Annotated in this window: 100 protein-coding genes, 5 pseudogenes and 1 other annotated feature (2 of these 106 running past the window's edge); of the genes and pseudogenes, 79 read left to right on the forward strand and 26 right to left on the reverse strand. The window is 50.3% G+C overall.

The genetic code is table 11. The features are described from left to right. Nucleotides 1–435, reverse strand: the 5' portion of a protein-coding gene (locus MKY48_RS10670) for an SOS response-associated peptidase (protein ID WP_339292890.1). It extends 273 nt beyond the left edge of the window; 435 of the gene's 708 nt are visible here — the first part of the coding sequence; it begins with the start codon at nucleotides 433–435; its stop codon lies off the left edge, out of view. A 181-nt stretch (nucleotides 436–616) separates the two neighbouring features. Here MKY48_RS10670 and MKY48_RS10675 point away from each other — a divergent pair, with 181 nt between their 5' ends. Continuing rightward, the gene (locus MKY48_RS10675; protein ID WP_076320743.1) at nucleotides 617–1918 is read left to right on the forward strand and encodes an NCS2 family permease; all 1302 of its coding nucleotides are present in this window, start codon (nucleotides 617–619) and stop codon (nucleotides 1916–1918) included. A 201-nt stretch (nucleotides 1919–2119) separates the two neighbouring features. Here MKY48_RS10675 and MKY48_RS10680 read toward each other — a convergent pair whose 3' ends face one another. Beyond that, complete coding sequence (locus tag MKY48_RS10680) at nucleotides 2120–2740, reverse strand: putative glycolipid-binding domain-containing protein (protein ID WP_339292891.1); 621 nt, start codon at nucleotides 2738–2740, stop codon at nucleotides 2120–2122. A 330-nt stretch (nucleotides 2741–3070) separates the two neighbouring features. On the opposite strand from MKY48_RS10680, the gene MKY48_RS10685 reads away from it, so the two are divergent. The 13 genes and pseudogenes from MKY48_RS10685 (at nucleotide 3071) to MKY48_RS10745 (ending at nucleotide 13423) form a co-directional block, all read left to right on the forward strand. Next, on the forward strand, nucleotides 3071–4570 hold the full coding sequence (locus tag MKY48_RS10685; RefSeq protein ID WP_339292892.1) for a sensor domain-containing diguanylate cyclase: 1500 nt from the start codon (nucleotides 3071–3073) through the stop codon (nucleotides 4568–4570). 207 nt (nucleotides 4571–4777) lie between these two features. Further along, nucleotides 4778–5092, forward strand: a complete 315-nt coding sequence (locus MKY48_RS10690; protein ID WP_339292893.1) for a metalloregulator ArsR/SmtB family transcription factor — start codon at nucleotides 4778–4780, stop codon at nucleotides 5090–5092. 63 nt (nucleotides 5093–5155) lie between these two features. Continuing rightward, nucleotides 5156–5356: pseudogene (locus MKY48_RS10695) on the forward strand (NAD(P)-binding protein); the annotation flags it as partial. A 303-nt stretch (nucleotides 5357–5659) separates the two neighbouring features. Beyond that, on the forward strand, nucleotides 5660–6586 hold the full coding sequence (locus MKY48_RS10700; RefSeq protein ID WP_339272020.1) for a COX15/CtaA family protein: 927 nt from the start codon (nucleotides 5660–5662) through the stop codon (nucleotides 6584–6586). Between the two features lie 152 nt (nucleotides 6587–6738). After that, nucleotides 6739–7659 (forward strand): ubiquinol oxidase subunit II, encoded by a 921-nt coding sequence (gene cyoA, locus MKY48_RS10705; protein ID WP_339272021.1) that lies wholly within the window; start codon nucleotides 6739–6741, stop codon nucleotides 7657–7659. A 14-nt stretch (nucleotides 7660–7673) separates the two neighbouring features. Next, entirely contained in the window at nucleotides 7674–9647 is a 1974-nt protein-coding gene (locus MKY48_RS10710; protein WP_339292894.1) for a cbb3-type cytochrome c oxidase subunit I, read from the forward strand. Nucleotides 9648–9718: 71 nt separating this feature from the next. After that, nucleotides 9719–10273 carry a cytochrome o ubiquinol oxidase subunit III gene (cyoC, locus tag MKY48_RS10715; RefSeq protein WP_256720416.1) on the forward strand — a complete coding sequence of 185 codons (555 nt, stop codon included), beginning with the start codon at nucleotides 9719–9721 and terminating at the stop codon, nucleotides 10271–10273. Between the two features lies 1 nt (nucleotide 10274). After that, on the forward strand, nucleotides 10275–10598 hold the full coding sequence (gene cyoD, locus MKY48_RS10720; RefSeq protein WP_076320754.1) for a cytochrome o ubiquinol oxidase subunit IV: 324 nt from the start codon (nucleotides 10275–10277) through the stop codon (nucleotides 10596–10598). Next, nucleotides 10595–11467, forward strand: a complete 873-nt coding sequence (gene cyoE, locus MKY48_RS10725; protein ID WP_339292895.1) for a heme o synthase — start codon at nucleotides 10595–10597, stop codon at nucleotides 11465–11467. The genes cyoD and cyoE overlap by 4 nt, the downstream gene beginning before the upstream one ends. Nucleotides 11468–11498: 31 nt before the next feature. After that, entirely contained in the window at nucleotides 11499–11900 is a 402-nt protein-coding gene (locus MKY48_RS10730) for a FixH family protein (protein WP_339292896.1), read from the forward strand. Nucleotides 11901–11937: 37 nt separating this feature from the next. Next, nucleotides 11938–12303: a cytochrome c gene (locus tag MKY48_RS10735; RefSeq protein WP_076320757.1), complete on the forward strand. Its 366-nt coding sequence runs from the start codon at nucleotides 11938–11940 to the stop codon at nucleotides 12301–12303. After that, nucleotides 12300–12875, forward strand: coding sequence for an SCO family protein (locus MKY48_RS10740; protein WP_339272025.1), 576 nt, complete (start codon nucleotides 12300–12302; stop codon nucleotides 12873–12875). Before MKY48_RS10735 ends, MKY48_RS10740 begins: the two co-directional genes overlap by 4 nt. A 26-nt stretch (nucleotides 12876–12901) precedes the next feature. After that, nucleotides 12902–13423 carry a redoxin domain-containing protein gene (locus MKY48_RS10745; RefSeq protein WP_339272026.1) on the forward strand — a complete coding sequence of 174 codons (522 nt, stop codon included), beginning with the start codon at nucleotides 12902–12904 and terminating at the stop codon, nucleotides 13421–13423. 101 nt (nucleotides 13424–13524) lie between these two features. Here MKY48_RS10745 and MKY48_RS10750 read toward each other — a convergent pair whose 3' ends face one another. Then, nucleotides 13525–14961, reverse strand: a complete 1437-nt coding sequence (locus MKY48_RS10750; protein ID WP_083659541.1) for a PLP-dependent aminotransferase family protein — start codon at nucleotides 14959–14961, stop codon at nucleotides 13525–13527. A 306-nt stretch (nucleotides 14962–15267) separates the two neighbouring features. On the opposite strand from MKY48_RS10750, the gene rpmG reads away from it, so the two are divergent. From rpmG to MKY48_RS10835, 17 genes are all read left to right on the forward strand, one after another. Continuing rightward, on the forward strand, nucleotides 15268–15417 hold the full coding sequence (gene rpmG, locus MKY48_RS10755) for a 50S ribosomal protein L33 (RefSeq protein ID WP_076320761.1): 150 nt from the start codon (nucleotides 15268–15270) through the stop codon (nucleotides 15415–15417). Nucleotides 15418–15529: 112 nt separating this feature from the next. Beyond that, complete coding sequence (locus MKY48_RS10760; protein WP_215163992.1) at nucleotides 15530–16003, forward strand: hypothetical protein; 474 nt, start codon at nucleotides 15530–15532, stop codon at nucleotides 16001–16003. 105 nt (nucleotides 16004–16108) lie between these two features. Next, complete coding sequence (locus tag MKY48_RS10765; protein WP_339272027.1) at nucleotides 16109–16717, forward strand: DUF1349 domain-containing protein; 609 nt, start codon at nucleotides 16109–16111, stop codon at nucleotides 16715–16717. Nucleotides 16718–16927: 210 nt separating this feature from the next. Then, the gene (locus MKY48_RS10770) at nucleotides 16928–17830 is read left to right on the forward strand and encodes an alpha/beta hydrolase (RefSeq protein WP_339272028.1); all 903 of its coding nucleotides are present in this window, start codon (nucleotides 16928–16930) and stop codon (nucleotides 17828–17830) included. A gap of 190 nt (nucleotides 17831–18020) precedes the next feature. Next, entirely contained in the window at nucleotides 18021–18209 is a 189-nt protein-coding gene (locus MKY48_RS10775) for a hypothetical protein (RefSeq protein ID WP_076321309.1), read from the forward strand. 39 nt (nucleotides 18210–18248) lie between these two features. Next, nucleotides 18249–18407, forward strand: coding sequence for a hypothetical protein (locus MKY48_RS10780; protein ID WP_339272029.1), 159 nt, complete (start codon nucleotides 18249–18251; stop codon nucleotides 18405–18407). Nucleotides 18408–18431: 24 nt separating this feature from the next. After that, nucleotides 18432–19406: a Gfo/Idh/MocA family oxidoreductase gene (locus tag MKY48_RS10785; RefSeq protein WP_339272030.1), complete on the forward strand. Its 975-nt coding sequence runs from the start codon at nucleotides 18432–18434 to the stop codon at nucleotides 19404–19406. A 285-nt stretch (nucleotides 19407–19691) separates the two neighbouring features. Then, a complete protein-coding gene (locus MKY48_RS10790; protein WP_339272031.1) occupies nucleotides 19692–23366 on the forward strand; it encodes a nitrate reductase subunit alpha in 3675 nt (1224 codons plus the stop codon). Continuing rightward, nucleotides 23356–24891, forward strand: coding sequence for a nitrate reductase subunit beta (gene narH, locus MKY48_RS10795; RefSeq protein WP_339272032.1), 1536 nt, complete (start codon nucleotides 23356–23358; stop codon nucleotides 24889–24891). Before MKY48_RS10790 ends, narH begins: the two co-directional genes overlap by 11 nt. Further along, nucleotides 24884–25462: a nitrate reductase molybdenum cofactor assembly chaperone gene (gene narJ, locus MKY48_RS10800; protein ID WP_076320771.1), complete on the forward strand. Its 579-nt coding sequence runs from the start codon at nucleotides 24884–24886 to the stop codon at nucleotides 25460–25462. Before narH ends, narJ begins: the two co-directional genes overlap by 8 nt. Continuing rightward, complete coding sequence (gene narI / locus MKY48_RS10805) at nucleotides 25449–26141, forward strand: respiratory nitrate reductase subunit gamma (protein ID WP_076320772.1); 693 nt, start codon at nucleotides 25449–25451, stop codon at nucleotides 26139–26141. The genes narJ and narI overlap by 14 nt, the downstream gene beginning before the upstream one ends. 51 nt (nucleotides 26142–26192) lie before the next feature. After that, nucleotides 26193–26657 carry a GAF domain-containing protein gene (locus tag MKY48_RS10810; RefSeq protein WP_339272033.1) on the forward strand — a complete coding sequence of 155 codons (465 nt, stop codon included), beginning with the start codon at nucleotides 26193–26195 and terminating at the stop codon, nucleotides 26655–26657. Next, a complete protein-coding gene (locus MKY48_RS10815; RefSeq protein WP_339272034.1) occupies nucleotides 26654–27736 on the forward strand; it encodes an ATP-binding protein in 1083 nt (360 codons plus the stop codon). Before MKY48_RS10810 ends, MKY48_RS10815 begins: the two co-directional genes overlap by 4 nt. Then, the gene (locus MKY48_RS10820) at nucleotides 27733–28380 is read left to right on the forward strand and encodes a response regulator transcription factor (RefSeq protein ID WP_339272035.1); all 648 of its coding nucleotides are present in this window, start codon (nucleotides 27733–27735) and stop codon (nucleotides 28378–28380) included. Before MKY48_RS10815 ends, MKY48_RS10820 begins: the two co-directional genes overlap by 4 nt. Nucleotides 28381–28546: 166 nt before the next feature. Then, a complete protein-coding gene (locus tag MKY48_RS10825) occupies nucleotides 28547–30061 on the forward strand; it encodes an MFS transporter (RefSeq protein ID WP_339272036.1) in 1515 nt (504 codons plus the stop codon). A 51-nt stretch (nucleotides 30062–30112) separates the two neighbouring features. After that, nucleotides 30113–30838, forward strand: a complete 726-nt coding sequence (locus MKY48_RS10830) for a YwiC-like family protein (protein WP_339272037.1) — start codon at nucleotides 30113–30115, stop codon at nucleotides 30836–30838. Nucleotides 30839–30918: 80 nt separating this feature from the next. Beyond that, entirely contained in the window at nucleotides 30919–31155 is a 237-nt protein-coding gene (locus tag MKY48_RS10835; RefSeq protein ID WP_076320777.1) for a hypothetical protein, read from the forward strand. A gap of 107 nt (nucleotides 31156–31262) precedes the next feature. On the opposite strand, the gene MKY48_RS10840 is transcribed toward MKY48_RS10835, so the two are convergent. From MKY48_RS10840 to MKY48_RS10855, 4 genes are all read right to left on the reverse strand, one after another. Further along, complete coding sequence (locus MKY48_RS10840) at nucleotides 31263–33752, reverse strand: glycoside hydrolase (protein WP_339272038.1); 2490 nt, start codon at nucleotides 33750–33752, stop codon at nucleotides 31263–31265. Between the two features lie 22 nt (nucleotides 33753–33774). Next, nucleotides 33775–34779 carry an ROK family protein gene (locus tag MKY48_RS10845; RefSeq protein ID WP_339272039.1) on the reverse strand — a complete coding sequence of 335 codons (1005 nt, stop codon included), beginning with the start codon at nucleotides 34777–34779 and terminating at the stop codon, nucleotides 33775–33777. Then, a complete protein-coding gene (locus tag MKY48_RS10850) occupies nucleotides 34776–36653 on the reverse strand; it encodes a class I mannose-6-phosphate isomerase (RefSeq protein WP_339272040.1) in 1878 nt (625 codons plus the stop codon). Before MKY48_RS10850 ends, MKY48_RS10845 begins: the two co-directional genes overlap by 4 nt. Before the next feature lie 123 nt (nucleotides 36654–36776). Continuing rightward, nucleotides 36777–37709: an AraC family transcriptional regulator gene (locus MKY48_RS10855; RefSeq protein WP_339272041.1), complete on the reverse strand. Its 933-nt coding sequence runs from the start codon at nucleotides 37707–37709 to the stop codon at nucleotides 36777–36779. Between the two features lie 207 nt (nucleotides 37710–37916). On the opposite strand from MKY48_RS10855, the gene MKY48_RS10860 reads away from it, so the two are divergent. After that, nucleotides 37917–38507 (forward strand): YdhK family protein, encoded by a 591-nt coding sequence (locus tag MKY48_RS10860; protein WP_339272042.1) that lies wholly within the window; start codon nucleotides 37917–37919, stop codon nucleotides 38505–38507. A gap of 77 nt (nucleotides 38508–38584) precedes the next feature. Here the strand turns inward: MKY48_RS10860 and MKY48_RS10865 are convergent, their stop codons facing one another. Then, a complete protein-coding gene (locus MKY48_RS10865) occupies nucleotides 38585–39493 on the reverse strand; it encodes a TIGR01777 family oxidoreductase (RefSeq protein ID WP_339272043.1) in 909 nt (302 codons plus the stop codon). Nucleotides 39494–39628: 135 nt separating this feature from the next. Here MKY48_RS10865 and MKY48_RS10870 point away from each other — a divergent pair, with 135 nt between their 5' ends. Further along, entirely contained in the window at nucleotides 39629–40594 is a 966-nt protein-coding gene (locus tag MKY48_RS10870; protein ID WP_339292897.1) for a bile acid:sodium symporter, read from the forward strand. Nucleotides 40595–40764: 170 nt separating this feature from the next. Here the strand turns inward: MKY48_RS10870 and MKY48_RS10875 are convergent, their stop codons facing one another. The 5 genes from MKY48_RS10875 to MKY48_RS10895 form a co-directional block, all read right to left on the reverse strand. Beyond that, entirely contained in the window at nucleotides 40765–41955 is a 1191-nt protein-coding gene (locus tag MKY48_RS10875; protein ID WP_076320785.1) for an ornithine--oxo-acid transaminase, read from the reverse strand. A gap of 95 nt (nucleotides 41956–42050) precedes the next feature. After that, nucleotides 42051–42959 carry an arginase gene (rocF, locus tag MKY48_RS10880; RefSeq protein WP_076320786.1) on the reverse strand — a complete coding sequence of 303 codons (909 nt, stop codon included), beginning with the start codon at nucleotides 42957–42959 and terminating at the stop codon, nucleotides 42051–42053. A gap of 239 nt (nucleotides 42960–43198) precedes the next feature. Continuing rightward, nucleotides 43199–44560 (reverse strand): ABC transporter substrate-binding protein, encoded by a 1362-nt coding sequence (locus MKY48_RS10885; protein WP_339272045.1) that lies wholly within the window; start codon nucleotides 44558–44560, stop codon nucleotides 43199–43201. Between the two features lie 125 nt (nucleotides 44561–44685). Continuing rightward, complete coding sequence (locus tag MKY48_RS10890; RefSeq protein WP_339272046.1) at nucleotides 44686–45510, reverse strand: carbohydrate ABC transporter permease; 825 nt, start codon at nucleotides 45508–45510, stop codon at nucleotides 44686–44688. Beyond that, nucleotides 45507–46487 (reverse strand): sugar ABC transporter permease, encoded by a 981-nt coding sequence (locus tag MKY48_RS10895; RefSeq protein WP_339272047.1) that lies wholly within the window; start codon nucleotides 46485–46487, stop codon nucleotides 45507–45509. Before MKY48_RS10895 ends, MKY48_RS10890 begins: the two co-directional genes overlap by 4 nt. Nucleotides 46488–46722: 235 nt before the next feature. On the opposite strand from MKY48_RS10895, the gene MKY48_RS10900 reads away from it, so the two are divergent. From MKY48_RS10900 to MKY48_RS10930, 7 genes are all read left to right on the forward strand, one after another. Next, a complete protein-coding gene (locus MKY48_RS10900) occupies nucleotides 46723–47706 on the forward strand; it encodes a LacI family DNA-binding transcriptional regulator (protein ID WP_339272048.1) in 984 nt (327 codons plus the stop codon). Then, nucleotides 47706–48584 carry a ribokinase gene (rbsK, locus tag MKY48_RS10905; RefSeq protein ID WP_339292898.1) on the forward strand — a complete coding sequence of 293 codons (879 nt, stop codon included), beginning with the start codon at nucleotides 47706–47708 and terminating at the stop codon, nucleotides 48582–48584. Before MKY48_RS10900 ends, rbsK begins: the two co-directional genes overlap by 1 nt. A gap of 2 nt (nucleotides 48585–48586) precedes the next feature. Continuing rightward, entirely contained in the window at nucleotides 48587–48985 is a 399-nt protein-coding gene (gene rbsD, locus MKY48_RS10910) for a D-ribose pyranase (protein ID WP_339292899.1), read from the forward strand. 15 nt (nucleotides 48986–49000) lie between these two features. Further along, on the forward strand, nucleotides 49001–50482 hold the full coding sequence (locus MKY48_RS10915) for a sugar ABC transporter ATP-binding protein (protein WP_339272051.1): 1482 nt from the start codon (nucleotides 49001–49003) through the stop codon (nucleotides 50480–50482). Between the two features lies 1 nt (nucleotide 50483). After that, nucleotides 50484–51452, forward strand: coding sequence for a ribose ABC transporter permease RbsC (gene rbsC / locus MKY48_RS10920; protein ID WP_076320794.1), 969 nt, complete (start codon nucleotides 50484–50486; stop codon nucleotides 51450–51452). Between the two features lie 15 nt (nucleotides 51453–51467). Next, nucleotides 51468–52385: a ribose ABC transporter substrate-binding protein RbsB gene (gene rbsB, locus MKY48_RS10925; protein WP_076320795.1), complete on the forward strand. Its 918-nt coding sequence runs from the start codon at nucleotides 51468–51470 to the stop codon at nucleotides 52383–52385. 222 nt (nucleotides 52386–52607) lie between these two features. Further along, nucleotides 52608–53684 carry a Gfo/Idh/MocA family oxidoreductase gene (locus MKY48_RS10930; protein ID WP_339292900.1) on the forward strand — a complete coding sequence of 359 codons (1077 nt, stop codon included), beginning with the start codon at nucleotides 52608–52610 and terminating at the stop codon, nucleotides 53682–53684. A 140-nt stretch (nucleotides 53685–53824) separates the two neighbouring features. Here the strand turns inward: MKY48_RS10930 and MKY48_RS10935 are convergent, their stop codons facing one another. Both MKY48_RS10935 and MKY48_RS10940 read right to left on the reverse strand, forming a co-directional pair. Further along, the gene (locus tag MKY48_RS10935; RefSeq protein ID WP_339292901.1) at nucleotides 53825–55447 is read right to left on the reverse strand and encodes a response regulator; all 1623 of its coding nucleotides are present in this window, start codon (nucleotides 55445–55447) and stop codon (nucleotides 53825–53827) included. Beyond that, nucleotides 55444–57180, reverse strand: a complete 1737-nt coding sequence (locus MKY48_RS10940; protein ID WP_339292902.1) for a histidine kinase — start codon at nucleotides 57178–57180, stop codon at nucleotides 55444–55446. Before MKY48_RS10940 ends, MKY48_RS10935 begins: the two co-directional genes overlap by 4 nt. Before the next feature lie 314 nt (nucleotides 57181–57494). Here MKY48_RS10940 and MKY48_RS10945 point away from each other — a divergent pair, with 314 nt between their 5' ends. The 4 genes from MKY48_RS10945 to MKY48_RS10960 all read left to right on the forward strand — a co-directional run bounded on the left by MKY48_RS10945 (nucleotide 57495) and on the right by MKY48_RS10960 (nucleotide 62463). After that, nucleotides 57495–58424 (forward strand): ABC transporter permease subunit, encoded by a 930-nt coding sequence (locus tag MKY48_RS10945; protein ID WP_339293495.1) that lies wholly within the window; start codon nucleotides 57495–57497, stop codon nucleotides 58422–58424. A 20-nt stretch (nucleotides 58425–58444) separates the two neighbouring features. Next, a complete protein-coding gene (locus MKY48_RS10950) occupies nucleotides 58445–59365 on the forward strand; it encodes a carbohydrate ABC transporter permease (protein WP_339292903.1) in 921 nt (306 codons plus the stop codon). 44 nt (nucleotides 59366–59409) lie between these two features. Continuing rightward, nucleotides 59410–61029: an extracellular solute-binding protein gene (locus MKY48_RS10955; protein ID WP_339292904.1), complete on the forward strand. Its 1620-nt coding sequence runs from the start codon at nucleotides 59410–59412 to the stop codon at nucleotides 61027–61029. Nucleotides 61030–61380: 351 nt separating this feature from the next. Next, a complete protein-coding gene (locus MKY48_RS10960; protein WP_339292905.1) occupies nucleotides 61381–62463 on the forward strand; it encodes a Gfo/Idh/MocA family oxidoreductase in 1083 nt (360 codons plus the stop codon). Here MKY48_RS10960 and MKY48_RS10965 read toward each other — a convergent pair. Next, nucleotides 62458–63432 carry a hypothetical protein gene (locus MKY48_RS10965; RefSeq protein ID WP_339272058.1) on the reverse strand — a complete coding sequence of 325 codons (975 nt, stop codon included), beginning with the start codon at nucleotides 63430–63432 and terminating at the stop codon, nucleotides 62458–62460. The two genes, MKY48_RS10960 and MKY48_RS10965, sit on opposite strands and share 6 nt — an antisense overlap. Before the next feature lie 419 nt (nucleotides 63433–63851). Here MKY48_RS10965 and MKY48_RS10970 point away from each other — a divergent pair, with 419 nt between their 5' ends. Next, on the forward strand, nucleotides 63852–65114 hold the full coding sequence (locus MKY48_RS10970) for an IS110 family transposase (RefSeq protein ID WP_098748207.1): 1263 nt from the start codon (nucleotides 63852–63854) through the stop codon (nucleotides 65112–65114). A gap of 602 nt (nucleotides 65115–65716) precedes the next feature. Here the strand turns inward: MKY48_RS10970 and MKY48_RS10975 are convergent. Together MKY48_RS10975 and MKY48_RS10980 are read right to left on the reverse strand one after the other, a co-directional pair. Continuing rightward, on the reverse strand, nucleotides 65717–66283 hold the full coding sequence (locus MKY48_RS10975; protein ID WP_339272059.1) for a redoxin domain-containing protein: 567 nt from the start codon (nucleotides 66281–66283) through the stop codon (nucleotides 65717–65719). Nucleotides 66284–66369: 86 nt separating this feature from the next. Beyond that, the gene (locus tag MKY48_RS10980; protein WP_339292906.1) at nucleotides 66370–66894 is read right to left on the reverse strand and encodes a Crp/Fnr family transcriptional regulator; all 525 of its coding nucleotides are present in this window, start codon (nucleotides 66892–66894) and stop codon (nucleotides 66370–66372) included. Nucleotides 66895–67100: 206 nt separating this feature from the next. Here MKY48_RS10980 and MKY48_RS10985 point away from each other — a divergent pair. From MKY48_RS10985 to lysS, 13 genes and pseudogenes are all read left to right on the forward strand, one after another. Further along, nucleotides 67101–68251 (forward strand): annotated as a pseudogene (locus MKY48_RS10985) (IS3 family transposase). Between the two features lie 258 nt (nucleotides 68252–68509). Continuing rightward, nucleotides 68510–70141, forward strand: coding sequence for a cobyric acid synthase (locus tag MKY48_RS10990; RefSeq protein ID WP_339292907.1), 1632 nt, complete (start codon nucleotides 68510–68512; stop codon nucleotides 70139–70141). Nucleotides 70142–70335: 194 nt separating this feature from the next. Continuing rightward, complete coding sequence (locus MKY48_RS10995) at nucleotides 70336–71208, forward strand: hypothetical protein (protein WP_339292908.1); 873 nt, start codon at nucleotides 70336–70338, stop codon at nucleotides 71206–71208. A 23-nt stretch (nucleotides 71209–71231) separates the two neighbouring features. Continuing rightward, a complete protein-coding gene (locus tag MKY48_RS11000) occupies nucleotides 71232–71471 on the forward strand; it encodes a glutaredoxin family protein (protein WP_339292909.1) in 240 nt (79 codons plus the stop codon). A gap of 375 nt (nucleotides 71472–71846) precedes the next feature. Beyond that, on the forward strand, nucleotides 71847–72062 hold the full coding sequence (locus MKY48_RS11005) for a hypothetical protein (RefSeq protein ID WP_339292910.1): 216 nt from the start codon (nucleotides 71847–71849) through the stop codon (nucleotides 72060–72062). Between the two features lie 24 nt (nucleotides 72063–72086). Then, nucleotides 72087–72767 carry a hypothetical protein gene (locus MKY48_RS11010; RefSeq protein WP_339272064.1) on the forward strand — a complete coding sequence of 227 codons (681 nt, stop codon included), beginning with the start codon at nucleotides 72087–72089 and terminating at the stop codon, nucleotides 72765–72767. Next, nucleotides 72764–73963, forward strand: a complete 1200-nt coding sequence (locus tag MKY48_RS11015; RefSeq protein ID WP_339292911.1) for a glutathionylspermidine synthase family protein — start codon at nucleotides 72764–72766, stop codon at nucleotides 73961–73963. The genes MKY48_RS11010 and MKY48_RS11015 overlap by 4 nt, the downstream gene beginning before the upstream one ends. Then, the gene (locus MKY48_RS11020; RefSeq protein WP_339292912.1) at nucleotides 73964–74635 is read left to right on the forward strand and encodes a signal peptide protein; all 672 of its coding nucleotides are present in this window, start codon (nucleotides 73964–73966) and stop codon (nucleotides 74633–74635) included. Beyond that, nucleotides 74632–75024 (forward strand): DUF350 domain-containing protein, encoded by a 393-nt coding sequence (locus tag MKY48_RS11025; RefSeq protein ID WP_215156138.1) that lies wholly within the window; start codon nucleotides 74632–74634, stop codon nucleotides 75022–75024. The genes MKY48_RS11020 and MKY48_RS11025 overlap by 4 nt, the downstream gene beginning before the upstream one ends. Before the next feature lie 34 nt (nucleotides 75025–75058). Further along, nucleotides 75059–76081: an ion channel gene (locus tag MKY48_RS11030; RefSeq protein ID WP_339292913.1), complete on the forward strand. Its 1023-nt coding sequence runs from the start codon at nucleotides 75059–75061 to the stop codon at nucleotides 76079–76081. Between the two features lie 322 nt (nucleotides 76082–76403). Next, nucleotides 76404–76586, forward strand: a pseudogene (locus tag MKY48_RS11035) (ROK family protein); the annotation flags it as partial. A 173-nt stretch (nucleotides 76587–76759) separates the two neighbouring features. Next, complete coding sequence (locus MKY48_RS11040) at nucleotides 76760–78064, forward strand: Gfo/Idh/MocA family oxidoreductase (RefSeq protein ID WP_339293496.1); 1305 nt, start codon at nucleotides 76760–76762, stop codon at nucleotides 78062–78064. Nucleotides 78065–78189: 125 nt separating this feature from the next. After that, nucleotides 78190–78458, forward strand: a binding site (T-box leader). 63 nt (nucleotides 78459–78521) lie between these two features. Continuing rightward, on the forward strand, nucleotides 78522–80081 hold the full coding sequence (gene lysS / locus MKY48_RS11045; protein ID WP_339292914.1) for a lysine--tRNA ligase: 1560 nt from the start codon (nucleotides 78522–78524) through the stop codon (nucleotides 80079–80081). A gap of 81 nt (nucleotides 80082–80162) precedes the next feature. Here lysS and MKY48_RS11050 read toward each other — a convergent pair whose 3' ends face one another. Beyond that, nucleotides 80163–81119, reverse strand: a complete 957-nt coding sequence (locus tag MKY48_RS11050; RefSeq protein ID WP_339292915.1) for a GntR family transcriptional regulator — start codon at nucleotides 81117–81119, stop codon at nucleotides 80163–80165. A gap of 148 nt (nucleotides 81120–81267) precedes the next feature. On the opposite strand from MKY48_RS11050, the gene MKY48_RS11055 reads away from it, so the two are divergent. The 12 genes from MKY48_RS11055 (at nucleotide 81268) to MKY48_RS11110 (ending at nucleotide 98799) form a co-directional block, all read left to right on the forward strand. Beyond that, nucleotides 81268–81789, forward strand: a complete 522-nt coding sequence (locus MKY48_RS11055; protein ID WP_215156132.1) for an HPP family protein — start codon at nucleotides 81268–81270, stop codon at nucleotides 81787–81789. A 768-nt stretch (nucleotides 81790–82557) separates the two neighbouring features. Next, nucleotides 82558–84816 carry a hypothetical protein gene (locus tag MKY48_RS11060; protein ID WP_339292916.1) on the forward strand — a complete coding sequence of 753 codons (2259 nt, stop codon included), beginning with the start codon at nucleotides 82558–82560 and terminating at the stop codon, nucleotides 84814–84816. A gap of 18 nt (nucleotides 84817–84834) precedes the next feature. Beyond that, nucleotides 84835–86028 (forward strand): HEAT repeat domain-containing protein, encoded by a 1194-nt coding sequence (locus MKY48_RS11065; RefSeq protein WP_339292917.1) that lies wholly within the window; start codon nucleotides 84835–84837, stop codon nucleotides 86026–86028. A 43-nt stretch (nucleotides 86029–86071) separates the two neighbouring features. Next, nucleotides 86072–87439, forward strand: a complete 1368-nt coding sequence (locus MKY48_RS11070; protein ID WP_244878917.1) for a glycosyltransferase — start codon at nucleotides 86072–86074, stop codon at nucleotides 87437–87439. Nucleotides 87440–87500: 61 nt separating this feature from the next. Continuing rightward, complete coding sequence (locus MKY48_RS11075; RefSeq protein ID WP_339292918.1) at nucleotides 87501–88307, forward strand: response regulator transcription factor; 807 nt, start codon at nucleotides 87501–87503, stop codon at nucleotides 88305–88307. 176 nt (nucleotides 88308–88483) lie between these two features. Further along, a complete protein-coding gene (locus tag MKY48_RS11080; protein WP_339292919.1) occupies nucleotides 88484–89845 on the forward strand; it encodes a nucleotide sugar dehydrogenase in 1362 nt (453 codons plus the stop codon). Between the two features lie 17 nt (nucleotides 89846–89862). Further along, nucleotides 89863–90771 carry a hypothetical protein gene (locus MKY48_RS11085; protein WP_339292920.1) on the forward strand — a complete coding sequence of 303 codons (909 nt, stop codon included), beginning with the start codon at nucleotides 89863–89865 and terminating at the stop codon, nucleotides 90769–90771. A 427-nt stretch (nucleotides 90772–91198) separates the two neighbouring features. Then, nucleotides 91199–92686 (forward strand): polysaccharide deacetylase family protein, encoded by a 1488-nt coding sequence (locus MKY48_RS11090; protein ID WP_339292921.1) that lies wholly within the window; start codon nucleotides 91199–91201, stop codon nucleotides 92684–92686. A gap of 1 nt (nucleotide 92687) precedes the next feature. After that, the gene (locus tag MKY48_RS11095) at nucleotides 92688–94001 is read left to right on the forward strand and encodes a nucleotide sugar dehydrogenase (protein WP_339292922.1); all 1314 of its coding nucleotides are present in this window, start codon (nucleotides 92688–92690) and stop codon (nucleotides 93999–94001) included. A gap of 19 nt (nucleotides 94002–94020) precedes the next feature. Further along, the gene (locus MKY48_RS11100; RefSeq protein ID WP_339292923.1) at nucleotides 94021–95892 is read left to right on the forward strand and encodes a glycosyltransferase; all 1872 of its coding nucleotides are present in this window, start codon (nucleotides 94021–94023) and stop codon (nucleotides 95890–95892) included. 32 nt (nucleotides 95893–95924) lie between these two features. Then, nucleotides 95925–97682 carry a polysaccharide deacetylase family protein gene (locus tag MKY48_RS11105; RefSeq protein ID WP_339292924.1) on the forward strand — a complete coding sequence of 586 codons (1758 nt, stop codon included), beginning with the start codon at nucleotides 95925–95927 and terminating at the stop codon, nucleotides 97680–97682. A gap of 28 nt (nucleotides 97683–97710) precedes the next feature. Continuing rightward, nucleotides 97711–98799, forward strand: a complete 1089-nt coding sequence (locus MKY48_RS11110; RefSeq protein WP_339292925.1) for a glycosyl hydrolase family 18 protein — start codon at nucleotides 97711–97713, stop codon at nucleotides 98797–98799. A 135-nt stretch (nucleotides 98800–98934) separates the two neighbouring features. Here MKY48_RS11110 and MKY48_RS11115 read toward each other — a convergent pair whose 3' ends face one another. After that, complete coding sequence (locus MKY48_RS11115) at nucleotides 98935–101082, reverse strand: YhgE/Pip domain-containing protein (RefSeq protein WP_339292926.1); 2148 nt, start codon at nucleotides 101080–101082, stop codon at nucleotides 98935–98937. A gap of 29 nt (nucleotides 101083–101111) precedes the next feature. After that, entirely contained in the window at nucleotides 101112–101498 is a 387-nt protein-coding gene (locus tag MKY48_RS11120) for a hypothetical protein (RefSeq protein ID WP_339272079.1), read from the reverse strand. 181 nt (nucleotides 101499–101679) lie between these two features. Here MKY48_RS11120 and MKY48_RS11125 point away from each other — a divergent pair, with 181 nt between their 5' ends. Continuing rightward, nucleotides 101680–102189 (forward strand): Crp/Fnr family transcriptional regulator, encoded by a 510-nt coding sequence (locus tag MKY48_RS11125; protein WP_076320827.1) that lies wholly within the window; start codon nucleotides 101680–101682, stop codon nucleotides 102187–102189. Nucleotides 102190–102560: 371 nt separating this feature from the next. Further along, nucleotides 102561–104128 (forward strand): annotated as a pseudogene (locus MKY48_RS11130) (IS1182 family transposase). A 112-nt stretch (nucleotides 104129–104240) separates the two neighbouring features. On the opposite strand, the gene hmpA reads toward MKY48_RS11130, so the two are convergent. Then, nucleotides 104241–105446, reverse strand: a complete 1206-nt coding sequence (hmpA, locus tag MKY48_RS11135) for an NO-inducible flavohemoprotein (RefSeq protein ID WP_339292927.1) — start codon at nucleotides 105444–105446, stop codon at nucleotides 104241–104243. Between the two features lie 489 nt (nucleotides 105447–105935). Between hmpA and MKY48_RS11140 the strand changes: the two genes are divergently transcribed. After that, the gene (locus MKY48_RS11140) at nucleotides 105936–106628 is read left to right on the forward strand and encodes a YitT family protein (RefSeq protein ID WP_076320829.1); all 693 of its coding nucleotides are present in this window, start codon (nucleotides 105936–105938) and stop codon (nucleotides 106626–106628) included. 71 nt (nucleotides 106629–106699) lie between these two features. Here MKY48_RS11140 and MKY48_RS11145 read toward each other — a convergent pair whose 3' ends face one another. From MKY48_RS11145 to MKY48_RS11155, 3 genes and pseudogenes are all read right to left on the reverse strand, one after another. Continuing rightward, nucleotides 106700–106882 carry a hypothetical protein gene (locus MKY48_RS11145; RefSeq protein WP_076320830.1) on the reverse strand — a complete coding sequence of 61 codons (183 nt, stop codon included), beginning with the start codon at nucleotides 106880–106882 and terminating at the stop codon, nucleotides 106700–106702. Nucleotides 106883–107018: 136 nt separating this feature from the next. Then, a pseudogene (gene msrA, locus MKY48_RS11150) lies at nucleotides 107019–107983 on the reverse strand (peptide-methionine (S)-S-oxide reductase MsrA). A gap of 91 nt (nucleotides 107984–108074) precedes the next feature. Next, a complete protein-coding gene (locus tag MKY48_RS11155; RefSeq protein ID WP_339292928.1) occupies nucleotides 108075–108686 on the reverse strand; it encodes a VTT domain-containing protein in 612 nt (203 codons plus the stop codon). A gap of 517 nt (nucleotides 108687–109203) precedes the next feature. On the opposite strand from MKY48_RS11155, the gene MKY48_RS11160 reads away from it, so the two are divergent. Then, a complete protein-coding gene (locus MKY48_RS11160) occupies nucleotides 109204–109905 on the forward strand; it encodes a TerC family protein (RefSeq protein WP_339292929.1) in 702 nt (233 codons plus the stop codon). 92 nt (nucleotides 109906–109997) lie between these two features. Continuing rightward, nucleotides 109998–110312, forward strand: coding sequence for a hypothetical protein (locus MKY48_RS11165; protein ID WP_076320834.1), 315 nt, complete (start codon nucleotides 109998–110000; stop codon nucleotides 110310–110312). Between the two features lie 101 nt (nucleotides 110313–110413). Here MKY48_RS11165 and MKY48_RS11170 read toward each other — a convergent pair whose 3' ends face one another. Next, entirely contained in the window at nucleotides 110414–111232 is an 819-nt protein-coding gene (locus MKY48_RS11170; protein WP_076320835.1) for an AraC family transcriptional regulator, read from the reverse strand. Nucleotides 111233–111372: 140 nt separating this feature from the next. On the opposite strand from MKY48_RS11170, the gene MKY48_RS11175 reads away from it, so the two are divergent. The 4 genes from MKY48_RS11175 to MKY48_RS11190 form a co-directional block, all read left to right on the forward strand. After that, nucleotides 111373–112473, forward strand: coding sequence for a Gfo/Idh/MocA family oxidoreductase (locus tag MKY48_RS11175; protein WP_339292930.1), 1101 nt, complete (start codon nucleotides 111373–111375; stop codon nucleotides 112471–112473). Nucleotides 112474–112645: 172 nt separating this feature from the next. Beyond that, the gene (locus tag MKY48_RS11180) at nucleotides 112646–113731 is read left to right on the forward strand and encodes a Gfo/Idh/MocA family oxidoreductase (protein WP_339292931.1); all 1086 of its coding nucleotides are present in this window, start codon (nucleotides 112646–112648) and stop codon (nucleotides 113729–113731) included. A 57-nt stretch (nucleotides 113732–113788) separates the two neighbouring features. After that, nucleotides 113789–114757, forward strand: a complete 969-nt coding sequence (locus tag MKY48_RS11185; RefSeq protein WP_076320838.1) for a sugar phosphate isomerase/epimerase — start codon at nucleotides 113789–113791, stop codon at nucleotides 114755–114757. Between the two features lie 43 nt (nucleotides 114758–114800). After that, nucleotides 114801–115343, forward strand: the 5' portion of a protein-coding gene (locus MKY48_RS11190; RefSeq protein WP_339272084.1) for a ThuA domain-containing protein. 180 nt of this gene lie beyond the right edge of the window; only the first 543 of its 723 coding nucleotides appear in the window; its start codon is at nucleotides 114801–114803; its stop codon lies off the right edge, out of view.

Genomic DNA, 115343 nt, shown 5'->3' on the forward strand with positions numbered 1-115343 from the left:
GCTAAGCTTATCTCCGCTTGGGGTAATCCAGGTATCATACAGACCTGCCATGCTGAATATTTCGCCGTTCTTCAAGCTGATGCGAAAGGGCTGCTTGCCATTGCCGTTTTTTTGCCATTCATAAAAACCGTCTGCAGGAATTAGGCATCTTTTCCGATAAAAGGGCATCCTATAGGCAGGCTTGTCTTCCAGCGTTTCACTACGCGCATTGATCATTTTGGCTCCGGCCGAGGCATCCTTAGCCCAGGATGGGACAAGCCCCCATTGCAGCTGACCGATCCGATTGGTGCTGCCGTCGTTGATAATAGCCGTGACCATCTGCGTAGGCGCGATGTTGTACCGGGGAATATGAAAGGGAGAGACCGATTCGGGATCGATGAGATACCTGGTCATCAGTTCTTCCCAAGTGACCGTGAGTGTAAAGCGTCCGCACATCGTTTCAAGCCTCCTGTCATTTGCTGTCGCTAAGATTTGAATATAGCGTCTAATTAAGACTTTTATCGAGTTCAGAAATAAATTGCTAGTACATTTGTGTTTGAGTATATCAAATATAACGTAACTAACCAAAAGGGCCTAGCGCATAGCCAGGCCAAGCATCATGAATGGAGGATTTTTTGTGTTTGATTTAAAAGCTAACGGGACCTCGGTTAAGACAGAAGTTGTTGCCGGGGCCACGACGTTTTTCACGATGGCGTATGTGACTGTTGTGAATCCGCTGATTCTATCGCAAGCGGGTGTGCCTTTTGAGCAGAGCTTCACGGCTACTATTATTGCCGCTGTGATTGGTACACTGCTGATGGGGCTCGTAGCCCGTTATCCGATCGCTGTAGCACCGGGGATGGGCTTGAATGCCTACTTCACCTATTCCGTCGTTCAGGGACATGCCGGACTTGGGTATATTGAAGCTTTCTCAGCCGTTTTTATAGCCGGTATTCTGTTTCTGGTATTATCGATGACTTCCCTGCGGCGCAGGCTGATTGAGATGATCCCGGCCAATTTGAAACATGCGATCACGGTCGGAATCGGCTTGTTTATTGCTTTTATCGGATTGCGGATGAGCGGCATCATTACAGCGCATCCGGACAATCTGGTAGCGCTCGGTGATCTGCACCAGCCATCGGTTGTGCTCGCCTTGGTAGGACTTGCGGTTACGCTTGTGCTGCTGTCGCGCGATGTGAAGGGTGCCTTGTTTATCGGAATGATTATTACCGGGATTATCGCTTATTTTGCCGATATGCTGTCTTTTACGAACGGGATTATGTCGCTTCCCACGCTGCCGGAAGGCATTCTGGTATGGAACCCGATTACCGCTGCCTCGGATGTGATCAGTCATGGACTCTATGCCGTTGTGTTTTCGTTCCTCCTGGTGACACTGTTTGATACCACAGGTACGGTAGTTGGTGTGGCAGAACAGGCGGGGCTTATGAAGGATAACAAGCTGCCTCGTGCGGATCGCGCCATGTTCTCCGATTCGGTGGCAACTGTGGCCGGATCTATGGTCGGTACAAGCCCGACCACCGCTTATGTTGAATCTGCAGCCGGTGTTGGCGCAGGCGGTCGGACAGGATTAACGGCGGTCGTCGTTGCTGCATTGTTTGTGGTTGCTGCCTTCTTCAGCCCGCTGATCGGCGCGGTTTCCGGATTATCCGCCATCACCGCACCTTCGCTCATCGTAGTGGGTTGCCTGATGCTAAGCAACGTTCAGCACATCCGGTGGAATGATTTTGATGAAGCGTTCCCCGCGTTTCTCGTGATCTTGACCATGCCGCTTACGTCCAGCATCGCGACTGGGATCGCGCTCGGTTTTATCTCATATCCGCTGATGAAAATCGTGAAGGGCAAGTGGAAGGCGGTTCACCCGCTGATGTATATTTTTGCTGTGCTGTTCGTACTGCAGCTTGTCTTTGTCCCGCATTGATTCAGGAGCATTAGAAGCATGACAATCCCCTGCCAAGGTCTAAGCAGACCTGGCAGGGGATTTTTGGCGTGCCGATAAACCCTCGTATGAGCTTGAACATTGTTTGTGACGGATCGAGAAAATGCTGCAACGGCTCCTGGTTGTTAATTCTCGTCCGGTTAAAGGGCCATGCCTTCTTATGGCCGTGCAGATGCACAGAGCTTAGCGAGTTCGGCTCCATACGTCCGCGTACCTCGTGACGAGGCCATGCTCGTCAACCTCCAGATCCGCTTGATAGGCCCCATGGTTACTCTCATAACGGTAGGTGTACTCGCCCGTACGCGTGTATTGTTGGGGAAGCGGGGCGATGGTTAGACTCGGGAACTGAATCCAGACTGCCGTCATGGACGCACTCTCCCCAGGCTCCAGCTTCAAGCGCCGGATCGGCAGCGTGTTGGTGGATGGGGTAATTCCGAGATCAATGTCGTTCATTCCGGCAAATGCCGTGAGCTCGGTATCGCCGCTCCACCAGCAGCCGTCGTCATCCCGCTCCAGGTGAAGGGACCGTTCCTCCGTGCCGCTTGTGAGCTTAATCTTTACCCTCCGGGTCTGCCAGCTGCTGGTGGTTTCAACCTCATAGGAGCAGTGGAGCTGCCGGCCTTCCAGGCTGGCTACGACCGTTCCGGTGAGCGTAAATCCTTCATGATGCTGATAGAGCCGTCCATGCTCGAGGGAAGGAAGATCGTGCCTGTTCCATAGCAGCGATTGCAGAAGCTGACCAGGGCTTGTGGTCTTTTGTCCCAGGGGCTGCATGTCTGCTTCAGCATGGATATGGTCGTTCAAAGTGAGATCACGTCCTTTGTCAAACAAGAGTATGAATAGGTGGTACACCTCTATATTATATAACGAACATATGTTTGTTATAAAGCGATAAATACCGTGTGTGATAACCGAAGATAAATCGGGGACTTCCACACAAGATGCTTATTCCATATATGGACGCAAAATCGTTTGTGAAGTAATATGTAAAGATCATATACTAATCCGGCAGTATTTTTCATCAAGAGTAGGGGTGCAGCGGTCATAAACATACCTAAACAACGCATCAAAATAAGTCTAGCCATGCTCATGCCTGCGCTGGTTTCCTTATCCATTCTCATGACGATGTCTATTATGATCTACATTCAGTATAAAAATGAGAAACGATCCCTATACAACAATACCATGTCGCTTAATTTATCCTCCGCACAAAAAATGGCGGTTACCATTGAAGCGCTTTTCTCAGGGATGCGCCAAAGTCTTCGCGCCTCTGCCAACAACCCGGCAATTGAGGCTAGTGCGACATCCGATGAGAGGGAGTTGCAGGTCATTTTTGATCTTATGCTTCAGAGCAGCCCTTACTTCAACTCCGTATTTTGGGCCGATCAAACGGGTACCATTCGCGTGGTTTCTCCTGTGGGAAACAATTTGAATCAGGCCCGATTAAAAACAGTGGGGACCACGGAGGCGCTAAAGGAGAGAAAGTCCTACATATCGGCACCGTATAGAAGCCCTACCGGCCGCTGGATTGTTCTTGCGAGTGAACCAATTTTTGACAGATCCGGCAAGTATCACGGGATGATTGCCGGCACGATCTACCTGGAAGAAAACAATATATTGCATCAGATTTTCGGAAGCGGCGCGGGGAATATCGAAGACTCATACTCGTATATCGTTGATTCCGGCGGGAAGCTGCTCTATCATCTGGATAAAAGCCGGGTAGGGGAGGACGTAAGCTCTAATGTCGTGGTGCAGCGGCTTATGAGCGGCGAGAGCGGTATGAAACGTGTCATGAATACGCAAGGTGAAGATTACTTAACAGGGTACGCCAGTGTCTCGATGAATGGCTGGGGGATTGTCATGCAGACATCGGTTAGTTCCATTCTGGCCGATGTCAATCGCAACTTGCAGGACCAGCTGAGAAATATGCTTTTTCCGATCGTGATCATGCTCGTCATTGCCGCATATATGGCTGCAAGAATTGCCGCTCCATTTACCCAGCTGTATAAATTAACAAAAGCGGTAGCAGCTGGCCAAACGGTGTCTCCCGAGGAATTCCAGCCGCATTGGAATCGGGAAGCTGATCAATTGAACCAGATTATGGGGGCAGCTGCCGAAACGCTTGCCAAACAGGCCTATTCGTTACAGCAGGAAGCCAGCACGGATCCATTGACAGGGCTGACCAATCGCAGAGAACTGGAACGCTGCCTTGACTCGTGGGATATGCTTGGGGATCCGTATGCTGTTTTAATGCTGGACATCGACCATTTTAAGAACGTTAACGATACATATGGCCACCAAACCGGCGACCAAGTCCTGAAACTGGTAGCAGTGGTCATGAGCGATTGTGTTCCTGAGGGTGCAGTCTGCTCCCGTTTTGGCGGGGAGGAGTTTGTCATTCTTCTTCGCAAGCATCGTATGGATGAAGCCTACCAAATGGCTGAGCGGATACGCAACGCGATTCTGATGTCCAAAACCCCGTATTCCCTAACACTTACCGTATCGATCGGCGTATCCTTATATCCTGAACATGGCAAAAGCCGCGAAGGTGTATTCCTGGCAGCGGATATGGCGTTATACCAGGCGAAGGCCGAAGGCCGTAACCGGACGATTGCGGCAGAGATATCGGCGTAATAGTATAAGGCATTGGTATGGCAAAGTTCCCTGTTGGATGAAGCTGCCGATGAGATGACTCCTGAATTCATCCAGGGGTATCATGTGAATAAGGGTTGAGGGAAGACCAGCCGACCAATGGGCCGCATCATTGATGCTTGACGTGTCAATGATGGCTTGCTACAATCAACACATCAAAATAATTTGATGGAAAGTTGTGGTGACAACATGAGGGTCTCTATTATACAAGATGACGTATTAAGCCTGTATGAACAGAAATTTAAAGCGTTATCCGATAAGAATCGCTTAAGAATCATCTATGAATTGAACCATCGAGGGAAAGTGTGTGTATGTGACCTCACCGCCTTGCTGGATCTTCCTCAATCGAAACTGTCTTATCATCTAAAAATGTTGCTGGATGCAAATATTATATTGATGGAACGAATCGGAAAATGGAACTATTATGAGCTTAACGATGAAGAGGTTAAGGGACTGTTATCCGAGAAGCTGTGCTGCGTTTTTTATCCGAATTCAAAAACATAATTTTTTAACTAATGCATCAAGAAAAGTTGATGATTATAAATGTTTCTATTAGAGGGCTTATGTATGAAAAACATTGAATTTAAAGTGGCTTCAACTTCCTGCTGTACACCCCAAGTGCCGACAATTGCTGAGGATAAAGTGAAGGAAGAGTATGATCGGTATAACGGCACCCATCCAGTCACGATTATCGGTGGTGGACCCATTGGCTTGGCAGCAGCAGCTCATTTGGCCGAAAGAGGGCAACAATTCATTCTATTTGAAGCGCGTTCGTGATCAAATCGGCGAGCGCATTCAACGATTCGCTGAAACCGGCGAATAATACGATAACATTATGCCGGGGTCCGAACCATAAAAGAATCTTTAAGAAGATATCGAAAACCTGCATCCCAATATACCAAGAACGCCCTTAACCGGGGCGTTCTTTTTTTGTCAACAACGTGAAGCGGATGGTCGGAAACTGAGCTCTAATGGAGGGTCACGGATCATGTGTAATTCTTTATCCTGTGCAATGGGATAGGTCTTGAACCTTGAACCTGTTCCAACATTAAATTCAGACACAAGAGGTGGATGATATTGTTCGTAGTATCCTTAAAGCACCGTTTGCTGGTATGGTCCTCATTTATCGGTATGTTCTTAGTATTGCTGGCTGGGGCGCTTGTAACTAAGACCGGTTCCGGCCTTGGGTGTGGCGATGATTGGCCGCTTTGCAACGGGAAATTCATCCCGGCTTATACACTGGAATCCATGATTGAATATTCGCACCGGATGATAACCGGCGTGGTCGGAATTCTGGTGCTTGCCACTTATATCGTGATCCGGAAACATTACCGGGGCCATAGGGAGGCGAGTTATTATGCTGGCGGTACCTTATTGTTCACCGTGATTCAAGCTCTAATGGGGGCCGCGGCTGTCATGTGGCCGCAGCAGCCGGCGGTCATGGCGCTTCATTTTGGAATCTCCTTGTTTGCGGTGGCCAGCAGTATGCTGCTCGTGGTATGGATGCGTGGACTCCATGGAGCACAGGATTATCGTACTAACGTTACGGTTCCGCGATCTATCCGCTTCTTGGGCTGGGGAATCTGGCTGTATAGCTGCGGAGTGGTATACCTCGGTGCCTATATCCGGCATACGGAGTCGGAGGCTGGCTGTATGGGCTGGCCGCTATGCAATGGCCAGGTCATACCGTATCTGGGCGGGGCTTCTGGCATTGTCTTTCTTCATCGGGTCGCCGCTGCGGTTTTACTCATATTGCTGATTCTTCTGCTCTTAGCTGTAAAAAATTATGAGACAAGGGTGCGTTCAACAGGTCTGACAACGCTGGTAATCGGTCTTAATCTCGTAGTGCTAGCACAAATTTTAAGCGGGGCGTGGCTGACGCTTGCCATGAACAATCATCATATTTTTATTTTTGCAAGTCTTGTTCACAATGTGTTAGCGACCTTGCTCTTCAGCATGCTCGCGGTTTTTGGGATTCGTACATGGAAGAGAAGATGAGACCTAAAGACGAAAATTCTGAATTTGTATGTGAAATTTGTTACAGAATCTTGAACTTGGCCTGCATATTTAGTGAACGAACGGCTGGTGACACCAACTGCCTTGTCAACTAAAGTAAGTCAGGACAAGTGAGCAGATTGGAGCTGAATGTAATGAAACGACCCAAAACACTTCGAATCATGGGGTTAGCGGTTCTGCTGACCATCATGCTGCTGGCCATGACCGGATGCAGCGAGAACATCATTATTTTGAATCCGAAAGGACCCATTGCCGAGCAGCAGCGTGATTTAATGATCATCTCGACCTTGCTGTGCAGCATTGTCATCGTTCCGGTGTTGATACTGACAGCTATCATCGTGTGGCGGTATCGGGACAAAAAAGGAAGAAAAGCAGCGTATACCCCGGAGTGGGAGCATAGCACGAAGCTGGAACTGATTTGGTGGGGAATTCCCATCTTGATCATATTGACGCTGGCAATTATCACGGTCAAAGCAACGTATGCACTGGAACCGTCGAAGCCCATTGCCTCCAGTGAGAAAGCGCTGACCGTACAGGTAACCTCCTTGAACTGGAAATGGCTGTTTCAGTATCCCGAACAGGGCATAGCCTCGGTCAATGAATTGAAGATTCCGGAGGATGTGCCTGTCCGCTTCGAAATTACGGCCGATTCGCCAATGAACTCGTTCTGGATTCCGCAGCTTGGCGGCCAGATGTACGCTATGTCGGGGATGGCGATGACACTGTATTTGCAAGCCGATGAGGCTGGGGATTATTGGGGGTCCGGCGCGAACTTTACGGGTACGGATTTTGCAAAAATGTATTTTGACGTGGAAGCGACGTCCAAGGAGGAGTTTGACGCATGGGTGGAGGAAGTGAAGGCAGAGTCGCCCAAGCTGACATTGGAGGGATATAAACAGCTGAGGGAGCCGTCCGCATCCGAGGTTCATACGTATTCCGCTTTTCCGGAAGGGTTGTTCGAGATGACGGTGACAAAATATGCCGCTTCCCACAACCATGGTTTGTCATGGAAAAACACGCAAAACTTCAATTTCAAGGACCAGGTGACTAGGTAAGGAGAGAGCTTCTAATGTGGGAAAAGATAAAAGAATTTGCTTCCGGATTTTTCGTGACGGGCGATCCGTTAATTTATGGCGCGGATGTCACCATCGTTCTAACGTTGATTGCCATTGTAAGCGGCTTGACGTACTTCAAAAAGTGGAAGTGGTTATGGCGGGATTGGCTGACCACTGTCGATCATAAAAAAATCGGCATTATGTACATTTTGTCCGCGTTCCTGATGCTGTTTCGGGGCGGAGTAGACGCGCTTCTCATGAGGGCGCAGCTGGCTATGCCGGAGCTTGATTTTTTGCCGCCGGATCATTATAACCAGATCTTCACCACGCATGGGGTCATCATGATTCTGTTCATGGCCATGCCGTTCATGTTCGGTTTGTTTAACATCATGGTGCCGCTGCAGCTCGGAGCTAGAGATGTAGCCTATCCGTTTCTGAATTCGCTCAGCTTCTGGCTGTTCTTCTCAGGGGCGATGCTGTTTAACCTGTCGTTTGTCATTGGTGGCTCGCCCGACGCCGGGTGGCTGGCGTATCCGCCCTATTCGGGCTCCATGTACAATCCGGGTGTAGGGCAGGACTTTTATATATGGGGAATCCAAATCTCGGGGCTCGGCAGCTTGATGACCGGGGTTAATTTCCTGGTGACGATTCTGAAAATGCGGGCGCCGGGCATGAAACTTATGAAAATGCCGATGTTTTCCTGGTCGGTCCTATCCAGCTGCATCGCCATTATATTCTCGTTTCCGATTTTGACGGCAACGCTGGCACTGCTTTTCCTGGATCGTTATGCCGGGGCGCATTTCTTCACGCTTGACGGTGGGGGGAACCCGATGATGTATATCAACCTGATCTGGATGTGGGGACATCCTGAGGTGTATATCATTGTCCTGCCGGCTTTCGGCATATTTTCAGAGATCGTCTCCACGTTCTCGAAGAAAAAGCTGTTTGGCTACAAGTCCATGGTGTGGGCGATGATGATCATCAGCGTCCTGTCCTTTCTGGTATGGGCCCACCATTTCTTTACGATGGGGTCGGGGGCGGACGTCAATGCTTTCTTTGCTTTAACAACCATGCTGATCGCAATCCCAACTGGCGTGAAAGTGTTCAACTGGCTGTTCACCATGTTCCGTGGAAAAATTACATTCGAAACGCCGATGTTATGGACGATTGGATTCATTCCATGTTTTATCATAGGGGGGTTGACGGGGGTTCTGTTATCCGTCGCTCCGGCGGATTTTCAGTTCCATAACAGTTACTTCCTGGTCGCGCATTTCCATCAGGTGATCATAGGGGGCGTCGTATTCGGTTACTTTGCCGGGCTGTACTATTGGTGGCCGAAAATGTTTGGCTTCAAGCTGAACGAACGCATCGGGAAGTGGGCATTCTGGTTCTGGAACATCGGTTTCTATTGCTGCTTCATGCCGCAATATGTGCTCGGTCTGATGGGAATGACCCGCCGGGTCGTTTCGTATAGCTGGGACAAAGATTGGTGGGAGCTGAATCTGGTGTCCACGATCGGTGCTGTGCTCATGGCGATTGCCTTTCTGTTTCAGGTTTGGCAGATCGTGGATGGGTTTAAGCACCAGGCAAAGAACCGGGATGTCACGGGGGATCCGTGGAATGGCCGTACGCTCGAGTGGTCCATTCCTTCGCCGGCACCGGTCTACAACTTTGCCGTATTGCCGAACGTCTCCCGTCAAGACGAATGGTGGGAGCAGAAACAAGCGTCAGAAGAACATTGGACCAAGAAACAGCGCCTGGAACCGATTCATATGCCTAGAAATTCCGGTGTTCCGATTGTTATGTCGGCTTTCTGGTTTATAGCAGGTTTTGGCTTCATATTCGATTGGACCGGATTTATCTATACCGGATTGGCAGGCGTGGTAGGCTGTTTACTATATCATTCCTTTAATTATGATACGGATTATTATATTCCGGTTGACGAAATCGAGCGAACTGAAGCTGCCATAAGGAAGGTGAATATCTAATGGCTGAGTCCCAAATATCAGAACCCATAACTCAAACACACTTGCAGGAAGCACATCAGGGTCATTCGGATATGGAGGAAGTACGAACGTTCGGCTTCTGGATTTATCTCATGACCGACGTTATTATATTCGGCACGTTGTTTGCCACCTACATTGTTCTTCAACGCAACACGGACGGAGGTCCGGGACCTGCAGACCTGTTTCAGATGGGCGGAATTATAGCCAGTACGTTCATATTGCTTGCGAGCAGTTATACTTGCGGCCTTGCGCTGCTGTCGATGCACAAGCATAACGTTAAAGGCCTCATATCCTGGCTGGCGATTACAGCTGGGCTTGGTGCCATATTTATCGGGATGGAGATTGCTGAATTCAATCATCTGGTACATGAAGGCGCGACGATAGGAACCAGCGCATTTTTATCCGCCTTCTTCACGTTGGTGGGAACGCATGGATTGCACGTATTGTTCGGACTGGTCTGGATGATCGCCCTGATCCTTCAGATCGCCAAGCGGGGAATTACCCCCGTGACCAAACGGAAGGTCAATGTGATCAGCTTGTTCTGGCATTTTCTCGATGTGGTATGGATCTTTGTATTTACAGTCGTGTACTTAATGGGGGTGAGTTAATATGGTGCCGTCCAATACGCATCAAGCCCCGGAAGGGCACGGTTCTTTCAAATCGTATACCATCGGATTCATCTGCTCGATCATTCTGACACTTATTCCTATCATAATTGTCATGAATGACTGGTTGGAAGGAACCTGGAACACCGTTGTGTTGATGATTGCGGCCGTGCTGCAGCTCATGGTTCAGCTCTTATTCTTCATGCACTTACGTGAAGAGAATAAGCCGAGGTACAACCTGATCTCGCTGGTTCTGGGCCTGGTCATTTTGCTGGTCATCGTAGCAGGGTCCATGTGGATCATGCTGTACAACATGGTGGCTGTATGAGGAAGCGCACCGTACTGGGAGATTGGATACAGCTCGTCAAACCGCGCATTATCCAGCTTAATCTAGTTGCAGCATTCGGAGGCTACTGGCTGGCTTCTAAATGGGTCATAGACTGGGGCTTGTTATGCTGGATGCTGCTTGGTACAACGCTAACGATGGCATCTTCCTGTATCTTCAATAATATTTGGGATCATAAATTGGACCGCAAAATGGTTCGAACGAACGGCAGGCCTCTTGCCACGGGGCGGATTCAGTTAACCCATGCCTTATGGTGTGCTCTGGTCCTTGGTATCTTAGGAGAATGGATCCTGTTCTTAAACGTGAACCGGATTGCAGGTTGGCTCGGTTTGCAGGGGATGTTCTTTTATATTGTCATATACACGATGTGGCTTAAACGGAAGTCAACCTGGAGTACCGCTGTCGGCGGCGTGTCGGGAGCGGTTCCGCCGGTTATCGGATACTGTGCCAGCACGGGAACGATAGATACCGGAGCTGTTTTGTTATTCTGCTTGCTGTTTTTGTGGCAGCCCGCGCATTTTTGGTCGCTGGCCATCCGGCGGGTGGAGGAGTACAGAGCGGCTGGTTTTCCCTTACTTCCTGTACGAAAAGGGGTCAGGCGTACCAAGCTGCAGATGATTCCTTATGTAACGCTGCTGCTCCCAACCGTCATTTTGCTGTACGTTACCGGTTTTTCCGGTCCCGTATTCCTGATAGTGTCTGTGATCGGTGGCGTTATATGGCTATGGCATACGCTGCGCGGAATGATCGTTTCACTGGATGTACGCTGGGCCAGGACCAATTTTCTGATTTCCGTGAATTATTTGATGATTGTGTTCATTGTTATGATTCTGGACACGCCTGCGATTTAAGAAAAAGCATTGCAAAAACGAGGTGAGGCTTATGAGGAGATTAGGGTTATTTGTCCTTTTGGCGTGTGTACTTCTGTTAGTGTCGTGTTCTCCGGCTCCTGTGCCCGATCCAGAGGTTGAAGCATTGATTCAGGTTGATCTGATTTTACCGACCGGCCCGGTGGAGACCTTGCAATCGGTTCCCTTTGAAGCGCGAGTGACGCAAGGTAAAGAACCGGTAGCAGATGCGCAAGAGGTGAGTTTTGAATTCCGGCTGGTCGGTCAAGACGAACATGATTTGATTGACGCTAACCATGCTGAAAACGGCAGTTACCGGATCGATAAGACATTTGAAGCGGAAGGGACCTATGAAGTGACTGCGCATGTTACGGCAAGAGGCATGCATGTGATGCCGAAGAAAGAGATCGTTGTAGGAAATCCGGGGAAAAAGTGAACTTAAGGTTGCCATGATCCGGTAGGAAGGGTGGCAGATGGAATTGATCCGAGAATATATATGGATTGTTGTTATGCTGGCTATGCTGACGTTGTCTGCATGCAGCGAACGGACCGAGGATGATTCGGTGCTTCGTGCCAGCATCACCACAACGGAGGATGAAGAGGCGGTTGCGCTGTACAAGAGCCAGTGCCTGTCATGCCATGCCGTCGACTTAAGCGGAAGGGTTGGCCCAAGTCTGAAGGATGTCGGGACGAGGCTATCTGAGGATCAAATCGCGGACATTGTAATGGAGGGTTATCAAGGCATGCCATCATATAAAAAGATTCTGGAGGAGAGCGAGATCAAGTCCATTGCGATGTGGCTTTCGAACATGAAGGAGGAACAGGAGGGAGATACATGAAAAAGATTGTGTTTATAGGCGTAATCATGGTGTTCACGTTGGTGGCAGCCGCATGCGGCAACTCTAAACCAAGTCAGCTGAGCATTCCGATCCAGCCTTTTGAATATATCAACCAAGATGAAGAGCCGATTTCTTTAGCCGATCTGGAAGGCAAGGTATGGATCGCAGACTTTGTGTTCACGCGGTGCATTACGGTATGTCCGACCATGACCGCTAATATGGCCGAGCTGCAGCAGCGGCTGGATAACGCGGGGCTTGAAGCCACGCTGGTATCTTTTTCGGTGGATCCCGAGCGGGATGACCCTGCAGCACTGAAGAGCTATCTGAGTAAATTCGATGCGAATTTCACGAACTGGCATGCGTTAACAGGCTATTCGTTTGAAGAAATTAAAACGTTTGTGCTGCAATCCTTCAAAGCGCCTATCGCCATGGATACTGCAGCGGATCAGGTCATCCATGGGACGTCCTTCTACTTGGTTGATCCATCAGGTACGGTCGTTGCGAAGTATGATGGTAACACAGATCCTCCATATGACAAGATCCTGAAGGACGTCAAATCGCTGCTGAAGTAGCGGCGAATATCGTGAGGTGGAGTGAGATGAACCTTATCGCTCGTTCAACATGGGTCCGAGGGCTGATTCTGGCAATTCTTCTGGCAGCCGCTGCATATGCACTCTTTCAATCCATGATGAAGGATGGCCAGATTGCAGAGATTGGGCATGCCGCGCCTGGCTTTGAAGCGGTGAATCTTCAGGGTGAGCCGGTCCGGCTCTCCGATTATAAAGGGCAGGCCGTGCTACTGAACTTCTGGGCGTCCTGGTGCGGTCCCTGCGTGAACGAAATGCCGATTCTGAACGAAGCGTATGCACAGGAGCCAGGTGTTGAAATAATTGCCGTTAATATAGGCGAAAGCCGCGAGAAAGCAGAGGCGTTCGTTCGGAAGCATCAACTGGATATACCGATCGTGTTGGACCAACAAAATAAAATCAAAGGGAAATACGGCATAAGCGGCCTGCCGGTAACCGTGCTGATCGATGACCAAGGCAATATCGTGGATCGCGTAACTGGTGAGCTGCCAAGCCTTGAATTTATCAGAGAAATGATGGACAGGATTCGATAGGATGGGATTTGTCGGGTTATGAAAAAAAGGTTAGCTTCCGGTAAGCTAACCTTTTTCGTGATTCCGGAGAAGGGGGCTGTCCCTGTTCCTGTTGTATTGCCCTATTGGATCGTGGCGTGCAGAGCTTCAGCGAACCTGGATATTCCAGATGGGATATCCTCAGCCCTGGCACGAGCATAAGTGAATCTCACATAACCTGAAGCTGAACCGTATACGCTGCCCGGTGCAAAAATCACACCTTTTTGAATGGAGCTTTCCAGCAGCTTGCTGTCATTCACGTCCGGGACGATTTTGCACCAGAGATGCAGGCCGCCCTCGGGCACATGGAAATGCACCAGGCCTTGCAGTTCCTTCTGAAGGGCCTCGATCAGTAAATCCCGCTTGTATAGCAGGCTTGCTCTCAGCCTGTCCAGGTGCGGAGCAAAATGGGAAGAATTGAGGAACTGTCCCGCCAAGCTTTGGGGCACTACGCTTAACCCGAAATCCATCTGCTGCCTGGCGTCCGCAAGCCGCTCCACCACCGAATTAGGGGCGACCATCCAGCCTACCCGGAGACCGGATGCGGCTATTTTCGAGAAAGACCCGATGTACACCACCGACCCGACAGAATCCACGGATTTCAAAGGGGCAGGCGGAGAACATTGATAGGCCGTTAAACTGAAGGGGTCATCCTCCACGATCGGAAGCCCGAGCTCACTTGCCGTATCCAGCAGTTGGGCCCTTCTCTCATGATCCATAACGGTGCCTGTCGGGTTCTGAAAATTCGGATTAATGAAAATCATCTTGATCCGGTGTTTCTTGTACAGGGAGCGGATGTCTTCCGGTTGTACCCCTCGTTCATCGACCGGGAGCCTGAACAATCGCAGACCTGCGGATTGAAACATCGGCAGTGAATAACAATAGGATGGATCTTCGATGGCAACCGCGTCACCAGGTGACAGCAAGCACTGTGTAATGAGATACAGCGATTGCTGGGATCCCGACGTGATCAGGATGGACGATTCGGTGGTATGAATCCCGCGATATTTTTTGAGATACGTAACCAATGCTTGTCTGAGTGGACCATATCCTTGTGGATTGTCATAACCGAAATAGGACATATTGGGTTTCTGACTCATCAACGTATTCATTTCTTGGATCGGCGCCAAATCCCCGGCGAGCTCCCCGCTGGCAAAATCAATCAAAGAAGGATCATGCGCCAACGCCTCCCGAATCCGGCGGAGAAAAGGGGGATTAGGCAGGAAATTTCCTCCCTCAGCGTAACGGCGCCAGTTCGGCGTATGTTTTGGCGTGGCGCCCCACTTGGAACTGCTGACCCGCGTACCGCTCCCGGAACGGCTCTCTATGATTCCAAGCGCCCGAAGCTCCGAGTAAGCCAGGACCACGGTGCTTCGATTAACTCCGATTTGCTCCGCCAGTTTTCGCTCGGAGGGGAGTAAGCTGCCTGGTGGAAATTCTCCATACGATATTCTCTGCTCCAGATCATCAGCAATTTGCTGATATAGAGGTTGTGTGCTGTTGCGATCCGGCTTCCACACCTTCCTCATCCTTTCATAAACATATTCAGTCTGTTTCTGTCTGTAATGTTAATCATATCATTATGTATAAATGAAGGGTTTTCATAATTTCATCATTACGATGACAAATATCCTGCAATCCGTTGAACATGGATGGTGTATCTGATTGTAAATTGGATGGGTCAACGTAATCCCTCTTACTGGGATGTGGCAGTAATTCGCTTGCGCTTTCGGTTTCTTGACAAAATTTAAAAAGAGGAATAAAGTATGGTTTGAATAATCGTAATTGTTACGATTAAACAAACACAAGAATAGGAGGTGCTGACTATGCGAGTGACGGTAACATTGGCATGCATGGAAACCGGCGACCGTAACTATACAACGACCAAAAATAAAAGGAATCACCCGGAGCGAATGGAATTGCGCAAATATTGTCCACGGTTGAAGCGGGTAACGCTTCATCGGGAAACCCGATAGTGAATACGGACCGTAAGCCGGATCTATCATCCGGCTTATTTGACTTCAGGTGAAATGGGATTACACTAAAAGTAGCAGAAGTGCAGCCATGTAAATGAGGGGGATGGATGGGATGAACCAGGAACGACATGATTCCAGCGGTGAGCTGCTCCTAAGCACACATACCCCGGAACAGTGGAGACGAAGAAGGCAGGAGCTAAATGAGTGGATCAACAGACCTAAGGTGCGCAAACAGCCCAAACGGACGCGTGTATTCGGCAATACCCCTGTCGATGAGCAGTTATACCTGATATTGATCCGGCTGCAGCAGGCGGGATTGGAGACCGAGTTTTCCTGCGCGGGTGTAAGCCCGCTTGATGAACCCGTTGATCATTCCCTGTACGCCTACCTAACTTTTTTCTCGAGCGGTCCTGCGGAGCAGTTCGCTAACATTTTGAAGGGTAACATGAAGCATCGAGCGCTGATTACCTATGAGCCTGCCCGTCACCGCTATGACGTTTCATCGTTCTTTATCGGACATAACCGTTCCTTTTGTATACTTCTCCAGCACAGTGCGGATCAGTTACTGAGAGATTTAGTCCAGTAGAAAATGGGGCTTTTACATAAAATAACATTGCTTTGCCGGCTCAGAGTCCCTTGAGCAGCTTAGCTTCGAACAACCCTATTAGGGGAAATAAGGAGTTGTGATCGAATGACGAAACGGAGAATTGCTTGGAATTCAGGTCAATGGACAACCGAACCGGTATCGGTGGCAGAGGAAGGGTTGCATCTGAAGGTTGAGTCCAGAGAAGGCAGTGATTATTGGGAGAAAACCCTGTATGAGTTTCAACGTGACAGCGGTCATTCACTGCTTGCGGCGTGGGATAAGGATACGGCCATAGAGGTCACCTTTGAATTGGATGCCTTTACGGAGCTATATGATCAGGCCGGGCTTATGCTAATGAACGCTCCGGGACAGTGGATCAAAGCTGGGATTGAAATCAATGACGGAATCCCCCAGCTGGCCACGGTGGTCACCCATGAATATTCGGATTGGTCACTCGCACCCGTGCCGGAGTGGGTTGGCGAGCGTGTCACGATCCGTGCCTCCAGGCTGAATGATGCGGTCATCATTAGGGCGAGAACCGGGAAGCATCCTTGGCGCACCGTTCGCGTGGCGCCCTTTCCCGCCCGAACAGCAAGTCAGGCCGGGCCTTTTGTCTGTTCGCCTACCCGCTCCGGTCTCATCGTGACCTTCACACGTTGGGTGAGCACGCTGCCGGACAGCGACATTCATGTTGATCCGCAGGTGGAAGAGTAGAGGTAGGGCCAGGACTCCTGAGTTTAACCAACAGCTATAGAGGTAAAGAGACTTCACCCATCATTTCGTGATCGGTGAGGTCTCTTTTTATATGCAGACCGTTCTGTATCAATTGCCACAGCGGCCATGCGGATTGTGGTGGTATATTGAGGCTGGATACACACTAATCTGCCATATATTGATAACGTCCAGCAAAGGGGATAAAACTATATGCCGAGCAAAGAAAGTTTTGCTATAAAGGAACTGCTGACCGCAGAGGGATTCAATCATAAATGGGAAAATGCCGGAACGATTCGGCAATATATCGAAACGCTGCCTCCATATCCTGCACTTCCAGAGGAACAGGAGGGATTTGAAACCCGCTGTTTTGAAAGTGGATCCGGCTTGAGTATGAATTATTATATATCGCATGGTGCATTGGAACAGGGGACTGTCGTTTATTTACACGGTGGAGCTTATATCGAAGAGATTCTACCGCCCCATTTCGCTTTTGCCAAACAGTGGACGAAGCGAACCGGATTCACCGTAATTATACCCAATTACCCTACCGTCCCGGCTATTGATGCAAAGAAGCTGACAGGGCTAATGCGCGAATTTTACAAGTACATCTGCGCCGAGGCGGGGAGTGCGGTATTTCTAATGGGCGATTCGGCCGGTAGTGCGCTGGCTCTCGATATGGCCCAATCAGTAAAAGAAACGCCGCTTGCACCAAAAGGGTTAATCCTGCTCTCGCCATGGGTGGATGCAGCTACGGACAATCCCCAGATTGCTGCGCTCGGTATACCGGAGCATGACGTCTTTCTGCAGCCGGCCGGGCTCGGTGAGGTTGGAAGGATGTATGCAGGAAGTCTTTCTATGGACGACCCGGCGGTCAGTCCGTTGTTTGGCGAGATGGGAAGCCTTTCCCGCACGGTCATTCTCGTCGGAACCGATGATTCTCTGCTGCCGGACGCTCGTCTGCTGCGCGATAAACTGGTCCGAGAAGGTGTTGATTCCGAGTACTGGGAATACGAGAACATGATGCATGTGTGGCCTCTGTTTCCGATGCCTGAAGCCGTAGAGGCACTGGAGCGGCTGCATCAATGGGTGGCGTACGGTGGTGGAAAGCCATAATGGAGGGTGACAGACCAGCCAATTGGATGGTTACAACTGTCGCGCAATTGGATGGTGTGCATTAGCCGATTGTTCATTATAATGAGGCGGAAATGACAAATGAATGATGATTACTGTTGATCCTGATGCCTCAGGTTCTATAATAGAGTGTATATAATGAATAATCGAATGGGGTTGTTTGTGGTTGGTTATGTATATTATCGTCATCGCGCTGGCATTAATTGGTGGAGTTTCCACGCTTCTTGTCGGATTATCTCAGGAGAATAAGAAGGCAAACCCGAACTATGAGCGGAAAACAAAAACCAATCTCACGAAGCTGCTCATCATTTATTTTGTTTCGTTAATTGCGTTTATTGTGATATGGATGATTTTGAGATAACTATAAAGGCTGTTTCCTGAACGATCGGGGAGCGGCCTTTTGTTATTCATGATTATCATTGGAACCCAGGTCCATTTGATGTATTCTGGAGACATCAGCTCCACGGAGATCGTCATCATCGCTTACGTCCTGATGCTGGTTGTGTTCGCTGCAGGATTTGTATATCAATGGCTGAGAAGAAAACCACAGCGTCTCTAATCGAAGGGGAGGTCTTAGGATTACATGGCATTGCGAATTGGAATCATAGGCACAGGCTGGTTTAGCAAAGTACATGCAGATATATTATCCAACATGGACGGAGTACAAGTTGCTGCTTTTGTCGGGACAAGTCAGGAGAAGGCGGCACGAGCGGCGCAGGGCTATGCCTCGGCGAAGGCGTATAGCAACACTGAGCAGATGCTGGATGAAACCAAGCCCGATGCGGTTTATATCTGCGTTCCGCCGTTTGCGCATGGAGAGATCGAATCCCAGCTCGTGCAGAGGGGCATTCCTTTTCTGGTTGAGAAGCCGCTAGGGACAAACCTGGCTACGCCAAGACAGATTCTGCATGGGGTGAAGAAGGCCGGATTAATGACGTCCGCCGGGTATCATTTTCGTTATACGGATGCAGCCATGAAGGCTGCCGAGATGCTGGAAAGCCGGAAGATCGGGATGGCTCTTGGCTACTGGATGGGAGACATGCCGCAGGTGTATTGGTGGAGACAACATGAAGGCTCCGGGGGGCAATTTATCGAGCAAACCACTCATATGGTTGACCTGCTTCGCTGCCTGCTTGGTGAAGTGGATGAAGTGTATGCGGCGTTCGCCCATAGAGCTATGAAGGACATTCATGAGGGGGTAACGGTACACGACGTGGGTACCGCGACGCTGAAATTAAGGAGCGGGGCCGTGGCAACGATCTCCAATACCTGCATGCTGCCGGAATCGGATAAGGTAGGCTTGGCTATCTATACGGAGCAGGGAGTCATTGACATTCAACCTGATAAACTCATCGTCAAGGAAAAAGGAAGAATGACGGAAATCCGCAATGCAGCTAATCCTTATCTTCGAGAGAATGAAGCCTTTATCCATGCGCTGCGCACAGGCGATGCTTCCGGAATCTTATCGACCTATGAGGATGCCGTCAAAACCATGGAAGTTACCTATGCGGCTTTGCGGTCGGCTGAAACGGGAGTACCGGTAAAGGTAGGGGAATGATCGACTAACCGTTCAGATTCATAATGATTGCCTTAGGGATGTCCCACGAGATCTGCAGGTCTTATGGGGCATCCCTTTTTTCGTTCAAAAAACGCTCCGTGCACGACTCGCTCCTTTCGATGGGGCAGTCCGGGCGACAATCCATCAACAAGGGAATTCTCGGAGGAATATAGGTGTTTCCCTAATAGGAACCAAGGAAGAGGCCACTCATAATTAAATTATACGAAGGACGGCATATTGATTCCCCAATCATTGTCATTCAAGCAGAAGGAGTTGAACTGTCCTATGAAACGAAAGTCGGGGCTGAAGTTCTTCAAGAGGATGGAAAGCTATTCTGACAATTGGTCCGTTCTGGAGGAGAAAAGCAGGGAATGGGAAGATATGTACCGCAAGCGCTGGTCGCATGACAAAGTGGTACGGACGACGCATGGCGTGAACTGCACAGGCTCCTGCAGCTGGAAGGTTTTCGTGAAGAACGGGATCATCACTTGGGAAAACCAACAGATTGATTATCCTTCCTGCGGGCCGGATATGCCGGAATTCGAACCACGCGGATGCCCGCGTGGAGCTTCATTTTCCTGGTATGAATACAGTCCGCTGCGAGTGAAATACCCTTATATGCGCGGCAGGCTATGGCATATGTGGAAAGAGGCCTTAAGCCAACACAGCGATCCGATCGCCGCTTGGGCCAGCATCGTCGAAGATCCGGAGAAGTCCAAGTCCTATAAACAAGCGCGGGGTAAAGGCGGTCATGTCCGTGTGTCCTGGCAGGAGGCCACGAAGCTGATCTCCGCGCAGCTCATTTATACGATCCGCCAATACGGGCCAGACCGGATTGCCGGGTTTACGCCCATTCCGGCCATGTCGATGATCAGCTATGCTTCAGGAGCCAGATTTATTTCCCTGCTTGGGGGAGAAATGCTCAGCTTCTATGACTGGTATGCGGACTTGCCGCCGGCATCTCCACAAATCTGGGGAGAGCAGACGGATGTGCCGGAATCCAGCGATTGGTACAATGCCGGTTACCTTATTATGTGGGGCTCGAACGTGCCGTTAACGCGGACGCCGGACGCCCACTTCATGACGGAGGTGCGGTACAAAGGCACGAAGGTTGTGTCGGTCGCGCCGGACTATGCCGAGAACGTCAAGTTCGCGGACAACTGGCTGGCTCCGAATCCCGGAACCGATGCCGCAATTGCACAGGCCATGACGCATGTTATTTTAAAAGAATTCTATCATGAGCGTCAGGAACCGATGTTCCTGAATTATGCGAAACAATATACGGATATGCCTTTCCTCATTCTATTGGATGAGTTTGAGGGGGGATACAAGGCGGGACGCTTCCTGCGGGCAAGCGATTTGGGCGATACCACGCAGCATGCCGAGTGGAAGCCGGTGATTATCGACGAGAATACCAATGAAATCACGGTTCCGAACGGCACGATGGGGCAGCGCTGGGAGCAGGACAAGAAATGGAACCTGATCCTGGAGCGCGAGGACGGCTCGGTCATTGCGCCGGCGCTATCCGTGGAGCCTCAGGGTGGAGAGCGACAGACGATTTCCTTCCCGTTCTTCGATAACAACGCCAACGGCACTTTCGAACGCCATATTCCGGCGAAGACCATTCAGCTGGCGGACGGGACGCAGCGTCTGGTGGTAACGGTATACGATCTGATGCTGAGCCAGTATGGTATTGGACAGGCAGACAGCGGGCTGGATGCAGACGGGTACAAGGATGCGGACTCCTTCTATACCCCGGCCTGGCAGGAGAAAATCACCGGTGTGAAGCCATCCATCGTGGTTCAGATTGCCCGGGAGTTTGCGCAGAATTCGCTGGAAACCGGCGGTCGCTCGATGATCATCATGGGCGCCGGGATTAACCACTGGTTTAACAGTGACACGATCTACCGTTCCATTTTGAATCTGGTCATTCTAACGGCGTCCCAAGGCGTAAACGGCGGTGGCTGGGCGCATTACGTCGGCCAGGAGAAATGCCGCCCGATCGAGGGCTGGTCCACGGTTGCCTTTGCTAAAGACTGGCAGGGAGCGCCGCGTCAGCAAAACGCCACTTCGTTCTTTTATTTTGCGACTGACCAATGGAAGTACGAAGAAATGGGAGCCGATTCTCTGAAATCGCCAACGGGCGGGGAGATCCGTTACCAGCATCCGGCGGATTACAATGTGCTTGCCGCGAGACTTGGATGGCTTCCATCTTACCCGCAGTTCAACAAAAACAGCCTGAAGTTTGCGGAGGAAGCAGCGCAGCAGGGGAAAACCACCCATGAGGAAATTGTGAAGCATACGCTTGAACAAGTTGTTTCCGGGGATACGAAGTTTGCGGCCGAAGATCCCGATGCGCCTGAAAACTTCCCAAGATCGCTGTTCGTTTGGCGCTCGAACCTGATCTCGAGCTCCGCCAAGGGTCAGGAATATTTCATGAAGCATTTACTGGGCGCTTCGGACAGCCTGCTCTCGACGCCGAATGAAGAGAATAAGCCGGAGGAAATGGTCTGGCGCGAAGAAGTCGAAGGCAAGCTGGATCTGCTTGTTGCCTTGGACTTCCGGATGACATCAACTCCGATGTACGCAGATGTAGTCCTTCCTGCAGCAACCTGGTATGAGAAAACGGACTTGTCTTCAACCGATATGCATCCTTTTGTGCATCCGTTTAATCCGGCAGTGGATCCCCTCTGGGAATCCCGGTCGGACTGGGATATATACCGAACGATTGCCGAAGTCTTCTCAGATATGGCGAAGACCCATCTTCCGGGAATATATAAGGACCTGGTCACCACACCGCTCTCTCATGACTCCATAAGCGAGATCGCCCAGCCATACGGTGAAGTGAAGGATTGGCGCAAGGGGGAGATTGAGGCCATACCTGGCAAAACGATGCCGAATCTGACGGTGGTCGAGCGGGACTATACGAAAATTCATGACAAATATATAACGCTCGGTCCGAACCTGGCTACAGGTAAAGTCGGAGCGCATGGCGTCAGCTTCTCGGTAGCCGAGGAGTATGAAGAGCTGAAGCGTTTGAACGGAACTTATTACGATGACACGATCAAGAATGGCCTGCCCAAACTTCATACGGCGCGAAATGCGGCGGATGCCATTTTGAATCTGTCTTCCGCCACGAATGGCAAGGTATCGCAGCGAGCCTGGGAATCGGCGGAACAGGACACCGGCGTGCAGCTAAAAGACATTTCCGCGGACCGCGCCGCAGAGCGCATCACGTTCCAGAGCATTACGGCCCAGCCGCGGGAAGTCATTCCGACGCCGGTATTCAGCGGATCGAACAAAATGGGCAGAAGATACTCCCCGTTCACAACGAATATTGAACGGCTTGTGCCGTTCCGTACGCTGACCGGCAGACAGCATTTTTATATCGATCACGAAATTTTCCTGCAGTTTGGAGAGGCGCTGCCGGTGTATAAACCGACGCTTCCGCCAATGGTATTCGGACCGCGCGACAAGCAGATTACCGGGGGGAAGGATACACTCGTGCTCCGATATCTGACGCCGCATGGCAAATGGAACATTCACAGCACCTATCAAGATAATCTGCACATGCTGACGCTGTTCCGCGGAGGCCCGACGGTATGGATTAACAACGATGACGCAGCGGCTCACGACATTCAGGACAACGATTGGTTGGAAGTATACAACCGCAACGGGGTCGTCACCGCTCGCGCCGTCGTCAGTCACCGGATGCCGAAAGGCACGATGTACATGTATCACGCGCAGGATAAACACATCAACGTGCCGGGCTCGGAAATTACGAAGGATCGCGGCGGCAGCCACAATGCGCCGACGAGAATACATGTGAAGCCGACCCAGATGGTTGGGGGTTATGCGCAGCTCAGCTATGGATTTAACTACTACGGACCGATCGGCAACCAGCGGGATGTGTACGTGGCTGTCCGCAAAATGAAAGAGGTGGATTGGCTTGAAGATTAAGGCACAAGTCGCCATGGTTATGAATCTGGATAAATGCATTGGCTGCCATACGTGCAGCGTCACCTGCAAGAGCACCTGGACGAATCGTCCGGGTGCGGAATATATGTGGTTCAACAACGTGGAAACGAAGCCGGGCGTAGGCTATCCGATCCGCTGGGAAGACCAGGAGAAGTACAAGGGAGGCTGGACGTTGAAAAAGGGCAAGCTGCAGCTGAAATCCGGCAGCAAGCTGTCCAAAATCGCGCTCGGCAAAATCTTTTACAATCCGGATATGCCGGAAATGAAAGATTACTATGAGCCGTGGACCTATAACTATGAGCATCTAACCAATGCCGGGGAGAAGAAGCATCAGCCGGTGGCCCGTCCGAAATCGGCGGTAACCGGCGAGACGATGAATCTGGAATGGGGTCCGAACTGGGAAGATGATCTGGCGGGAGCCCATGTGACCGGCCCGAAGGATCCGAATATCGAAAAGATCGAGGAAGAAATCAAGTTCAACTTTGAGCAGACTTTCATGATGTATCTGCCCCGCCTGTGCGAGCATTGCCTGAACCCGAGCTGCGTAGCGTCCTGTCCTTCCGGTGCCATGTACAAGCGGGATGAAGACGGCATCGTCCTGGTGGACCAGGAAGCCTGCCGCGGCTGGCGGTACTGCATGACGGGCTGTCCGTACAAAAAGGTGTATTTCAACTGGAAAACGAATAAAGCCGAGAAATGCACCTTCTGTTTTCCGAGAATTGAAGCCGGGCTGCCTACGGTATGCTCCGAAACCTGTACAGGACGTATCCGGTACTTGGGCGTGCTGCTGTACGATGCCGACAAGGTACAGGAGGCAGCCTCCATGCCGGATGAGAAGGATCTCTATCAGGCCCAGTGCGATCTGTTCCTGGACCCGCATGATCCGGCAGTGATCGAGCAGGCGCGCAAGGACGGATTAACCGAAGAATGGATCGAAGCTGCCCAAAACTCGCCCGTATATAAACTGGCCATTGAATACAAGCTGGCCTTTCCGCTCCATCCGGAGTATCGGACGCTGCCAATGGTTTGGTACGTGCCGCCGCTCAGTCCGATCATGAACTATTTTGAAGGCAGGGATTCGATCGAGAATCCGGACATGATTTTCCCGGCGATCGAGGAGATGCGTACACCGATTCAGTATCTCGCGAATCTGCTCACGGCAGGGGACACGGTGACGGTAAAGGAAGCCCTGCAAAAAATGGCGATGATGCGTTCTTATATGCGCGCGCAATCGTCAGGGACTGAGTTTGATGAGACACGGCTAGAACGGGTTGGGTTGACCGCCCATCAAATGACGCAGATGTATCGGCTGCTCGCCATCGCTAAATACGATGACCGGTTTGTGGTCCCGACTTCGCATAAAGAAAGCCATATGGATGTTTACCGTTCACAGGGCTCCGAAGGCTTCAGCGCAAGCTGCGGCGGCTGCGGTCCGGAAGGTCTGCAGGGCAAAACGGGCAAAGAGCTGTACGAAGAAAACTTCTATGGGGGGATCTGGCGTGATTAATCTCGGAAAGCTGCATGATTATAAACATGTTTTCGGTTTTTTCGCTCAGCAGCTCACGTATCCGGAGAAGCTGGATTTCCATCCGTCGGTCATGGAGGAGTCGCTTGGCTCCTCGGACCCGGCCTACGAATCCGTCAGAACGTACTGGACGGCCATGCATGAATACAGCATGGAAGAGATTGAAGAGCTGTACGTCCAGACCTTCGACTTTCAGGCGAAATCTACATTGTACATGACCTTTTATAAATTTGAAGATGGCCGGGAACGTGGCCAGATGCTCGCCAAACTTAAAGAGACGTATGAGATGTTTGGCCTGGGCATCGCGGGCTCGGAATTATCGGATTATCTTCCGCTGATGTGCGAGTTTATATATGCGGCGAATTGGCAGGGTCGCGAGAAGGAAGTGGCAGCGAGCCTGGATTTGATGCTGGCTGTTATGGAAGACGGCACCTATCATCTGCTGAAAGCTTTGGAGAAGTATAAGAGTCCGTATCTTCATCTCATTCAAGGTCTGCGTGAGACGTTCAAAGCATGTTTCAATCAGGAGGCGGCAGATCATGAGCATGATTAATCAGTTTCTGTGGGTCATCTTTCCCTATATCTGCCTTGCTGTGTTTATTGTCGGTCATATTTACCGTTACCGTACAGACCAATTCAACTGGACGGCAAAATCCAGCGAGTTTATCGAGAAGAAACATCTCAAGCTGGGCAGTCTCATGTTTCATTTAGGCATCATACCGGTTATCGGGGGGCACGTCGCAGGCTTGGCCATCCCTCAATCCTGGATGGAGTCACTGGGCATCAGTGATCATATGTACCACATCGGGGCGGTGTATATCGGAAGCGCATTTGGCTTTCTAACCCTGGCAGGTATGGTACTGTTAACTGCCAGGCGGTTCACCATTCGAAATGTGCGAAAACTGAGCAGTGCTTCCGATATGATGGTTAATGTCCTCCTGCTGTTTATCGTATTTATGGGGATGTACAGCACGCTGGTTACGAACGCGGTACAGCCGGAATTCAATTATCGGGAGTCGGTATCCGTGTGGTTCCGTGGATTGTTTATGCTCCGTCCGGATGCTTCATTGATGGTGAATGTGCCGCTGGCGTTTAAAATTCACATTTTGGCCGGATTTGGTATTTTTGGCTTATGGCCGTTTACTCGATTGGTGCATGTGTGGAGTGTTCCGTTGAATTATGTGGGTAGAAGATATATTCTGTATAGAAAGCACCGTAAATTTGAATCGTAGAGCGGAAGAAGGCTTTTTGGCCTTCTTTTCTACGTCAGAGGAGTAATGGAAATGAAGAATCAGCCGATCTTTAACTACCAAAGTGAAATGGATAAGCTTCGTGCCCGGTTTCAATTCGATTTCGTGTCCATGGCATTGGTGCAGCCGGCTGAAGACCGATTTGTATTGACCTGGCAGTATGCCTCGGGAAATATAAACGAGAGGTATAAGCGCATCGTTTTACATTCCGGCAAAGGCATCGCCGGCATGGTGTTTAAGACAGGAAAACCGATGCTGATTCAAAACGTGAATGCTGATATTGAATCAAGGGACTTGTATAATTACCCGATTATCGTTGCCGAGCAGTTGAAAAGCCTTGGTGCAGTACCGCTGTGGGAAGGCTCTCGCGTCAGGGGTGTTTTGCTTGTGGGATACCGCAAGGAAAACGTGCTGGATCCAATGTCCTTTGAGTCGTTTCAGGAAGGAATAGGAACGGAATTTGGTGCTTTTTATGCCAAGGAGGTATCACAGCCTTGATTCAAATGACGGATGAGCATTTAAGCGAATTGCTTAGAAACATGTATCATAATAGCATGGAAGCCATTTTTTTTATTGACGAAAAGGGCAGCGTGGTGGCTATGAATCCGGCTGCAGAGAACATCCTTGACATTGAAGTGATCGAGAGGATGCATTCTGGTGCGGATGGTTCCTTCTGCCAAACCTGCAAAGGGTACACCGATGAACAGGATCTCATAACCTGCTCCACATGCTATCTGGATTATCCGGATGGCGAGTTTTCGTCGTTCCAAGTCTATCTTAAGACACGCGGCGAAGGAATCGTTCCCTATGCGGCCAGTTACCATATCATCGATGAAGCTCGCGGCATCCGGGTGATGATGCTTCTCGACCTGACGAAGCAGCAGAAGACACAGGAAATGCTGCAGCGGACGAATATGCTGAAATATGTCATCAAGGCACAGGAGGACGAGCGCAAGCGGATATCCCGCGAACTGCATGATAGCGTGGCTCAAGAGCTCTTAAGCTCGCTGGTCGACCTGCGCGTCGTTAAATATATGAATGTGGGCGAGGATGTGCTCAAGAAACTGCACCAGACCGAGGTGTCTTTAACCAGGCTTCTGGATGATATCCGGCATTTATCCGTTGAACTCAGACCGGCTTCATTAGATGATTTGGGGCTTGAGGCTGCATTCCGCTCCCATTTTAAATGGATTGGAAAGAACTACGGAGTGCTTGTTGAATTCTCTGCGGAGTTAGCGGCAGCCCGCTACGGCAGCGAGATTGAAACAGTTGTGTACCGGGTATGCCAGGAAGCGGTGCTGAATGCCATGAAATATTCAGGAACGGATGAGGTACATGTACGCTTATGTGAAGTGAATGGCTACCTTCAGTTAACCGTCCTGGACCGTGGAGTCGGGTTTAATATGGTCATTGATGAAGCTAAGGGAACCGGACTGGGACTGTACGGGATGCGCGAACGCGCAGAGCTCGTCGGTGGTCAGTTTATTTTGCTTTCCGCTCCCGGTGAGGGTACGACGATTCAGCTTAACATTCCGCTTACGAATGGTGACGACAAGCTGGAGGTGATGGGTACATGAAAATTGTGATTGCGGATGATCATGCCGTGGTCCGCAGCGGGTTTTCCATGATTCTGAATTACCAGGAAGATATGGAGGTCGTCGCGACGGCGGCAGACGGCATGGAGGCTTACACCATGGTGGCGAAGCACCGGCCGCATGTGCTATTGATGGATTTAAGCATGCCTCCCGGCGAAAGCGGACTGATTGCAACCGGCAAGATCAGCAGTGAATTTCCAGACACGAAAATTCTGATTCTAACCATGTATGATGATGACGATTACCTGTTTCATGTTTTAAAAAACGGTGCTTCAGGTTACGTACTGAAAAATGCGCCGGATGATGAATTAATCTCCGCCGTCCGCATGGTGCATAAGGGAGGGACCTATATCCATCCCCAGATGGCTACTTCCCTGGTTCGGGAGTTTATTAAGAAAGATAGCGAGAGCGCGGAACAAGATCCGTTTAACAGTCTGTCCAAACGGGAGATTGAGATCCTGCCCTTGATCGCCAAGGGTTATGGCAATAAGGAGATTGCGGAAAAACTTTTTGTATCGGTCAAGACGGTGGAAGCGCACAAAGCCAAAATTATGGACAAGCTGAATTTGAAAAGCCGCCCGGAGTTAGTGGAATATGCATTGAAGAAAAAATTGCTAGATTTTTAGTCCTTACGTATATAAAAGGGCGCAATAAAGGGTTGTTGCTTTAAGGAATAGGGAAGTTCCCCGGAGAGATTCAGGGAACTTCCCTATTAGCATTGTGAATAGGTGCACGTACAATAGGAGCTGGGGATCAATTGCCATTCATTACGCTTTAGAAAAGGTGATGGAAATGATCAAAAAGCTGCAGCTTCCGCTGCAAACAATGAATCTGGTGCTTGGCTTTATGGTATGGGTCATCATCTCCGCGCTCTTGCCGTTTATTCGAGAAGATATCTCCATTCCGGCGGACCGGCTCGCTATTCTGACGGCTATTCCGGTGGTGCTGGGTTCGGTCCTCCGGATTCCGCTTGGCTATTACGCCAATGTCGTGGGAGCACGAATTGTTTTTATCGTCAGCTTTATCCTGCTGCTGTTTCCGGTTTATTTTATCAGCTCGGCTTCATCCTTTACGCATTTGGTCATCGGTGGCTTGTTTCTGGGGATCGGAGGGGCCGTGTTCTCGGTCGGTGTGACCTCATTGCCTAAATACTATGCGAAAGAAAAGCTGGGACTCGTAAATGGGATTTACGGGATGGGCAACATTGGCACCGCCATTACCACGTTTGCTGCACCGGTCATCGCGACTCAGATCGGATGGTCCAAAACCGTCCAGCTGTACTTAATTCTGCTGCTGATATTTGCCGTGCTAAATGCACTCTTAGGTGACCGTAAAGAAATCAAGGTGAAAACACCGATTATGGAACAGATCAAGGGTGTATATAAAAATGAAAAACTGTGGTTTTTCTCTCTTTTTTATTTCATCACATTCGGTTCGTTCGTAGCCTTTACGGTGTACTTGCCGAACTTCTTGGTTACCCATTTCGAGCTTGCGAAGGTGGACGCCGGGATGCGGACGGCAGGATTCATTTTGGTAGCCACTTTATTACGTCCTGTAGGCGGCTGGCTTGCGGATAAATTTAAACCGTTGTTCTTATTAATGGGCATATTCTTAGGGCTCACGGCTGCGGCCATCCTGTTGGCATTCTCTCCATCCATTGGCTTATATACGGCCGGATGCTTAACCATTGCCGTTGGTGCCGGTCTCGGAAACGGCGTTATTTTCAAACTCGTGCCCCTTTATTTCAACAAGCAGGCGGGCATTGTGAACGGTATCGTGTCCATGATGGGCGGCCTTGGCGGATTCTTCCCGCCGCTGATGCTTTCCTTTATCCATTCGGCCACAGGGCAGTATTCCATTGGATTCATGGCCTTATCGCAGGTTGCGCTTGCCAGTTTCGTTATTGTGGTATGGATGTACTACCAGGACAAACTTTCCGTGCAATCCGAGGTGTTTAACTCCACCGGCCAGGGGATTCTGGTTACGGATTCGAACGGTAGGATCAATGCCGTCAATCCGGCATTCACGAAGTTAACCGGATATTCGGAGGAGGAAGTGCTCGGCAAAAATCCGAGCGTATTGAAGTCCGGAAGACAATCACCGGCGTTTTATCAGGCGATGTGGTCTGAAATCAGGGAACACGGGAGCTGGCAGGGGGAGATTTGGAACCGCCGGAAAGACGGAGAAGAGTACTTGGAGCTACTTACGATTAACGCGGTAAAGGACGAATCCGGTGACATCGTACAATATGTGGGTACCTTCAGCGATATTACTTATTATCCGCCTGGCCGTTGTTCGAATGGCTGAAGATATGAATCAGGATTGGTATGAGTTGATGGATTGGAGAGGGAGAGACGCATGAAAAAGACGAGGATTGTCATCCCACGGGAGCATGGCGGCTGGGCTATGGTCAGTGTACCCTATATCATAGGAATGGCGGCAGCCAAGCCGGTTCTGCTGCACCTTCCGCTATTTTTGGCCTGGTTATGTTTATATATGGCATCCTATCCGTTTCTGCAATCCTTAAAGAAGACGTCCCAACGTAAAACTTGGATATCCTGGGGGATCGTTTATGCCCTTATCGCCGTTGTTTTTCTGATTCCGGTGCTTGTCTTCAAGCCGTCGATGCTCTGGTTTGCACCTGTGCTGCTCATCCTGATCATGGTGAATGTTTGGCATGTCCTTAAGAAAGCGGAGCGTGCGCTGTTAAATGATATTTGCGCGATTCTGCTGTTCTGTACCGGAGGTGCCGCTGCTTATATGCTGGGGGGCGGTGGTTTCGATCCGATGCTTGCCGCCGTCATTGTGTATAATTTCCTATATTTCACGGGCACCGTGTTCTTTGTCAAATCGGTATTCCGTGAGCGGAAAAACAGGCGCTGGACGATATACGCAAGAATATATCATGCCGTCATGTTGGTTCTGCCGATCATCTTCGGGAATCCGTGGATGTATCTGCCATTCGTATTTCCGTTCATTAAGACGTTACTGTATTCCGGAAAAGCAATGAAACCGATGAAGGTCGGAATCATCGAGATTGTGGGTTCCGTTCAGTTTTTATTGCTGTCCATGATCTTGATGTAGTCTGCCGTTTTCATAAAAATCGATTCCATCGTCCATTCTGTTATAATAAGTGAAGGTATACAGAAGGGAACGATGTTCATATGACATATACAGCGCAGCAGGTGGCCGAATGGATGGTGGAGGAAATCCGGTTTACGGGTAATTTGTATCAGACAGAGGCCATCCGCTATGTACGCGAGAACTTCGGGGAAGAGTTTGTTTTCGTTAACGAAAACGGTAATGCCTCACTGTCCAAGGAAGTGAAGAAGGCATTCCGCAAACTGCATGGCGGTCGGATCGCTTGGGATCGTGACGGATTCATGTGGGCATGGACGTAGTCTTACTGTGGAAAAATAATAAGGGCTGGAGCGGCTTGAGGGCCATCCTGCCTATCATAATGAAAAACAGCTGCCTTGAAACCAGGGCAGCTGTTTTCCATCTTGACTTATTTGATTCGGTGAATCGTGAATTGTCCGGTTGAAGCGTGCAGGGTTTTCACAGCCTGCTCCGGGTCCAACTGGCGATGCCGCTCAAGCGCATAACGGAACTCGTAGAAGCCGCCGAGCGTCGCCTTGAAGTTGGTTTCCCAGTAGTTGGTCAATATCCAGGCATACGTGGAAGGACGGCTGTCCGCAGACTGCATGGTGTGGAGCAGCCGGGGGGCGTGCTCCAGCGTTCCCAGCTGTACGAGCGGCGTGTCTGTCATGGACAGAATGAGCGCTTCCCGTTCTTTGGCCGAGTGCCAGAATATTCCCTCTTGGACACTGGTGTAATCCAGGCAGGTTCCGGGAATCTGATCCTTCCATGGCCGGACATGACAGCCGGCTTTTTCTACATATAGCTCGGCTTCAGTGCCCATAGTGAATGGCAAAGCCACGTAAACATTCTCCGGTAGCCAGACGCTGTCCTTGTGGAAGCGGACGGACACCTCGACACGAGGTTGGTTCGCATACATCTTGATGTGTAGGGCATAGTAGCTGAGCCCTTTCACGTCAAAGACCAGCTCCACCAGGGCAAACAGCGGTCCGTTGTCCAGCACGGTGACTCGGGTCAAGCGTCCGGTATCCTGCTGGACGTTCGTGCCCTTCCGGTTGCGTCCCATGCGGCGGCGGGTTGAGCATATTTCGGACGGATTATGCTCATCCTGTGCCGGCGTTACCTCGTACACGGGGGTGAATGGCGCGTGCTCGCGTGCATCGTCCAGCAGGTCTGCCGAGCGTGTCTTATCGATCCATGCCGTAATGCCTTCGTTCATCTCCCATTCGATCCGGAAGGATTCGGATTCGATCGAACGCTTGCCCACAACGATTGGATATGGAGTTATGGGCTGAGATTGGATGTCGGCAATTCCTTCGCATGCAATCGGTTCGGTGTTGCGCGCAGTCACCATGTTCCCGGAAGCGGAGAGTGCATCCGGTGTTTCGTGCGGATGGATGTACAAGATCCGGGACTCATCCGGTTTAAGTGAGAGCTGCGTGACAAGCGCCCCCGTGTGTGCCAATTGGTACGGTAATGCCTGTCCGGTCGTTTCGTCGATGAGCTCGAACTTTTTCTTCAAGATCACATGTTCCCAACCATCCAGCGGGATGGCGACCTGCAGCGTCGCCGCGGCCGACTCCGTGTTGATCACCTCGTAGCGCAAGGGACGATGAGGGGCAAGCAGTGCGCCCTGACGGGCAACAAGCGTTTTATCCAGCGCCCGGTAAGCCAGCTTGCTGGCTTCAGCCGCATAGGCTTGCTTCCGCACCTCCAGCATTTGCACCTGCGGGTGCCATGGCTCATACACGGAGGAATGATAGCCCCATGTATGCTCGGCGTACATGGTCAGTGCTTGTGAGGCATCCTCGATCTCGGTCAGGCTTGCCGCACCATGGACCGGATCGAGCCGCTTGACCTTGCGAAGGGTGCGCTGGGCATCCCGGTAAATCTGGGTATGCATCGCTGTTGAAGCCACCCCATCGGTCCACCAGTCCGGCCAATCCCCCCGGTGTACCGGAAGCGCGGACAGGTCCTCCTGTTTCAATGCTGCAAAAAATTCGGACAGCGTAGCCATCTTAATGGTGATTTGGTCGCCGTATTGTTCATTCCAATTCGTAATCCACTCCGCGATATCCGCATTCGGGGATGCATTGTCCGTGCCTAGGCCTGAGACCATGACCGGAACGAAGGAGTAGGGGTAGGATTCCTGCTCGAGATTCCATAAATACCGGTTAATCCGTAAAGCAGCGATGTCGTTATGACGTTGTTCAGGCTCCATCAGGTTATGCTGAAGCTCGTCTTTGATGATGTATTTACCCAGTGCATCCGGACAGAACCCGAGCTCGTTGCCGAACATATAATGTTCGCCGTTCCAAACAAGCAGCTTGCCGCCACTTGGACTTTCCCACCAGAACGGCGTTTGTTTGCGGCCCAGCGGATACATGCCGTGATGCGTATGGATGCAGGAAAACAGGTGCTCGATGTTATGTTGCAGCAGGCTTTCGGCATACCCCCAGCTGTACCCGTTAATGTCGGCGGTCATGGCGCTGTCGATCCGATGTCCGAAGGTCTCCGCGAACCTTTGCGCCTTGCCGTGATTCCGCAGAAGGAGGTCGAAATCCGGGAGCTCGGTCATATTGAGATAGGTTCCGGACAGTTCGATATCGCCACGTTTCACCGCTTGTTGAAAAGCTTCTTTCTCTGCCGGAGTTGCTTCTTCGAGAAATTTCTCCACGGCCCAGAAGGTCTCGCAGGTCCAGCGGAATGTTTTCCATTCCGGGCGCTCCCCGCGGTGTGCGGCTTCCGTGATGTCTAGTGCCTGGCGGATAAAATCCACATGGTACTGCTCAATTCTTTCTTGGCGCTCGGTGTAGCCGATATCTGTGTGGGAATGATGGATGACATAGATCGTCCAGGGGCGGGCGGGTCGATGACCGCCTTGCGTGGATAGGTTCATAATATTGGTGACCTCCTATAAATTAATTGGGAGCGGAAACATGATGATCCGGATCCCCGAATAACTTCTCAATGCCGTTAAACACAGCCGCCGTTCCATCTGCGAGAGTATGAACCGGAACGGCATGCCTGCTTAAAGCTAGCTGGATTTCCCTTTCCCATAAGGGCAAGCTGTACGAGATTTGTCCCCCTAGCACTAGGCGGCTAGGTTTGAACTCGGATAGATAAGGGAGAAGCATCTCTCCTAGCTTGGTGCCGTATTCCCGAAATACATCCTGAGCTTGCGTGTTACCGCCCTTGGCTGCTTCAGCGAGGTCGGCTACATCGATCCCGTCGGTCAGGAGACCCCGCTTCGAAGCCATGTTCAGAATGCCCCTTCTCCCGAAATAGCTGTCCACGATGTGATCCCGGTAAGGCTCCGCAAACAGCATTCCGCTGCTTGGGATACCGTGTCTACCGGCTACGATTTGACCATTCTCCACAAAGGCAGAGCCAAGGCCTGTACCGAGCGTAAGGCATAGGAGACGCTCCGATGGGAACCGGATGGAGGCCCCAAGCCCGAACATGAAGGCGTCATTCCCGAACCGGATATCGGCCGCAGTCAGACGATTCATTGTGACACCCGGGAAGGATGACTTGAGTCTCTGAAATTCGAAACGGAGCAGATCCCGAACCGACAGCTTGAACAGGGCTTCATATTTGCCGATGCCTTGAAGAAGCGCGATGCCCTTTGCATAATCGAAGGGCCCCGGAAAAGCAAAGCCGATCCGGATCGAATCGTAATAATCCAATGGCCGGAAGGCCGAAGCGTAATAGGTGATCAAATCATGACAGGCTTGAGCAAAGCTGGCGATTGTATCCGCCGCGGCTCCTTGGGATTCTGAAGGCCGGGTTAGGAACGAGCCGGGGATTAGCTGCCCGTTCACGATGAGCGCTCCCTTCAACGCAGTGCCGCCAGCATCGAGCGCGATCGTGATAGGGGCAGGAGAAGGCACGCTTTCTGGATCGGCGCTATCATTGCGGCTCATTGAGTCTCCCCACTTTCGGTTGCCCAGTGAGGCGGAAGAAGCGGAAGATTCCACTCCGGATTGACTCTGGCGGCGATCAAGGTGCACGGGGAGCCGGACAGGTTCTCCAGACGGTATTCTCCCACACATGCCGGGACGATGTAGGATTCCGCATAACCCCATTCAACGGCCGCACCCTCGTCCGCTGCCGGTACAAGGCGGACACGTTCACCTTCCACAAGGTTGTACATGACGAATTCTCCTTGTGTGTCTGCATTCCATGTTTCATGCAGGGTCAGCCTGCTAACCTGGAATAGCAGATCATCCCGTTGACCGAGCAGTTCCTCCGCACTACGGCCTTGACGGCTTATGACGGTTGGCTGGGCGATAAGTCCGCTTTCTACCGCTGACGTATTCATGGCGTCATTGATATTGTGGTGTGCATGCTCAGGGTTCATCGGGCGCGGCTTGCCATCTGCGTCCATCCGTAAGTAATCGTAGATCTTGAACGTGAACCACCAGGTGGTTGAGGAGATTTCCAGCACCAGATTATCCCTGCCAGAGCAGTGGACCGTGCCTGGTGGAATGAGGTAAAGACCCCCTGTTTGCGAATCGTACTCGTTAACGTAGTCGGAGAGCTGAAGCGGCTTTTCCTGAAGCTGGGCGTCTTCCACTGCTTCAAGCAGACGTCCGCCGCTAATTCCTTCCTTCAGCCCGAGATACACCTTGGCTCCCGGGGCATTCCGCATGATGTAGTACGACTCTTGCTGCGTCATATGTTCATTGAACCGTGACTCGGCATATTCTTGCAGCGGATGCACCTGCAGCGATAGCTCGCCGCCCTGCATTGTATCCAGATAATCAAACCGGATCGGGAAATAATCGCCGAATAGCCTGACATTACGCTTTCCCATGATCTCTTGAGGCGCTGCCTCCATCAGCAATGTGAACGGAATCTCGAAGGTGATATCCTGCACGCACAGCAGAAGCGTATTCTCGGGAGCGATGGGCTCAAAGCTCCAGGCGCAGTTCGGCCATTCGTCGGGAAGGCCGCATAATTCCTTAAGGTATTGACCACCCCATATTCCCGGGGCAAAAAACGGCTTGACCCGAAACGGCTGCTGACTCGCTTTATGCAGTACGTTTGCCAAGGTTGCTGCCGGCAGCCACACCGGCTCTTCCGGACGATTGAAGTCCATGTAGAACGCTTTATTGTCCGAGCGTTCGGCATGGGTATAATGGGCTAACCAGTCACGACGGTAAGTCTCCCAGACGGGCCATTCGAGAAATAAACAATTCTTGTAAGTCTCAACCTTGTCGTGGGAGATGCCCAAGCCGAAGCTGCCCATCTGCTGGGCATGACGCCGCTGCTGGTTTTCGCGGGAGTAATCGGCGTAGAAACGAAGGTCGGGGGTCCGGCCTTCAAGCAGCGAAGCGCCGGGTCCGTGCAGTACGTATATGCCGCGCATCGCGTCAGATTCAAGCGCACTTTTTTTCAAGGCAGACCGTGCATCCTGTTGAAAATATTGAATGGGACGTACATCGGTTGCTTTATAGCCGAATGCCCGGTTGTCAGTCAGATAAGGAGCCATCTCGGCCCGGAGCTCGGCTTCGGGTTTGACATAATCGGACGTGGAATCGCATGTGAAGGTGATCCCTTCTTGCTCACAGGTTTGCTGAAGCTTTGCCAGAAGTTTATCGAAATCCGCGCCGTGTGTTCCGTCAAGCGTAATGAAGATACTGCTCTTTTCTTGCACTTCATGCTGGGATTTTTGTTTGTAGGTCGATAGGATCAATGAACACCATGAGTCGATCCCGCTCTTCATGAATTGGGGTCCGTTTCGAAAGTCCAAGTGGTTGATCGGGTGTGATTGAAAGGCTGTTGCAGGTTTCATGGATAGATGGATCCTCCCTTCCGGAATGTCTGTTACGACTTCATTGTAGAAGGCAAGGGAGGATCCGTCTTTATAAAAAGAGGAAGTGTTTTTGTACGATCAGGACATCGACGTCTCTAGCCGCTAAAGCTCGGAGTCGTAACGACCTTCCGAAAACTGCGACCGCCGGAAGCGGGCCGGGGTTACACCAAGTTTAGATGTAAACACCCGGGTGAAGTAGTGCACGGACTCGAATCCGCAAGAGATGGCAATCTCTTTGATCTGCCGGTCTGTATTCAGAAGCAGGTGTTTAGCCTGCTGCACACGCTGCTCCTGCACATAATGAACAAAGGATTGATGTCCGTATTTCCGGAACAGTCTTGTCAAATGACGGGTCGTAACGTGAAGATGGCCAGCCACCCGCTCCAGCGAGAGCGGCTCGCCCAGATTATCCTTGATAAACAATTCGGCCTGATGAAACATCGAAGCTCCTTCTTCGTTTGCTCCACCATCGGAAGGTTCTTGGTAGAAACCGGGGCCGTGGGCTGCCAGAATCGATAATATGAGTGAAATAGCCATGCTGTTCAGCATATGCGGCGGGTGCTGCTTACCGCCAGAGCCCGACTGAAACACGGATAACAGCGAAAGCCACAAGAGTCCAGGCGCTTGCCCGGCACCTTCCTGAAGCACCGGAATGCCTTGGCTGGCTAACCTTCGGAAAGCAGCCGTATGGAAATCGTTGTTTGCCGATTCATCCAGCTCAAAGGCAACATAACATAAGGCCAAGCCTTCTCTGCTCTTAATTTGGTGCTGGACCCCCGGCCTTGAGAGAAACAGGGTGCCTGGATGAAGATGGAACTCTGTCTCGTTTTCGATATACGATCCACGGCCTGTCAACACGTAACAGGCTTCAAAAAAAGAATGCCTATGCTCCGTATTATCGTAGTGGCGCGGCATAAATCCCCAGTAGTGGATCCGGATGCTCAGTTCCTGCTGATCGATACGGTTCAGGGTTCGGTTTAATATGGAATTGGCCCGTTTAAATAACGGGATGTAAGTTTCGTCATTGATTTGCATGGGAGAAAGTGCTCCTTCTGGGAATTGGCAAATATGTCTACCAAGAGTATAGGACTAAATAGTAGTTATGATCACTCTCTATTTTATATCACAGATAAGTTTTATTGAAAAAATGGGTATAGTGATGTAATGCATAGACAGCTACACATGTTCTTCATAAGTAGTTGCTATGCTATGAACATTCAATATAAGAGAGGAGTTCATCATATGTCAGCTAAGAAACGATGGAAGCCGCTTATTCTGGTTGCGTTAGCATCCCTCATCCTCATACTGGGTGCCTGCGGTAATACGAAAAGCGCAAACCCCGATAACAAGGAAAACACGGAGGCCACCGGGAACATGGATGACATGGATCATGGCAGCATGAACCATTCCGGCTCGGGGGAGGTTCCGGAAGGGTTGAAGCCGGCAGAGAATCCAACCTATGCGGTGGGCACCGAAGCGATCATTGAATCCGACCACATGCCCGGAATGAAGGGGGCAAAAGCAACGATTGTCGGGGCGTACGATACGACGGTGTACACGATATCGTATACGCCGACGAGCGGCGGACCTGAAGTAAAGGATCATAAATGGGTGATTCATGAGGAGATGAAGGATGCCGGGAAGGAGCCCCTAAAGCCCGGAACGGAAGCCGTCGTGAATGCGGATCATATGGAGGGAATGAAGGGAGCCACTGCCGTTATCGATTCCGCCGAACAAACGACGGTCTATATGGTGGATTTCACGACGACAACCGGCGAAGAAGTCAAGAACCATAAGTGGGTGACGGAAAGCGAGCTGGCCCCCGTACAATAGAAGTTTTATGAAAAAAAGAAAACAATCGTTCTCTATACATGAGAGCGATTGTTTTTCTATGCATGTGGCCGTACAGTTCAGCTTTCTTTGATCTGCTTCAGTGCGTCCGTCACTTCCGGATAGCGAAACTGGAAGCCGTGACGTTGGGCCTTAGCCGGCAGGATACGCTGGCCCTTTAGCAGAATGAGCGACATTTCGCCCAGGATGGCTTGGAGCATGAAAGCAGGCAGGGGGAGCCAGTGCGGACGGTGATAGACCTTGGCGATGCTCCTGCCGAATTCATCGTTCGTGACCGCATGCGGGGAAGCCGCATTCACGACTCCGGATATGTCCTCGTGCAGGATGCAATAATCGATGAGTTCCACGATATCGTCGATATGTATCCAGGAGAGCCATTGTTTGCCGCTGCCGATCTTGCCGCCTACGCCTAGTTTATAGGGCAGCAGCATTTTGGGAAGGGCTCCGCCTTTACCTCCCAGAACAACGCTGATGCGCAGCTTAATTAACCGGTCAACCGGGATGCGGTCGGCCGCTTGCTCCCATTGCAACACAACCTCGGACGGGAAATCCATAACCGTGGCAGGACTTTCCTCATCAAATGTTTCAAACTCGGATGTGCCGTAAATGGCCATCGCCGAAGCTTGAACTACGACCGGAGGTTTATGCTCCAGGCGGTCCATCAGTTCGGCTACGGAGGAGACGGTTCGTTGTCTTGACTGAAGGATTCTCTGCTTGCCTGCTTGCGTCCAGCGCTGACTAAGGGAAGAGCCAGCTAGGTTAACGATGGCATCCAAATCCTCAAACCGCTCGGGATGGGACTTCATCTCATCCCAGGTCAGATAGGATATAGGCCCGTCTTGTTGGCGATTGGGAGGAACTTCCGGCTTCGATCTTGTGACGATGATAACGTCATGTCCATCGCGCTGCCAACGCGAACACAATGCCTGCCCAATGAAACCGGTGCCTCCGCAAATGGCTATTCTCATATGAACCTCCTTATACTTTTAATTTGTCCTGAACATTATACAATCCATTATACAAAAAATGCGGTATGATTCCGTTATATGATTTTTCGGTCATTACTTCATTTTGTCCATGATTTAAATGGTAAGGGGTGCGGGATGGGACTTATAGAGAAACTTCAAACTTTGATCATCATGGGTGCGGTGGCAATCGGGCTGTTATTGGGGCAGTTTCCGGTTGTTTCGGAATATGCAGACTACGGGATCGTTCCTTTTTTGCTGCTGATGTTGTATGGATTGTTCTTGACGATACCGCTGCAGCAGTTAAGAGAGGCGTTCAAGAACATTAAGTTTCTGGGGGCGAGCACCGCCATTAATTTTATCTGGACGTCGCTGCTTGCTTGGGGACTCGGCGCTGTTTTTCTGTCGGATCACCCGGCGCTTTGGATCGGATTCATTATGTTGATGGTGACCCCATGTACCGACTGGTATTTGGTGTTTACCTCGATTGCCAAGGGGAACGTGCCCTTGTCAACATCGGTGCTGCCCATTAATCTGATCCTCCAGGTGCTGCTGCTTCCGCTATATTTGCTCTTGTTCTCCGGTACGATCGAAACGATATCGCTGGAAACATTGATCGAAAGCGTGCTGCTTGTGCTTGTAGTTCCGTTCACTCTTGCACATCTCACCCGTTTCTTGCTGAGAGCGAAGAAAGAGGCGCTGGAGCACAAGGTGCTGCCATTTTTTGGCCGGGCACAGATTGTCTTTCTATGTCTTGCCATTGTCGCGATGTTTGCGTCACAAGGGTCATACTTATTGAATCATATGGACATGATTTATATTCTCATTGTTCCGATCTTGATTTATTTTATGATGAATTACACGCTGGGCAGCGTAGTGGGCAGAATGCTGCGTTTCTCTTACGAGGATTCGGTCAGCCTCCATTTAACGATCATTGCCCGGAACTCCCCGGTAGCTCTCGCGATCGCCGTGACGGCCTTTCCGGAACAACCCGTGATTGCTCTAGCCTTGGTCATCGGCCCGTTGATCGAACTGCCCGTGCTTGCTGTTGTCTCTCAGCTGCTGCTTCTATCAAGAAGAATGAAAGTGAAGTCGATTAAATAACTGTGCTCAGACCCTATCAGGAAAGTGGCTCGGTGAATCGCAGTATCAGGATAAGCTGCAAAGCTTGAGTGAGAGAGGAACCAGAAAAACAGTTTGCCGCACCCGTTGTTATTTGAGCCAGGGGGTGAACAAACTGTTTTTTTATGCAATTGCAAGTCTGTTTCGGATCGTCACGCAAACGCTTGCCTTACAATCCCAATGGCCTGGTCCAGTTCCGCTTTGGTGATGATGAGCGGAGGGGCGAAGCGGATAATGGATTCATGGGTTTCTTTGCAGAGCAAACCGAGATCCTTTAGTGTCTCGCAGTAGGTTCTGGCTGGAACCTTCAGTTCCATGCCGATGAATAGGCCCCTGCCGCGCACCTCCTGAATATCGCGATGCCGGATGGATCGAAGCTGCTGAAGAAAATAGTCGCCGAGCTCCTTGGAGCTGCCTTCCAGCCCTTCCTCCAGGAATACATCCATGGAAGCGATGGCTACCGCGCAGCCGAGGGGATTCCCGCCGAAGGTGGAGCCGTGGGACCCCGGCTCGAATACACCGAGAATATCGGCGTCCGCCGCCACGGCAGAGACTGGGAAAACACCGCCGCCCAGCGCTTTTCCGAGGATGTACATATCCGGCATGACATCCTCCCAGTCGCAGGCAAAACGTTTTCCTGTCCTGCCGAAGCCGGTCTGGATTTCGTCCGCGAGCAGAAGAACGCGATGCTGCTTGCACAGCTCCATTGCGCCGCTAAGGTATCCGTCAGGAGGGATAATGATGCCGGATTCTCCCTGGATCGGCTCTACAAGAAAGGCGGCCGTATTCGGTGAGATGGCCTGCTTCAGCGCTTCCAGGTCGCCATAGGGGATGACTTTGAAGCCCGGCGTGAAAGGGCCGAAGTCTTCCCGATATTCGCTGGATGAGGAGAAGGAAGTGACGGTGATGGTGCGGCCGTGGAAATTACCTTCGCAGACGATGATTTCGGCCTGATTGGCCGGTATGCCTTTCTTCCGGTAAGCATAGCGGCGTGCTGCCTTGAGTGCCGTCTCAACAGCCTCGGCCCCCGTATTCATGGGAAGAATCATGTCTTTGTGGGTGAAAGCAGACAGCTTCTCGTAAAACTCGCCCAGTTGATCATGATGGAATGCGCGCGAAGTCAGTGTCACCTTATCTGCTTGTTCCTTTAAAGCGCCGATTATTCGGGGATGACAATGACCTGCATTCAGCGCTGAGTAGGCGCTTAACATATCGATGTACCGCTTGCCGTCCGAATCCGTCACATGGATGCCTGCAGCTTTGGCAATGACAATGGGTAGCGGGTGGTAGTTTCTCGCACCGTACCTTTCGGCTTTCTCGATATGTGGGTTTGAAGGGTCCATAGTGTAACCTCCTTGGGAGTCTTAAGAAACCTAACCGGCGGCTGGCACCGGATACCGCGCCAAAAAAGCCTCTCATAATCAAGTATGAGGACGCGTCACAAGATGCTTTCGCCCAGCATGGAGCCGATTAAGCCGACAAGCAGCCGGGACGTTGTCTGTCCGCGGTCCAGCAGCGGGTTGTTCTCCACGAATTCAGCCGAGGTCAGAATAGCGGATTCCGACAGCATCTCCATGGCCAGATGCGCTTCCCGGTAACTGAGTCCGCCCTGAACCGGCGTTCCCGTTCCAGGTGCGATTTTCGGATCGACACTATCGATATCGAAGGAGAGGTGAACGCCATCCGTGCCCGTTGACGCTATTCGGATAGCCTCCTTCATGACCCGGAACATGCCCATGCGGTCGATGTCCTGCATCGTGAAGCAGGTAATGCCTTCCCGACGGATGAAATCCCGTTCGCCCTGATCGAGGGAACGAGCGCCAATGAGCACTACATGCTCCGGCTTGATCGTTGATTTTACGCCGCCGATCGATGTTAGCCGTGCATCGCCTCTTCCCAAGCTGACAGCCAGCGACATGCCGTGGATATTGCCGCTTGGAGTTGTATCCGGCGTATTGAGATCGGAGTGAGCATCAATCCAGATGACGCCCAGGCTTTGATAGTGCCGGGTAAGCCCGGCTAGCGTGCCGATTGCAATGCTATGGTCACCGCCAAGGACAAGCGGGAAGACGCCCGATTGTGCCAGGGCAGACACATGAGCTGCGAGCTGCTCGTTAATCGTTATGACTTCTTTCAGATGTTTTAATTGAGGATCGTGCGTTTCATCCTTGTGTTCGGGGAGTCCAGCAAGGTCATCGACCTGGTAGGATACACCGAGCATGTCAAGCTTTCGTTTCAAGCCGGCTCCGAAAATCGCATTCGGTCCCTGGCTTGCGCCGCGGCGGGTAGCACCCCGGTCAAACGGCACCGGGACGATGGTTACGGTGGACGGAAGATTTCTCATCATAGGCTCACCTCCACTTTGTATCAGTGTATTCAGGAGCCCGGCTAAGTGACTTGGGCAAACCCCTATACAAGCTGATCCAATATGGAAAGTTGAGGTGAAGCTGCCATCAGAAAAATACCCCTGATGCATGATTCATAGGGCACCGCGGAGGGCCTTATGATCCTGTATCAAGGGTTGCAATTCGTTCATATAGGACAGTATATGAGGTCTGTCTTCCGAGAAAGTACGTCGATCGACGTTTATTTCACCGTTTTATTATAGGTCTCGATCTTGGAGCTGATCTCCTGAGCGGCTTTGTCCAGTGCTTCCTGCGCCGTTTTTTGACCGTTTAGCACTTCCTCGATGGCCGTTTCCGTCAGCTGGCGGGCTTCAGGGAACACGCCCATGACAGCGCCTTGCGTTGCCAGGTTGGCCGTCGTTTGATGCAATTGATCCACGGCCGTCTGGAATTGCGGATATTTCTCCAGGTTTTCCTTTACCAGGGTCTCTTCGTAAGCTTTAGTTGTTACCGGGAAGTAACCTGTGTTGACATGCCAGTAGGCTTGCGTTTGCGGCTCGGCCAAATATTTCATGAATTCCCAGGCTGCCTGCTGCTCTTCTTCCGATTTGTTGTTCATCAGCCACAGGCTTGCACCGCCGATAATAACGCCGCCTTCGCCGCCGTCAGCCGGTTTGGGCAGGAACGCCGTACCGACTTCGAATTTGCCTTCCGCTGCGCTGACGATTCCGCGGAGGGAAGCCGTCGAGTCCAGCGTCATGGCAATTTGACCTGCTGCAAATGCTTTTTTGGTGTCATCCGTTTTACGTCCCAGGTTCAGGAGCACCTTATCGTCCAGCATTTGCTTCCACCATTCCAGCGTCTTCACGGCAGCGCCGTTGTTGACCTGCGAAGCGGTTGCCGGGGAAGTGCGGCCATTGCCGTTGTTCAGCAGCTCAACGCCTTGATTCGCAAGGAATTGTTCCATGAGCCAGCCATAGATGGCGAAGGATGCTCCGGTTTGGCCGCCTTTTGTCAGCGCTTTTGCCGCTTCCGCTACCTCTTCGTAGGTTTTGGGAGGGTTTTCCGGGTCGAGACCCGCCGCTTTAAAAGCGTCCTTGTTGTAATACAGAATCGGGTTGGAGGAGTTAAACGGCATGGAGTACAATTTGTTGTCGAATGTATAGTAATTTTTGATATTCGGTTCCAAGGAGGAAATGTCGTATGCTTCAGCATCCATGAAGTCCTGAACCGGACGGATGGCCTTGGTATCCATCATGAAACGACTGCCGATTTCGTACACCTGGATCATGCTTGGACCGCTCTTTGATCCCAAGGAGGCCTTCAGCTTGTTCAAGCTTTCATCATACGTTCCTTGAAACACGCCCTCAACCTGAATATCCTTGTGGGCCGCATTAAAATCGGAGATCAGCTTGTCCGCGACAGTCCCGAGCTCCCCGCTCATGGAATGCCACCACACAACCTTAACAGGATCTTTGGCTGGCTCGCTGCCGGCAGCAACGGTCGTTTCTCCAGCGGCTGGCGTATTGCTGCAAGCGGCGCTGATCAGCATGAAGCAGGAAAGCAGGAGCAGCGCGAAGGACCTTTTACCAAAACGTTTCATGATCGGTTAATCTCTCCCTTTTTGAAAATAAAGTATGGTTTGATCTATCAGAAATTGCGCGGCCCGTTTCTTATCGATAACCGGCACGCAAGGCTGATTCATTATAGTCCGAATTAATATAGCGATTAGCCCTTCAACGCACCTGCCGTGATGCCGCGGACAAGCGGCTTCAAACCGAGCGCAAGCAGCAGCAGGGAAGGAAGCAGCAGAAGGAGTACGCCGGATAGAATCAAATTCCACGAATTCATCTCTTCGAACTGCAGCATGCCAATCCCGATCTGAACGGTACGCATTTCAACGCGGTTGGTGGTCAAGAGCGGCCACAGGTACATGTTCCAATTGTTCAGGAACGAGTACACGCCCAGCGTGGCAATTCCAGGTACGGATAACGGCACCACCATGCTCAGAAAAATCCGGACATGGCCGCAGCCGTCCACCCGGGCCGCTTCAAACAGCTCCTTCGGCAGCTGCAAAAAGGCTTGTCTGAGCAGGAAGGTTCCGAAGGCGGTTGCCAGGAATGGAACGATAAGCCCCTGGTAGGTATCGAGCCAATTCAAGCTTTTGACCGTCAGATAGTTCGGGATCATGATCACTTCCCACGGGATCATCATGGTGGCGAGAAAGAGGCTGAACAGCAGCGTTTTACCCGGGAACCGGAGGAAGGCAAAGGCGTATGCCGCCAGGCTTGCGGTCACGATCTGCCCGACCATGATGGCAATGGAGACGACCAGGCTGTTCCCGATAAAGGTAAGGACAGGGATCGTATCGATCACCTTGGCGAAATTGGACAGATTGATGGCTTCCGGAAGCAGAGGCGGCGGATAAACGGCCGATTCAGCCTCGCTCATAAGCGATGTCGACAAGGTGTATAGAAGCGGAAAGGCAACGACCAGCGAACAGAGAAGCAGCGCGAAGTAGATGAAGCTTTTGGGCATGAGACGCATGTTCATTGGTAATGCACCTTCTTCTCCACGAATTTAAATTGAAAGACGGTCAGCAGCAGAATGATCGCAAACAGGATGAGCGCTTGCGCACTGCCGATGCCGAAGCGGAAGTTGACGAATGCATCCTGATAGATATTGAACACGATGACGTTGGTGCTGTTCATCGGACCGCCCTTGGTCAGGATGTTGATCTGTCCAAACGCTTGGAAGGCGCCAATCACTGACACGACGGATGTGAAGAATAACGTAGGGGAGATCAGCGGCATCGTAATCCGGAAGAAGGTTCTTAACGGACCGGAACCGTCAATCTTGGTACTGTCATAGATATCCTCGGATACGCCCTGCATGCCGCTCAGCATCAGGATGTAATTAAACCCAAGATTCATCCAGACCGTCATGATGGCAACGGAGATCATGGCCCATTTCGGATCGGTCAGCCATTGGATGGGCTGCGTGCCCAGTTGCGACAGGAAATAATTCAGCATGCCCATAGTCGGATGGTAGAGGATCATCCAGATCATCGAGCCGGTACCGACGGACACGGCCATGGGCAGCGAGAATATAAAACGGAATATTTTCATGCCTTTCAGTTTATTATGCGTCAGGGCTGCGAGCAGTATGGCGGCTGCCATGCCGGTCGGGACCGTCAGTACGATAAACAGCAGTGTGTTGCCGAAGCTGGTATAAAACATCTCGGAGGCCAGTATCTCCTTGAAATTATCGAACCCTACGAATTCGGCTACCCGGCCTTGAGGATCGGTCAGGAACAAGCTCAGATAGACGGATTTGAGCAGCGGATAGAACAGAAATAGACCGAAAATGAGCAGCGATGGTGCTAGACATGCATAAGCGAGCATGATTTCCCTGCGTCTTGTTTTCTTGATAGAGATCGGTTTTGCGGCTGTCGAAGGCCCAGCTTCGCTAACCGGCGGCGTCAGAGAATGACCCGGAGAGGGAAGCATAAATTCTTTTTCCATAATCATGTTTACCTCACTTTCCTGCTTGGCCTTACAGGTATTGAGTATAGGAGCCGGATGTAAACTCCAGTAAAGGTTTTTGTAAGAATACCGTAATTTATTGCTGGCCATGTTATTACTGAAGGTGGGTTTGCCAATACCCGGTACAAAAATATTCCAATCCTCAAAAGCTTGCAGGTTAAAAAAAAATGTGATATGTTATAGCTGTAACCGGTTACACATGAATGAGGTGATGACGGTAATGGCAACGATCAAGGATGTGGCAAACCGGGCTGGCGTGTCCGTGGCCACGGTTTCACGGGTTTTAAATGGAAACGGTTACGTGCATGAGGACACCAGGTCCAAGGTAGAACAAAGCATTCGCGAGCTGAATTATACGCCGAATGAAGTAGCACGTTCTTTATATAAAAGAAAATCCAAATTGATAGGACTTTTGCTTCCGGATATTATGAACCCTTATTTCCCGCAGCTTGCCCGCGGAGTTGAGGATGAGATGCAGGAAAATGATTATCGGTTGATATTCGGGAACAGCGACGAGAGCAAGAAGAAGGAAATGGAGTACATCCAAACCTTTGTCCAAAATAATGTGGTTGGTGTCATATCATCGACCAATGATCCGGATGCCGACATATATGCAGGGCTCAAGATCCCGGTTGTATTTCTGGATCGAACCTCATCGGATCGACCTTCCGTATTTGCGGATGGTCGGCAGGGAGGTAGGATTGCGGCACAGGAGATGGTTAGGCGAGGCAGTAAAGCTATAACCGTGATTCAAGGCCCGGCGGATGTCCGTCCTGCCCAGGAGCGTTTTGAAGGCGCTGTTGAGGTTCTGGAAAAACAGGCGGCTGCGTATCAAGTGCTGAAGACGACATCGTTTTCTTTAACCGACGTGGAAGAATTCGCCCAGCAAGTGTTCATTGAGCATCCGGACACGGACGGCGTCATTGCCAGTAACGATATTATGGCATCCGCCGTAGTCAAGGAAGCGCATCGGCTGGGGAAAAGGGTGCCGGAAGACGTACAGATTATAGGATTTGACGATATTCTGCTCAGCCGACTGCTGGCCCCGCCCCTGTCCACGATTCATCAGCCGGCATATGAAATGGGCCGGGAAGCGGCCAGATTGCTTATCGGACTTATTGAAGGGCAGCACATCGAGAGAAGCAGTATCGAATTCTCGGTAGAATTTATTGAGCGGCAGACAACAAGAAAGGTGGAATCATAATGGCGAAGATCGTGGTAATCGGAAGCGCGTCGATGGACTTGGTGGTCACCTCCACCAAGCGCCCCGGCGCTGGAGAGACGGTGCTAGGCGACAGCTTTAAGACGGTACCCGGAGGGAAGGGAGCCAACCAGGCCGTCGCGGCGGCGAGACTGGGTGCAGAGGTAACGATGATTGGCTGTGTAGGTGAAGATTCCTTCGGCGAAACGATTTTGAGCAATTTGCAGGCGAACGGTGTTATTACGGAGTATGTGGAACCGGTTACAGATATTGAAAGCGGAACCGCACACATCATATTGGCAGAGGGAGACAACAGCATCGTGGTGGTTAAGGCTGCCAACGATCGGATCACCCCGGATTATGTTGATCAGGCAGCGGAGGTTATCCAGGCTGCGGATATCGTGTTGATTCAGCAGGAGATTCCGGAGGAAACGGTGGTGCATGTCAGTGAATTATGCGCAAGATATCAGGTGCCGTTGATGTTGAATCCGGCTCCGGCCCGCCCGGTGCCGAGCGTTGTTATTGAACGGGCGGCTTACATGACGCCGAACGAACATGAAGCGGCTATTCTGTTCGGAGATGAGCCATTAGGCGACGTGCTGCGCCGTTATCCGAACAAACTGATCGTGACGGAAGGCAAGCGGGGAGTTCGTTATTTTGACGGCAATGAAGAGGTTGTGGTTCCCGGCTACAAGGTTGAAGCCGTGGATACAACGGGAGCGGGCGATACATTCAACGGTGCCTTTGCCGTGGCTCTGTCCGAAGGCATGAGCATGGCCGACAGCCTGAAATTTGCGAACCGCGCAGCTTCCTTATCGGTCATGAAGTTCGGAGCGCAGGGAGGAATGCCGTCGCGCCTCGAAGTGGAAGGGAGTCTTTGAATATGAAGAAGAACGGAATGCTGAACAGTCACATCGCGAAAGTGCTGGCAGATCTGGGACACACCGATACCATCGTTGTTGGCGACGTGGGCCTTCCGATTCCTCCCGGAGTTCCCAAGATTGATTTGGCGCTAACGCTGGGGACACCAAGCTTTACCGAGGTGGTAGAGGCGATCGCTGACGATATGGTAATCGAAAAGATCGTCATCGCTGAAGAAATGAAGCTTGATAATAAGGAAACACTGCATTATATACAGGAAAATTTTCAGGATTGCGAGATCGAGGCTTGCTCACACGAGCAGTTCAAGGCACGGACTCGAAACGCTAAGGCGGTTATCCGTACAGGCGAAGCCAAGCCCTATGCGAACTGCATTTTGCAGGCCGGTGTTCATTTCGGTTAAAAAGGAGGAAGCACCATGAACATTGAGATGACGAATATCCAAAAATCTTTTGGCACGAACCGGGTGCTGGCAGGCGTGGACTTTGATCTCCGGGAAGGAGAGGTCCATGCCCTGATGGGAGAGAACGGCGCAGGTAAATCGACGCTGATGAATATATTAACCGGTCTTCACAGCCGGGATGAAGGCAAGATTGTCATCGACGGCAAGGAAACCTATTTTGCTAATCCGAAGGAAGCGGAAGAGAGAGGCGTTGCCTTCATCCATCAGGAGCTTAACATCTGGCCGGAGATGACGGTTCTGGATAACTTGTTTATCGGCAAGGAGATGACGTCCGGCCTCGGTTTCCTCAATATGAAACAAATGAAGGCGCTTGCGAAGGAACAGTTCAGCAAATTAGCGGTGACGATACCATTATCGCAGGAGGCAGGAGAATGCTCCGTCGGCCAGCAGCAGATGATTGAGATCGCCAAAGCGCTTATGACAAAAGCGAAAGTCATCATTATGGATGAACCGACGGCGGCGCTCACCGAAAGGGAAATTGAGAAGCTGTTTGATGTCATCCGTTCATTGAAAAAACAAGGCGTATCCGTCGTTTACATTTCCCACCGGATGGAGGAGATCTTTACGATCTGCGATCGGATTACGGTCATGCGAGATGGTAAATCCGTCGATACCAAATCCATTCCGGACACGAATTTTGATGAAGTCGTCAAAAAGATGGTCGGCCGGGAGCTGACCGAGCGATATCCGGCACGTCATCCATCTCCGGGTAAGCCCGTGCTGGAAGTGAAGAATATTAGCAGTAAAGGCCGGTTCGAGAATGTAAGCTTCACGGTTCGTGCCGGCGAGATTGTTGGCGTATCCGGTCTGATGGGGGCAGGGCGTACCGAGATGATGAGAGCGATCTTCGGATTGGACCCGCTAGATAGCGGCGAAATCTGGGTACGCGGAAAGAAAGTTTCGATCAAGAAGCCGGATGACGCCGTGAAACACGGCATTGGATTCATAACAGAGGACCGCAAGGATGAAGGGTTGGTCCTGGATTTCTCAGTCCGTGAAAATATGGCACTGCCCAATCTGTTCAGCTTCTCTTCCAAAGGGTTCATTTCCGGGAAGAAGGAGCAGGATTTCGTGGATACCTTGACGAAGCGGCTGCAGATCAAGACGCATACATCCGAGACGCTGGCACGCAATCTGTCGGGTGGTAACCAGCAGAAGGTCGTTATTGCCAAGTGGATCGGAATTGGGCCGAGCGTGCTCATCCTGGATGAGCCGACACGCGGCGTGGACGTTGGTGCGAAGCGGGAAATTTATCAGCTGATGAATGAACTGACCGAACGCGGCGTGGCGATTCTGATGGTGTCGTCGGAGCTGCCGGAGGTGCTCGGAATGAGCGATCGGATTCTCGTTGTTCACGAAGGCAGGATTTCCGGTGAATTGGACCGTGAACAAGCCACGCAGGAACATATCATGACTCTAGCTACAGGAGGTCAGTAATATGACAACTATTAACGATGCCAAGGCGGAAAAAGGGTTTAAGGTATCAGGTTTGACGCAAAAGCTCGGTCCGCTGCTCGGACTGATCATTCTAATCGTTATCGTATCCGTCCTGAATCCAAGTTTCTTGGAACCGCTTAACATTCTGAACCTGCTGCGTCAGGTATCGATTAATGCATTGATTGCATTCGGTATGACGTTTGTTATTCTGACAGGCGGTATTGACCTGTCGGTCGGTTCGATTCTCGCGCTCTCCAGCGCATTTGTCGCCAATATGATGGTGGCCGGGTTTGACCCGATCCTATCGATCATCATCGGCGTTGCGCTTGGCGGTGTCATGGGGATGATCAATGGTCTCATGATTACCAAGGGGAAAATGGCGCCGTTTATTGCCACCTTGGCTACCATGACGATATTCCGAGGACTTACGCTCGTCTATACGAACGGTAACCCGATTACGGGTCTTGGCGACAGCCTTGCATTCCAATTGTTCGGTCGCGGATACCTGCTTGGTATTCCGGTGCCTGCTATTACGATGATCATCACGTTTGCCGTGCTGTGGGTCATCCTGCATAAAACGTCATTTGGCCGCAAGACATATGCCATCGGCGGTAACGAAAAAGCATCGCTTGTATCCGGTATTAAAGTACCACGAGTCAAGATCATGATCTATTCCCTGGCAGGGATGCTGTCCGCGCTTGCAGGCGCGATTCTGACCTCCCGTTTGAATTCCGCACAGCCGACTGCAGGGACGTCCTATGAATTGGATGCCATCGCAGCCGTTGTTCTTGGCGGTACAAGTCTGACCGGTGGTCGCGGCCGGATCGTCGGTACGTTAATCGGTGTGCTGATCATTGGCATACTGAATAACGGACTCAACCTGCTCGGTGTGAACTCTTTCTATCAGATGGTTGTCAAAGGCGTCGTGATTGCGATTGCCGTACTGCTCGACCGTAGAAAATCGGCTTAAGGGGGAGAATGAACGATGAAAAAAACAACTTTGCTGCTCGTATCACTTATGTTGATCTTCATAACAGGCTGTTCTCTGGAGCCGCCGGAATGGGCGAAGCCCAAGGCCGGCGGAGATGTCAAAGACATCAAAATCGGTCTTTCCATCTCGACCTTGAATAACCCGTTCTTTGTATCCCTGAAGGATGGCGTCGTCGCCGAAGCGACCAAACAAGGGATGGAGGTCGTTGTCGTAGACGCACAGAACGACTCGGCCAAGCAGAGCAACGACGTTGATGATCTGATTCAGCAGGGCGTCAATGCACTGCTGATTAACCCAACGGATTCGTCCGCAATTTCCACTGTGGTGCAAACGGCAAATAGCTTGGGTATTCCGGTCATTACACTTGACCGTTCGGCGGATCAGGGCGAAGTCGCTGCGCTGGTTGCCTCCGATAACATCAAAGGCGGTCAGATGGCAGCCGAGTATATCGTGGATCAACTGGGCAAAGATACAAAGGTCATTGAGCTCGAAGGGGTTCCGGGTGCTTCCGCGACCCGCGAACGCGGCAAGGGATTCCATGATATCGCAGATAAGCAGCTGAACGTGGTGGCGAAGCAGGCAGCGGATTTTGACCGGACGAAGGGTCTGACCGTGACGGAAAATCTGCTGCAGGGCAACCCGGACGCCAAAGCGATTTTTGCCCACAATGACGAAATGGCCTTGGGCGCAATCGAAGCGATCCAAAGCTCGGGCAAAGACATTATGGTCATCGGCTTTGACGGTAACGACGATGCGCTGAAGTCCATCGAAGCCGGGAACCTGACGGCTACCGTAGCCCAGCAGCCGGAGCTGATCGGTCAGCTTGCCGTCGGCGCAGCCAAGGACGTGCTCCAGGGCAAAGAGGTGGAAGAGAATATCGCTGCACCTCTGAAACTGGTGGTGAAGGAGTAATCCAGTATGATTTAGAAGCGTTACCTTTTGCGATAGAAGCAGGGTAACGCTTTTTTTTTGGGAAATATATTGACCATTTCTTACAGGATGCGAAGTAACTCACAGCCTTGCGATAATAGCGGGAATACAATATCGTTAAAAGAGGACAGTTATTTCGCATATTATATTATAATGGAAGTGTATGCGTTTACTTCTTAGATGTGATAAAGGAGCTATGTAATTATGACGATGGAGAAAAGAAAACATGCGATTGTGATCGTAGGTTATGGCGGAATGGGCAGCTACCATGCCAAGCTGATTAAGGACAATGCATTTCTTGAGGTTACGGGAACCTACGATATTTTGGAAGAACGCCGGGAAGTATCCCAGCAAGACGGGTATCCTGCCTACGAAAACTATGAGCAGGTACTAAACGATGCTGCGGTTGACGTGGTGCTCATTGCTACGCCTAATGACGTGCACATGGAACTGGCACTTCAGGCGTTTAAAGCCGGCAAACATGTCATCTGCGAGAAGCCGGTAACATTGTCCGTCAGTGACTTCAAAGAGATGGTGGCTGCGGCCGATGCTGCTGGCCGGGTACTGATGGTTCACCAGAACCGCCGCTGGGATGAGGATTTCTTGACCATTAAACAAATGTACAATGAGAAAACGATAGGTGACCTGTTCCGAATTGAATCCAGGGTGCACGGGGCGAATGGCATACCGGGCGACTGGCGTCATCTGGAAGCCCACGGCGGCGGCATGCTGCTGGACTGGGGCGTGCATCTTCTTGACCAGGTCCTGTTCATGGTGGACAGCCGAATAACCAGCCTGAGCAGCCGCTTGAGCTTTATTCTCGGCGATGAGGTCGATGACGGCTTTGAATCGGTCATCGAATTCGAGAACGGCGTATCCGTACTGATTGAAGTGGGAACGACGAATTTCATTACGCTGCCACGCTGGTACGTCAAAGGAACCGAGGGAACCGGTATTATTGAGGATTGGTCGTTAAACGGAAGAGTCGTTACCCGGAACCAGGATGCCGTGAAGGTGGAGCCGAAGCCGATTCAAGCCGGGGTAGGATTGACCAAAACGATGGCCCCTCCTTCCGAAGAAGCTACCATTACGGGAGCTCTGCCGGAGCCATACCGTCAATCCAGCAGCTTCTTCGATAACTTTGCGGCCGTGATCCAAGGCGAAGCAGAACCGATTGTGAAGAACGAGGAAGTACTGCGTGTCCTGAATCTGATCGAGGCAGTATTTGAATCGGCCAGAACAGGAGAAACGCTGAAGGATTTTGATATTTACCCTGCGTAATCTATACAGACTAGCACTCATTATGATCATAGAAAAAGTACCGCGTCCGCCAAGCGAATTAGGCTTGAGGCTGCGGTACTTTTTATTTTTCAGTTGTGGTTGCTGACAGCTCATTCGCGAAACTCGTCGAGCGTGTAATGTTATTTCGCATGATCGATCTTTCCGCTGCTCCCGGCTTGCAGCACCCGTCTATAGTCACTGGGTGACCAGCCCGTATCCTGCTTGAACAGCTTTGAGAAATAGGAATAGTTGGCGTACCCCACCTTAGCCGCAATCTGGTATACCGACAAGGGAGTCGTCTCCAGCAGATGCTTGGCCGCCTTGATGCGGGACTGAATGATGTAAGTACCCAAAGAGACGCCCGTTTCTTTCTTGAACACGCGGGCCAAATAATCCGGGTTGAGATAGACGATTTCCGCCAGGCTCGTTCGCGTCAGCTCATCCCCGTAATGGCAATGAATATATTGCTTAATCTCCTCCACCACGGTATGCGACAGGTCCGCGTAGGCATGATATTCTGCTGCCGTGCTGACGAGATATTTCGTATATTTCTCCATATCTTCAATTGAGTTCAAGGATTGCAGGAACAGCTGGTCATTGGTTTTGCCGGTATACAGCTTATGAGCCTGGATCTCTTTGCCCTTCAGATAGGAATATACCAGCTGTACGATATCCAAGCGGAATAAACGCAGCACCGAGGTGTTGTAGACGCCATTCTTGGCCAGGTTGTGCAAGTATTTGCGGGTTTCTTCCAGAAACCCAGCCGGATTGTTCCCGCTGAGAAGGACTTCCCAGTCTTGCAGCGGGGGAGGGGTGTACGTGGCTTCTTGCAGGGAATGGTGTTCCAGAAAAACAATCTGATTCCGCTTTTTAATCATATCCTCATTCATTTGCAGCAGCATCCGAATGGACTTGTTGATCTCCTCCAATGCCACCGAAATCGATACGCTGCAGGAAGCATCGCTTCGGAGAAATTGATTGGCTTTTTCAATAAATGACGTGCAGATGTTTTCCATGACGCTGGAATCCGGAGGAAGATTCCATTTCAGCATGACCATCCAATTGTAATCCTTATATTCCATAGCGGCTTCAACCGTGAAGAGCGGGTCCTGGAACAATTCGGACAGCACGTTGAGAAACGCATAGTCAAACAGGTCTTTGTCTTCTTTACCCAAACTTTGATCATGCGGAAAAATGGTGATGAGCACAGGAAGAAATAGATCCGACATCTCATAGGAGAGTTTCTGTTCCGCGACATATCCTGCGATGGAGGCCCGGTCTGAAGAAGCTTTCCGTTCCTTTATCAGCTTGCTCCAAAAATGCTCCTGGAGCTTTTTTTGATTTTTTTTCCACAGCTGCCCGTCCAGGATCGCTTCCTGATCGCTTTGCTGTTCCTTTGCTTTATAGACGGCCTTGGAGATGATAAGGCTAAGCATATCGAATTCAATCGGTTTCAGGAAATAGTCAAAGCTTTGCAGCTCAATGGCTTTCTGTGCATAGTTGAAATCAGCGTAATTCGTCAGGAAGATCGTCTGAATGCTGTATTGTTCCTCGCGTATCCAGGCGAGAAGCTCCAGCCCGCTGCCCTGCGGCATTTCGATATCGCAGATGAGGATCTGGACCGAATGCTGCTGCAGTATATCCCTTGCCTGCGCAACGCTGTAAGCGGTATAGACCTGTTCGATCGAGAGTGTCTTCCAATCAATCTTCTTCTCCAGCGCGGCCACGACAAAATAATCATCATCAACCAGCAATACGTTCATTGAATTTCTCCTCTCCATTCCTGCACGGGTTGTGGAAGCGTTAATGTGACGCTAGCGCCGCCCTCTTCCGGGTTCGAAAATTCCACATGCGCCCGGCGATGATAGAGCAGCTCGAGCCGTTGAAGGGTGTTCATAATTCCGATATGCTTCCCTTCGCTTTGATCGAGCGCTTTGCCGGTTGTCAGCTTATCCAATACTTCTGCGGGAAACCCGGGCCCGGTATCGGATATCCGGATGACCATAGAAGGTTTATCACCCTCCATCCGTAGACTAACGGACAATCGGATTTGCAGCTCATGATCTCGGGATACGGCGTATTTTACCGCGTTTTCGATAAAGGTCTGGAGCACGAGGGGCGGAATGGTGAGACCGGTAAGCTCCTTTTCAACATCGATACGATAAGAAAAGGCATCGCGATAGCGGTGCTTCTGAATCTCCAGGTAAATCCGGACATGCTCGATTTCGTCCTCAAGGCGCACGAGGTTATCGCCGCTTTGAAAGATGTAGCGAAAGTATTTGGACGTGGACAGCGACATATATTCGATTTCCTTAAACATCTGCATTTGCGCCATGCTGTAGATGTTCGTCAAGCAGTTCAGGAAAAAATGGGGGTTGATCTGCAGCTTCATATAATCCAACTGGATTCTCTGTTTATCCAGCTGCTGCTCATAAATATCGATTTTAAACTTCTTGATCTGTTCGATCAGATGTTTGAATTGGGAGTTGACCTGCTCAAGCTCGATGATCTCGCTGCTCATGAAATCCAGATTTTCGCTATCCTCATGGATGCGCCTTACGTTTTCCGAGAAATTCTGAATCGGCTTTAACACTTTCTTCTTGAAATACAGCATCACCAGGCTGAGCGTACACGTGAGTATAACAAACAGCAGCATAATGAGGAGCTGGGCGATCATGATCGTCTCAAATATGCCGAATTGGATGACCAGTTGCACGTTGAAGGAAGCGTTCGAGAATCCCTCCGTGACCGTAGTCCGCGGCTGTGACAGGCTAAAAGGGGAAGCTTTGGCAGCTTCGACCATGGCTCCAAGCTCGCCGACACTGGCGCTCGAAAGAGCTGCCCCTTGATCATCCACCAGAGACACGTAACCATCCTCACCCAAATCCAGTTGTTGGAGTGGTCGGATCAGATCGTCTGCGGAGATGAGACAGATCAGATACCGGTTGTGGTAAGGAACGATGTTGATGATGTAATTCGTGTCCTGAACAAGGATTGGATTCCAGTTGGAGTAGAACGTTTCGTATACGTTTTTGGAATCCGTGAGGGAGACGATTTGCTCCTTGAGTTCCAGGAACTCTGTATACGACAGGGACATGGGTGCATAGTTCTGAAAAAAATCCTGTTCTTTTAAATAGAAAAAGAAGTTGTATTCTTGGCCGTAGTTTTTTTGAAGCTCATTAAAGCGTTTATGCACTCTTTCGCTCGACTTGATGTAGTCCACGTAATCGGTGCCGGGGGTATCCATGATCTTAACGCTCTCATCATTCGCCAGCGTCCAGCCCATATAGTGGTTGATGTAGGAGAAGTCATGATTGATCTGCCTGATGTACAGATTCGCTGTATCCTGCAAATATCGGGTCGATTGCTGCTTCACGATGAAGATGGAAGCGAAACTGATCACGAGATCCACCACGAGGGCAAAGATTGAGATAAAGAGCATGATTTTCACATAGTGACGGATGGGATATGGTTTGTTATTCAGTGCTTTAACCATGGGGCTGCTGTGATTCCTTTCAATTCGCCAAATAATGAAAGCGTTTTAATAGTGGTACTGTCATTATAAATGGAAAAGACGAAAAAATCAGGAGCGAACGCTCGGGCATCTTCCATAAAGTCCGGATACCGCATCGTAAAGTCCGGATAATAGCATGCTTGTATATGGAAATCGAGGATTTCTTGAAGGGCGACAAGGCGAAGGTCCGAATAACGCATGATGAGGTCCAAAAAACGATTCCGGGTGGAAGTATACTTGAGTTGCTTACGCGACATGCCGGATCCACGACGACGCGAACAGAAAGGGGAATTGATTTGAAAGCAGGCCAACTGAATAGAACAACACACCCAACCCTCGGGCGCATCAAAAAGAATTGGGGCCTGTATCTGCTGCTGCTGCCTGCGGTTGTGCTGGTTTTGTTGTTTTCTTACGTACCGATGTACGGGATCTTGATCGCATTCAAGGACTATAGTCCCGCTCTCGGGATTATGGAGAGTCCATGGGCGGGTCTAAAGTATTTTGAGAAGTTTTTTAACTCCTATCAATTCTCGACAACGATCACCAACACGCTTGTGATCAGCTTATACAGCGTTGCGACGTTCCCTATTCCGATCATGCTTGCCTTGATGGTCAATCAAATGCGCCAGAATTGGTTCAAGCGCTTCTTCCAGACCGTAACCTATATGCCGCATTTTATCTCCACGGTCGTGATGGTTGGACTCATGCTGATTCTGTTCTCCCCGGGGTCGGGGCTGATCGGGAATATATTTCGTCTATTCGGTGCGGAAGCGCCGAACCTGATGGGATCGGCCGGCTTGTTCAGCAGCGTGTACGTATGGTCGGACGTGTGGCAGCATACGGGCTGGGACAGCATCATCTATATCGCGGCGTTATCTGCGGTGAGCCCCAGCTTGTACGAAGCGGCCACGATGGACGGGGCAAGCCGATGGCAGAAAATCCGGTTTATCGATATCCCGATGCTGATGCCAACGGTTGTGACCCTGCTCATTTTGCGGATCGGCAGCTTGCTTGGTGTCGGCTTCGAGAAGATTTATCTCATGCAAAACAGTCTCAATATTACCTCCAGCGAGGTCATCTCCACGTATGTGTACAAAATCGGCATGCTGAGCAGCCAATACAGCTTCTCGTCGGCGATCAATCTGTTTAATACGGTCATTAATTTTGTTCTGTTGATTCTGGTTAACCAGATTTCGAAAAAATACAGCGAAAACAGTTTGTGGTAACACATGAGAGGAAGGGTTCTATGGGCGTTGTGGAAATAAGAGAGAAGACAGCGCAAAGGCAGAGGAATACCCGATCTTCCGACAGGGTGCTGGAGATCGGCCTGTATGTATTCGCTGTCTTGATGCTGATCGTGTTAATTTATCCGCTGTACTTCATCATCATTGCTTCGTTCAGCGAGCCGGCGGCGGTTGCGAATGGACAGGTATGGCTTTGGCCCAAGGATTTTACGCTGGCAGGCTATCAAGAATTGCTGAAGCACTCTAATATATGGATTGGGTACCGAAATACGATTGTGTATACGATTGTAGGTACCGCCATCGGCTTGGTGGTTAACATTTCCGCAGCTTACGCGCTCTCGCGAAAAGACCTCGTAGGCCGCAAATATATATCGCTGCTCTTTATTTTTACGATGTTCTTTAATGGCGGTTTGATTCCGACCTTTATGACGATCCGCGATTTCCACCTGTACGATACGTTTTTTGTCATGGTGCTGCCGTTTTCGGTTGCAGCCTTTAACATCATCGTGGCACGGACTTTTTTCCAGAGCAGTATTCCGGAGGATTTATGGGAGGCGGCCCAGCTGGATGGCTGCGGAAATCTGAGATATTTCATGACCATCGTGATTCCGCTATCGAAAGCAGTCATCTCGGTCATTGCCTTGTGGACGGCCGTGGGTCATTGGAACTCCTATTTCAATGCCCTGATCTATCTAAAAGATACGAACCTGTACCCACTGCAGCTCATTTTGCGAAATATTCTGGTTACCAACCAGATGCAATCCGCTATGGGTACCGGAGAGGCCGCGGCCATAGCGCTGCGACTCGCCAATATTATGCGTTATGCGGTCATTATCGTCGCAACGGTACCGATTATGTGCATCTACCCGTTCGTGCAGAAGTATTTCAATCAGGGGGTGATGATCGGAGCCGTGAAGTCGTAAAGCCGGATAGATCTATTAAAAATAATAATTGGGGGAATGGTTGAATGGGAACAAATAAGGCAATGAGGAGACATCGTCTGAAGCTGGCTGCCGTCATTATGTTGGCCGGAGTACTGCTGTTAAACCTGACGGGCTGCAGCGGCGGCAAGAGCAATGATACTAAAACGGATACCGAAGCGGCTTTTAACAAAGAAGGTCTGCCGATTGTCAATGAGCCAATAACGCTGGATGTGCTGACCGTTCGCTGGGGCAACATGGGAGATACGTTCCTCCAGAACCAGTGGCTCAAGGATTTAGAGAAGGAGACCAATGTCAAAATCAATTGGCAAATCATGTCCTCGAATGATTGGGGCGAGCAAAAATCGATCATGCTGGCGAGCGGTACGCTGCCGGATATTATTTTCGGCGATATCGTATTCAGCGATTCCGATATCGTGAACAACCTGTCGTATTTCCGCCCGCTGGATGACTACATCGATCAATACATGCCGAACCTGAAAGCGGCGCTGGAAGAAACGCCCGAGATGAAAAAGATGAGCACATTCCCGGACGGGAAAATCTACTCCTTGCCGGCGCGGCTGCCGTCAAGGCCGAAAGCATCGATCCAGCCAATCATTAACAAAACATGGCTCGACCAGCTCGGACTGGATATTCCGGACAACACAGACGAGCTGTACGAGGTGTTCAAAGCGTTTAAAGAACAGGATCCAAACGGCAATGGCAAGGCCGATGAGATTCCGGTCAGCGGATCGGGGAACATCAGCATCGACCTGCTGAATCCGTTCGGCATCACGGACATTAACGGCAACAGCATGATGGTCATCGATAACGAGCCAGTGTTCTACCCGGTGACGGAGAACTACAAGGAAGCGATCAAGTGGGCGCATAAGCTGTATTCGGAAGGCCTGATCGACCAGGAGATCTTTACGCAGGACAGCACCATGTCCACGGCGAAGCATCAGAATCCGGATGCGGCGCTGATCGGTTTCTCCAACCAATGGGTGCCGGATGCGGTGTTCGGGAAGTGGAAGGATCAATATATTGCGATTCCGTCCATCGCCGGACCTGACGGAAAAAGGTATCAGGGCGGCGAGCCTCAAGGCATGAGCCTGCGGAGAAACGAGTTCCTTATCACCACGTCGAACAAGTATCCGGAAATTTCGGCTCGATGGGCGGACCAGTTCTACACCAATGAAGCGAGCATCCAGAATTTCTGGGGAGCCATCGGCACGGTGATTCAGAAGAACGACGATGGGACGTTTACGCTCATGAATCCGCCGGAAGGAACGAGTGCGGATGCGTGGTACTGGGAGCAATCCGTAAGGGATTTCGGTCCAAAGTACGTAAGCCCGAGCTTCGAGAAAAACATCATACTGGATGAGACCACGGGCGATGGCTTGAAGCTGGTCATCGACAAGTTGGGCAGCGAATACGTAACGACGCCGTTCCCGAACGTGATGTACAGCGCCGAAGAATTCCAGGAGCTGCCTACGCTGACAACGGATATCGACGGTTATGTCGGCACGACCCGGGCGAAGTGGATATCCGAAGGCAATATCGATGCGGAATGGGATGCATACGTCAAGCAGCTGAACGATATGGGCCTTGAGCGTCTGGTGCAAATCCGCAAGGAAGCCTATCAGCGGTATATCAGCGTGAAATAGTGACTGCTATGTTTCATCTGACTGCCCCGCAGATCGAAATGCTGCGGGGCAGCAACTTTTCGAAGGGTGACGAAACGGTGGTTTATTTTATACGATCAGCTTCAACGGAGAAGGCGGAATTGTTTTGGAGAAGCGAAGCGTGCCCCTTTATCCCCGGATTTCAACCTCATTAAATTTAATTCCGAAAAAATCCGGGGGTAACAGGGATCGGAAAAACAATCCGAATTTGTAGTGATGAATGGGCAACTATCAAACTACAGGAGGCAACCATGAGGAGGTAGCCAGCCTATATCCGAACAGCATATTCAATCCTAGTGATAGATAGATTTATAAACAAGGAGTGTTTCGATGATGAATAAATTTCGAATCGGCTTAATCGGTTTGGGCGGGATGGCGCAGGAGCACATCCGCTGGATGAATGAAGAGAACATCTATCAGTTCGTGGCCGTGAGCGACGTCAATGGGGAAGCCGTGGCCAGAGTAGGCGATCAGCTGGGGATTGAGGACGGCAAGCGCTATATGAATTTCAAGGATTTAATTGAAGATCCTGACGTCGATGCCGTCATTTCGGTTACGCCCAACAACGTGCACGCCGATATCATCAGCGCATGCTTGCAAGCGGGTAAACCTTTTTTGGCGGAAAAACCATTTACACGAGTCTTCGAAGAAGCCATCTCCTTGCTGGAGCTGTATGAGAAACAGCCCGTCCCCGCCATGATCGGGTTTACGTACCGTTATACGCCCGCTTTTCGTTATGCCAGGGAACTGATCCGTACGGGCAAGCTGGGTACGGTCCGTCACTTCTCCATTCAGTACTTGCAGGGGTTTGGCGTGCCGAACCAGCAGGTTCCCTACATGTGGAGATACAACAAAGGCATCACAGGGACGGGGACCCTGGGAGATTTAGGTTCGCATATGATCGATATGGCCCGATTTCTGTTTGGAGAATTTGAAGAAATTACGGCCCAGCTACATACCATCATTCCAGAACGTAGGGACCCGGTAACGGGAGCGATGGCCAAGATCGAAGTTGATGATTTTGCCAGCTTTCAGGCACGGATGACCGATGGCATGATGGGCGTGTTTCAGACATCACGCAATGCGTTCGGTTCAGGCAACCAGCATGAGGTGTCCATTTACGGCGATCATGGCACGGTCCACGCCAGCACATTGGATCCGGAACGGGTGGTATGGATTCGCGAAGAAGAGCCCGGGCAGCTCGCTAGAACGACCATGGAAGTGCCGCAGCATTGCAAGGTCAAGCAGTATGCCGATTTTGCCGCGATATTGCGGGGGACGCCTACCGATGGAGTCCCCGGGTTTATGGACGGATACCGGAATCAAGAGGTGCTGGATGCGGTCGTTAGAGCAAGCGAGACCAAGGCCGTGGTAGAGCTTCGAAATACGGGCCAACGAATCCAGAGTTTGTCATAACGTCTTGCCCATCCAGATATACAGCGCCATCAAAGTGAACAGAAACAGGCAAAAGTTAACGCTTACAAATAATCCGCGAAGTACAGCGGAGCGGTGGAATTGAAATGGAGTTTTAAGTTCACCCGTACCTTCGATTAGGAATAAGATCAGTACCGTGTGAATGATCGTATGGCCAATGACTTCTTTGTAACCGAATACAAGGCTTGTCATAATAAAAATGCCAGATACCAGCAGAGCGGTGAATCGGCTCATGATGCCTACGATAAATGCCCACGCTAGCCCTATTTCGACAAAAGCGCTGATCATGACGAAATGCTCAATGGTAAATCCGAAGGTAGGAAGTCCGTAGCTGCCCATTACGGTGCAAGCAAGCTCGGGGATGGTCAGCTTTTCCATGGCAAGCCAAGCAAGGGACATGCCCGTGCATATATACATGACGGGAGGAGCCGTTCTTTTTATTGGAGTGCCGCACACAAACAGATAATATACAATACCGAGATAGATTAAATAATCGATGGAATGAAAAATGCCGTAGGTTAATGAAGCTTGTAGATAGAGCAAGAATAGGATGGCACCGCTCACCGGCAATGTGCGTTTATAGAGCAGGCAGGCTGCGGCGGCGGAGAGACCGAGGATAATCCACATGGAATTGGTTTTGAACTCGGGTGCCAGGTACGAGCCGCTTAGAAGCTGCAGCACCAGGCCGATGGCCAGCCCTATGCGCAGAATGACTTCGGAATGGGGCCTTAGTCTGTGCAGCCATTGGTGAATTTTCATGATGGGCCTCATCTTACCCAGGGGATCGTGAAAGGCACAGGTGAGTAATAGGATCAACAATGTAAACGCTAACCAAAACAGGAACGTCAGCGTAACGATACGGGGAAAGGGCAGGGGGACCCATTCAAAGTTGTCCGTAAACCATTTGACATGAATATAGATGTTGCTAATCTTGGAGAAATGCATTACCATTCAATCAGCTCCTCCCTTAACCAACTCTAGTCACCTATCCAAGATAATACAATATTAGATAAAAAAGTATATTGCTGGATGAATATATCCCCCATTTTGAAAATATTATCCCTTAAGAGCATTCATAGACAGCATTTGACTTTACAGTCATAGCGTCACTAAACAAGAGGGTGTCCCAAAGATCTTAGATCTTGCAGGAGGCCCCCTTCTTGCTGTTAGAAGACGCTCCGTGTACGAATCGTTCCTACCATCGCTGTTGCCCCCACATTTCTTGGAATGGTTCTGAGCAAGGACGAAATGGGGGGGCAAAGCATTCCTGTATGCTCTTAAATTTCGGCTTTGAAATTGAACGAGCACCTCCTTATGATGAAAGGTGTCCACTACGACAACCACAACATCATAAGGAAGGTGCTCTTATTATGAAGTTTAAACAATCAGTTAAACAAAATCAACGAATTGAACGTATAACCAACCATCATCTCATCATTGGCATCGACATTGCAAAATTTAAACATGTCGCACGTGCGACAGACTATCGTGGCATTGAACGAGGTTCCTACCTTGTGTTCTCTAACGATCTCGAAGGATATGAAAAGTTATATCAGTGGATGCAAGCTCTAATGCTTCAGTTTAACAAGACCGATGTCATCTTCGGCGTTGAGCCAACCGGTCACTACTGGTTCAACCTAGCGTTCTGGCTTAAAGAGAGGCTGCTCGAGCTCGTTCTCGTTAACCCGTTTCAAGTGAAGCGTAACAAAGAAAACCGGGACAACTCTCCAACTAAAAACGATGTCAAAGATGCCTTGGTCATTGCCGACATGGTGAAGAATGGATACTATTCTGAAACTCATATTCACGCCGAGCCGTATCGGGCGCTTAGGCAGCTTGTGGGCACCAGAGACTTTGTGACCAAGCAAGTCTCCAGTGTCGTCAACCAGATGTATCGGTGGACTGACATGTACTTCCCTGAGTTTCAGCAGGTATTTAAGGACATCACCTCGAAGACGGCACTCGCAACGTTGGCCGAATTTGCGCATCCATCCGATCTTCGCCACTTAACGGTTGAAGACGTTATCGCCGGGTGGAGAAAACGACTGAAGCGCGCAGGCAGCCGTAAGGTATCCGCTGCCCTCATCCATGCGGCGCAACGGACAGCTGCCATTCCGAATTGTGTAGAGGAAGCAAAACTTAGTATATCGTTACTGCTGCAACAACTGCAGATGTATAACGACCAATTGAATCAACTGGAAGAAAAGATGAGTCAACTCCTTCGAAGCATTCCCACAGCAAAGCTCCTTCGTACCATTAAAGGCATGAATGATATTACGCTGGCTACGTTATACAGTGAAGCGGGTGATTTGGGCGGCTTTACTCATGGTAACCAAGTCCTTCGGTTAGCTGGCTTACATCTGTCCGAAAACAGCTCAGGTACCTACAAGGGCGAAGTGAAAATCACGAAGCGAGGGCGACCTGGACTGCGAAAACTTCTTTTCATGACGGTCTTTCATATGGTTTCCATTAATCCAGAATTTCGGGCGCTGCATCAGTACAACAAACAAGTGAAGAACATGAAAGGTATGAAGTCGATCATGAAGCTGTGCGGGAAGCTTGCTCGTATGCTTGTAGCTATGGCGAAGAAGCATTCCGTTTACGACATCAACAAAGTAACGGTCGCCGCTTAATAACCGACCACTTGCCTACTGGCTCATTCGCAGGATTCACAAGAAGCATGAAGAACCGATACGCTCGCCTAAAGGGCTCAGACCCGTGGACAAAGCAGTAACGGACTCCATCTCCTTGATAGGTGTAACGAAGGAATGAAAGGGCATAGACCCGTTGAGACATGGGAGGGCAAACCTCAAGGACGAAGATGGAGCATGCGAATAAAGGAAAACTATGGGAATTTCGCACTTCCCCTTATTTCGTTATGCCCACATTCGCCATACGGTCCCCCCTTTTGTCGCCTTCGTTGTCACATTTGTTTTCATAACGAATGAAATCCTGCGAATTAGCGAGCTAGCGCAAGAAAATTGAATCATAAGGAGGGAGGCGAGCGCTGACGCTTGTCCGGAATCGATTCGTCCTCTCCGCTACGCCGTGCGGATTGCTTACTTTTTTAGACGCAAAGAAACCGTTCTTTGGTAAAATGGAGGTTCGAACCAAACCATTTACGAAAGGAACGGTTTCTTTTGTACATTCAATATACCATGGACCAACTCTATCTGCCAATGGATTTGGATTTCCTTTTACCGCTGAATGCGACATAATGACAGGCTCAACCCGGCTAGGGAAGCTGTGTTCCGGCAGCATAACGTTCAACGGTTTCATAAGGCAGATGATCGGTAATAAGACGACCGTAATGCGCAATCCGTATGATGCCGTCCTCATCCAACACAAACTCTGCCGGAATCCGATTAAAATTTGAACCTTCTTCCGGCGTCAGCTTGAAACCTGCCGCTTCTGCTTCATCCGTGAATTGATGCACATTCGGTTGTGCTAAGGTGGCTTGTGTCTTGGCTACCGAAGTCTCGACTCCATAGCGAGTGTAGAGCTCCGCATTCGGATCGGCAATAAGAGGAAATGGAGCATTCTGCTGACCGACATGCTGATGAAGTGCCGCTTCCGGTGATTCGAAAACGCAAATGACATCGAGATGATACTGCTGCTGCCACTGAGGATATCGCTGAATAAACTGGTGCACCCTCAGATTGCATAGTGCACAGGCTGCGTTACGGAAAAAAGCGAGAAGTAATTTACGTCCGCGATGGTTTTCTAGTGAAATGATATTTCCATTTTGATCTACGCTTTGGAATAATGGAGCATAATCTCCGGGTTGGAGCACATTGTTCATTTTGGATTTCCTCCTGGGTTAACGGTATATAGGCGTGAGGCCTATTACCAATGTAGCAGGGAGGACTACATTGCTCTGTGACTAGGTCACATAGCAGTTTCTGTTAGACAGCCCCGGTTTATAATTTTCACCCAGCCTCTTCCTGTTTCCAGCCATCCTTTCTTTTGGAAATGGCCCAGCGTACGGGAGACGACCTCTCTTACGGAGCCAATTTCATCAGCAAGCTCTTGGTGGGTTGTGTGTACTAACGGATGTTCTTCCGAGGTGATGCGCAGCAGAGTCCTGGCAAGGCGCTGCTCCAGCGGTAATGACTGTCTTTCCTGCAGCATATTTGCCATCCGCAGTGTTCCATCAAGCAGCCCACCAAATATAGCGCTACGGATGGGTTCATATACCTGCAGCCAACGGAGAAAGCTGCTTTTCAACACATACAATACCTCTACCTCGGACTCGGCAATGAGAGTCCCCGGATAATCCTGCCCACTAAGCCCGCTAAGCACGAGGAGCGAACAGACTTCACCGGCTGATAGTATGTTTAACACCGATTCGTTGCCATCTTCGTTGATGATTGTGATACGGGCCGATCCGCTGATCAGGAACATGCCATACATCGTGGCATCCTCTCGATGAAAGATTCTCGATTTGGCATCAAAATGTTTTGTGAAAGCTTTAGCGTGGATCCATTCTTCTGGCGGTACGACTTTCAAATAAGGAAAGATGCCGGTTATCTGCTTGGTATTATCCCCTCATGGTAGACAGTGAAAAAAGAGATCATGTTAAAATGAACTCAACACTGGAACCGGAGGGGATTTTTGTTATGTCAGCGAAGAAAGGTCAAACTTTTAATCGATATAGCGAAGAAACGAAGAAAGAGGCTGTTCGTCTTAGAGTGGAAGAAAATTGGACGTACAGCCGGATCATGGAGAAGTTGGGCATCAAGAGCGAAAGCCAAATCATAGCATGGGTACGTAAGCATCAAAACGGGGAAAGTTTCGAGGATTACCGAGGACGCTGGACCAAGAAGCATTTTAGTAGTGCAGAAGAAGAGAATGCCTATTTGAAAGCGCAGGTGGAGTACCTAAAAAAGCTCAATCCGAACTTGCACGGGGAGGGAAGCTGGATTTCGAAGCCCGGTGCAAGTCCATTCAAGAAATAAGCAAGCAGGCTCCCGTGACTTGGCTTTGCAGGATCGCTGAGATTTCACGTGCAGGGTATTACAAATGGAGAAGGACACTCGCCAGCAGAATGAAACGAGCAGACCGGGATGCGGTTCTGAAATCACACATTCTAGGCATACATCGAATCCGCCCTTATTTTGGTTACAAGCGTATGCGAACCGCTTTAGGGAAAGAAGGCTTGGTGGTGAATCACAAGAAGGTACGTCGCTTAATGAGAGAGCTGTGCATTCGTTCCGTGATTCGCAAGAAGCGTCCATTTGCTGGCCGGAAACCGTCAGTACTGTTCCGTAATGTCTTAAATCGGGAATTCCTGGCTACGGCTGCCCGGCAGAAGCTCGTGACAGATATTACGTATGTCCGAATTGGACATGAGTTTGCTTATCTTTCGGTTGTGATGGATCTGTATAACAATGAAATTGTGTCCTGGGAACTCTCCGAGCGAAATGACTTGAAACTCGTTACGGACACAGTAAAGAAACTAAAATGTGGGCCATCCTTGCTCCATTCAGACCAAGGGTTTCAGTATACGACACAAAGCTATGCCAAGTTGCTTGAAGAGAAGATGCTGACGGGGAGCCATTCGAGGCGTGGGAACTGCTTTGACAATGCCTGTATCGAGTCGTTCTTTTCCCATTTAAAGACCGAGAAGTTATATTTGGAGAAGCCACAGAATCTGGAGCAAGCCAGAATTCAAATTACAGAATATATTTTGTTTTATAACGAGGAGCGTTTCCAAAACAAACTCGGCGACCTCTCACCGATTGAATTTCGGGAAAAGGTCGCCGCTTAATAAATTCTCTTTTTTTATTGTCTACTTGACGGGGCTATGACCAGCTTCTCATTCAGTTCAGGTTTCATGGTTGGTTTCCGCCTTTCGGTAATCATGCACGGACATGCGAAACTGCTATTCTTTATTGTTAACATTTCGGGCTGACAAAGTTCAAGAGAATTTTCTGGATTTCATGCGGGAAGAACTCCTTTAGCGATGCGATGGTTTTGCTATAATGATGTGAGCAAGCGATTTAAGTCAGGGAAAAGGGTGAAGAAGATGAATGAAACGCAATACATAAGGGATACGCCTACGAAGATCAGGAAAAGACAGGGAGCAGTGCTCATGCTGCAGGGCACCGCTTCGGATGTAGGCAAGAGCATCGTAACGACGGCGCTATGCCGCATATTTCTACAGGATGGTTATCGTACGGCTCCATACAAATCGCAAAATATGGCTCTTAATTCCTACGTGACGCTGGATGGCAAAGAGATCGGCAGAGCACAAGGCGTGCAGGCCGAAGCCTGCGGCATTGCCGCAACAACGGACATGAATCCGATCCTGATCAAGCCGATAAAGGACATGTTTTCACAAATCGTGATCCACGGCGTTCCCCACATGCAGATGAGTGCGATGGATTACAGGACGCAGTTCCTGCCGAAGGCCAAAGAGATTGTGCTGGATGCACTGGATCGTCTACGGGAGAGCTACGATATCGTTGTCATGGAGGGCGCGGGAAGTCCTGCGGAGATCAATCTTAAGGATCGGGACATTGTTAACATGAATTTGGCAGGATGGGCGGATTCGCCGGTTATTCTGGTTGCGGATATCGATCGCGGCGGCGTGTTCGCTTCCATTGTAGGTACGCTTGAACTGCTCGAGCCCCATGAGGCGGCCAGGGTCAAAGGGTTTATCATTAACAAGTTCCGTGGGGATTTAGCACTGCTTCAGCCGGGACTGGACTGGCTTGAAGAGCGGACAGGCCTTCCCGTGCTGGGCGTGCTCCCCTATATTCAGGACATGCGAATCGAGGCCGAGGACTCGGTTGTACTGGATGAGCTTCAATATCAAAGACAGGAAAAACGCGACCTCGATATTGTCGTTATCCGGTATCCGCGTATTTCGAATTTTACGGATGTTGAAACGCTGCGCTGGGAGCCGGATGTTGTCGTTCGCTTTGTCCAATCGGTGGATGAACTTGGCACGCCGGACGTCATTATTTTGCCTGGCACCAAGGATACGATCAGTGACCTCGGGTTCCTTCAGGATCGGGGCCTGGCCGATGCGATCTTGAGGCAGACGCAGCAGCGGGATGTGCAGTTGGTTGGCATCTGCGGAGGATATCAAATGCTGGGCGAGCAGCTGTCGGATCCGCATGCGGTCGAAGGAAGCGTTCGGGAAGCGAAGGGGCTTGGCCTTCTGCCGATTCGGACTTCCTTTTTGAAGAATAAAAGGACGGTTCGGGTGAAAGGGGAATTGTTACCGGAACATCCGCTGAGGTTCGTTACTTCGGATACAGAGGTCGATTTTACGATTACGGCCTATGAAATCCATATGGGCGTGACCGAATGGAGCGCCGTGTCTGACGGCTCAGGACACCGCCCGCTTTTTTCGATTGAAGCAGATGGTACAGATTCTTTAAAGGCAATAGAAGATATTCAGCCGCACATTGAAGGGATTGCTACTTCTGATGGCCGTATATGGGGAAGCTATTTGCATGGCTTGTTTGACAACGATGTCTTCCGCAGGTCCTGGCTGAACGGCATTCGGATAAAGAGGGGTCTGATTCCAATTCCGGAAACGTTTAAAGCAGAAGAACGCAAATTCGCGGAATTTGACCGTGTAGCGTACATCGTTCGTAATCATGTGGATATGAAAAAAATATATGAAATCATCGGTTATGCGCATTGAAAGATGGGGAATGCATCCGATCATTCGGGTAATAATGATGAATAGGAAGATAACACCATGCACACGGCATGGTGTTATTTGCGTGGAGCGAAAAGAAAAAAGTTGATTAATTATAGGATAGGGGGGTATACTAAATATAGAGGCGGATGAAAAAATTCATCTTTCAGTATATCCCCTGATTGGAGTGATAGCCCATGTTGAATAGGAAGGGCACCATACTAACCTTAACGGGCATACTTGCTTTTGGATTGTTGACAGCATGCGATAACGCGAAGCAGGCCCCTGATACGGGCGGTCATGGCGGAAACCATGAAAAGGAAAGCGGAAGCCGGGAAACGAACGGGCACAGTGAACACGCTGGCGGTCATGAAACGGCCTCAGATCATTACAACGCTGCATTTACATGGAATGAACCGGCAAGAGCAGGTGCTGAATCTGAGTTGACGATCCAAATTACGGATAAAGACGCTGGACCTGTCCAGGATTTTGATGTCAATCATGAGAAACTCCTGCATCTGATCATAGTGAATCGCGATTTGTCCTTCTTCAACCATATACATCCGGATTACAAGGAGAATGGCGTATTTACCGTGAACACGACATTCCCGGCTGGCGGCGAATATAAATTGTTCGCAGATTTTGTGCCTAAGGGTGCTGGAGGGACCACGCTTAGCGAATGGGTTCAGATTGAGGGAGAAGCAGGGAAACCTTCGGCGATTCAACCGGATTCCAGCCTGATCAAACAAGTAAACGGCAAGGAAATTGAGCTGAGTTTAAGCAATACTTTATCGAATGAAGAGGTTGTGCTCACCTATCATATTCAGGATGCGCAGACGAAGCAAGGCATCAACAACCTCGAGCCTTATCTGGGCGCAGTCGGGCACGTTGTCATTCTGTCCGCAGACGCTGAGCAGTACATCCATGTGCATCCTCTAGACGAGCAGAGTTCAGGACCCCAAGCGGAATTTGCTACTACCTTCCCCCACAGCGGTATCTACAAGATCTGGGGACAATTTCAGCATCAGGGTGAAGTGATAACCGTGCCTTTTGTCGTTGAGATACAATAATTTCAGTTGAAGGAGTGATCGATATGACAGAACCATTGAAAATCTACACCATCCCCACTTGCAGCGATTGCCATCATGCCAAGCGTTACTTCAATGAGCAGGAGGTTCCGTATACGGAGTATGATTGCACACAGAACCCGGAATATCCGGAAGAAGTGCGACGGTTGACGGGAAAACAGATTGTGCCTACGATCGTTATTGGTGACAACGTATTTATTGGATTTGCCGATAACTTTCAGGAAATCCGGGAATTGATGAAATAAATAAGGGTTCATGGAAGTGAAGAAGAAGCATGGATTGTTCCCCGCGGGATGATCTATGCTTCTTTTAACGTGCGTCTATTTTCACACCGCGCCAATGGCCATAATTGCAACTCGGAGACGATGTTCATGAAATTTGATGCTACACCATATAAAACGTAAATAATCAGGTATTGTACGGCCAGGATGTTCGTTTTCATCAGTTTTTTAATGGTAATTCGCAGGTGTAAATAATCAGTAGCGGTGTTATTATATGGGTTGCGTCTTTTGGAAAAGATCATTGTGGCAAGCGTTGATAGCCCATTGAAATTTCTTGAAACGATTCGGAATATAACACGTATCAATACTCACTGCTTAGATGGAAGGGGTAGACACACAGTGGATAATGGAATGAACGTTATTTTGTTTGAAAAGAAGCCGGACGGTGAGCTGGTGCAGATCGAAGAACGGTCATGGACGATAAACATGGTTGCTGCACTGGAGCATGTGAATTATATCGTTGTTGGCGGCCGGGAATACGAAACGATTGAAGGCAGATTAAATGTAGACACGGGCAAACTTGAGCTTCTGCTCGTTCCGATGCGGAACGATTAATCTTGTCCGAAAGGAGAAACCATCTTGAGTAATGAAAAAGACAAAAAAGATCAGCCAACATCCAAATGGCTGACGCCGGAAGGCAAACCGATTCGGGTCCTGTCGAGCTCGCTGGGCATTGCCTTGTTGGCGAACGCATTTCTGGTATCGGGCGCGGCAGCGAAAGACCTTGCTTCGGAAGCGGTTACTTCATCCGAAGAGCCGCAGCTGGTGTCCTGGTCGACAGAAGAAGTGAAGAAGTATTTTGACAAGAATGTGGATTGGAACATTCCGTTTCCTAGTGAGGAAAAATTCCAGGAAGAGCCGGTAGAAGGAGCCGCTGCAGGATCGGGTTCGGGCGGCGGAACAACGATCGTCAACAACTATGGCGGGTACAATTCCGGTTTCGGCTGGGATGACTTGCTGCTCTATCACATGTTGTTTAACAATGGTTCCTATTATTCATCCAGCGGATGGTACAACAATCATCGCGGTTATTATGCGAATAACGGCAAGCCTTATAAACCCCGCACGTATTCGAGTGGTACGTTCCAGAATAAACCGGTGGTGAACTCCAATGTTCGCCCGAAAACCTCCACTTCATCGTCAGGAACGATTACGCGCCGCTCCACGTCGTCCAAGTCTGGTGGCATCGGCGGCAATTCCAGCGGGTTCAGTTCCTCGGGCTCGAAATCCAGCTCCAGATCCGGTGGTTTTGGAGGATGAGTCACGACAGCGTATTCACCGTATCGGGACAGCCTAGCCCCAATCGGGATGGGCGGGTATCTGAGCTCGCGGAGCTCGGCTTTACCTGGGCGGATCTGGAAGGGGAAGCCTACTGGATAGACCAGATCGTCACCATACGTCAAGAGACCTATCGTGAGCTGGAAGAAGCAGCCGCGATATTATGGGCCATGTTGGACAAAACCGTTCGTTATATTCATCGCAATCATCATATATACAGCTTGATTGGCATTCCGCCTATCCTGTGGCAGATGCTGGACGAATGTCCGCTGCCGGAAGAGGGATTGATCAGTCGGTATGCCAGGTTTGATTTCGCTATTGCCCATGATGGCAGCATCAAGCTGCTAGAGCTGAATGCGGACACGCCTACAGGTTATGTTGAGGCTTCCATTGCAACGCCGTGGATGTGCCGTCAGGTCGGTATTGTCTCTCCCAACGAACGGATGCAGGAGCTGGTCGCACAAGCGTGGGGAGCAGAGCGTCCGGATACGGCTGCCTGCATCGCTTATGGCGAACATAAAGAGGACTCCGGTACGATCGAAGCGTTGGTTCGGCACAGCGGGCTGGATACCCGACTGGTGGATTGTCTTGATCTGTGGGTGGATGAAGGTATGCTGAAGGACGGCGATGGCCGGGAGATTCACCGGATGTTCGCCCTATATCCGAAGGAGTGGATGTCCGTCGATGATGGCGGAGATGCGCTTGCCTTTGCCATCGAGACGGGACGCCTGCAGCTGTTCAACTCGCCGCACAGCATTTTACTGCAATCCAAAGGACTGCTTGCCGCCATGTGGGGGATGTATGAGCTGGGCCTTTTGTTCGATGAGAAAGAACGGGAAGCCATCGTCAATTATATGCTGCCCACTTACAACAAACCGGTATTCTCCGGTAACTTTGTGTCCAAGTCGATGTTCGGTCGCGAGGGTGGTTCTGTCAAGCTGTACGACCAGGCCGGACAAATCGAGGTAGAGGATCAGGACGGATATGATACAAGTGTCATGTTTCCGACGGTCTATCAGCGGAGGGCAGACCTGGCTCGGATCGAGACGGCGGAAGGCCATTTTCATTTACTGACAGGATTGTTCGTCCTGAATGGCACCCCTTGCGGTTTGCTGGGACGTGCGGGCGGTTTGATTACGGGTAATTCCAGCCATTTTATCGCAATGGGAGTGAAATAAATGCAGTTGAAACAAGATAGAAGGCAGCATAGCGGTGCTCCTAAGGGAAAGAGGAAACCTCCGGTCGTTCTGGCGGTACTACTATTATACCTCATGGTCTTGGCGCTGAGTGCATGCTCCAATGGGTCCACGGTATTTCATACCGGATCGGAGGAAGTATCATCAACCTCTACTCGCGTGCCTTGGGACTACCGGATCATTGAAGGGACCGTTGGCGATTTGATTGGCGGCGATATGACGGTCCTACCGGATAACGAGCTCCTGCCGAACGATAACAACTATGCTACCGGGGACAGAATTTGGACGCTTCAATTCATGGATGCAGAGCTTACCACGGATGCGAATCAACGAAATGATATCCGTTTATCATCTTGGCAGACCATTAAGTCATTCAAGGACAAAAAGACGGCGGAATCGGATTTGACCAACCTAAAAGTCACGGTCAAAACTGACGTGAAGCTGGTTGGGGTTTATAAAACAACGTATAAAAAAGACACCAGGCATTTTGCTGTCATCGAACTGCCGACGGGCAATCGGATCAAGCAGCCGATCGATGAGAAGCGTTATGCCGCAATGGAAAAGAAGGACAAGGTTGATGTTGTATTGGAGGAAGTGCATGATTTCGCCGATTACGACTTGGCCTATGCAAAATTTCGGGGGTGGGCGGATTGACGGTCGTCATTAATATTGTAGTAAGTGTAATCTGCATTATCGTGCTTCAATTACTGGGTATGTTGATTTTCAGCTGGATGACCCGGTTTAACGACATGGAAGAGCTGAAGAAAGGCAATGTCGCGGTTGGTCTTGCCTTTGGCGGCAAGTTTATGGCAACAGCCATTATTCTGGGCATATCGGCGTATACGAATTCATCGATCTGGCACATGATACTGTGGTTTACCGTCGGGTATGTATGCTTGATCGTTGCCTATTGGGTATTTGAGCTGGCTACGCCGGGTCTTAAACTTTCCGAGCACCTGCAAAAGGGGAACGTAGCGATTGGCATTCTGCTTGCGATGGTGTTTATCGGTACAGCCTTTGCAATCAGCAGCCTGATTATTTAGAACGAATGGCACCATGGAGGAGAGGAGCAGATACGTGCACTTTTTTCTAAGATTATCTTTGAAAATGATGCGTCTGCGCAAAACAACGATCAGCGTTCTTGTGGTACTGTTTGTGGTGCTGTGCTCGACCCTGGCATTTCTGCTGGAGCCCGAAACCTTTCACCATTGGTTTAACGCCCTTTATTGGGTGCTTACCACGATGGCAACCGTAGGTTATGGCGATTACTATGCAGCTACCGTGCCAGGCAAGATATTAACGATATTCATCTATATCTTTGGCATCGGGCTGTTGAGTTTGGTGATCGGTAAGGTGATCGAATCGTTTGGAAGCATGCAGCGGCAGAGAGGAGCGGGCAGGTTGAATTTTAAGGGTAGTGGTCATGTCATCATAATCAATTGGAGCAAAAAAGCAATGTCCGCGATCGATGAGATTTTGTCGTATTCGCCGAAGTCCGAGATTGTGGTCATTGATGATACCAGTCAGCATCCTGTCGAACATCTCGAACAGGTTCATTTTGTAAGCGGCGATCCTGCAGCGGATGACGTGCTGATAAGAGCCAACATCCTGGAGGCCAGATCGGCCATAGTCTTTGCGGATGCTCGGATTGACGAATCGGCTCTCGTGGACGGCAAGTCGCTGCTGATTGTTTCCAGCATTGAACGGATTGCGCCAAATGTACATACCACGGTGGAGATCGTGCAGGAGAAGCATGTTCAGAATTTCCGCTACAATCATGTGAACGAGTTTGTGCTCTCGCACGATGCTGTGTCCCGATTAGCCGTACGCGCGGCCCTGCAGGAAGGAAACTCAGATGTGCTGATGCAGCTGCTCAGCCGCCAGCATGGCGATGATATTTACGAAGTGGCTTTAAATCCTGCATGGAATACTTACGGCGATGCCTTTCAGGATCTGCTGCGGCAAGGAGCGACGCTTATATCCGATCGCAACGACCTCAGCATCAACCGCAAGCTCGATGTGCCGATTCCGCGGGATGCGAGATTGTATGTGGTTTCGGACGAGGCGACCTATAAGCGGATTACCGGCAAGCTTGCTTGATAGGTGGATAAGTAAAATTTTGAACAATGGGGCTGTCCCAAAAGCAGGTCTACATACTTGACGAGATAGCTCGCCTTATGAAAAAAAACGTTACAAATAAAGAAATGGCAGTACAGAGGAGAACATCCCTGAACCGTCATTTCTTTGTTTTGGTCTATTGCCGCCTTCTTCAGCAGGTTATGGGTGAGCGAAAGCCACCCGACCTCTGGGCGCACTTTGGACAAGCGCCAGGTCATTGACGTCAAGTGCGGTGCATCTTTCTGTAAAAATCACTGCTATCCAGCGTGATTGCCTTTATACTGGAAACTGAAAGAGTACCATACTTGGTACCGGCGTCGGAGCGGGTGCCGTGGTGGACGGCAAGCTGATCCATGGCCTGTCCCAATGGGACATATTATTGTTCGCCTCCGGAGGACACTACGAAGGCACGTGTCCGTACCATAAGGATTGCCTTGAGGGCTTGGCAGCCGGCCCGTCGCTCGGTAGACGCTGGGGCATGGCCGGCGCGGCATGCCTATCCCTTGGTCGCTTGATGGATAAAGGATTTTTCCCTTTATATAAACGCCTATAAAATTTGGATTGTTCTACAATTGACTTAGGCAGAAGTTCGGGTATACCATACTATGGTAGATTGCCCGATGATGTTGTATCCACTTCATAGTTTCACAAGGAGTAATCATTATGACAATAAAGGCTATATTGATCGGCGCCGGTGTCCGCGGTGCGAACGTTTACGCACCTTATGCCAGGAATCACCCGGATCAATTGCAGTTTGTCGCAGTAGCAGAACCGGATCCGATACGAAGATCTTCGTTTGCGATGCAGTACCATATACCGGATGACCAGATCTACGAGGATTGGCGCGATGTGCTTCAGAAGCCTAGGTTTGCTGATGCTGTTTGGATCTGTACCCAAGATCGTATGCATTATGATGTTGCCATGCTTGCTCTTCGGCAAGGGTATCACGTCCTGCTTGAGAAGCCTATTTCCCCTTCCCCGCTGGAATGCCTGGAGCTGGAGGAGACGGCCCGAAAGAGCAACCGTTTACTGACTATCTGCCATGTTCTTCGATATACCCCATTTTGGTCCGGCATTCACCGGATTATTGAACGGGGCGATATCGGCAGGGTGGTGGATATTCAACTCAGAGAAAATATTGGATACGCGCATATGGCCCACAGCTATGTTCGCGGCAATTGGAATAATACAGCTTCGGCGAGTCCGATGATTTTGGCCAAGTCCTGCCATGACCTGGATTTGATCTCTTGGCTGATGGGGCAGGACTGCGTACGCCTTACTTCTTTCGGATCGCTGTTTCACTTTACCAAAGACCAGGCGCCGGAGGGGGCGACGGAGCGTTGCTCTAGCGGCTGCCCGCATCTGAAGGATTGTTGTTATGTGGATCTCCGCTACTATATGGGAGAAGGCCGGCGGAGAGCCAAGCATTTTTCGGACGATCTGTCCGATGCAATGATTCGGAGACAGCTGCCGAATACGCCGTACGGGCGCTGCGTCTATCACTGTGACAATGACGTCGTCGATCATCAAAACGTCAACATGCAGTTCCAGAACGGCGCAACGGCATCATTCTCGTTGTCCGCGTTTACGCATGACAGCTCTCGTACGGTTCAGATTTCAGGGACGCGCGGCGAGATCCGGGGGAATATGGCAAGACAGGAGTTTACGGTATATTCCTTCGTGGATGGCGGGAGCACGGAGATCCGGGTTGAAGACGAGGGTCGCGAAGGAACCGATTCGATGCTGAACGAGTTTTGCGAGCAGGTCAACTGCTTTACGGGCAGTTCCTTAACCTCGGCTTCCGCTTCGATTCAGAGTCACATGATGGCATTTGCGGCAGAGGAATCCCGCTTGAATGAAGGGCAGTGCATTGAGCTAGGAAAGTTGATTGCCAATTACAGAGAGGAAGCCAGCATTTTCCGAAACTCGAATGAAAACGGCGTCAATCGTTACTGCACCGTATGAAGACGAGGGGTGCTCCAGAGTCAAGCCATGACTTTTGGACATCCCTATTTTTGGTCTGGCTGCCCATTAAGGGATTGACATTCGGATTTGCTTGGATTAATATGGCTTAAATATTACGAACACTTAGAAAAGCGATGAAGAGAAGAGTAGTTAAGATACGTTGTTTGCAGAGAGCTCCTGCCTGGTGAGAATGGAGCAGCAATGTTCTTAATGAACAAAGACTCAGAGCTGCGTATGGAATTGGGCGGTTTGCTCAAGGATGTTACGCCGGGACTCTCCCGTTACAGAGATAGGGTATAAGCATCGTGATGCCGTACCTGAAGAGGTGAAGATGGCGACAAATTCACAAACCGGGGTGGTACCACGAAGCGTTTATAAAGCTCTCGTCCTCAAGATGACAATCTTGCGGATGGGGGCTTTTTTTGGTTGATACTAAAAGTAAAGGCAGGGGATCAGAATGCATTGGTCAGAACAATGGGCAGATCAGTTAATCGAGAGGTTTCCTGACAAACCGACTCTGGTATGCGCAGCCGGCATCAGCCCTTCCGGGGCTGTGCATATCGGCAATTTCCGGGAGATCGTAACGGTCCATTTTGTGGCAAGAGCGCTGGAAAAGAGGGGCAGGGACGTTCGTTTTATTTTTTCATGGGATGACTTCGATCGGTTCAGGAAGGTTCCCGCGGGGCTGGATCCGGCGTTTGAAAAGTTTATTGGCATGCCGTACGTCGAGGTTCCTTGTCCGTTCGGATGCCATTCTTCCTATGCGGCGCATTATGAGCAGGAGTTTGAGGCTTCCCTGGCGGCATTCGGGATCCAGCCCGAATTTATATATCAAAGCCGGGAATATCAGTCTGGACGATATCATCCGTTCATTCTGCATGCGATCAAGCACAGGGCCGAGATTTATAATATACTGCATGCCTTCAAAACGGGCGGAGCCCATGAGTATGAGCGAAATAGTTACTATCCTGTAAACGTGTATTGTCAGGTATGCGGAAGGGATACCACCGTCATACAACACTTCGACGAACCCGGAGAGAGCCTGACCTATGCCTGCCAATGCGGGCATCAAGCCACCTTGCCGATCCTTCGGGCAAACAATATCAAGTTGCAGTGGAAAATCGATTGGCCCATGCGCTGGAAGATGGAATGCGTGTCGTTTGAACCCGGGGGCAGAGACCACTCATCTGAAACGGGCAGTTATAACGTAGCCAAGGTCATTTCGGAGAGAATTTTCGGGAATCCGCCACCGTCGTATGCAGCCTATGAGTTTATTCGGATCAAGGGGAATCAGGCCAAAATGTCCAGCTCGACCGGAACCAATTACACCCCAGGCGATCTGCTGAAAATATACCCGCCTGAAATCATCCTGTATATGTTCGCGAAATATCAGCCGGATGCTTCCTTCCATATTGGACTTGATGAAGACGTGATCCGCAATTACACCGAATATGAACGATATCGGAATCAAAATGGTTCCAAGCACATGAGCGGCGATATTCAAGCAACGCTGGAACTTTCCGGGACAGACGGAAAATCGGGGCCGACTCCGAAATTCGGCCAGATCTCCGGCATACTGCCGCTCGTGGATTTTGACCGGCAGCTTCTGCAGGAGGTTTTGCACCGAGTGGGCGAAAAGGTTGAGCCGGAGCTGCTTGAACCCATTGCACGGCGAGCTGAGCATTGGATCAAATACCATTATCCGCAAAAGCAAATCTCCGTGAACGAAGAACAGGACCATGAGCTGTACGGGACGCTGGATTCAGTGGAGAAGCAATGGCTTCATCACTTTTGCGATCTGTTGAAGGATGACAAGCTCGATGATGCCAGCCGACTGGAGAAGATTTATGCGATCTGCCATCATGATGACAGCAAGACGATGAGGAAAAATCAGAAGAGGTTGTTCGGTCTCATCTACCAGTTTGTCCTTCACCGCCATGAAGGTCCCCGTCTCCCGATCTTGATCCAAGTTGTCGGTGTACATCGACTGCTCGCTCTGCTGGATTTTCGGGAATGACACTTGGGTCAGCGGTCGGATGGATATATTCCAAAGTTAAAAACGCCCCTGTTTAACATTGGGCGTTTTTTCCTATAGAATTCAGACCATCTCTCTCAGAATGCTTTGGCTGCTTTTCTCCAGCGTCATAGGAAACATTTTCACTTTCCCGGGCGATAAGGCTAGAACCTCTTCATATGCGGCGGCAGATGCATAGACCAGATCAGATTCCTCGATCCGTTGCAGTAGGTCCTCCCGATTATCCAGTCCAGCTAAGCTGGCGTAGACCCCTTCAATACCGGCTTCTTCCATGCGGCTGGCCATCCACTGTGCACCTGCCTTACCCAAGCAGACAAAGCTGATATTACTTCCTGGTGTAAGCCGGGCAATATCAAGTAGGACCGACGTTTCCGCATTCGCGCCAATGACGGATACTTTTTTGTCGTATTTGCTGCATAGGGCCTTTACTTCGTTATCGTGGTTTAATGTCGTGATTATGAGGTTTGAGTACTCCAGTGCCTCGAATAAGGCTTGTTTTCCCGTCAACAGATCCTCCAGAAATACCGTTTTCACTTCGGCACCCGTCATTTGCTCAATCGCTTTCTGATAAAAGGGATAATCATGTTCTTTACATTCGATGAACAAAATCCGCTGTTTCGTGTTCAGGACAGGCTCCTGCAGCAGCGTATAGGCGAGGGATGCGGCAAAGAACTCGCTCGCGGGGATGTTAACGGAGCTAAGCTCCTCCGTCGTTCGCTTTACCAGCTCATGCATGAGCTTTCTGCGAGTTCTGAGCTCTTCAACCTGTGCGTTGTTTAATACCTGCGTTCCTTTACCCTTATGCATCGAGACGATCCTCTCATCCTTCAACTGGTTGTAGACCAGATTTACGGTGTTGCGGTTCAGTCCCAGCAGATCCGCCAGCGCACCGGCCGGAGGCAGCATATCAAAGGGTTCGATCTGTCCAATCCCAATCAACCACTTTAATTGCTCTTTGACCTGTGTGCTGACATTAAGGGTGGCGTGCGGGTCGACTCGAAGCATGAGTTTATGCGGCATAACGAAACCTTCTTTCCTAGTCAACTAGTAATTTAACTTTACATAATTATTTGTCAATTATCAAGAAAAGTATTGACATATATGGCTGTAAGTCATTATCTTATATATAACTAAATAACTAGTTAATTATGAATATTGGAGGGTTACGATGAAGGATCAGGCAGCAGCATATGTACAAAAAATGAAAGGTGGGGCTAGAAGTCCGTTAACCGTCCGTCCCATGAATATTGCCATTGGTTTTATCGGCGGCGCTATTTCCATCGGGTTATTAGCTCTTCTGACGTCGCTCGCAGAGAGTATTTGGATCATGGCACCTTTTGGTGCGAGCTGTGTGCTTGCGTTTGCGGTTTGGGATGCGCCGCTATCACAGCCAAGGAACCTCATTGGAGGGCATCTGATTTCCACATTCACGGGACTTGTAACGCTTGAGGTTCTGGGGGACGGAATCTGGGCCATGGCCATTGGTGTGGGAGCGGCGATCAGCTTGATGGGCATAACCAAGACGACTCACCCTCCGGCTGGTGCAGATCCCTTGGTTGTCATTATGGCTGGCAGCGGCTGGTCATTCTTATTTACGCCGGTGCTTGCCGGCTCGGTTATGATCGTGGTTGTGGCTCTGCTCGTCAATAATGCGGTAAAGGAGCGAAGATATCCGACATTTTGGTGGTGAAGGCAGTTTTTTCTTTGATAAATAAACGGTAATCATGGTAATATCTTCAATCTTATATCGTCAACAACAGACTCGGATCTACAAGGGACCGGGTCTAATTTATGTTGTTTGGCCGCGGATCTGAAATTTCCCAAACTAATTTATATACCACGATGCGAGGGAATCCAAACCGAAATCATAAAAAATAGGAGATACTTACCACTTGATCCCGGGTGTCAAATCTATAGAATATTACACAATCCCGGTACAGGACTCTATTCTTATTTTGTATAAAAGGTTAATATTGCCAAACCTTTACAGAATGCGGTTCTCAGCCGTTTTTTTATACGACTTTGGTATCAAATTTGTAATAACTATGGATAATGATGTAAAAATGACCGGAACTTTAGCAATTTTTCTGCGTTTAACCTTATGATTCACGAAAATTTTCTGAAAATCTTCGTCATCTCGCTGCGTTCCTCTGATGGACTGAAGTCGTGCGGTTCCAGCCTTATCGGGCTGCGATGCTTTCACTGCACACAACTAACATCAGGCTGTGAAGTTGTCAAATGACAGGGACGAGGAGGCAGCGGAACGCTTTATCGGGGGAAAAATGTGGAAGAGGTTTGTTTTACTTCTTTTTGACTACTATCGATATTGGAAAAGTTGGTAAAGAAGGAATATGGTATCGGGAACGCATCGGCTATACAATGACGAGTATGGCTCAGTCGTCATATGTCGGTGCAGCAACAAGCATGTCATAGAAAGGGCAGGTGAGCAACGAAGACGATGAGCAGGCGAAAATGGTGGGTGATCGCAGCACTTTGCACAATAGTGCTTCTCTGCGGTGCTGCTGTAATTCAAGGATATCTACGGCCGTCATTAAAAACGTATGCGGATGCGGACGGCGTGAAAATGAAATTCAAAACAGAGGGAACCTCCTTTCTGGAATATGAGGATGACGAAGTTTGGAAAGAGGTTTTTGCCAAAGGCGTGAATCTTGGGGCAACCGTACCTGGACATTATCCCGGTGAGCTTCCGGCAACGGAGGAGGATTACCTTCGCTGGTTTAAACAGATTGATGACATGGGAGCGAATGTAATCAGGGTCTACACCGTGCATAATCCGGTCTTTTATTCTGCATTGGTGAAATATAACCGGGATAAAGGCGATGACCCCTTGTACTTCATGCAGGGCATTTGGTCACCGGAGGAGCAGCTAATCGAGCGTAAGGATGCGTATGACGAAGAAATCATCCAGACGTTCAAAGCGGAGATATCGAAGGCTGTTGCTGCTGTCTACGGTGATATCAACGTTGAGCCGAAGCATGGACAGTCGAGTGGCAAATATAAGGTCAATGCAGGCAAGTACCTAATGGCCTGGCATGTGGGAACCGAATGGGACCCTGCCATGGTCGATAACACCAACACGGTACATAAGGATGTTCCTCAGTATGAGGGGTCCTATTTCTCGGGGACGAAGGACGCAAGTCCCTTCGAGAATTGGCTGGCATCTTTATTGGACTATACAGCTGCCGAGGAGCAGAAGTATGGGTGGCAGCATCCGATGACATTTACCAATTGGGTCACAACGGATGTGCTTGAGCATCCGGGGGAACCGCTGTTTGAGGAAGACCTGGTGTCTGTCGATGCGAGGCATGTAGAACCGGTGAACTGGGATGCAGGATATTTTGCCGCATACCATGTGTATCCGTACTATCCGGATTTTTTCCGTACGGACAAAACATTACAGACCATTCCCGATGGGGATGGGGGGTACAACACGTACAAAGCCTACTTGCGAAAATTGAAGGCAGCGTTCGAGGATATGCCGATTATGGTCACCGAATACGGCGTACCGTCATCCATCGGTATTTCACACCATGGTCCTGGAGGTAAGGATCAAGGGGGACACGACGAAGCTGAGCAAGGCTCGGTTAACGTCTCGCTGACCCAGGATATTTACGACGAAGGTTATTCCGGGGCCATCTTGTTCATGTGGCAGGACGAATGGTTCAAGAAGACATGGAATACGATGCCTTTTGAAATACCGGCAGACCGCCGGGCATTCTGGTTGAATGTGCTGACGAATGAGAAGATGTTCGGCGTTCTTGCCATGCAGCCGGGCAAGGCAGAGCAGATCACGATCGACGGAGATCTCAGCGATTGGGATAAGGTCCCCGAAGGGGAAGTCAAGACCTGGTCCGGAACAGCTCCGGGCGTCAAGAGCATGAAGCTGACACATGATGAGGCCTATCTGTATATCGGGATGGAACTGGAAGAAGCATTTGATCCCGAACGTTCCAAGCTCTTTATCGGTGCAGACACGATCCCTGGCGGCGACATTCCCAAGAAAGAGCTAGCTGGACGAACGCTCAAAGGCGGGGCTTTGGAAACTTTAATTCAGTTAGGCCAAGAGGATGAGTCCCAGGTCACCATAGCACCATCATACGATTTCCACAGCCGGTTGTACGGTAAGGAGGGATATTGGATGCTGCCAGGTGAGGAAGCCAAGGGGACCAAGGATGATCCTGTAGTGCCTGGAGGTTCGTTTCATTCCTGGAAGCTGGCCATCAGCCTGCTGATGAATCCGCCGGATACCCGCTTCTCCCATCCGTTTGTGGATGAGAGAGTGGGGATGCTGAAACGGGGGACCAGTGATCCGCAATCTCCGGATTTTAATTCTCTTACAGCCTGGCAGTATCAAGACAGATTCGTTGAGATGAGAATCCCTTGGATGCTGCTCGGATTCGGGGATCCGAGTTCGCTGCAGGTGCTGGATTACAGTCTGCTTCAAGACAAGCGTACATTCAGCACGATCACAGCGGAAGGGATCCGGCTGGCTCCGTGGATCGCACAGCGATCTAAGAACAACGGGGATTCAGCGTCAGGATCGGCGGAATCCATCAACCTGGAGGAGATCGAACCCTATACTTGGGAGCTGTGGGAAGCAACCAAGTACAGTGAACGATTAAAACAAAGCTATTATGATATGCAGGACATATTCACCCGTCTGCCTGAAACGGAGCGGGAACCAGATGCTAAATAAAAGGAGGAGCCATCGGATATGTTTTCAAATTTAGAAATGGCATACGTCTTCGCCTATGTATGTCTCGGCCTTATTGCAGCCGGCATTATCCTGTTGTTCCAAATGAAGATCAAGCACAATGCCATACAAAGAGAAACGGAACGCTTAACAGAAAAACATCATGATTATTTTGTGTATGTGCAGAGTCATCTGCATGACGATACGACGCTGAAGCTTCCGCCGGGCAAATTGACATCGGCAGAGCGCCGAGTCATTCAAGCCAAGTTCATCGAGTGGATCGAGCAATTCAAAGGGGACGCCAGAGAGAAGCTCCTGCGCTTATGCCGGGAAGCTGGATTTGTGGAAGAGGAGATTCGGGCATTATCCAGCCTGCGGAAAGACCGCCGTATTGAAGCGGTCTACCGCCTTGGGGGGATGCGTGCGGAAGAGGCTGTGCCGCAGCTTCAGCATCTGATGAACCGTACGAAATATGGTCCGATGACCATCATCATTGCACGTGCGATTGCCAAAAGCGCAGTTCAGTCACAGCAAATTCGAGAAATGTTGTCCAAGCTGCTGTCCTACGATAAAGCCATTCATCATATGGCTGCCGATATTTTGCTTGAAACCCGGCTGGATTCGGCCAGCCTTATGCGCAAGCTCTTGGATGATCCCGATCCTGGACTGGTCAAGGTTTCGCTTGTAGCCATGTGGGGGCAGGCCATTCCGGCTGTCGTGCCGGCACTCGATCGATTGGTTGGATCCGAGGAAAAGGATGTGCGTGCGGAGGCGGTCAAGCTGTATCTTGGCTCCTACCCGGCCCTGAAGGATGATACCATTACGGAGCTCATGAATGATCATGAGTGGGAAGTACGCGCAGCAGCGGCAAAAGCGCTGGGACGGCTTCATGCCGCAGGCAGCATTCCGATTCTCGCTTCCGCCTTGAAGGACGAGAATTGGCATGTGCGCAACAACAGCGCGGAGAGCCTGGCCATGTTGGGAGAACAAGGCTTCGAGACATTGTGCCAAGCCGCGTTGACAGGAGAAGGTCCGGCCAGGGAAACGGCCTTGTACCGGATTGAACGGATCATGTCCAACGAAGTCGAATACGAGCAAGTTGAACAAATGGTGGCCTTTAATAAAAAGAAACTGGTGTACGATCGTTATTTCGGTGTTCAAACGAACAAACGGATCGGCACAGTTGCAGGAGTAGGAGGAGATTACACTGCTTAGAGATATCCTGCTCACTTACGGTATGGTGGCGATATATTACGTCATGATCGTTAGCGCGCTTTATTTTGTAATTCTGATGTTTTCTTTCAGAAATATTAAAGATATTTTCAGACGCGCGACGTATTCCAAATACAATACGCTCTCGGGTTCGGAACTGGTTCCATCGGTATCTTTGCTGGTTCCGGCCTATAACGAAGAGCTGACCATTGCGGAGAATGTCCGCTGTCTGATGACGCTGAACTATCCAACCTACGAGGTCATCGTCATCAATGACGGATCCTCCGACGAGACGCTGAAGGTGCTGATTGAGGAGTACGGTTTGACACTGCTGCCCAATCCGGAGGTCCGCGGCAACATCAATACGAACAAGGTTCGCGGCATTTATTATAATCCGCAGTACCCGCAGCTTTACCTCATTGACAAAGAGAACGGCGGTAAGGCGGATTCATTGAACGCGGGCATTAACCTGTCCCGTTATCCGCTGATTTCTTCCATCGATGCCGATTCATTGCTGGAGAAGGATGCGCTGATTCGGATGGCCCGCATGTATATGGAGAATCCCGAGGAAACGGTGGCCATCGGCGGGGATGTTCGAATCGCCAATGGCTGCGTGATTGAGAACGGAGAGGTTAAGGACGTATCCTTGCCGCGCCGGATATGGCCGATGTTCCAATCAATCGAATATATGAAAGCTTTCCTGGGAGGACGAATCGGGTGGAGTCATTTCAACGGGCTCATCATCGTGTCGGGAGCCTTCGGCTTGTTCCGCAAAGATTATGTCATTGCGGTGGGCGGCTATCGGGGAGGCTATCCCGGCGAAGATATGAACATCATTATCAAGCTGCACCGCTATATGCTGGAAAATAAAATCAAATATCGCGTTTCCTTTTGCCCGGAAGCGGTGTGCTGGACGCAAGCGCCGGACAGCTACAATATTTTGTCCAATCAGCGCAAGCGCTGGGGACGGGGAAACTTGAAGAACATGATCGAGAACCGCGATATGGTGTTCAATCCGAAATATAAAGTCATGGGCTTGTTGACGATGCCCTACAACGTTATTTTTGAAGCGCTAAACCCTTACTTCAGAATTACGGGCCTTCTGGCTCTGCTTGGATATGTTTTGCTGGATATGACAAATTGGCATGTGCTGGTCGTGTTTGGACTCGTCAATTTTTTAAGTGGGTACCTGCTCAGCGTGGGCGCTCTCATCCTGGAGGAGATGGCCTTCCGCCGGTATACCAAATTGTCCGATCTGGTGAAGATGCTCCTCTTCTCGGCACTCAAATTCGTGGGTTACCACCAGTTAGGTGTGCTGTGGAGAGTGCAGGGGCATATTCAATATCTGCAAAACAACAATTCATGGGGTACCATGACCCGGCAGAGCTGGAAAGATAAGAACAAGGCTGCCTGACTTCAAGGCCCGGTTCATATGTAACAGCATCAAAATATAAAGAGAGGTGGGACCTACAGTTATGTCTCAATCCGCAACATTGCAACGCGTGCAGGCCTTTGATTTTTACGGCCGCCTGGAGGAGGAAGTGAGAAACCATAGCCATGGGACAGCATTGCTGTTTCTGTACTGTGCAGGCAATCCGTCCGAGACGGAGGCTGGGCTGGCGGAGGTTCAAAACTTTGTGGACCAGTTGTCCTGCGTGAATGGTGAGGTACTGCAAGACACCAATACCGGTGTATTGGCTGTTACCTTGCCTGGATATTCGCTGGATGCCGCCCATTATCAGGCGCTGCTCCTGAAGCAGCATCTGCAAGGCCGTTTGGAGCAAGCAGATCCGCGTATTACGCTTGCAGCGCTTACCGAAGCGCCGTCAGCGTTGACGCTGAAGCAGATGGCGGAAGCGGCCAAGCTCAGCACCTCTTCGGATATTCATATATTTACGCAGGAGGAAGCAGACAGCGGTCAAAACCGCATTCTCATCGTGGATCAAGATGCCACGGTGAGGGAGTTTTTACAGATCCGCTTGACCATGCAAGGTTATGAAACACTTGAAGCGGTAGATGGTCTGGAGGCACTGGATCTTATCCCGAAATGGGAGCCGGATCTTGTGCTGACCGAGCTCAATCTGCATGGCATCGATGGACTGCCTTTCATTCATCATATCCAGCAGCTGGATGTGAAGGAACCGCCGAAAATTGTGGTATTAACCGAAAAACGTGTGGAGCAAACGATCAGCCAATGCTTCCAAAACGGGGTGGATGATTACGTAACCAAACCGTTCTCGCCGGTGGAGCTGGATGCCCGCATCCGCCGCTGCCTTCATTAAACACATCGTTATTAACGCTTTTAGTTTGATCAGAATTGATGAATGATACGTGATTACTTGAGCTGAGAGGTTCTTTAATCGCAAGGAGAGAGTTCAACAAAACGAGGTCTGTCTTTTGGCGAATGGGCAAAAGAAATAGACAAATAGACTATACATCCGATGGAGGTTGAATACTTGTGAATGAGGAATATGAAACTTTATTGAGTGCCATTGAGAATAAGAAAGCCGTTCTGGGTGTTGTGGGACTGGGCTATGTAGGATTGCCGCTGGCTGTAGAAATGGTAAAACAGGGATTCACGGTCATCGGTATCGATCTGGATTCTGACAAAATTGACCGGATTTACCGCGGCGAGTCCTATATTACGGACATCTCGTCCGAAGAGCTTGCGGCATGCATGGAAACCGGACGCTTTAAGCCGACAACGGATTACAGCATGATTGCTGTGATTGACGCGGTCAGCATCTGCGTGCCAACGCCGCTCAGTGAGAATCAGGACCCGGATACTTCCTACATTACAATGGTAGTCGATCAGCTCAAGCGCTTTATGAAGCCTAATCTGTTAATTACGCTGGAAAGCACGACTTATCCGGGAACCACGGAGGAACTGATTCAACAGCCGATTGAGAAGCTCGGTTATAAGGTTGGCCAAAACTTTTATCTGTGCTTCTCGCCGGAACGGGTCGATCCCTCCAACAGCCGGTTCAATACACGGAATACGCCGAAGGTCATCGGCGGAACGACGGAAGCCTGCCTAAAGCTGGGCGAAGCGTTGTACAAGCAATACGTGGAGACGGTGGTACCCGTCAGCAACCCGAAAGTGGCGGAAATGTCCAAGCTGCTGGAGAATACGTTCCGCAGTGTGAATATTGCCTTTGTCAACGAGATGGCCATGATGTGTGACCGCATGGGCATTGATGTATGGGAAGTGATCAATGCAGCGGCAACCAAGCCGTTCGGATTCATGCCGTTCTATCCGGGACCGGGCATCGGCGGCCATTGCATCCCGCTGGATCCCATGTATCTGTCCTGGAAGGCCAAGGGCTTTCGCTTCTATAGCAAATTCATTGAGCTGGCACAGTCCACCAACGATAATATGCCTTACTACGTGATCAACAAGGCGGCTACGATTCTGAATGAATATGCCAAATCGATCAAGCGCTCCAATATCCTGCTGTTAGGCATGGCTTACAAACCGGATATCAGCGATTTGCGTGAATCTCCGGGTCTTGAAGTATATGAACAGTTCAAGGAAAATGGTGCCTATGTGGATTATTACGATCCGTATGCCCACAGTTTTGTGGATAAGCAAGGCGGGACGATTCACAGCGTGGAGTATGATCTTGCGAAATTCAGCCGTTACGATTGCATCGTCCTCATCACAAACCACAGCAATCTGGATTATCATTCAATCGCTTCGACCGGCGTGCCGATCTTAGATACGCGAAATGCATTTAAAGCGTTCGCCGAACCTCATATTTACAAGATCGGCCATTCTGTTCAGCATGTAGCTGAGCCGGGTGAGGCTGTCTTGATCTAATGAAATGGACGAGAAGAATGAGGCCTATACATGCAAAAGCGAAGTGGATCATCCTGGTTGCCGGCATCTGTCTTTTGCTGCTGATCCTTTTTCTTCTCCCGTCAGGCAAGGTGAATCAGAACAAGGCTACATGGCTGTGGGATGCAAGTCTGATCCGAAGTGAAACGGAGGAGATTGTAGCCTTTAGCGGCAGTGAAGGCATTACAACGATCTTTTTGCAGATTCAACAAGAGGTGACGGACGAGGAGTACCGCCATTTTGTGGCCGCAGCACATCAGCAGGGCATCAGTGTTCACGCCTTGAACGGTCAGCCGGATTGGGCTTATGAAGAAGGCCGGCGAAAAGGGATGGAGCTGCTGACCTGGCTGGAAGCGTACAATCGTACGGCTGCGCCTGAGGAGAAATTCGAGGGCGTGCAGTTCGATGTCGAGCCCTATGTGCTCCGGAGATGGGGCCGCGAACAGGCACAGGTGGTGGAAGAATGGAGCGCGAACATGGAGGTTTGGGTGCAGGAGGCGAAGCGTCAGGGGCTCTCGTTCAGTGCCGCCGTTCCATTCTGGCTGGACAAGGTACCTGGACCGCGCAGCGCGGATGCCGACTCCTTCAGCCGCTGGATGATCCAGAACACGGACGCGATTGCCGTTATGGCGTACCGGGACAGCGGGGAGCAGATGTATGAGTTGTCCAAGGAAGAGCTGGAGCAGGCGGATGAACTCGGCAAGTCCGTCTGGATCGGCATGGAGCTCGGGGATACGGAGGAAGGCGAGCATCTAACCTTCTTTGCCAAGAGCGAACAGGAGATGGAGGACGAAGCCCTGCGTGCCGCCAAACTTGGCAGCGACCATTCCTCCTTTGCGGGAATGGCCGTCCATCACTACCAGGCTTGGGTTCACAAACGAACCGCGATGGCTGGGGAAGAGCCTTGATTTGCATGAGATTTCATTACGATTTCCAGGTTAAATTGTAACAGCATGAACAACATGAATCATTCACTATTCAACATACCTTCGAAGGTCTTTATAGACTTTCGGAGGTATTTTTTTTGTCTGACAGAGGGTGAGGCCCCGGTTTGAAACGGAAATTGTTTAGAAATTGTATAGAACTGAATTCTATAATGTGAATCATCAAGCGGCAAGGGGTAAGAGTCGTTTTTGAAAAAACATGGGACAACGGATTACATAAGCTGGACGACCGGGGGTTCGTTATTGTAATTCAAAGATATGAAAATGATGAAAATTCATGAATTTTTCAAAAAAGTAATAGCAATTATGATATGTTGGTGTTATATTCTATTGGTTTATTCAGGAAGGGCTTTAAGAAAAACCCTGTTTGAAATTTAAAAGGAGTATCCAGATGAAAAGAGATTCTAGTAAAACCCGAATATTATACATGCTTACGAGAATGACCGGACTGTTGTTAACCCTGACGTTATTGGGTGGCTGCGGTCTTTTTGGAGGTAAGCAAGCTCCCAGTGATGAGACGGGCGGTTCGATAGCGACTGTTCAACAAGTGGAACGGTATACGGGGGAGAAGAGCAGGGAAATCCCGTTTGTTTACACGGCCAGGAAAGAACTGGCGCTTACCTTTAACGGCATGGGCGATAAAGCGACCATGATGGCCCTGATCGATGAGCTTGATGCGTACGGAATCAAGGCGACCTTCTTTCTTCCGGGCATCCGAGTGGCGGAGGAACCGGACATTGCCGATGCCATTTTGTCCAGAGGCCATGAAATTGAGAACAATACGCTCAATCAGCTCGATATGAGTCAGCTTAATTACGATCAGATCTATAAGGAGATCAAGCTTGCGAACGATGTCATTGAGCGGGAAACGGGCGTCCAGCCCCGCTATGTTCGGACACGCTCCGGCGATTATCCGGAAGAAGTGCCACTGGCAGCCGCGCATCTCGGGATGAAGGCTGTTGTAAGTTATAACATCAATCCTAAGGACCGCAACATGCAGAGTGCTGAAGAGATTGGAGAGTATGTGACCAGGTTCATCTCCAGAGGCGGCATTATTTCCATGAATACCGACGTCAATCCGGAAGTGATATCTTCTATTAAATACATCGCCCAGGCCGTGGACGATATCGGATATCGATTGGTCACGCTGGATGAGCTGGTGCGAAATGGCGGCGAGCGAAAACCGCTCGAGTTAATTCCGGGATACGACGCTGCGAGAATGAACCCGGATTATGAACAGGCGAAATATGAACTGGTTTATAAAGTCAATACCAACAAAAAAGAAATTGCCCTGACGTTTGATGATTTCGGTAGTGACAAAACGGTTACCCGCATCCTTGATATTTTGGCGGAGCATGACGTGAAAGCCACCTTCTTCCTGCGGGCCAAAGGAGTGGAAAGCAACCCGAATTTGGCGCGGGCGATGGTGGAAGGCGGACATGATGTGGCTAATCATTCCTACAGTCATCCCGTCGTGACATCGCTAACGCCCGAAGAGCTGCAGAAGGATGTCGTCAAGGCCCACCAGGTCATTACGGAGGCCATACAACAGCAGCCTGTCATGCTGTTTCGTCCGCCGACCGGTGTGGTTGATGATGAACGGGCCAAAGCGCTGGCGGCTACCGGTTACCCGGTCATTGCAATGTATGATGTGACGACGCTGGATTGGGATGTTTCCAATAGTGCCGACGATATTGTGAACGGGGTAATGACAAAGACACAACGGGGAAGCGTCATTTTGCTGCATATGCTGGATGACATTCATACCATTGAAGCTCTGCCAAGTGTACTGGAAGGGCTGAAGAATAAAGGATATACGTTTGTAAAAATGGCGGACATGATGCAGCTGCAGGACAAAGCCGCAATGGAGATGGAATAAGATGGAATTATTTGAAAACATGCTGGACCGCGTAGACAGACTGGCGGTCGTCGGTCTTGGATATGTAGGCCTGCCGTTGGCGGTCGCATTCTCAAGAAAGCTGGATGTCATCGGCTTCGATCTGAGCGAGGCCAAGGTGCAGCAGTATCGCAGCGGATTCGATGCTACTGGTGAGATCGGAGATGCTTTGCTTACGAACTGCACGGCTGCCTTCACTTCGGATCCGGACAAGCTTAAGGAGGCTCGCTGCTTTATTGTGGCTGTTCCGACACCCGTGAAAAGCGGAAATGTCCCGGACCTGAAATTCGTGCGCAATGCCAGCCGGTTGGTCGGCCGCGCATTGACCCGGGGAGCGGTTGTTGTGTATGAGTCAACGGTATATCCGGGCGTTACGGAGGAAGTGTGCATTCCGATTCTCGAAGAGGAGTCCGGCCTGCGCCTGGGCGAAGATTTCAAGGTGGGGTATTCCCCGGAACGGATCAATCCCGGAGACCAGGTGCACCGGCTCGAGACCATCGTGAAAATTGTGTCCGGCAATGATCCGGAGGCGCTGGAAACGGTTGCCAGTCTATATGAGCTGATCATTGATGCGGGGGTCCACCGGGCGGAAAGCATCCGGGTGGCGGAAGCGGCCAAGGTTATCGAGAATGCCCAACGCGATATCAATATCGCCTTCATGAATGAGCTTTCCATGCTGTTCAACCAGATGGATATCGATACGAATGCCGTGCTGCGGGCAGCGGAAACGAAGTGGAATTTCCTCCCGTTCCGGCCGGGGCTCGTTGGTGGTCATTGCATCGGAATTGATCCTTATTATCTGACGTATAAAGCCGAGGACACGGGATATCATTCCAAGATTATTTTGGCCGGGCGGCATATCAATGATGGAATGGGGAAATACATCGCCCAGCATGTCATTAAACTTGCGGTTCGCCATGGTATTGATCTGATGAGGGCGAAGGTGGCGGTAATGGGTCTGGCCTTTAAGGAGGACTGCCGGGATATCCGCAACTCCAAGGTCATCGATATTATCCGGGAGCTGCAGGACTACGGGATCCAGCCGATGGTGGCGGACCCGCACGTGGACCGACATCAGGCATATGAGGAATATGGTATCGAGCTGTCGGACATGAGTGAACTGAGAGACATCCAGATTGCGGTGGTCGCTGTTGCTCACCGGGAGTTCAAGCAGCTTGGGGTTGCCGAATTCAAGGACATGTTTAGCTCAGCAGAGGCGAAGCTTCTGATCGACGTGAAGGGAGCTTATCCAAAAACCGAATATGAAGCGAATGGCTTTCATTATTGGAGTTTGTAGATAACGATGGGAGAAAGCAATGAGGATTATAAAAAGAAAGCAACCGAAGATCACCAAGGAAGTTCTTGCGGTTCCGCGTACAGATAGACGTACTCTTTCCTATGTACCCGATCCGGAGCAGATCCGTTTGAACGCGGACCGAAGAGGCAACCGAGCACAGCAGCCTGGGGATGATGTGTCCAGCTCTGAATATTTAAATAAGCTGCGTATGCTCAGCTTGCGTTATGAAGCGGAATTCGAAGTATGGATCGTTCCCAAGGGGAAAAAGAAAAAAGCAGGAATTAAGGGACAGGCTGCCGATATTTCGGCCACCGGCCTGCTGCTCAGGCTGCCGGACGACGCTTCTGGCCTTGAAGTGGGTGACACAGTGAAGGCCCGATTCCGTATCCCGCCGGGCTCCATGCCCGAGGGTTTCGAATCGGCCGTAAGGATGGATGCAAGCGTCGTTCGTCGGGCCACGAATTCGGCAGAATCCGGTGAAGAGCATATGATGGCCTTAGAATTTGAGAAGCCGCTGACGGAATATTTTCAGCGCAAACGGTGGGGCTATTCCGTGTATTCTGCCAGCGCCTTGATGTTCATGGCGGTGCTCTTCATCATACTGATGCGGGCCGAGAGCATTATTTATTTCAAATACAACATGGTGCTGTATTTGTACAGCTTAATCGCAGCTCTGTTTCTGCTGACACGCTACCTGTTCGGGGCGTTATATCGCGATGTGCCGATCAATCCGGATTATACACCGGGGGTTTCGATTATCATCCCCTGCTTCAATGAAGCGGATTGGATCAAACGTACGATTCTCAGCTGTATTAATCAGGACTATCCGGTAGATAAGCTGGAGGTCATTGTCGTTGATGACCGATCGACAGACCAATCGGTACAGCAGATCAAGGATATGATTGAAGTGATTCACTCCGAGGCGGAGCGTTACGCTACCCGCGAACGCTTGTCCTATACGGTGCTGCCGGAGAATGCGGGCAAGCGGGTTGCGCTTGTCAAAGGTGTGGAGATGGCGAAGCATGATTTGGTGGTCTTCGTGGATTCCGACAGCTTTCTGGACCCGATGGCGATTCGCCACCTCGTTCAGCCTTTTCAGGACCCTAAGATGGGCGGCGTTGCCGGCCGAACGGACGTCGAGAATAAATATACCAATAACATGACGAAGCTGCAGACGGTCCGTTATTATATTGCATTCCGGATCATGAAAGCGGCAGAGTCTTGGTTTGACAGCGTGACCTGCCTGTCGGGCCCGTTATCCTGCTATCGGAAAGAGCTCATCATGCAGCATGCGGACGCCTGGCTGAACCAGAAGTTTTTGGGCAGACCCGCCACCTTCGGGGATGACCGAAGCATGACAAACTTTATTTTGAAAACACATCGTACCGGTTACCAGGATTCCGCCATATGCTCGACAATTGTCCCTTCACAGATGAAGGTGTTCCTGAAGCAGCAGATGCGCTGGAAGCGCTCCTGGCTGCGCGAGTCGCTCCGGGCCGGAAGTTTTATTTGGCGCAAAGAGCCGTTTATGGCATTGTTTTTCTACATAGGCCTGATCGTGCCGATTGCCGCGCCTGTCGTGGTTGCCTATAACTTGATGTACGTGCCGATCGTTCATGGCATTTTCCCAGGGACTTTCCTGATGGGCTTGCTGCTGATGGCGCTGCTGATGAGTCTTGCTCACCTGCTGTTTCGCAAGAGCAGGCTCTGGGTGTTCGGCTTCGTGTTCTGTCTGTTCTATGAATTTGTCCTGTTATGGCAGATGCCGGTGGCCTGGTTTACCTTCTGGAAGTCGACATGGGGGACCCGGGAAACGCCGCAAGATATTGAAGCGAGAGAGAAGAAGGAAGCTCGCAAGCGCAAAGGCAAAAAATTCGGATTACCGTTCTGATCGTGTCAAAGCGGTTGAAGTGAGGATGACAAATGGGTAAAAAACGAAATGCAGCCCTCAATGTTCAGCGAAAAAATCGCCGCAAAATCATCAAAGTTACGGCACAGGTTGTTGTATTGGCCGTAGTTGTCGTCCTGCTGGCGAATGCAATTTTCGATTTTCGCACCTATAAGGAGCCGGACAAATCAGCTTGGCGTCAGGATCAGGGCTTTATTGCGCTATCCTATTTTGGAGTCGGTCGCACCGGGACATCCAAGCTCGTATCCAAGAGCCAGCTGGACGCCCAACTGAGGGCTTTATATGAACAGGGCTACACTACGATTTCGCAGCAAGATATTATCGATTATTATCGTAATGGCAAGAAGCTGCCGGATAAAGCGCTGTACCTGTCCTTTGAAGACGGACGGAATGACTCCGCACTGTTTGCGCAGCCGCTGCTGGAGAAATACAATTATAAGGCCACTTTCCTGTCCTATGCCAACAAAATGGGCAACAGTGAACGGAAATTTCTGCAGCCGAAGGATATGCTGAAGATGACCCGCACCGGTTATTGGGAGCTTGGGACCAACGGCAACCGGCTGACTTATATTAATATTTTTGATCATGAAGGCCGTTATATCGGCGTTAAGGACGAAAGTGAACTGACCAGCAAATCCAACGTGGAGTATTACAACCACTATTTGATGGATTTCATACGTGATGAGAATATGATTCCGCTCGAGAACCGCGCGGAGATGGAAGAACGGATCCAAGCGGACTATGAAGCGATGAATCAGGTTTACACGAAAGCGCTTGGTTACGTTCCAGGCACGTATATGATCATGCACGCCAATGCGCTGGGCGGAGGCATGAATCAGCTTGTAGCCAATGCCAATACGGAGCAGATTCGGCAGTTGTTTGGGATGAATTTCAACCGGGAAGGAATGGCCTTCAACTCGAAGGATAGCGATCTTTATAATCTGACTCGGGTCCAGCCTGCTCCTTACTGGTCTACCAATCACCTGTTGATGAAGCTGCACAAGGACCAAGGACAATCTATGCAGTTTGTGCGAGGGGACAAGCAGCAGGCTGATAAGTGGGAGCTGCTTGGCGGAGCGACTGAATTTGCGGATAACCGTTTCGTGGTCACATCGCCCCCGGCCCAGGCAGGAATCGTTTATTTGAAGGGCAGCGAAGAGTCTGACATAACCGTCTCGGCGAAGGCACTCGGTAATGTGGTAGGACGGCAGTCCATCTATGTCCGTTACGACCGGACGAAGGGCTCTTACTTAAGGCTTCTTCTGGAGAACAATAACGTGGTGGTAGAACAGAAGAGAGCGGGTCAAGCACCCGAGGAGCTGTTCACCTATACCTTGCCGAAGGTCGAGTGGGGGGAAGAGGACCTGCAATTCGATAAGGCATCGGTATATACCAAGGAGCAGACGCAGTCCGGAGACCGGGATGATGAGAATGAGTATCCGGTCAACATACTTGGCAACCGTTGGCTGGAGATTTCGGTGAAAGGCCATTCCCTGTCCGTGAGTGTCGATCAACAGTTGATTCTGGATCAGCAGTCTGTGGATGTTTCGATTGGTGCAGGGGGCGTGGCGTTTGAATCGCAATATCATGAGCAGAATGAGAAAGATGATATTTATGACGCTGTTTTTGAAGATGTCACCATTAAATCCGAGCCTGCGAGCGGTGATATGAAGCTGCTGTTTACGAACAAGCCGTCCGGACTGACCGGTGTCCTGACAGGCGTGCAGAGAAGTTTGAGCCGGGCGGTTGACTGGGCTGTGGAGACTTTTTAAATTCGGATGGCGTAGGACGTGAACAAGAATGAAGAATCGCAGGAGGAAATGGGCAGGAGCTCTGGTACTGATGGCTTTGTGTGCTGCTGTCTCTTTCTGGTGGCTGCGCACCGAAGAGCAGGAGAAATCGCTGCAGGTTCAGTTACCGCAAACGGGAGTGAAGCTGTCTGCCTGGATTACGGATTGGCAGTGGAGGACGGGCATTACGGATCTGAAGCAGTTTGGTAGTGAGCTTGAAGAAATTCATTTTTTTGCAGCTTACTTCAATCATAAAGATGAACTCCATTTTACTTCGGATTTTCGGGAGGGGCTGCCTGAGTTTCTGGAGATTTCCCGGAAAGGGAAACAGCTTCGCCGGGTACTGACCATCGTAAACGATCGCTTTGATACCGATGGGACGGCGGACCAGAAGGATCCAGAGCTCATCTCCCGGATCGTGGCTACTCCGGAAAGCCGCAGCCTGCATATCGGGCATATTCTGGCTGTGGTATCCCAGCATGGCTTTAACGGTGTGGAACTGGATTACGAGAAGGTACGCAAGGAAGATTGGGCGAATCTTTCCAATCTGTACAAGGAGATGTATGAACGTTTACAAGCGGAGGGTTTCTCTCTTCGAATCGTGCTGGAGCCGGGGATCTCCCAGTCATCCTTTGAGCTGTTGCCGGCAGGTCCGGATTATGTCCTGATGGCATATAACTTGTACGGAGGGCATAGCGGACCGGGGCCAAAGGCGGATCACGCCATGATAAGGAAGCTGGCAGATAAACTGCAGGGGATTCCGGGAGACCATGCCATCGCATTGTCGGTTGGCGGGTTTGACTGGGCTAATAACGGCAAGGTTGTCTCTTTAACGGAAAAGCGTGCGGTGGAACTGGCGCATTCCATCTCGGACAATCCGAAGCGGGATCCGTCAAGCGGTGCCCTGTATTTTGAATATACGGACGACCAAGGTTTGGGCCATACCGTATGGTATGCGGATGGAATGACCATTGCCGGCTGGATGGATACGGCGAGAGACGCGGGTATATCGAAGATTGCGATCTGGCGGCTAGGGGATATGGAAGAAGATACGTTGCAACAGTTGAAAGCTTATCATCAGCAATCCCAACATAAGTGAATGTATACGAAAAGAAAGGACATCCCATGGCTTCAAGAAGCCGCTCGGGGTGTCCTTTTGCGTAAAATGACTCATGTTGTAGTCAAATAGTCTTTCTGTGTGAGTGCACAAGGAGCAGTGCGCACGATGTACAAATTAATGGATGAGCTTCGAGGCTTTCGCTTTGCGGACGAGACCGCCGCTGGCCCGGTTGATCGGCTTCTTGAGTGCAATCCCGATCATCAGCGCAATTGCCGCGAAGATCAGCATGAACAGGACATCCCGGACGACAATATCCCATAGAATGCCACCAACGGCTTCCCGCATCATGCTGATGGCGTAGGTGAATGGCAGATACGGATGCAATGCTTGGAAGAACGGCGGTGTCATCTGGATCGGAAACGTTCCGCCTGCGCCTGCAAGCTGCAGCACGAGCAGTACGATGGCCATCGCTTTTCCGACATTACCGAATACGGACACCAGCGTATATACAATCAGCATGAAGATGGTGCTAATCAGCAGCGCAAACAAGATGAACCAGCCCGGATTCACCACATAGGTTCCCAGCAAATAGATATCACCCAGGGTAACGAATAGCGCTTGGAACAGGGCAATGGTCAAAAAGGTTAAATAGCGTCCGAAGTAAACCTCGATGCTGCGGAAGCTTCTCTCTTCATCATGAACCTCAACGGAGAGCAGGGAAACAAGCAGCAGGGCACCTACCCACAAGGATAACGTCGTGAAGAAGGGAGACATGGCGGACCCGTAGTTCGGGATAGGGTAGAGTCGATTCTCTTCCAGCGTAACAGGCTCGGCAAAAAACTGGCTTTCGAGCTCGAAATTATTTTGAAGCAAATCGATAACCTCTTGGATATCCCCTGCAGCTTCCATCTCACGCAGCCGATTCGCCAGCTGTGTAATTCGAAGCTCGGCCTCCGGCAGACGGCTTTGGGCCAGCTGTACTTCTTCGCCGCCTACCTTGAGCCCTTTCTGGGCATCTTTGAGCAAATGCTGAATGTCGGGGACGCTGGCAAGCGCCTGGGTCAGCTCCTGCTGAACACGCTTGGCCGTGCCTGCGCCCTTGGTGAAGGATTTGCTTATCGCTGGACCAATCTCCGTATCGTATCGGCTTAACACCGTGTTGGTTAGTCCCGTAATGTCATCGTTTAGCTTCTTCAGCTTATCGATGGCATCTGCAGGTGCTTCTTCTCCCCGTTCCACGGCTTGCGCTATGGTTTGGAGCACGGTTTGGGCTGAGGTCCATCGTGCGGCAATATCCTCAAGCTTCGCCGCCCCGGAAGCTGCCGCCGGGGAGATCGAGCCCAGTCGCTTGAACAATTGACCCAGCCGGGTCGCGGCTTGCGCTGCTGTCTTGGCGCGTTCCTGCGCAGCGTTCAGGCGGCTGGCAAGCTCCTTCGGGTCGATGTCGGCTTGTCCTAGAGCGTCCAGCACTTGCGAGAGTGCTCCGGTGGTTGCAGCCAGTACCTCCAAGTCCTGACGCAGAGCAGGCTCCAGCGATTTCGAGGCACCAGCGGCCTCATTCGCGAACTCCGCCAGCGCACCGGCCATAGCCTTGCCGTCCGTGGCGATTTCTTCAAGGCGAGGCAGAGCGGTGCCAGCTTGCTGAACCAATCGGTTGGCCAGCTTAATATCCTTTGCGGCTGTGCCCACCGCTTCATTGAGCTCCGGAAAGCTTTTTTCAAGCCGGAACAGAAGATTTCGTACTTTATTGATGGCCGGGAGCTGGTTCTCGATCTCAATTCCGAGTGTGTTGAAAATCTCGAAGATGGTGCCGTTGGCGGTTTTGATGAAGTTTTTGCTGATTTCCTCTACAACACCGGATGCGCCCTTGGCCGTCACTTTGGGAGAAATGGCGTTGATTTTCTCGTTTGTATAATAGAGGATCTGAGCTTTGACAGGCTCATTGCTCAGAACGGTGCCGATCCGGGCAGAGAAGTTCTCCGGAATAATGATGGCGGCATAATCATCACCGTGCCGTACACCCTGAATGGCGTTCTCACTATCCTCCGTAAACCGCCACCCCAGCTTCTCATTTTGATGGAGGGACTCCACGATTTCTTTACCCAGGTTAATGGGCTGGTCGCGAAGAGTGGTGCCTTTATCCAGGTTGGCAACCGCAATAGATACACCGGAGGTCTGGCCATAGGGATCCCATGAGGCCTCAATGTTAAACCAGGCATACAGAGAAGGAAGAATAGCAAGCCCGGTAATGATGACACCTGCAGCCCAATTACGGATGATTCTATGGATATCGGCAGAATATATGTGGAAGATATTCTTCATGCGCGCTCCTATCTTGTACGTAGTTGGTGCTAGTATGCCGCAAAATCCGTGCCAAGATACGAAACGAGCCGATCCTTTATCTCTTCCTTCAGGGAGTGCCATTCGCAGAGAAGACTGCACTCATATCCGCGACACAAATACTGAACCTGCAGCCCTTCCGCGGCTGTACGGCTCTGGCTATGAATCCGGATGCCGCGCCGCCTCATCTGCTGCTGCATGATCCAGGCATGATCCGAATCTTCTTTTTTAATTAGCTGCAGATTTAAGATATAGAGGTCAGCCATTTTGAGTGTAAGGGTCTTGAGAATTTGAATATCCCGCTCGAGAACAGACTGAATGAAGTGATGCAGCACATAATCTCGGATCAGGGCTTCGTCTTCTAGTGAAGGCGGGGGAGGCGTGGAAGGCTTCATCATAAGAGACACATCCTAAGACATGAAATACATAAGAACATATGTTCTATCATACACATGGTATGCCAACAATATACGGCGTGCAACCATTAAATATTGGCAATTGTTTATTGATCCCAGTGGATTCATGGCGGCATATCGTTTACACTCCTGATAACTGCATTCATCAGGAGGCGATTCATTAATGATTCTTCATAAAGGCGAAATATTGTTCAGGCAAGGGGATAGCGGGGACCATCTATATCACATCCGGAGCGGATTGTTCAAGGTGACCCGTCTCCATCCGAACGGCAATATGGTGCTTTTCAATATTTTATATCCTGGTGAAACGGTGCCGCATCATTCGTTGATCAGCCCGAAGGAGACACATGGAACGGCGATCGCTCTGATCCAGAGCGAAGTGGAGCTCATATCGGCTGAAGCTTGGTACCGTCAGCTCGAGGAGGATCCGCAGAAACCGCTCGAGGTCGCCAGATTGCTGCAGGAAAAGGTGCGGTTCATGCAGATGAGGCTGGATCACTTGACAGTAGGAGGACCTGCGGAGCGGCTTGAACTGCTGATCCAGTGGCTGGATGAGTATTCACAGGGAATACACTTGACCGAGTATCTGACACAGGAAGAGATCGGACAGTTGATCGGCGTGAGAAGAGAAACGGTAAACCGGCTGCTGCGGGAACAGGGCAAGCACATCTAGCCCGAATTGCGAACGATATAAACGGGGCAGGATACATAGGAACTTCTTCGCAGAATAATCATTGACAGCAAGCTTGTTCAACCCAAAAGGGGGTGTCCCAAAAGATCTTAGATCTTGCGGGAGGCCCCCTTCTTGCTGTTAGAAGACGCTCCATGTACGAATCGTTCCTACCATCGCTGTTGCCCCCACATTTCTTGGAATGGTTCTGAGCAAGGACGAAATGTGGGGGCAAAGGCGAGCGCTGACGCTTGTCCGGAATCGATTCGTCCTCTCCGCTACGCCGTGCAGATTGCTTATTTTTTTAGAAACAAAGAAACCGTTCTTTGGTAAAATGGAAGTGCTACCCACCATTTACGAAAGGAACGGTTTCTTTGTACATTCAATATACCATGGATCAACTTCATCTGCCAATGGACTTGGAGGATGACATTCCTCCCCATCATCTTGTTCGCATCGTCAATGAAGCGGTCAACCGCTTGGATGAGCGCATCTTTTCGGCCGCTTATCCCGGTGGCGGACGAGACAGCTACCATCCCAAGATGCTCACCAAAGTCATCATTTACGCCTATACGCAGCGAATCTACTCCTCTCGTCAGATCGCCAAAGCCGTCCGTGAGAATGTCATGTTCATGTGGCTTGCTGGGAGACAGCGCCCGGACTTCCGCACCATCAATCGCTTTCGTTCCGAGCGTATGAAAGATGTGCTGGAGTTCGTCTTCACGAGCGTGCTTCAGTTTCTTGCCCAGGAAAAGTACGTCAATCTGGAACACTATTTTGTCGACGGCACCAAGATCGAAGCCAATGCCAACCGCTATACGTTCGTCTGGGGCAAAGCGGTCGTCAAGCACAAGGCGAAGCTGCAGGAGAAAGTCCAGACGTTGTTTTCAACTATCGAAGAGGCTGAGAAACAAGAAGAACATGAACGAGTGGGACAAGACCTCGCCGAACTCGGCGAGTCGTCCGCGTGGACCAGCGAAAGGCTAGAGGTTGCTGTTCAGCAGTTGGAAACGAAACTGCAATCCCGGCCCAAGGACAAACCCCTGAAAAAAGCGGTACGCTCGCTCCGCAAAGATTTGCTCCCGCGTTTGCAAAAATATGAGACTCAACAAGAGACTCTCGGCGACCGGAACAGCTACAGCAAAACCGATCCCGACGCCACGTTCATGCGAATGAAAGAAGATCACATGCGTAATGGTCAGCTGAAGCCAGGCTACAATGTTCAGATCGGAACGGAAAATCAGTTTATTGTCGGTTACAGTCTTCACCAACGCCCGACGGATACGCGCTGCTTAAAGCCACATTTAGAGAAGGTCAAAGCCGCTCTGGGAAGACTTCCGAAAACGTTGGTCGCGGATGCGGGATACGGCGGGGAAGAAAATTACGCTTACTTGGAAAGCGAGGAACTGGAAGCATTAGTCAAGTACAGCACGTATCATAAGGGAAAATCAAAGAAGTGGCAACAAGATATCAGCAAGCTAGACAACTGGCAGTACGACGAAGCGGAAGATACATGGACGTGTGCGGTAGGCGAAAGCTGCAGTTTCGCTATGAAAGTAAGGAAACGATGGAAAGCGGATATGAAATACGGAAGCGACACTACCGAAGCGTGAGCTGCGAAGGGTGTTCATTCAAAGCAGCTTGCACGAAAGCCCAAGGGAACCGGGAAATCAGCGTAAGTCTCAGGTATCTTCGTTACAAGCAGCAAGTGAGAGAGAAACTTCGAAGTGAGGAAGGCTATGCGTTGTCGGTGCGGCGAATGGTCGAGCCGGAGAGTGTATTTGGGCAGTTGAAGAATAACCGGGGATTCCGGCGATTTCTGCTTCGAGGACTGACGAAAGTGAGCCTAGAGGTCGGATGGCTTTCGCTTGCCCATAATCTGCTCAAGCAAGAGGCAATGGACCGAAAAGCAAGAAATGGCGGTGCAAGGATAACATCCTGAGCACCGCCATTTCTTCATTTGACACATTTTTTAATCGGACGAACCGCCCGTCAAGTGAGCAAACCTACTTATGGGACAGCTCCTTTGATTAGGCTTGACTCCGTATGGTTAATTAATCTTCCAATGTACCTGCCGGGCCAAAGAATTCATAATGAATCCGGTCGGAAGGTACCTCCATGGATTTCAGTTGACTGTTAACGGCACGCATGAACGGAACCGGACCGCAGAAGTAGAAGTCGGCTTTCGCATCGACGGTTTTGCGAAGGAAATCAAGATCAATATAGCCTGCTTGGTGGCACTGATCCTCGGATTCCGGCTGTTCATAAATGACGTAAGAGGTTAGCTGCGGATGCTTGGAGGCGAGTGCATCGATATGAGACTTCATCGCATGCTGACTACCGCACTTGGCCGCATGGATAAAGGTTACTTTCCGGCCGGGTTGATTCAGCAGTACGGTTTCCAGCATAGCCACCATCGGGGTCAAACCGACACCGCCGCTGATCAAGGCAAGCGGAAGGTCACTGTCCGTATTCAGGGTAAATGTACCGGCCGGAGCCGTGACCTCGAGAACGGTCCCAACCTCAGCCTGACGGTGCAGCCAAGTGGAGACGATGCCGGCAGGTTTTCCTTCTAACTCATCCTCACGCTTGACCGTTATTCTGTAGTAAGGCTGACCTGGTGCGGACGAGAGACTGTAATGACGATTATGATAATAGGTTTCACCTTCAGGTTTTACCCGGAGCGTAATGTATTGACCGGGTTCATAAGCGGAAATCTCACCGCCATCTTGTGGGACCAGATAAAAGGAAGAGATGACAGAGCTTTCTTCCACCTTCCGGTCAATCACGAAATTACGGTATCCGCTCCAACCGCCGGTCTCGTTCGCGGCTTGTTGGTACATATCTGCTTCAATGCCGATGAAGACATCGGCAATGGCGCCGTAAGCTTCGCCCCAGGCCTCGATAATTTCGGGTGTTGCGGCATCTCCCAGCACTTCTTTCATGGCGGCGAGCAGTGTTTCGCCGACGATTGGATAATGCTCGGGCAAAATGTTTAATGCCCGGTGCTTGTGTCCGATCTGCTTAACAACCGGCACGATCGCTTCAAGACGGTCGATATGGGCTGCGGCGGCGTACACGGCATTGGCAAGGGCAAAGGGCTGTTTTCCTTCTCGTTGATTCGCATGGTTGAATATGTTAAGAAGCTCCGGATGATGATGGAATAATTTTTGGTAAAATGCAGTCGTGATTGCCGTTCCATGAGTTTCAAGAACAGGAACGGTCGATTTAACGACTTCAATCGTATGCTGGCTTAACATGTGGACTCCCCCTGATTCATAAGTCGAATTCGTGTTCAATTTAAGTATAGATAAGGGAAGAAAGGGTACTTGTGATTTTGGTCACATCGGATTTAGCGAATATGTGAACAGAACAGCGATATTTTTAAGGAGGAGAGTTCTGAAAGCGGGTTTTTTTACATATTTCATATATATATTCCAGTTCATTCTAGCCAGCTGTTTAGCTTGTATGCCAACTGTGTTATAATAATATTAGCAGTCTAATTAAAACGAGAAAGGATCAGGATACCATGTGTCCCCGAAGGACGAATCCCCAAAGGACGATTTGGAAACGTTATGATCTCTCATACACATAGCTTCCTTCGTAGAGCGAAGTCGGACGTCAGAAGACAAGGACGGTCTCTCACGAAAGGATGGGAACTATGGTTCGAAGGATGAACTCCTCCAGGTTGCCTCTATGTAGAGATTGGCCTATGTCTGACCAATCTACTACGACAAGAGGGATCCTGTATGAGGAAAAGACAAAACACAATTATCACGATGTCGGCGATGTTGTTCGGAACGTTTTTAATGGCTTTTACGTATTATCACATTAATTTTCACAATCATTTAACTGAAGGCGGCTTTGTCGGCCTTGCGCTGCTTGGCAAATATGCGCTTGATATTCCGCCTGCATTAAGTATGGTCCTCATGGACATACCGGTTCTGCTGATTGCCTTGTTTATCAAAGGTCGGAAGTTCATTATCAATACCGTTGTTGCGGCGAGCATGTTCACGTTGTTCTACGCATTGATCGAGCGGTATTCCACGCTTGTGATCGATCTGAATCATAACTTGCTGGCAGCCGCGCTGCTGTCCGGTTTATTGACGGGCTTTGGTGCTGGTATCGTGCTTCGCTATGGCGGGGCGACAGGCGGTGACGACGTGATCTCCGTGCTGTTCAGCGAGTGGAGCGGGCTTAAGGTAGGGACGGTGTTTTTCCTAATGGATGCCGTAGTTCTGCTATTATCGCTATTCTACATGCCATTGGTTGAAACCTTATATACTATATTAGCCGTATCGATTGCCGGACAAGTGATCACCATCACAGTGACGTACGGTACCGAGAAAACGGAAAAGAAACCGATTCGGAAGGCGGTCCGTGCCCCAAGCACTCCGGTTACTCCGAAGACAGCGCAGCCAACTGTTAGCGGCCGTTCATAATACGGTCCAACTAAGAGAAGCTCACCCGCATGCAGGGTGAGCTTCTTTCGTATTCTATGATGTTGTTAAGATTACTCCTCGTCTTTGGGATGATTCTCATCCCATTCCTGTGCCTTGGCGGTGGCGATAGCGATGGCACGTCCTTCGTCGTAGTCTTCCTCCAGCAGGGCATTGGCAATTTCCACGGCTTTATTCCTAACTCGCGGCTCTAGATTTTTCATGGATGGCGGATAATCATGTTTGTTCCAAGGCATATTGCGATCCCTCCAGTTCAACTGTTATTCGTATGTAGTGTATATTACCCCGTGTAACCAAATTGAATAAGCGTGTTCAATGGCACAAAAAAAGTGCATTGCCCCCTGAAGGACAATGCACTTGGGATACTTCGATTTATTCAAACAGCTGCAAATACTCGCCATAACCTTCCTTTTGCATCTCTTCCTTCGGTACAAACCGCAGTGCCGCGGAATTGATGCAGTAACGAAGTCCGTTCGGTCCAGGACCGTCATCAAATACATGACCGAGGTGCGAGTCTCCTTTTTTGCTTCTTACCTCGGTACGGACCATCATATGGGTGAGATCCATTTTTTCCTTGATGTTGTATTCGCGAATCGGACGGGTGAAGCTCGGCCATCCGCAGCCGGCATCATATTTGTCCGTAGAGCTGAAGAGCGGCTCGCCGGATACGATGTCCACGTAAATGCCTTCTCCGTGATGGTCCCAGAACTCATTGTGGAACGGAGGTTCGGTTGCGTTATTCTGGGTTACTTCATATTGGATCGGTGTCAGGCGCTGTTTAAGCTCGGCGGGGTCTACCGAATCCGACCAATGCTGCTCAATGAAATCCTCGCGTCCCGAGCCTTTGCGGTAGCGTTTGTAATGGCTCGGATTTTTCTTGTGATAATCCTGATGGTATTCTTCAGCTTCATAGAAAGTGCTGGCTGGTATGATGGGCGTTACGATCGGCCCGTCGAATCGTCCGCTGGCAGCTACCTCTTCTTTGGATTGTTCGGCAAGCTTGCGCTGCTCCTCCGTATGGTAAAAAATAGCGGTCCGGTAAGATGTCCCCCGATCATGGAATTGTCCGCCCTCATCCGTAGGATCGATTTGCTGCCAGAAGAGCTCAAGCAGTTTTTCATAAGGAACACTTCCGGGTTATATGTGATTTGAACGGCCTCGTAATGACCCGTTGTATCAGAGCATACCTCTTCATAGGTCGGATTTTCCTTATGGCCGCCCGTATAGCCGGAAACGACCTTCAGAATGCCCGGCAGCTCATCAAAAGGAGAGACCATACACCAGAAGCAGCCTCCCGCAAAGGTAGCCAATTCACTTGGGGTTGAACGATTATTCATCTATTATCCCTCCATCGTTATAACATTTTAAATGTAAGTCTTACTCTATATTATAATCATTTTGGTCAGGGAAACCAAAACAATGCTCCATTTAATTCAGTCTCCCTTTATACCACCGGATAGCGGCCAGACATAATGCGGTAACTAGCATGAGTCCACCCGCGATACTCGCAAAGAGGAGCGGATGATCGGCAAACCCGCTGCCTAGCCAAGCATACAGGAGAATCGCAGGGATTTTACCGATGGCTGAAGCGGTTGTGTACGTCCAGAATGGTATGGATGCGACACCTGCATAAATATTGACGGCCATTTGCGGTATGATGGGCAGTAGGCGCGCGAGCAGGATCGACTGAAAGGGGCGCCGTTCGACCACGGCTGTAAACCTATTGACAGCCGCATATTTACTGAGCAGTCGCCTGCCGGGCTCCTGGTACAAGGACCGTACAGCCGCATACAGGATGACGGCCGCTATCGTGGTTCCGAACCACGAAATGGCGGCAGCCCAGACGGTTCCATATGCATAGCCAAGAATAGCGATGATGACTTTGTAGGGTGCAATGGGAAATAAGGCAAGCAGGGTTGCCAGTAGGATCATCAGGTAGAGTGGGGGATTTCCTCCTAACCAGTCCATGATTTCTTGTCGGTATGCAAAAGCCAGCGTCAGTGCTGTTGTATAAATTGCGGGTATGATCCATCTCTTCATAAAGAATCCTCACTTTGCGAAATTCAACCAGAATAGCACCATGATAGCAAAAAAACAGGAATACTGCCCACATTTGAGACAGCTAAGCATCGTATCTAGGGTGGAAAAAATTGAATATACAAGCGATTTTTCATATGTTATAATATGTCCAACCGAATAGTTCCCAAAGGGGAGTAGCTTCATAAGAAAACCTTCTATCGTGGCCTTTTCAAGGATGAGCGACCGCGATTCAAAGGTAGGTTTTCTTGCGATATAGAATTTTATGGGCTCACTGATAACTTATAAAATCTATATCGTAAGTAAAGTCGTCATTACGGGATTAACCATCCCCGGCTTTATTGGCAACGATTATGTTGTTTAGCGAGACCTTTGCCTGATTTATTTATGAATGAGGTGGAGGTCTATTTTTGCGCCCAAAAAACGCTGTAGACCTTATTAACTAAGGCAACAGCGTTTTTTTTGGATGGAGGACATCGGTAGGTAAATCTAAAAAGAATGAAGAAAGGATGGGAGAAACATGGATTTGATGTCGATGGAATTTTGGACGGCGCTGCTATCAATTGTCCTCATTGACCTTGTGTTGGCAGGCGATAACGCGATTGTTATCGGGCTTGCCGCTCGTAATGTCCAGAAAGCGGACCAGAACAAGGTCATCCTGTGGGGTACCGTCGGAGCGATTATCATTCGTATCGTGGCCACCCTCCTCGTTGTACAGCTCTTAATGATCCCTGGCTTACGCTTGATCGGTGGGTTTGCTCTGTTGTGGATTGCCTACAAGCTGATAGTGGATGAGAAGCAGCATGAAATTTCCGCTGGCAACCAGATGTGGGCGGCAATCCGTACGATTATTATTGCGGACGCGATGATGGGACTGGATAACGTGCTTGCTGTAGCTGGCGCTGCTGGGGAAAGCTTCATGCTTGTTATTATCGGACTTGCGATTTCGGTTCCAATTATGGTGTGGGGCAGTACCATTATCCTGAAGTTGACGGATCGCTTTCCAATTATCATTACGATCGGTGCTGCGGTGTTAGCCTGGACCGCATCAAAGATGATTGTGGAAGAGCCGATGATTCACAGCTGGTTTGCCAATGGCGTTCTGAAGTATGGTTTTGAAATTCTCGTTATCGCCATAATCATCAGTCTTGGAACTTGGATGAAGAAGAAGAATGACCAAAAAGCGAAGAGCAACCCGGTACAGGTCAAGATGGTCGACTAGTCTAGACTTTGTATGAGCTCAAAGTAAACGGTATAATGTCTTCATGAACGAAGAGAGCGCCGAAGCCCTTTTCGCATGAGGAGGGGTAATACATGGAATTCACGGAAAAATCCGTAGAAGAACGGATTGCGGAATCATACCGTCAGGACGAGGATATGATGATCCTCGTTTTTGCCCAGTGGTGTGTGAATCACGGACTGGACCCAGCGGAACTGTACCGTAAGGCATATCCGAATCAGCCGGATAATGAGCGGCTGGCGCGGGTGCTGGAATTAACGGTGCCCAAGGAAGAAGCTGGTGAAATACCGGATCAGACCCTACTTGGTGTCCTGTCGTTATTTGGTAATGAAGACTTGGCTATCGTTGTAGCCGAGGCAGCGGCCACGCTAGGCCCTGATAAGAAGTAAATGTGGAATCATGGCATATCTTACATGTGATTCAAGAGAGAAGCGGGTCGACCAAGGAAAAACCTTGGTCGACCCGCTTTTTATCGCACAGATAGGACGGCTCAATTTGACGTTCGACTGGCCATGCGGAATTGTTTAGGCGAAACGCCGAATCGGGAGCGAAAAACGCGGTGAAAATAAGTATAGTTGGCAAAGCCGGAAGTTTCGGCGACATCCTCCAGCGAAAGTGGGCTGAACACAATTCGTTCCTTGGCCATGCTCAGGCGAACGTCCATGGTGTATTGCATGATGGTAGTGCCAAACGCTTCTTTGAACAGATGAACTGCCCGGGAGACACTGATGCCGACATGGGCAGCGACATCCTCCAGCTTGAACATCGAGGAGGCATTCTCTTCAATGTAATTTTTCATGCGGTAGGCTAAATACGTCTTGGGCGTGGTCGATGGCTGCTCCGATAACAGGCGATCCACTTCGAGGCACAGAATTCGTACCGTGTAATCCGAAATCTCCGGATAAGGATCGGATACACGACGCTGCTCCAGCAGAATTTGCCGAAACAGACTCAGGTAACGCTCTTCCAGTGGAACCCGAATTTTGGTTGGGCGTTTCTTGGAATTCCACCACGCGTCAGCCCATGCCCCCTTAAAGAAAATATGGTAATCTCCGCTTTCGATGGTTAATTCACCCAAAGCGTTATATTCGTCATCTATTCGTAGTTCATAAGGTTGTCCTGGCGTGAAGATTAACAGATCCCCTGCCTCAACGAGTGACAGCTTGTCATCAATTTTGGCACGGCATTTGCCGTCGGTCTGCCATCGCATCAAGTAGGTATCGAAACCGTCAGCCAGGGACATCTTGAAAGGTTTACGATGAAATGAGAAATCCGCTGCTACGACTTGGTTGGAAAGATTTGAATCCATTGCTAAAGTCCCCTTTGAAGAATAAGAAAATAATGACCAGATTGTTCATGTTTTAATCATATTCTTCATTTTAAACGAAAGCATAAAAGAATACCATGGTACTAGTCCGAGCGCATCTAAACACTCAAGGAGTGACAGCGATGAAAAAAATGAAAGCAGGTATAATTGGCTGCGGAACTATCAGCGGCGTATACTTCACGAACTTAGAGAACAGCCCTTGGGTTGAAGTCGTGGCATGTGCTGACCTTATTCCGGACAACGCAAAGAAAAAGGCCGAAGAGTTTAACATCCCGAACGTGTATACCGTCCAGGAGATGCTTGCACAGACTGACATTGAGTTTATTATTAATCTGACCATTCCGGCCAGCCACGCCAATGTGGATATCGCTTCCCTGGAAGCAGGAAAGCATGTGTACAGTGAAAAGCCGCTGGCGATTACCCTTGAGGAAGCTCGCCGTGTGCTAAATATGGCAGATCAAAAAGGACTTCGCGTAGGCTGCGCACCCGATACGTTTTTGGGCTCCGGCGTACAGACGGCTAAAGCCGCTATCGAATCCGGGCTGATCGGCAGACCTGTTGCCGCAACTGCGTTTATGATGGGTTCAGGACCGGAAGCTTGGCATCCTAATCCTGAATTTTTTTACGCGTCGGGTGGAGGTCCAATGATGGATATGGGTCCTTATTATGTATCGGCCCTGGTAGAGCTGCTTGGTCCTGCAAGCCGGATCAGCGCATCCACAGGCATCCAGATTCCAGACCGCGCCATCGGCTCTGGACCGCGCCAAGGACAACCGATCACGGTTCAGACTCCAACGCATTTGGCAGGAACGCTGGATTTTGAGAACGGAGCCATTGCAACCATGATTACCAGTTTTGATATCTTTGGCGGATCGAATCTGCCTTGGATCGAAATCTATGGCACGCAGGGAAGCCTGAGTCTCGGGGATCCGAACTTCTTTAACAGCGAAGTGAAGCTCCGGAAGCACGGCTCCGATGAATGGGAGCTGCTTGACCCTGCATTTGAATGCGGAAAGAACGAGCGGGGGCTCGGTATCAACGATATGATCCAATCGATTCATGAGCAGAAGGACCATCGCGTCAGTGCCCGTTTGGCATACCACGTGCTGGAGATTATGCAGTCGTTCCAGCAGTCTTCGCTGGAGGGCAGACATATCGTTCTGCAAAGCACATACCGCTACGGCAAACTTCCGGCGCCGCAGCAGATAAACAAGGTGGAGTAGCGAACTGGCAGCCCGGTTCATATTCTTGTACACTGGTTATGAACGACATGCAAACCAGCTTCTGACGGATCTGACAGGATGATGAGTTCTTGGCTAGGATCCGCATGAAAGCGTTGCACTAATATTTGGAGAGTTTTCAAAATGATCAAATGCCTATGGGGAGGAAATGGACATGTCGAAAACACTGAAGATCGGAATTATCGGTTGCGGGGGAATCGCCAATGGCAAGCATATGCCGAGCTTGAAGAAGCAGGCGCAGGCCGAATTGGTAGCTTTTTGCGACATCGCTCTAGAACGCGCGCAGAAGGCGGCTGCCGAATACGGGGTTGAAGGCGCGAAAGTATACACGGATTTCAGAGAACTGCTGCAAGACGGCAGCATCGATGTCATTCATGTGTGTACGCCGAACGATTCGCACTCCGAGATTACGGTTGCATCTTTGGAAGCAGGCAAGCATGTTATGTGCGAGAAACCAATGGCGAAAACCGTTTCCGAAGCCAAAGCCATGCTGGACGCCGCTAAGCGTACAGGAAAAAAACTTACCATCGGTTACAACAACCGTTTTCGGGATGATAGCATGTATCTGAAAGAGGTCTGCGAGGAAGGCGAGCTGGGCGAGATCTACTACGGTAAAGCACTAGCTGTTCGCCGCCGTGCCGTTCCGACCTGGGGCGTATTCCTTGACGAAGAGAAGCAAGGCGGAGGTCCGTTGATCGATATCGGCACCCATGCACTGGATTTAACCTTGTGGTTGATGGATAACTATAAGCCGAAGAGCGTGCTTGGATCTACGTTCCATAAACTGGGTCAACGCGAGAATGCGGCGAATGCGTTCGGTCCTTGGGATCCGAAGGAGTTCAAGGTAGAGGATTCGGCATTCGGGTTCATCACGATGGAGAACGGCGCAACGATTATTCTGGAATCCAGCTGGGCTCTTAACGTCGTTGAGACGGGCGAAGCCAAAGCCGTCCTTGCGGGTACGGAAGGCGGAGCTGACATGAAGGACGGTTTGCGTATTAACGGCGAGAAAATGAGCAGATTGTATGAAACCAAAGTGGATTTGAATGCTGGCGGCGTCGCGTTCTATTCCGGTTCCAAGGAAAATGATGCGGACCGTGAAGCCAGAATGTGGCTGGAAGCCATTATTGAGGATAAGGATCCTGTGGTTAAACCGGAGCAAGCGTTTGTTGTAACGCAAATTCTGGAAGCGATCTATGAATCGGCGAAGACAGGAAAAGCGGTTTATTTCGATAACTAAATATTACATCATTACTAATACTCATTACTAATACTAAGGTAAACCAGGAGGTATACAATGAAATTAGGCGTATTTATGGTATTGCTGAGCGGACGTAAATTGGAGGATGCTTTGGACTATGTGGCATCCAAGGGGCTTAAAGCGGTTGAGATCGGAACAGGCGGTTATCCGGGTAATGCGCATTGCAACCCGGTCGAGCTGCTGGAGAATGAAACCGCGCTGAAGAACTTCAAAAATGCGGTGGAATCCCGTGGGTTGATTATTAGCGCACTGAGCTGCCACGGCAATCCGCTTCATCCGCAAAAAGCAATCGCGAAAGAGTTTCATGACACATACGTAAAAACGGTAGAACTTGCCGAGAAGCTTGAAGTACCTGTTGTTAACACATTCTCCGGCTGCCCAGGCGACCATGAGGATGCTAAATACCCGAACTGGCCGGTTGCGCCTTGGCCTAACGACTACCAAGAGATTCTGACTTGGCAATGGGATAACAAGGTCATTCCTTACTGGACCGAATGGGGTAAATTTGCCGCAGACCGCAATGTGAAGATTGGTTTGGAATTGCACGGCGGCTTCTCCGTCCATACGCCAGGCACGCTGCTCCGCTTGCGTGAAGCTGCAGGCGAAGTGATTGGGGCCAACCTGGATCCAAGTCATATGTGGTGGCAAGGGATTGATCCTGTTCAAGCGATTCAAATTTTGGGCCGCGAAGGGGCGATCCACCACTTCCACGCGAAGGATACAAGCATTGACCCGATCAACGTGAACAAGCACGGTCTGACCGATATGCAGTCTTATGCCAACATGCTGGATCGCGCATGGCAGTTCCGCAGCGTAGGCTATGGACATGATGTGAAGGAATGGGCTGATATGATGAGTGCCCTTCGTCTGGTTGGATATGATTATGTCGTAAGTATTGAACATGAAGATGGATTGATGTCCATCGAAGAAGGCTTCTCCAAAGCGGTGCAAAACCTTCAGCAAGTGCTGATCGAAGAGCCGCTTGGGGACATGTGGTGGGTCTAACAGCGTAGAGTAAGCCGAATAAGCAATTAGGGGGAACAGCAACATGCTTAACGTAACCATTTGGAATGAATTCGTACACGAGAAAATCCATGACGAGGTTCGCAGCGTTTACCCGACAGGGATTCATACAGCATTGGCGGAGGGTCTGCAAAATCCGGATTTTGTCATCAGAACGGCAACGCTCGACCAGCCGGAGCATGGATTGACGGACGATGTACTGGATTCAACCGATGTGCTGTTGTGGTGGGGGCATATGGCTCATGACCAGGTTAGTGATGAAATCGTAAACAAGGTCGTTAAACGCGTGCAGGATGGGATGGGGCTGATCGTTCTTCATTCCGGACATTTTTCCAAGCCGTTCAAAGCGTTAATGGGTACGAGTTGTGATTTGAAATGGCGCGAAGCAGGGGAACAAGAGATTATTTGGAGCGTGAATCCAACGCATCCGATCGCGGCGGGAATTACAGGTCCGATCATCATCGAGCACGAGGAAATGTACGGGGAATTCTTTGATATTCCAGCCCCAGATGAGCTGGTATTTGTCAGCAATTTCGAAGGCGGCGAAGTATTCCGGAGCGGTTGCACG

Source organism: Paenibacillus sp. FSL W8-0187, from assembly GCF_037969755.1.
GTDB lineage: Bacteria > Bacillota > Bacilli > Paenibacillales > Paenibacillaceae > Paenibacillus_AQ.

Excerpts from the sequence above, each read along its gene's own strand:
- MKY48_RS10685 (WP_339292892.1), top strand. The coding sequence starts at position 3,071 with ATGATCTACATTCAGTATAAAAATGAGAAACGATCCCTATACAACAAT.
- MKY48_RS10690 (WP_339292893.1), top strand. The coding sequence starts at position 4,778 with ATGAGGGTCTCTATTATACAAGATGACGTATTAAGCCTGTATGAACAG.
- MKY48_RS10700 (WP_339272020.1), top strand. The coding sequence starts at position 5,660 with ATGATATTGTTCGTAGTATCCTTAAAGCACCGTTTGCTGGTATGGTCC.
- cyoA (WP_339272021.1), top strand. The coding sequence starts at position 6,739 with ATGAAACGACCCAAAACACTTCGAATCATGGGGTTAGCGGTTCTGCTG.
- MKY48_RS10710 (WP_339292894.1), top strand. The coding sequence starts at position 7,674 with ATGTGGGAAAAGATAAAAGAATTTGCTTCCGGATTTTTCGTGACGGGC.
- cyoC (WP_256720416.1), top strand. The coding sequence starts at position 9,719 with ATGGAGGAAGTACGAACGTTCGGCTTCTGGATTTATCTCATGACCGAC.
- cyoD (WP_076320754.1), top strand. The coding sequence starts at position 10,275 with ATGGTGCCGTCCAATACGCATCAAGCCCCGGAAGGGCACGGTTCTTTC.
- cyoE (WP_339292895.1), top strand. The coding sequence starts at position 10,595 with ATGAGGAAGCGCACCGTACTGGGAGATTGGATACAGCTCGTCAAACCG.
- MKY48_RS10730 (WP_339292896.1), top strand. The coding sequence starts at position 11,499 with ATGAGGAGATTAGGGTTATTTGTCCTTTTGGCGTGTGTACTTCTGTTA.
- MKY48_RS10735 (WP_076320757.1), top strand. The coding sequence starts at position 11,938 with ATGGAATTGATCCGAGAATATATATGGATTGTTGTTATGCTGGCTATG.
- MKY48_RS10740 (WP_339272025.1), top strand. The coding sequence starts at position 12,300 with ATGAAAAAGATTGTGTTTATAGGCGTAATCATGGTGTTCACGTTGGTG.
- MKY48_RS10745 (WP_339272026.1), top strand. The coding sequence starts at position 12,902 with ATGAACCTTATCGCTCGTTCAACATGGGTCCGAGGGCTGATTCTGGCA.
- rpmG (WP_076320761.1), top strand. The coding sequence starts at position 15,268 with ATGCGAGTGACGGTAACATTGGCATGCATGGAAACCGGCGACCGTAAC.
- MKY48_RS10760 (WP_215163992.1), top strand. The coding sequence starts at position 15,530 with ATGAACCAGGAACGACATGATTCCAGCGGTGAGCTGCTCCTAAGCACA.
- MKY48_RS10765 (WP_339272027.1), top strand. The coding sequence starts at position 16,109 with ATGACGAAACGGAGAATTGCTTGGAATTCAGGTCAATGGACAACCGAA.
- MKY48_RS10770 (WP_339272028.1), top strand. The coding sequence starts at position 16,928 with ATGCCGAGCAAAGAAAGTTTTGCTATAAAGGAACTGCTGACCGCAGAG.
- MKY48_RS10775 (WP_076321309.1), top strand. The coding sequence starts at position 18,021 with ATGTATATTATCGTCATCGCGCTGGCATTAATTGGTGGAGTTTCCACG.
- MKY48_RS10785 (WP_339272030.1), top strand. The coding sequence starts at position 18,432 with ATGGCATTGCGAATTGGAATCATAGGCACAGGCTGGTTTAGCAAAGTA.
- MKY48_RS10790 (WP_339272031.1), top strand. The coding sequence starts at position 19,692 with ATGAAACGAAAGTCGGGGCTGAAGTTCTTCAAGAGGATGGAAAGCTAT.
- narI (WP_076320772.1), top strand. The coding sequence starts at position 25,449 with ATGAGCATGATTAATCAGTTTCTGTGGGTCATCTTTCCCTATATCTGC.
- MKY48_RS10810 (WP_339272033.1), top strand. The coding sequence starts at position 26,193 with ATGAAGAATCAGCCGATCTTTAACTACCAAAGTGAAATGGATAAGCTT.
- MKY48_RS10820 (WP_339272035.1), top strand. The coding sequence starts at position 27,733 with ATGAAAATTGTGATTGCGGATGATCATGCCGTGGTCCGCAGCGGGTTT.
- MKY48_RS10825 (WP_339272036.1), top strand. The coding sequence starts at position 28,547 with ATGATCAAAAAGCTGCAGCTTCCGCTGCAAACAATGAATCTGGTGCTT.
- MKY48_RS10830 (WP_339272037.1), top strand. The coding sequence starts at position 30,113 with ATGAAAAAGACGAGGATTGTCATCCCACGGGAGCATGGCGGCTGGGCT.
- MKY48_RS10835 (WP_076320777.1), top strand. The coding sequence starts at position 30,919 with ATGACATATACAGCGCAGCAGGTGGCCGAATGGATGGTGGAGGAAATC.
- MKY48_RS10840 (WP_339272038.1), bottom strand. The coding sequence starts at position 33,752 with ATGAACCTATCCACGCAAGGCGGTCATCGACCCGCCCGCCCCTGGACG.
- MKY48_RS10845 (WP_339272039.1), bottom strand. The coding sequence starts at position 34,779 with ATGAGCCGCAATGATAGCGCCGATCCAGAAAGCGTGCCTTCTCCTGCC.
- MKY48_RS10850 (WP_339272040.1), bottom strand. The coding sequence starts at position 36,653 with ATGAAACCTGCAACAGCCTTTCAATCACACCCGATCAACCACTTGGAC.
- MKY48_RS10855 (WP_339272041.1), bottom strand. The coding sequence starts at position 37,709 with ATGCAAATCAATGACGAAACTTACATCCCGTTATTTAAACGGGCCAAT.
- MKY48_RS10860 (WP_339272042.1), top strand. The coding sequence starts at position 37,917 with ATGTCAGCTAAGAAACGATGGAAGCCGCTTATTCTGGTTGCGTTAGCA.
- MKY48_RS10865 (WP_339272043.1), bottom strand. The coding sequence starts at position 39,493 with ATGAGAATAGCCATTTGCGGAGGCACCGGTTTCATTGGGCAGGCATTG.
- MKY48_RS10870 (WP_339292897.1), top strand. The coding sequence starts at position 39,629 with ATGGGACTTATAGAGAAACTTCAAACTTTGATCATCATGGGTGCGGTG.
- MKY48_RS10875 (WP_076320785.1), bottom strand. The coding sequence starts at position 41,955 with ATGGACCCTTCAAACCCACATATCGAGAAAGCCGAAAGGTACGGTGCG.
- rocF (WP_076320786.1), bottom strand. The coding sequence starts at position 42,959 with ATGATGAGAAATCTTCCGTCCACCGTAACCATCGTCCCGGTGCCGTTT.
- MKY48_RS10885 (WP_339272045.1), bottom strand. The coding sequence starts at position 44,560 with ATGAAACGTTTTGGTAAAAGGTCCTTCGCGCTGCTCCTGCTTTCCTGC.
- MKY48_RS10890 (WP_339272046.1), bottom strand. The coding sequence starts at position 45,510 with ATGAACATGCGTCTCATGCCCAAAAGCTTCATCTACTTCGCGCTGCTT.
- MKY48_RS10895 (WP_339272047.1), bottom strand. The coding sequence starts at position 46,487 with ATGATTATGGAAAAAGAATTTATGCTTCCCTCTCCGGGTCATTCTCTG.
- MKY48_RS10900 (WP_339272048.1), top strand. The coding sequence starts at position 46,723 with ATGGCAACGATCAAGGATGTGGCAAACCGGGCTGGCGTGTCCGTGGCC.
- rbsK (WP_339292898.1), top strand. The coding sequence starts at position 47,706 with ATGGCGAAGATCGTGGTAATCGGAAGCGCGTCGATGGACTTGGTGGTC.
- rbsD (WP_339292899.1), top strand. The coding sequence starts at position 48,587 with ATGAAGAAGAACGGAATGCTGAACAGTCACATCGCGAAAGTGCTGGCA.
- MKY48_RS10915 (WP_339272051.1), top strand. The coding sequence starts at position 49,001 with ATGAACATTGAGATGACGAATATCCAAAAATCTTTTGGCACGAACCGG.
- rbsC (WP_076320794.1), top strand. The coding sequence starts at position 50,484 with ATGACAACTATTAACGATGCCAAGGCGGAAAAAGGGTTTAAGGTATCA.
- rbsB (WP_076320795.1), top strand. The coding sequence starts at position 51,468 with ATGAAAAAAACAACTTTGCTGCTCGTATCACTTATGTTGATCTTCATA.
- MKY48_RS10930 (WP_339292900.1), top strand. The coding sequence starts at position 52,608 with ATGACGATGGAGAAAAGAAAACATGCGATTGTGATCGTAGGTTATGGC.
- MKY48_RS10935 (WP_339292901.1), bottom strand. The coding sequence starts at position 55,447 with ATGAACGTATTGCTGGTTGATGATGATTATTTTGTCGTGGCCGCGCTG.
- MKY48_RS10940 (WP_339292902.1), bottom strand. The coding sequence starts at position 57,180 with ATGGTTAAAGCACTGAATAACAAACCATATCCCATCCGTCACTATGTG.
- MKY48_RS10950 (WP_339292903.1), top strand. The coding sequence starts at position 58,445 with ATGGGCGTTGTGGAAATAAGAGAGAAGACAGCGCAAAGGCAGAGGAAT.
- MKY48_RS10955 (WP_339292904.1), top strand. The coding sequence starts at position 59,410 with ATGGGAACAAATAAGGCAATGAGGAGACATCGTCTGAAGCTGGCTGCC.
- MKY48_RS10960 (WP_339292905.1), top strand. The coding sequence starts at position 61,381 with ATGAATAAATTTCGAATCGGCTTAATCGGTTTGGGCGGGATGGCGCAG.
- MKY48_RS10965 (WP_339272058.1), bottom strand. The coding sequence starts at position 63,432 with ATGGTAATGCATTTCTCCAAGATTAGCAACATCTATATTCATGTCAAA.
- MKY48_RS10970 (WP_098748207.1), top strand. The coding sequence starts at position 63,852 with ATGAAGTTTAAACAATCAGTTAAACAAAATCAACGAATTGAACGTATA.
- MKY48_RS10975 (WP_339272059.1), bottom strand. The coding sequence starts at position 66,283 with ATGAACAATGTGCTCCAACCCGGAGATTATGCTCCATTATTCCAAAGC.
- MKY48_RS10980 (WP_339292906.1), bottom strand. The coding sequence starts at position 66,894 with ATGTATGGCATGTTCCTGATCAGCGGATCGGCCCGTATCACAATCATC.
- MKY48_RS10990 (WP_339292907.1), top strand. The coding sequence starts at position 68,510 with ATGAATGAAACGCAATACATAAGGGATACGCCTACGAAGATCAGGAAA.
- MKY48_RS10995 (WP_339292908.1), top strand. The coding sequence starts at position 70,336 with ATGTTGAATAGGAAGGGCACCATACTAACCTTAACGGGCATACTTGCT.
- MKY48_RS11000 (WP_339292909.1), top strand. The coding sequence starts at position 71,232 with ATGACAGAACCATTGAAAATCTACACCATCCCCACTTGCAGCGATTGC.
- MKY48_RS11015 (WP_339292911.1), top strand. The coding sequence starts at position 72,764 with ATGAGTCACGACAGCGTATTCACCGTATCGGGACAGCCTAGCCCCAAT.
- MKY48_RS11020 (WP_339292912.1), top strand. The coding sequence starts at position 73,964 with ATGCAGTTGAAACAAGATAGAAGGCAGCATAGCGGTGCTCCTAAGGGA.
- lysS (WP_339292914.1), top strand. The coding sequence starts at position 78,522 with ATGCATTGGTCAGAACAATGGGCAGATCAGTTAATCGAGAGGTTTCCT.
- MKY48_RS11050 (WP_339292915.1), bottom strand. The coding sequence starts at position 81,119 with ATGCCGCATAAACTCATGCTTCGAGTCGACCCGCACGCCACCCTTAAT.
- MKY48_RS11055 (WP_215156132.1), top strand. The coding sequence starts at position 81,268 with ATGAAGGATCAGGCAGCAGCATATGTACAAAAAATGAAAGGTGGGGCT.
- MKY48_RS11060 (WP_339292916.1), top strand. The coding sequence starts at position 82,558 with ATGAGCAGGCGAAAATGGTGGGTGATCGCAGCACTTTGCACAATAGTG.
- MKY48_RS11065 (WP_339292917.1), top strand. The coding sequence starts at position 84,835 with ATGTTTTCAAATTTAGAAATGGCATACGTCTTCGCCTATGTATGTCTC.
- MKY48_RS11070 (WP_244878917.1), top strand. The coding sequence starts at position 86,072 with ATGATCGTTAGCGCGCTTTATTTTGTAATTCTGATGTTTTCTTTCAGA.
- MKY48_RS11075 (WP_339292918.1), top strand. The coding sequence starts at position 87,501 with ATGTCTCAATCCGCAACATTGCAACGCGTGCAGGCCTTTGATTTTTAC.
- MKY48_RS11085 (WP_339292920.1), top strand. The coding sequence starts at position 89,863 with ATGAGGCCTATACATGCAAAAGCGAAGTGGATCATCCTGGTTGCCGGC.
- MKY48_RS11090 (WP_339292921.1), top strand. The coding sequence starts at position 91,199 with ATGAAAAGAGATTCTAGTAAAACCCGAATATTATACATGCTTACGAGA.
- MKY48_RS11095 (WP_339292922.1), top strand. The coding sequence starts at position 92,688 with ATGGAATTATTTGAAAACATGCTGGACCGCGTAGACAGACTGGCGGTC.
- MKY48_RS11100 (WP_339292923.1), top strand. The coding sequence starts at position 94,021 with ATGAGGATTATAAAAAGAAAGCAACCGAAGATCACCAAGGAAGTTCTT.
- MKY48_RS11105 (WP_339292924.1), top strand. The coding sequence starts at position 95,925 with ATGGGTAAAAAACGAAATGCAGCCCTCAATGTTCAGCGAAAAAATCGC.
- MKY48_RS11110 (WP_339292925.1), top strand. The coding sequence starts at position 97,711 with ATGAAGAATCGCAGGAGGAAATGGGCAGGAGCTCTGGTACTGATGGCT.
- MKY48_RS11115 (WP_339292926.1), bottom strand. The coding sequence starts at position 101,082 with ATGAAGAATATCTTCCACATATATTCTGCCGATATCCATAGAATCATC.
- MKY48_RS11120 (WP_339272079.1), bottom strand. The coding sequence starts at position 101,498 with ATGATGAAGCCTTCCACGCCTCCCCCGCCTTCACTAGAAGACGAAGCC.
- MKY48_RS11125 (WP_076320827.1), top strand. The coding sequence starts at position 101,680 with ATGATTCTTCATAAAGGCGAAATATTGTTCAGGCAAGGGGATAGCGGG.
- hmpA (WP_339292927.1), bottom strand. The coding sequence starts at position 105,446 with ATGTTAAGCCAGCATACGATTGAAGTCGTTAAATCGACCGTTCCTGTT.
- MKY48_RS11140 (WP_076320829.1), top strand. The coding sequence starts at position 105,936 with ATGAGGAAAAGACAAAACACAATTATCACGATGTCGGCGATGTTGTTC.
- MKY48_RS11145 (WP_076320830.1), bottom strand. The coding sequence starts at position 106,882 with ATGCCTTGGAACAAACATGATTATCCGCCATCCATGAAAAATCTAGAG.
- MKY48_RS11155 (WP_339292928.1), bottom strand. The coding sequence starts at position 108,686 with ATGAAGAGATGGATCATACCCGCAATTTATACAACAGCACTGACGCTG.
- MKY48_RS11160 (WP_339292929.1), top strand. The coding sequence starts at position 109,204 with ATGGATTTGATGTCGATGGAATTTTGGACGGCGCTGCTATCAATTGTC.
- MKY48_RS11165 (WP_076320834.1), top strand. The coding sequence starts at position 109,998 with ATGGAATTCACGGAAAAATCCGTAGAAGAACGGATTGCGGAATCATAC.
- MKY48_RS11170 (WP_076320835.1), bottom strand. The coding sequence starts at position 111,232 with ATGGATTCAAATCTTTCCAACCAAGTCGTAGCAGCGGATTTCTCATTT.
- MKY48_RS11175 (WP_339292930.1), top strand. The coding sequence starts at position 111,373 with ATGAAAAAAATGAAAGCAGGTATAATTGGCTGCGGAACTATCAGCGGC.
- MKY48_RS11180 (WP_339292931.1), top strand. The coding sequence starts at position 112,646 with ATGTCGAAAACACTGAAGATCGGAATTATCGGTTGCGGGGGAATCGCC.
- MKY48_RS11185 (WP_076320838.1), top strand. The coding sequence starts at position 113,789 with ATGAAATTAGGCGTATTTATGGTATTGCTGAGCGGACGTAAATTGGAG.